Below are 115,343 nucleotides of genomic sequence, written 5' to 3'. Positions count from 1 at the left end.
TCACCGGTGCGCTGGGGACGATCTCGTGCCCGCGCGCTTTGAAAAAATCGAGGAAAGATTGACGGATTTCTTTGGAAGTCATGCGACAGCAGAAAACACCAAAGGGAGAGTATTGTTCAAGCCTGAATAGATTCTGCGACTTGAATAGAATCCAGGATTCCCTTACCAGCTTCCACCAGCTCCGCCGCCGCCGAAGGACCCCCCACCACCGGAGAATCCACCACCACCGCCGAAACCACCGAACCCACCTCCGCCCATGCCTCCGATGCTGCCGCCACCACCCCAGCCACCACGGCCGGAGTTGAAGATGGACGACCAAAAAAGTCCTTGCATCAGGCCACCAAAGCATCCCGATCCGGCGCCACCGGAGCCAACGACCGTTCGCTTCGTTCCTGTGCCTGCCGCGGCACGCAGGAAGAAGAGAATCACGAAGAAACCAATGATCACGAGGAATACGCCGAACATCGAAGGTGCATTTCGGCGCGAACTAACCGGACTCTTTGGCTGCTCATTGTGAAACTCACCGCCAACGACCTGAATCATCGCCGTCGTTGCCTGATCTAGTCCGCCATAGAGATCACCTTTGCGTAACGCAGGCACAAGAATTTCGCGGTAGATCATGCCGGTCGCAGCATCGGTGAGCGTTGGCTCGAGTCCGTAACCGGTTGCGATGAAGCCTTTATGGTCGTTCATCGCGAGCAGGATCAGCGCCCCGTTGTTCTTTTTGGATTGCCCGATCTTGTTTTCCTGCGCGACCTCGACGGCAAAATCCTCAGCGGGATACCCGTTGAGCGTGCTCATGACGAGAATCACAATCTGTGTCGAAGTGGAGTCCTCGTATCGATGCAGCTTCGCATTGAGCGACGCAATCTGCTCGGCGTTCAGCGTACCGCTTTGATCGATAACATACCCTTGCGAAAAACGTGGGATCGGAGGGCGACCGCTCGTCGAAGTTTGCGCAAAGGAGGTGCCTGCAAACCAAAGAAACAATAGGTAATATGGGGCACGCTTCAGCTTGCTCCACATATGGGACAAGCTAACGCATGCCCCAGACCATGGTTGCTTACTCATTTCCCAACCGGCGCTGGGCGCGTTGGGCCGTGAGGCGCGGTAGCGGGATTCGGTACATTCTCACCGGCCGCTCCACTTGGCGCTACACCCGGCGCCGCTTCAGGATTACCTCCAAAGTTGACGTGCGGCGCATTCTCAGCACCGGCGGCTGCTTCAAAATATGGATATTGTGTGAAGCTTCCCATGCCCGCGATCAGGCTCGTCGGAAATGACCGGACGCGCGCGTTGTACTCGCGGACCACATCATTGTAGCGATTCCGCTCGATTCGAATCCGGTTCTCCTGTCCCTCCAACTGGGACATGAGCACCGAGAAATTTTCCTGACTCCGAAGTTGTGGATACTGCTCCATGACGACCATGAGGCGCGAGAGTGCACTCGAAAGATCGCCCTGAACTCTCTGAAAGTTCTGGAATGCTTGCGGGTCCTTAAGCGCCTCTGGTGTCAACTGCACACCAGTTGCGCGGCTGCGAGCGCTGATCACATCCGTGAGTGTCTGCCGCTCCTGAATTGCGGAGCCTTTGACGGTTTCAACAAGATTCGGCACGAGATCGGCACGCTGCTGATAGACATTATTCAACTGTCCCAACTGCGCCTTCACGCCCTCATCCATATTGACGAGACCGTTGTAAGTCGATTTCCACCAGAGATAACCGATGAGCACCAAGAAGATGATGCCACCAATAATGAGCGTTCCTTTTTTCATTGTGAGAAACTTGATTTTATGAGATTCTTTAAAGATAGCTAGAACCTCATCCGCAAAATGAAACAGAAAAGAGTGCCGAACAAATCTGACTCCTGATTTTATGGTCAAAATCCCGTAAAATCATGGTCCAGACCGCTATAACCTCAGACCCACGTTCGCCTGGAGGGTGATAATTCGCCAATCGCCGACATCGCCACCGGAGCACTGGTTAATGTAATTTGTGATTACCGGTGTGAGTGGATACCCTGCTCGTGCTTCGAGTACAAGGTCATGCTTGCCAATCTTTCCGAGTTTCACTCCCACGCCGAGGCGGAGATCAACGCGAAGCCGGTGAGCAAATGGGCTGTTGTTCCAGAGCGTCTGCAGTTCGTAGTGATCGCTCTTGCTATACGTCTCCATCAGGAGCGGCATTCCGATGCTCGCGCCGAGTAAAAAATAGCCACGACGATCGGATTTGCCCTGCAATTTTAGAAACGGCTCGAATAGCAGATAGGTGAAATAATGGTAGGCTGTCGCCGATTCGAGCAGGTCTCCCTGAATCGTATCGGGTAGTACCCCGCTAATTAGTGTCGCGAGCGCTGGGTTGACACAGCTTCCGTTTTGCCCGACGGCGTACATATCCTGGAACGCAAAGTCGAACAAAAATCCAGCGGGCTGTCCCTCTTTCGTCAAATCGAAGCTCATACCAAGCCCAAATCCGGGCCCAGTGGCATTGGCGGGAAATGCTTTGCCACTCATGAGATTGAGACTGCCGGTGACATACGGCATAACGATCATTGTATCCACTAACGTGGACACTTCCGGCAAGGGCTTACGGACACTTCCTTCCGGCTGCGCGGAAAGAATCTGCACCGAGCCAAGGCTCGAACATAGGAGTGCCAGACCAAACAGAAAGTATTTCAATCCGAGCACTCCTTGACGAATGATCCCCTTAATGCTACCAGGCGTAGCCACCGCTGAGTCCGATCACAGCCTGCGTGCCGGTGGTATAGGCCGGCACTGCAGGACCTGAGGACTGGCCACCTTGCGGTCCAAAGCCAATCGCGAGCTCAATCAGCGGCTCGATCGAAAACTCATCAAAGATCCACTTGTAGGCAATGTCGCCGCCAATCCAGACCGAGATGCCTGAACGACCGAGCTCACTGCCGTGGAAAAAGAAAACATTCGCTGCAGGGGCGACTGAAAGACCCGTCAGAGCGCGGCTATCAGCAATGTAAATGCGATAGGCACCTCCGACACCAAATGCACTCCATTCGTCACTGACCGGGCCAGAACTCGCTGCCCGGCTTGGCCAGTAGTAGGCGCGCACGGCCCAACTATAAATCGGTCCGACCTTCCATTCGTACTGGAACATCAGCGGCTGGTTAATCGCCATTCCGAGCGGATCGACGGAGATTACCTGCGTCTTCGGACTCGGGCGCGCTTGCGAGTGCGCAAGCGAACCGAAACCAAACGCGGAAACGGACAGGACAACAAAACAGACAATTCCCTTGAAAATTCTCATGCTTAAAACCGGACGATTGAGATGTATTATGCGATAATAACACGGGACGGTATGACGACTCACACCTTCCTCGAACTTCAAATATACGAACAAACGATGCGATTGCCTCAGAAACTTGGAACATCAGCAAAATTCTGCGATAAGGGTAAATCCAGAAAATTGCTCAACCATCTCTCTCAATCCAGAGCCGGGCTTCTCATTTACCACCACGAGTACCCGAACGGCAATGCTACGATCGGCATAATCCGTTTGCCGACACGATTGGTAATGAGGTAAGCATCCATCAGGAATTTGGGTTCGATAAAATAGTGACCTTTACCACCGCCGAAAATGTACTTATAACCGATCTCAGCCGTCAGCCGGACAGAGATCGTTTTGTTGATCAGTCCTAGCCCCGCGCCGACACCGGCATACTGCCCCAGCATTGCGGCGTTATCGATCAGATAGATGCGCTCGACCGCTCCGATAGAAACTCCAGACTCCGGATACCATCCTTCGACTTTCTTGTCCTCGAGCTTCGTCTGATAGACGAATTCGTATGTGCGGGTGAAATTGGGATCAAGGCGCTGCTCGTAATGCGCGCCGAGGCGCCCGAGAATTACACCAAGCGGATCGATCTCAATCGCACTCCTCTGTAAATACCGGTAAAAATCATACTTGCCGGCGGTCTGGGCATGAACTGAAATGGAGGACAGCAAAAGAGTGACTATAGAAACGAGGACAACATATTTCGAGCGGTCCCAAGGCACCGCTGCGCGGCACCTATGGCTGTATTCCGGTGAATGGCCCAGGGTTAAGCGAAGCGGAACTCTGGGAGAAGCGAATACGGCGAGATCAGCTCTCTTGAAGCGCATATTCCTTCAGCAGTTGCCGCGCAATTACGATATGCTGAATCTCGCTAGTACCCTCATAAATCTCAGTGATTTTTGCATCACGCAGAGAGCGCTCAACAACATACTCACGCACGTAGCCGTAGCCACCGTGGACCTGAATAGCCTGTGACGCAACTTCCATCGCGATGGAAGAAGCGTAGAGCTTCGCCATTGCCGCCTCTTTGATGTAGTTCTCGCCCATATCCTTTATTCGGGCAGCACGTAACGCAAGCAAGCGAGCAGCCTCAACCTTGAGTTGCATATCGGCCAGTTTGAACTGGATGGCCTGCAACTGATTGATTGGCTTACCAAAAGCATGACGCTCGAAGCTATACTTCACGGCGCGCTCGAATGCCCCACTCGCGATTCCGAGCGCCTGCGAAGCAATTCCGATGCGACCGCCGTTCAGCGTTTCCATTGCAATCTTGAAACCTTGTCCCGGCTCGCCGATGATACGATCCGGTGTTACACGAACATCCGTGAAACCGAGCGAACAGGTGTCGCTCGAACGAATACCAAGTTTGTCCTCTTTGTGGCCAACTTCGAATCCTGGCATATCCTGGTCCAGGATAAAACCCGTAATGCCACGATGTCCCTTCGATGGGTCAGTCTGCGCGAAGACGATATAATGGAAGGCCCGCGTGCCATTCGTGATCCAGTTTTTCGCACCGTTGATGAGATAGCTGCCATCGGGTTGGAGTGTGCCCGTCGTGGCCTGCTGTGTCGCGTCTGAGCCAACACCGGGCTCGCTGAGGCAATAGGCGCCAAGCTTTTGACCCGTCGCGAGCGGACGAAGAAATCGCTCTTTCTGCTCGTCGGTCCCAAACGTTTCGATGACCCAGCATACCAGCGAATTGTTCACCGACATAATCACAGCTACTGACGCATCGACTTTCGCGATTTCTTCCATTGCGATAACGTAGCTAACGCAATCGAGTCCGGCTCCGCCCCACTCGGCAGGAGTCATCATGCCCATGAACCCGAGTTCGCCAAGTTTCTGAACGATCTCCTCAGGGAATTCACCGGTCTTGTCCCGCTCGATTGCGGTCGGCGCGATCTCTTGTTCTGCAAAATCGCGAGCGGCTTGCTGGATGGCGAGGTGGTCTTCGGAAAGTTGGAAATTCATGTCAGAACCGGGATTACGCGAAATGAAGGGGATTGCGCGGATGAATTATCAGATTTCTTCTTTGTGCTGTCGAGAACATGGTTCATAACCGCATTGGAGTCTGGCGCCTAACTATCTCAGAACCGTGCAGGTTTCACGCGCTGAGATAAATTTCGGCCCCATGCACCAAATTTATCCGCATCATCCAGCTAATTGAGGTTCAAGCGTTGTCGATTTGTGCGCGCTGAAGCTTCCCGCTGTAGTCGATGTATACCGACTTCCACTCCGTATAAAAATCAAAGACCGCCCAGCCGCCTTCGCGATGACCGTTGCCCGTGGCCTTTACACCGCCGAAGGGCATGTGAGCTTCGGCACCGATCGTGGCAGAATTGATATAGGTGATGCCTGCTTCCAGATCGCGTGCAGCGACCATCGCTTTATTGACATCGCGTGTGTATATGCTCGAGGAGAGACCGTAGATCACCGAGTTGTTGATCTCAATGGCTTCTTCCATCGACGAGCATCTCAGGACAGACAGGACGGGTCCAAAAATTTCTTCGGTTGCGATACGCATCTCCGGCGAAACTCCAGTAAATATCGTCGGCTGAAAAAACCAGCCCTTTGCGAGCGAGCCGGCCGATGCACTTTCGCCGCCAAGCACACACGTGGCGCCTTCATCTTTACCGATTTTCACATATCGCTCGATATTCTTTCGCTGATTCTCATTGATGACGGGACCGACATCAGTTGTGGGTACAAGACCATCGCCAAGTTGAAGCCTGGCAGCCTGAGCGACGAGCTTCTGCACAAACTCATCGTGGATCTTCTCATGAAGAATAAGCCGCGAGGTCGCGGTGCACCGCTGGCCAGTGGTGCCGAATGCGCCCCACAGTGCGCCCTCGAGCGCAAGATCAAGGTCGGCATCATCCATCACAATCTCGGCATTCTTACCTCCCATTTCGAGGCACAAATGCTTCGTCTGCTTACCACACTCCTGAGCGACAATTCTTCCCGTCGATGTCGAACCCGTAAAACTCACGGCGCGGATAAGCGGGTGCGCCACGATCGCCGCACCAACAACTTCGCCAGCACCATGAACGAGATTGATACACCCTTCGGGCACTCCAGCTTCAAGAAGGATCTCGACGAGCACCGTGGCAGTCCATGGTGTATCTTCGGCCGGTTTGAAGACGAATGAATTACCAGCAACCAGGCCCGGAAACAGATTCCAAGTTGGGATCGCCATCGGGAAATTCCAAGGCGTGATGAGTCCACAAACACCGATTGGTACCCGAAACGAGAGATTCAGCTTGTTTCGCAGCTCGCTGGGAGTATTAATGCCGAACAGACGGCGTCCTTCGGTGGCACAGTAATATGCGGTATCGATTCCCTCCTGCACATCGCCGCGTGTTTCGAGAAGCGGTTTACCCATTTCGCGGGTCATGATTGTAGCAATCTCTTCCTTACGAGCGACCATGATATCACCAACGCGACGCATGATATTGCCTCGTTCCGGCGCAGGTACCAAGCGCCAGACACGAAATGCAGCTTCCGCGGCTGTCGCAGCCCGATCGACGTCCTCCTTTGTCGAAAGCGGAAATGAGCCCAATATCTCATCCCACTTAGCGGGATTGCGATTTTCGAATGTACGGCCATCGGAGGAATCGGACCAGCGGCCGGCGATGTGGTTTTGAAATTTCTGTGTCATAGGCAGCATGAACAACTAAGGGAGATAATTCATTGAAGCTGTTGTTAGCTCAACCAACATGAAAGCACTCGCAAGGTCCATCACCCTTTTCATTATCCTGCTCGCTCCAGCGCTAGCTATGGCACAGCACGGCGGTATTGGTGTTAAGCCCCGAACCGATCTTGTCATGCTGCCAGCAGCGGAGCGCGATTCCATTACGGACGAGGTCTTCGCCCGAATCATGGATTTGAAACGCTACGCCGAATCCGGTAAGAGCGATAGCGCCGCGCTCATCATCGGCTACTTCGGTCAGAAGACCGACACCATGCATTGGACACGGACGATCAATTTGCAGAATCTGGAAGAGAAGGCCCGCGTCGATATGATACTCGATAAGGTCAACAAGCTTTTTCACGCTACGCCCGAATCACACCGGAAGTACTTCGCCATCTTTAAAGAAAAGTCGAGTCCGGGCGGAAGAAAATATCTTTATCAGATCGAGCAGTCCGATGGCAAGCACACCCGGATGGTGAGCTGGAATTTCTACGGAATCGGCGACAAATTGGTATTTGGCGATTTTAATTGATTAAAACACGATATGTCCGTTAGCCTCGAATACGTCCGCGAACTTTACAAGCTTCCATTTCTGCAACTCGTCGCCCAGGCGAGCGCCGTGCATCGCGCGCATCATAATTACGATGACATTCAGCTATGCACACTGCTATCGATCAAGACCGGCGGCTGCCCGGAGGACTGCGCATACTGTCCGCAGGCGGCGCGCTACCATACCGGAGTCGAAGTGCAGAAGCTAATGGATGTCGAACGAGTACTTTGCGCGGCTCGTGAAGCGAAGGAGAACGGCTCGACCCGCTTTTGCATGGGTGCGGCCTGGCGCGAAGTTCGCGACAACAGCGATTTCGATCGCGTCCTCGATATGGTCCGTGGCGTGCGCGAGATGGGCATGGAGGTCTGCACCACGCTCGGAATGGTCACGGCATCGCAAGCGGAGAGACTTAAGGAAGCGGGACTCACCGCTTACAATCATAATCTCGACACTTCAGATAGTTTTTATGGTCAGATCATCCATACGCGTGAGTATGCCGACCGTTTGAACACACTTCAGAACGTGCAGCATGCAGGCATCTCCGTTTGCTGCGGTGGAATCCTCGGGATGGGCGAGACCGATGATGACCGCATTGCATTCCTTCACACCCTCGCGAATCTCGATCCCTATCCGGAAAGCGTGCCGATCAATGCGCTCGTACCGGTCGAAGGCACACCGCTGGCAGATCAGCCGCCGGTCACGTCATTCGAATTCGTCCGCACGATTGCATGCGCGCGCATACTGATGCCGAAGGCTCGCGTGCGACTCAGCGCCGGACGACTTTCACTCTCCGAAGAAGCACAGACACTTGCATTCCTCGCGGGAGCGAATTCTATTTTCACTGGTGAGAAGCTTCTCACAACTGGTAATCCCGGCTTCGATCAGGACCACTCGCTGCTCGCAAAACTTGGTGTGAGCGCTCGGAAGCCCTACGCCTCCGAGTTCTCGATCACGGCATAGTGGCAGTGTCGCTCGAAGACCGTCTTGCGCGCGAGTTGGAGCGACTTCGGGAACAGTCGCGACTTCGATCGCTCTCATCTCCTCGTGGAATAGATTTTACTTCGAATGATTATCTTGGACTCGCCCGTAATGGCGAGCTTCGGGCGCTCGTTATTGAGTATCTGAAGGATGGTGCCCCGCTTTCATCCAGCGGTTCGCGACTGTTGCGCGGCAATCATCCGGCACATGAAGCACTCGAAACACAGTGTGCAACGTTCTTCGGCACAGAGGCGGCCCTCTATTTCAACTCCGGATACGACGCGAATCTTGCGTTACTCACGACACTTCCGACACGGCATGATACGATTATGCTCGATAGCCTTGTGCATGCGAGCATCAAGGAAGGCGCGCATGCAAGCCTCGCCGCAAAGCGAGTATTCGACCACAACTCACTCGACTCGCTTCGCAGTATTCGCATTGAAGCGGCTGGTAATGTGTATGTTGTGATCGAAAGTATCTACTCGATGGATGGTGACGAAGCCCCGCTCAGAGAAATTGCGGACTTTTGCAGCGAGCGCGAATACATTCTGATTGTAGATGAAGCACATGCAACCGGAGTCTTTGGTCGCCATGGCCGTGGGCTGATCGACGAACTCGGAATTCGATCGGGTGTTGCCATTAGTATGCACACGATGGGAAAAGCGCTGGCAGCGGCAGGGGCGATCGTGGCTTGCTCTCAAACGGTGAAGGATTATCTGGTGAACAAGGCACGGCCACTTATCTACACCACTGCACTGCCACCCGCAGTTGCCTTCCAAGCCATGACTTCGGTAGACTTGATGGACCATATGGACCATGAGAGGCGTCGGCTATTTCAAAACATCTCCATCGTGCGAGACGGACTAACATCACTTAGGCGGTGGTATGTCGTCGAGGGACGATCACCAATTATCGCTGTGGTGATCGGCGCCGAACACGAAGCGCTCCGCGCTGCGGAGCATATACGATCCGCCGGTCTCGATATTCGTGCAATTCGTCCGCCGACCGTCCCGGAGAATTCCTCGCGGTTACGGATTGCCATTCACGCCGATCATTCACAGACAGAACTTGACCGGCTGGTGAACACACTTTATGAAGCGGAGGCAACATGCGCGGAGTAATCATCGCCGGGACCGATACGAACGTGGGCAAGACGGTACTCTCCGCTTTGCTGATGAGTGCGATGCCTGATGCCGTATATTGGAAGCCCGTTCAGTCTGGATTGGACGAGGAAACCGATAGCGAAGTCATTGCAAGACTCTCGGAGTCTGCCCCTGGCCGGATCCTGCCGGAAGCCTATCGTCTGAAGCAACCACTCTCGCCGCATCTCTCCGCACGCCTCGACGGCATCCAGATCGAATCAATTCGGTTGGCATTACCCGAAACGGAACAATTTATCATTGTTGAAACGGCGGGGGGCGTGCTTGTGCCACTTCGCAAGGATTTACTTCAAATTGACTTGATGCGACACTGGAAGCTTCCGGTGTTGTTGGCTTCGCGCTCGACACTCGGTACGATCAATCATAGTCTTTTAACGCTGGATGCGCTTCGAGCCCGCGACATCCCTGTGGCCGGCGTTGTTATGATTGGGCCACCAAACGTCGAAAACGAGCTGGCTGTCGAGCAAATTGGCAATGCATGCATTCTTGGGCGGATACCCCACCTCGCAGTGATCAATCGCTTGAGTTTGCTCGATGTGTATCAACGCGAATGCGAATCGCTTCGCGATATGTTCATCATTCAACATTCCTAATTCCTCATTGTCCAAAGACTGGCTCGACTGGGACGCAGAGTACATCTGGCATCCATACACGCAGATGCAACTCCTGCCGCGCGCTATCGGCGTTGCACACGCGGAAGGCTCATACATTTACCTTGAGGATGGCCGTAAGGTCTTCGACGGGATTTCCTCCTGGTGGGTGACGCTACATGGTCACGCGCATCCGAAAATCGCGCGGGCAATTGCTGAGCAAGCGGCACGGCTTGAGCAGGTGATCTTTGCAGGGTTCACCCATGAACCGGCGGCAATACTCGCGAAGAAACTTGTCGATCGAGCCCCGAACGGCCTAAAGAGAATATTTTTCAGCGATGATGGCTCAACGGCCGTTGAAGTGGCGCTAAAGATGGCAATCCAATATTGGAAGCACCAAAAGGAAGATCGCCGGACGTTTCTGGCACTCGAGCACGCCTACCACGGAGATACATTCGGAGCGATGTCGATCAGTGCTCGCAGCAGCTTCACCGCCGCGTTCGATCCGCTGCTCTTTCAAGTCCGCAGGCTACCGTTTCCGGGTGCGGGCCAAGAAAATGACTTTCTTGACACGCTCGAATCCGAATGCGCAAAGTCCGACATAGCTGGCTTTATTTACGAGCCGCTCTTACTCGGCGCCGGTGGGATGAAGACGTGGCGCCCAGCGATTATGCAGCAGGCGATCGAGATTGCTCGCAAGCATGGCATCCTCACAATTGCGGATGAAGTTCTGACGGGCTTTGGCCGAACGGGGACGTTCTGGGCATCCGATCAGGCAAGCGAGAAGCCCGACATCATGACGGTATCCAAAGGCATTACTGGAGGTTTCTTGCCACTCGGCGCGACACTCGCGACGCAGCAAATCTATGATGCCTTCCTGAGCGATGACCGCGCGAAGACATTTTTTCATGGCCACAGCTATACCGGTAATCCGATTGCGTGCGCAGTGGCGGTCGCATCGTTGGAAATCTTTGACACGGAGTCTGTCATGGAGCGCGTCGCGACAATCGCACGAGTTCACGCCGAACGACTTCCAGCCCTCGCCGATTCACTCGGCTATGTTCATCGGCAACTCGGTACAATGGCGGCGCTCGAACCAGAGTCCGCTGAAGGTTATTTAAGCGACCGTAGCCGCACGCTTGCCGCTCGCGCACTGGAACGTGGGCTGCTGGTTCGTCCGCTGGGCGATACGGTCTACCTGTTGCCACCGTATTCAACCACGGAAGAGGATCTTCATCGGGCCTATGATATCTTAGCAGAATGCTTTTAGGAATCGGTCTTTCGGTGATCGCCGCGCTCGCGCAAGTGAGCGGTGGTTTGCTCGTGCTCGGGAATTCCCACTGGCCGCGCGCGTGGGAGCGGACTCTACTCGCACTCGGCGCCGGGTTCCTGCTGGCACTCGTCTTCCTCGAGCTTATCCCCCAAAGTATTTTGCTCACGCAGGGCAGCGAGTTCGCGTTACTCTCAATGTTGGTTGGCTTTAGCGCACTGCATTTTTTCGAGCATATTCTGGCTGGACACATGCACTTCGGAGAAGAGACACACCACGAAGAAGTGCTTGCTCGCTCCTCAATTATGGGCGCGGTTGGGGGGCTTGCGGTCCATGCGTTTTTCGATGGCATGGCGATTTGTGCGGCCACGCAGGCGAAGTCTTCGATCGGGATTCTTGTCTTCGTTGCAGTGCTCCTGCACAAGGTACCAGAAGGCTTGACGGTAGCCAGCGTGATGAAGGCCGGCGACCATACCCACCGCGCGATGTGGCGGGCAAATATTGTCTTGCCTTCCGCGACCCTTGCTGGCGCGTTGCTGGTATTATTCTTTGTCACAATCAATGCATCCCTAATTGGATTCTTGTTCGCATTTAGCGCAGGTGCCTCAGTCTATGTCGGCGCATGTGATCTCATTCCGGAAATCAATAAATCGCGGGGACGGAGCGCGCCCCTGGTTGTGTTTCTCGGAATGCTCCTCTTTTGGATCGGAGCGCATTTCCTCAATTCGCTGGCAGGACTATGATCGGTCGAAGCACTACTATTAATTGCGTTGCATGCATCGCACTTTCGCTCGCTGGATGTCAGCGGAATCCCGAGCCGCTGCCGATTTCCTTTGATACGGCCAAGATCGGCCCGGACACAACTGGCCTCCGGCGAACTGACTCGATGAAGGCCGCAAGCGATACGGCCAAGCCGGCATTGCCACCTATGGCGAAAGCGATCGAGCCTGGCCGACTGAGTCAGTATTTACCGAAAATGAACGGCTGGACGTTACAAGGTGAATTGGAGCATGAACTTCAGATTCGAGATAACTTCAATCGCTCCCGAGTCGCGCAGACCTATGCGCTCGGTGCGAAGAAAGTCCGGGTGGAAATCAACGATTTCGCCTATATCCCTTATCTCTACGAGCCATGGCAGAAGTTCAAAGGCAATTACCTTGATGACGATAATGTCGCAAGGACCGAGACGACCACCATCGCCGGATTCCCGGCAGTTCAAACGATGGAGAAGCACGACCCGCGCGCATCAGTTACGCTCTTTCCCGGAAATCGATACGTAGTATCGATCACTGTTGATGGCGCTGAGGATATCAATGACGCGCGTCGGATTGCCGAATCGATGGATTTGAAAGGATTGGAGTCACTCCAGTAATTGTGATTGTCCTTTCGATTCTTGCCTCCATTCTTGTCACGCTGTTCACGGTGGTCTGCTCCACTGTGTCCGTGTTTGCCTCGTTGATCGACCGAAGCGGCAGGACATATTTGGTCATCGCTCGGCTGTGGTCCAAAGGAATCCTCCTGCTATTTGGTGTGCGGTTGCGAGTGCGTGGAGCGGAGAATATTGAGGCGGGACATCATTATGTTTATGTCTCGAATCATACGAGCTTCATGGACATTCCGGCCTTGTTAGCGGCAATTAACAACAACATCCGACTGACCTATCGGAGTACGCTTACACGGACGCCGATCTGGGGTTGGGCACTGAGAATGGGCCCGTTCCTTATGATCGACCGCTCGAACGCCGCGCAGGCGCAGCGAACGCTTACGAAGGCAATGGAGACGATCAAGAGCGGCGCTTCCATCCAACTCTTCCCGGAAGGCACCCGAAGCTATGATGGCAAGATGCATCCGTTCAAGCGGGGTGCATTCTCTCTCGCCTATGCAGCCCATACAGCGATCATCCCCGTTGCGCTGATTGGCACACATGAGTCGTTGCCACGCAATCAAATCATGCCAAACTGGGGGAAGCCGATGGAAGTGCGAATCGGCAAGCCAATCTTCCCGCGCGAAGTCCCACCCACTGAAACGCGAGCCGAGGAAATGCGGCTGATGCGCGAATCGGAAGAGGCCGTTCGAAAATTGTTAGCGAACGAGTTGTAACTTTGGCTTTGCGCGTGGGTTATCTCAATGCCCGCGCTTGGGGATTGGGCGATAGTTGATGATTCCCTGAAACTTCCGTCGCTGCTCCAGTCATATTGAGGTGTACCACATCAATCGAAACCCATGAAAGCATCAATCATCGCACTTCTTCTCGTCGTCGGAATTGGCGGATGCAAAAGCAGCGTCGCAGTCAATACCGACGAGCTTGGCACACTGCGCGGCAAAGTCGTAGCGCTCGGTGTCAACTGTGACTCTATTTCTGATCGATCCGGTGTAACCGTGCTGATCGAGGGTACAAACTTCTCCGCATCCACGGATGTGACCGGTCAATGGGTCATCGAGCATGTCCCGGCCGGCGTTTACAATGTGATCGTCACCAAACCCTCGTTCGATACGGATCTTACGGCAGAATATCAGATCATTGGCGCCGGAACACAATTCCTTGAGCATGCAATGATCCAGGCAATACCATTGGACTCGATCCCAATTGTATCCTTATCCGCTGTGAAAAGGACGTACGATAGTGTTGGAGGCAAATTCTATATCACGGTCACTTTGACAATGATGGGCCGCGATTCGATTGTCAGCGGAATGACACATCTTCAAAATCTCAAAGACTCCCTTATTATCAATGGCATAGTGCAACGGCCCGTCTTTTCAATCCTGAGGAATGGTACGTACACGTATGTTGATTCATCAGAGAGTTTTTGGGAGGGTATGGGACCACACTCCGGAGACACAGTGCGCATCACATCGATTGCACAAGGCGGAATCCCTCCGAACCCATGTGGCCAGTACTCGCCCTATCGAAGCACGCGGACAATCGTTTTGCCATAGCTTCAGTGATGCATGACTGACGACCGCCAGCGCCGATTTCTGGAGCTTTTGGAGCCGGTCTACGACCGGCTCTCGCGCTATGCGCTGGCCGTCACACGAGATGAGATGGACGGCGAGGACCTTGTGAGCGCCACGGTACTGGCAGCATTCGAAAAATTCGATCACGAAACACAGCACGAGAATTTCCTCCACTATCTTATCAGAATCGCTTCACGACTCCACAAGCGCCGCCGATACCGCGAGCGTAGGCGCGTGCCATACGACGAGGCGCTTGCCAGGATGCAACACTCGACTGGAACATCACCCGATACCACCGCCGAAATCCGAATCGTCATGGACGCATTGCAAACATTGCCCGGGAAGATGCGGGAAACGGTCGTACTCTTCGAAGTCAGCGATCTTTCACTCGAAGAGATTCGCCGCATTCAGGGAGGGACACTGAGCGGGGTGAAGACGCGCCTGAAACGGGGCCGCGAGAGACTTGCGACCGTGCTCGGCGTCACACTGCCAGAGGCAAAGGGCCTGTCGATCTCTGAACCGGCACCCGGCCAATCAATCGAGCCGCCGATCAATCATATTTTCCTTGCGCAGGAGAGCTATGTCTAAAAGAACTTATTCCGATTACTTGGATGCGCTTGGTTCACGAGAGGTGAAGCCGCCCTTCTCGCGCATGGCGGGTCTTGTGTCGAACGCCACGCCACGTGCTCGCTGGCGTGTTCCATTCGCATGGATCGGCGTCACCTTCCTCGCCGGGGCGATTGTGGCAGGGCTGTCAATGAGACCATCAGAGCCGCGATTGGTGAAGAACCCGATCAATTCCACATCAATAACTGCCGCTCCATCGTCGAACGCGCAACCGATGCCTAAACCTATCAACAAGCATGTCACACGGCTAACAACACCATTGGAGCAGCCGCTTAGATACACTCAGGATTCCAATGACCCGTTTACAATTCGGGATAGCGCGCAAATTCGGGATAGCGCGCAGTTGGTACCACCGCTTTACACATGCCGCACACATGAACTGACTCCCCAGGGTATCACAGTTCGACTGGATACCCATCCCGCTGCACCAATCACTTTGCCCGATAGTGGACCAGAGCAACTACACAGCTTCTCCGCTATTCTCGGCGCTGCAATGTCACAGCAATTCGGTTCGAATGTGCTTCTCCACCAATTTTCATTTACCGATGCATTTGCGGGTGTCGGGTATAGTATTTCGGATCACGTATCGTTGCAGTTGCTTTGCGGTGAAGAGACATTCGCATTCTCTTCCATTGCCCAGACGATTTCCTATCACGACACGATCTTCGCGCATGAAGGTCTGCAGTATCACAACGTGATCGGCGAAGTGAATACGAGCCCAATCGCCTCCAGCCAACGCGTTTATTGGCTTGGCGGGAGTCTGCAATTTAGTTTTGGCGAAGAAGTGCGGCCCATCGCTGAGATCACGGCGGCGGCATCGACCTATGGGCTGCTCACACGGCAGTCTGCAGGAGTGGCGATTGCGATTACAGGTAAACTCGATCTTGAGACGGTTGCACAAGTGAGCGAACTGTTGCCTCAGAGTCGCGGGTGGCTTACTAAGGCAGGTTTGTCCGCCTCTCTCTCGTACCGTTTTTGAAAGTCACCGGAGTATACTCCCGGTGACTAAACAATCCTTTATAGCGCCGCCATCTTGAGTGTCAGGTCGATCACGCGGCAGGAGTAGCCCCACTCGTTATCGTACCAGCCAAAGACCTTAACGGTCTTGCCCATCGCCATTGTCATGAGCGAATCGAAGATGCACGAGTGCGGATCGTGGACGATGTCCGCGGTGACGATCGGGTCCTCTGTATAGTAGAGAATATTCTTCATCGGTCCGTTGGCAGCAGCTTTGTATGCGGCGTTGACTTCTTCGACGGTGACCTCGCGCTTGAGCTGCGCAACGAAATCGGTGATCGAGCCGGTAGAGGTTGGGACGCGAAGCGAAGTGCCATCGATCTTGCCTTTCAAGTCTGGGATGATCGAGCCAATCGCTCGCGCGGCACCGGTGGATGTCGGAATAATGTTCATTGCCGCAGCACGCGCACGACGTAAGTCTTTGTGCGGATAGTCGAGTAATTGCTGATCGTTCGTGTATGAGTGAACGGTCGTCATGAATCCCTGCTCGATGCCAAAGGCATCATGCAACACTTTGACCATGGGTGCAAGGCAGTTCGTGGTGCAGGAGGCGTTCGAAACCATCTTGTCCTTCGCAGTCAGAACATTATCGTTCACACCGAGCACGACCATCTGATCGAGCTTCTCTCCTTTCGATGGCACCGTGAGAATCACTTTCTTCGCACCGGCATCGATGTGCTTTTGGACAGCGGGACGATCAGCAAATTTTCCGGTCGATTCGATCACGATGTCCGCCCCAAGACGCGCCCATGGCAAATTTGCCGGGTCTTTTTCCGCAAAGATTTCCAAACGATCGCCGTTCACGATGAGCGCGTTGCCATCGACTTTGATCTCACCAGAAAACTTGCCGTGGATGGAATCGTACTTAAGAAGGTGTGCCAACGTTTTCGCGTCGGTAAGATCGTTAACCCCGACGAAGTCAAAGCCACCGACTTCCACTGCGCGCCGAAACACGAGCCGCCCGATTCGTCCGAAACCGTTGATACCTAATTTAATTGCCATGTTGCCGTAAGGAGGATGAAGGATGAAAAAAGTCAGCTGTCATTACGAGCGAACCGAAGCAGTCGCAATGACGACGAATGACACCGCTTCTACGAAGCGGTGTCACACAGGATTCATACAAAAATACGGCAGAAACCTTGGGACACGCCCAGCTCGCCTCTTCTAGATCAGCGGAGCAGTTCTATGTGCTGGCTTGCCTGGCCGCCCGGTGTTTTCAAATGCACGAAGTAGGAGCCATTGGGCAGACTGCTGAGATCGAGCGTGCCGGACGCGCTGAGACGTCCGCGATAGACGCTGCGGCCAAGCGCATCGGTAACATCGACGCTCGCAGTCCCAACCGCATCACTCGTGATCCGGAGGATCCCTTGTGTCGGATTCGGATATATCCGAATGCCAAGCAGCGGCAATGGAGCGGCCACTGAAGTACTTACGATGCCCTCCCCTATAATAGACACTGTCGTGTCATGGCTCTCGCCGACGTAATCCGAAATGGAAAGCATAAACGACGTGGTGTCGAAGCCAGCCTTCGACGGAATGAATTGAACCACAGCTTGAATCGAATCTCCCGGCTGCAATAAGAACGGCGGTGGAACTGGCGGCTGGACCGTTAGGATCGTAAAGTCAGGGTTGGTGCCATTTGTGTTCGAGACATCCACGCTGAGTCTGCCGGTGCCGGTGTTGCCGAAACTGAACAGCATCGTGTCCGGCTGGCCAAGTGCTACCCGGCCAAATCTGAACGGACTCGTGCTGACATGAAACACGCCAGATGATCCAAAACCCATCAGCGGTACTTTGATAGCGGGATTGGTCGCATCGTCACTCTTAATTGTCAGTGTATCGACGATTTGACCCGAAATTGTTGGACTAAATCGGATCATCACAATGGCGCTGGCATTCGGCGCAATCGAAGTGGGCGGAGTCGATGTCATCGCAAATGCAAGGCCCGACTTAACTTTTATCAGATTCATGTTGACCGTCGCCACGCCAGAGTTGTGCAGCACGACCGGAAATGCGTTCGATGTCCCAGCCAGCACCGTGTCATACGCGAAAGCTGGCGCTGTGAGACCAGTGACACTACCTGGTATCGGTATGACCGGCGTCGGGAATTGACCGGAATCAACAGCAATGGGTCCGGTATAAACAACTTCAAAATCGTTGCCGGTAATCGCGCGGAGCTGGCTGATGTCGTTATCGTCCCATCCGGTGTTCGTTTCGCCGGAGATGTACCAGCTCGATCCATTATCAGCGAGGATAATACCGTAGCGTTTGAGCGCGGTAACAATAACTTTGGCATTTCCAGTATCACGAGAGTCATCGTAGGAGGCCTTCAAGCGCAAGCGAAGCCCCATGGGCATGACGCTTGTGGTGTCGGTATTGGAACTCGCGAAGTGCCGGGCTGGAAAAATATATCCACGTGAGGAATGTGGGATTGTAAAACGCAAGGCGTGCTTGATCTCGCCCGCTTTGCATTCATACTGACGAACAAGTCCCGGCCAGATCGGGAGTCCCGCCGCATCACAGGAAGTCCAGCCATCCGGACGGAAATTGTTCGAGTCAAGCGCGAACTTTGCGCTGGTCGTGGCAGTCCAGCCTGTACCAGAGTTGTCTTTGATCCCTTGATACAACTCATACAGATGATGATCGCTGGTATCAACAACGAGCACGTGTGCGTCCCCATTCGGTGGTGGCGGATTCTCGACCGGAGCGTTCGCGGGGATCGGCATCGGCCCGGGATCCTCTTGACCCCAGCCTGAGGTAATCGTAACTTTCACGGGGGGCTGTGAGTTGTTCACAGCAACCCAGGGAATGCCATAGAGAGCATTGCTTCCGAAATCAGGATGCACGTGGATCGTCCCGCCAACGCTTGCAATGAACTGCGCCGAGCGTGGATGAACCGGCAACGTGTCAATCCGCTCGTTCCATGGATTATTCGATGGAAAGATGTGACAGGTGCCAAGCGTCTGGGCGCCAGAAACATTGGCAATGGCAAACAAAATGAGCACAGCGAACATCGGTCTCATAATCAGTATTTGGGATTAGTGTGGATAGATAAGTAACCCCAAACCATCGAGGAAAGTCACAGAATCCGAGCACATCGCGTCCGGGAGGTCAGAACCCGCATGAATGGCGTTCACACGCGGTCTCTCGTTCATTATTAAGGTCCTCTCTTATCGGGTCTCGCACTCCGAAAACCCGGAATCGGAAAGCATAAATGATTTCCTCTAATCGCCAACAATCTTGACGCTTTGTGCTGAGCTGGTGCGCGAAAATTCATGGAATTGAGCTTGGCATACGGTTCGATCTGATTGCGCATTGAGGACATCCACCCGAGCTGACTCTCACGCTCACGCTCTCCAAGCAGAACCGACGGGGACTCTCACCCCCGGCCCTTCCACTTTCAAGACGCCTTCATCGCGAGTTCGGGCTCAGCGGATGGTTCTTCGCCCGCGTAATTCCATGCGGTGCGGACCAATTAAAAACTACGATCATGAAACACCTAGTGAAATGGGGCATGGCTCTGCTCGTCGTGGGTGTTCTCGGGCTGATGGGCTCGAGCGCGCAAGCTCAAAGCAAAGCCGGCCAAATCGCCTTCGGCGTCGATGGCGGAGGCAATAAGTATTATGGCAATTACACCGACAATCAGTTCGCATTCCAGGGCGAAGCCTTTATTCGATGGAATATTATGGATTGGCTCTCCCTGCATGCTGCCTATAATGGCGGGTTGCTGCGCTACAAGGCGACGGCAGCAAGCATCCTCAATAGCGGCGGTGGGGCGATCGGTTCGCTGAACCACACTCGCGTTGGTGGCTGGGAGCTGATGGGCTCATACAATGTATTCCCCGAACAGACGTTCGTTCCGTACGTCATTGCAGGAATCGAGGCGTTGAACTTCGAACCCAAGGACGCAAATGATGCTCCGTTACGGAACAATGCTGCCGGCGTTTATAGCAAGAACGTTATTGGTGGCGCGGGCGGTGTGGGGTTTGAAATGTACCTCGCCCCTAACATTACGTTCAATGGAAAGGGACTCTTGCATCTGACCGGAACCGATTGGCTCGATGATTACTCCGACCCGAACAACAGTCGGCAGGATGTCTTCGTAACAATGGGACTTGGGTTCAGCTACTACATCTTCACTCCGGCAGTAGCACCGACCCCAATGGCTGTCGTCACGCATGACGTCATCGAGAGAACCGTGCTTCACAGCGATACCGTCTATGTCAGGGATCAAATGGATTCGGTGTATTGCATCAACCCAAAGGTCGGCACAATCTTCAACTTTCCGGGTACGTTATTCACCGTGAACACCGATCACTTCAACATGGCGGTGCCGAATAACATCAGCAATCTCCATCAGATCAAGCAACTGGTGAATCAGTGCCCAGAACTCAAAGTTGAGATTCAGGGCTTTGCCAGTCAGGAGGGCCCAGCTGAACATAATCAGACTCTTTCCGAACAGCGTGCTGAACGCCTCCGGATCTGGTTAGTGGAACAGGGAGTCGATCCCAGCAAGATCGTCCGCACTGTCGGCTTCGGCGAAACGAACAGCGCGGTGCCGGAACAACCAAATCTTACGGCGGAACAACTCGAGGCCGCGCGAACGCTCAACCGGCGCATCGCCGTGAAGGTCATCGAACCGTGTTCGGGAGCAGCAGGCGCGCAACCCAGTAGGTAAGGCACTGGGACCAACACGAGGCCTGACTGTCTAACCGAGAGCCATTGGCGGAGATCAAACTCCGCCAATGGTTCATTTACATTTGCCCATAGACCTGGAGGGGCGCTGGCAGTGGTCCCTGTCGATCTCAAAGAACCCGAGGGAGCGCAGCCAATTCATTCTCGATCTCCAACTGGAGACTATCCATGTGTACTTCCGAGGCGCGGAGCAATGCTGCCTCATAATATTCGCGCGCTGCCTTTGCATTGCCAGTACGCGCCATGATCTTTCCAAGGTTCGCCTCGGAAAAGACGATATTCCGAGGCTGATCCAATCTTTGGAATGTGCGATATGCCGCTATCGCCTCGGTGATCGCCCGATCGTGATCGCCCTGCTCAAGATAAATCAACGAGTAGTTAATCCTGAGACCCGCGATGCCCTCCTCGTTCTCTTCCGCTTCATAGAGCGCCTTTGCATGTTGGAGAAAGACGAGTGCCTCATCGATTCTGCCGGAATCGAACGCCAAACCTCCGAGCGATGTGAGCGCCATGGTCCTGCCCCGGCTTTCGCCCGCGCGATCGAGTATTTCCATGGCCTTAAGGAAGTAGCTCTCTGCATGTGCAGAATCTCCGGACTCGCGCGAGATGCGACCGAGAACACACAGTGTTTCTGCTTCGGCGCCGCTGCGTCCCAACTCGCGTTCGATGTTGAGCGCCATCAATGCGTAGTATCGAGCAAGATCGAAATTGCGGACATAGCGTTCACCGATCGCGATGTTGCGCAATGCATCGGCCTCGCATTCGCGCTCTGAAAGCTGACGCGCTTGAGCGAGCGCCTCGTAGTTCATCGCTCGAAATCGCTCGATGTCCTTCTTCAGAAATTCCTGCGATCGACGGATGAGTTCTTCGACCAATGCCCAAACAAATCGTGACGGTGATCTTCCCTCCGTTGCCAACACGGGCTGATAGAGGAAGAATTCTCAATGCACTTGCATCACTCCGTCACAATCACTTTTGAAATCGAATGCTCTCCGGATGAGGCAAGAGAAATGAAATACGTGCCCGCTGGCACGCGCGTGCCATGCTCATCTCTGCCATCCCACAACAGCGAGTGCACACCCGGCGATACTGACGAGCTTAGCAATGTACGTATTGTTTGCCCCATGAGATTGCGGATGATCAGAAATGTTGGCGCATGCAGCGGCACCATGAACTCAATAGTCATCGGACTCGCAGATGGATCGAAGGGATTCGGATAATTGGCCGTGAGTCCAAAAGTTGAAGATGGCGATGTGCCAGACGCAACTCCGCGCGGCGGCGGCACATAGTTACCAAACATGGGCCGGATCATCGGCAAGTACGTGCCCACACTGATGAGCGGCGCAGAGCCAAGATTCAACGTTAACTCCGGTTGGAGAGCACTGCTCGATGTCATTGCAGGCCACGCACCCGTGTCAGGCATCAGAGGCATCCAGAGCCCGCTGCCGGCAGGAGTTTCAATTGCGAACGATCGGCTGACATCGCCGTTGTTGTCCGACGGCCCGCTTCCCCATTGCGTCCCATACGATTGAGAGTCTTGGGATGATGCTGCGTACATCGATCGAATGCGAGGCAGCACGTTGCTCGTACTCACAAACTCGCCGCCACCACGAGAAAAATCGCCGCCAAGATTCATGTTGGTTGCGCCGAGTTGACTCACCGAGAGCCAGTATGTTCCCGGAGGAAGCACCATCGGCTTAGGGAAATAGTAGGGCCAGAATTCATCGAAGTATCCCCCTTTGATCACGTCAGTAAACGTGCTCCGAATTCCTGGAAGCACCACCGTGTCGCCCGGCATACTGGCATTTGGATCATCCGTAAGAACTGAGATTCGAATTCCAATCGCATCATTACTCCAATCGCTAAAATACAGCCGAACGCCGTAGAGCATATCCTCCCGTGTGAGTTGAAACTTCATCGCCAGGCTGCCGCTAATGTTTTTGAAGCCAATTCCACCGTTGGTCCACCCCATGAGTATGGGTATGTCGTTTCCGGCTCCCCGCGCTGGCGTAATGCCGGCATCATCGAATGCAAATTCCTGAATGGCCTGACTGCCAGTGTCGACGTTCAGGAAGAACTTCGAGGAGGTCTGGTTATCTTGCGAATAGTCATCATATCCCACCTCATCGATAGCCGCCGAGACCGTATATATCTTGTTTCCTTGCATTTCAGTGGCATCCCAATCGGGAAACCGCAGCACTGTGTCGACTCCGCCTTCCAATCCCGCAAGAATAACGCGTTGCGAATAGACGGTGTCTCCCAAGGGATCAAGAATAGAAACGCGATACGGAACATCATATGAAGCGCCATAAGAAAGGACATTCATATAGACCGGGAACATTGCCTGCGACGATGGCACCTTCGAGTAAGAATTCACCACACGAACCCACAGCACCTCTACTTCAGGCATACGTGGGACAATCACCGTAGGGTTGTCGATGTACCACGGATCGGCATCATCGGCAGGTGGCGGACTAATCGACCCGTCATTCTTTGCTTTTAGTCGTAATCGGAATCGAAAGTTTGTATCGAGATAATTCGAAGTGTTTGAAATTGTATCCGTTATTCCATTCAGTGTGACAATCCACTGATTCGACGTTCCGCGCGCAATAAAAGGCTTGAACTCGAAATCATGCCCTCCATCAATCGCTGCTATGCGATCCCAGCCGTTCGGAGATGGGTTTGTAGCAGGTTCGGTCGGCTTCTTAAACTCGAGTACCAATGAGTCGCCGGCACGAATGACTCTGCCGGATTGATCCAGCATCGTCGATTCCGGTCCCTGAAGCACATTCCGATCCCAATTGAACGGAAAATGGGTGCGGCTTCCGCGAGCATAATCGAAGCTCAGGTTCAGTCGAGTTTGGCCATACAAGTTTATGGGGAAACTGGTCAGTGTATCGCCCACATTTGCGCCAGCATAAGAATTACCGGCGAGGTCCTTTCGGTCGAGCCGGATAACTGGCGAGTGCATTTTGTCCGGCCCATATCCACCACCGTTCAAATCGCGTGGAGGCGGTGGATCCCAAGTCGAGTCCTCGCCATCGACGACTGTCGCGCCGACCGATACCCACAGCGTTTGGTCCGGAATATCGCCGTTCGAAGTATGACTGTAATTACCCGATGGATCGCGAAACGGCTGCGCGGTCCGGCGGACACCAAAGAGCCGAGCGCAAGTTGTGTCGCCTGCGATGATTGCGCATCCATCGAACGTGCCAAGTTCGCTGAGAATGTTGGGGTTGGTCGGATAGGGTGGGAACTTCAGATCGATGCTGCCACCGGCGGCAAGGCTCGGCATGCTGACCGTGTCGTCGTATACCGGAATGAGTGTCACAACATTGCGAATGCGGTACTCGACTCTGATCGCAGAGTGTGCGACGTTATCCGTGTTAGTGATTCGGACGATTGCTTGGAGCGAATCGCCAAGCCGGATCTCAAAGTTTCTTGGCGGTGAAAGCAGATGCGCCACGAGTGGCTGGGGTTGGGCACACAACTGGCTGCCGGAGGATAGCAACAAAACGACAAGCATGGCACTCGTCGCCCGCTCAATCCATCGAAGATAAATTTGCATACCATGAAGACCAACGAATGTCAAAAAGGTTACAGTGCTCAAGGGGCCTTTCCGCTTCTATTTCAATGTTCCAGCCCACCCTTTGGAAGACAGGAAGGTGGTCAGTTACTATTTTTCATTCTATTTTGTTGCCACAGTGAGGGGCACTGTTCCGCCTATTAATATTTCGAGCAGAAACCATGACGTTCATTAAATTGCAGTTCAATATATCAGAACGATTATCTCCCACCATATGGCCCCTTCACTGATCAGTGGCATGTATGGAATGGATTCGCCATTGTTCATGAAGCACAAACGTACGCGCAACACTAAGGAGTTGTCAATTAGAATTTGAAAAGCATCGCGATCATAGGGAAAAGCAAAGTGGGCCAATCGCTGGCGAAAGCGATTCGCGCATCCAATAAGTATACATTGACGGGAATTCACGCGGCGCGATCGGAGAAATATCCTCGATTGGATGCCGAGGTGATCATCATTGCTTCCCGCGATGACAAAATCGCGGAGGTTGCCCAGAAGGCCGTGCATAGCGGAAAACCCGAAGAGTCAAATCTCCAAATTATCCTTCACGTAGCAGGTTCGCTTCCGGCCACCGTGCTGCCCAAACAAGAAGGTGTATTCCGCCTCGTTCTGCATCCGATGCAGACCTTTCCGAAACCGGACGATTCTCTGCTTGAGGGAATCTACTGGATGGCATCGTCCGATGACGAACAGGCGATTCACTGGGCACGAAAGTTTGTTGCGGCTCTGGGGGGCAAAGGCGTAATCGAGTTGCCGGAAGAGTCACTGCCTCTCTATCATGCGATGACAGTCTTCGCTGCGAATTTTATCACGCTCATTGGCGGTGCGATCGAAGGAATAGCCACTTCGCTTGGACAAGATCCGACTTTGATGAAAGCTGCGCTTCGCCCGCTCATGGAAGAATCGCTCTCGAATGTGCTGACAACGCCCGCCGCCGATGCCCTGACCGGGCCAATGCGACGCGGTGATTTCGAGACGATCCGAAAGCATCAAGCGGCGCTTCGGAGGTGTGATTTGAAGCTGCGGAAGATATACGATGCTTTCCTGGACTTCGCACCGGAACCACGAGTCTGAAGCTGTATCTGAAGCTGTAAAATGAAGCAAAGCTAACCACCCCGGGAACCCCGGAACGTTAACCAAAAGCGGGTCTGTTAACCCCGGCCATCAAAAATCAGGCGTACGGCAACATCCGTCCGCGCCAAAGGAAACGATATGAAAAAAGAAATCCACCCGAACTACCATACTGTCACGGTCCACTGCGCAGGCTGCGGCAACGAATTCGAAACGCGCTCGACTGCCGCAACCGACACGTTGCGTCTTGAAATATGCGCGAATTGCCATCCGTTCTTTACCGGCAAGCAAAAGTTAGTCGATACTGCCGGACGAGTCGAGCGCTTCCAAAAGAAGTTCGCGAAGCAAATCGCAGAACGCAAAGAAAAGCAGGCAGCGACGACTCCTGCCTGATCCGATTTCGCGTAGTGGCGGGGTATCACCGATCGCGATGACCCCGCCCCATTGAGGCGTGCCACTACCATTTCAGAACATTCTCATTTACGAGGACGAGCTGGCCCGCTCCAAGCGGTTCCTGCCGCTGACCTATACCCGTTCGGTCGCCGAACTCCGGTCTGGCGCAATGACCGGCATCGAGCGAATGAGAAGGCTCTATCCCGAGGCCGCCATCTATCTCCACTGCCGGAAAGAACTTGCGGATGTTCTCCGCAAGCGCTATGGCCTGCCCGTCAATGAAGTGCCGAAGGGCGAGTCATTACTTGTCAATGCTCGCGCGGCGGTCTGTGCTGATGCGGTCGGGGAATCCTACCTGCGTGCGAACTTAACGTCCGAACTAACCCAGGCATTACTCGCGGGCGAACCGTTTGACCCATACACGGGTGCGCCCAATGCATTTACGATTGGCTCAATCTGGGAGCTGGTTCTCCAAAATTCCGTCGCACTTGTCCGCGATTCGAAGTTTTTGAAGTCCGGATGGCGACGGCGTGTTGATGCTAACTCCCTTCAAGATGTTGCAACACGGAACTTCGATCAATTATATCTTCATCCGAGGGCAACGATAGGCGCCGACGTCGTGCTCGATTGCACGGATGGGCCGATCATGATTGAAGAAGGCGCCCACATCATGCCACACTCCACGATCATCGGGCCAGTGTATATTGGCAGAAATTCCATCGTCAAGATCGGGTCAAAAATTTATGGCGGGACGACGATCGGGCCAGTTTCGAAAGTTGGCGGCGAGATAGAGAACTCCATCATTCAAGGATACTCCAACAAGCAACACGATGGCTATCTCGGTCACAGCTTCTTAGGCGAATGGGTAAATCTCGGTGCCGGGACCAACACAAGTGATCTGAAGAACGACTATTCCCCTGTTCGCGTCACGATTGAAGGCGAGTCCTTCGACACCGGTTCGCTCTTCGTCGGACTGTTGATGGGAGATCATTCCAAGAGTGCCATTGGCACCCAGTTCAATACTGGCACGGCGATCGGTGTAAGCTGCAATATCTTTGGCTCTGGATTTCCGCCCAAATGGATTCCGAGTTTCTCCTGGGGTGGCGCGAGTGAGGTGACGTCGTATCGCTATGAGAAGGCAATCGAAGTAGCGAAGGCCGTAATGGCACGAAGGGAGATTATAATGACTGCAGAGGATGAAGCGATGCTGCGCCAGATTTTTATTAGTCGGCAGCAGATTGACATTTGAGCTTGACTGCATTGTGGCCTCCAAAAGGAAAGAGACCACCTCCATATTTGGATTTGTATTATATTTGCATTAGTCGACCTTTTGGGTCATCTGTTCTAACTTACCTTTGGAGGACAATATGATTCGAGAAAATCTTGCTTACGCTGCGTTCGCGTTCCTTTTGTGCTTTCAGATTGGCTGCAAGAGCAGCACTGGGCCTGCCGCCACAAACACTGGCGGGGCATCTGGTACATTCGTGTTTGGCGAAGCCATCGATGAGGTCGCAACGACCACACTTGGCAGCAATAGGAGCTCTGTACTGTTCCATGGTGACGATCCTTCGTTCATCGGCAATGGGAAGGTACTCTATTCCGTCCTTGGCTCTTATACCGCCGATCAATTCGAGCAAATCGTTTCATCCAGCATTGACGGAACTGGCGCAACAACCTTGGTTGATCTTGGTGAATGGAATTCCTACGTTTATCTTCACCCGAAAATGTCTCCCGACGGGAAGTACATCACGTTTAATTATTGGAGCGATGTCGCTCAGAAGTTCGGTACAAAGTTTGGGACGATTCTTTTCCCGACGGATGGCAGCCAGCCCTTGATTATGGAGGATTACTGGGATGCAGCCTGGACTCCAGATGGAAGCCTAATCCTCTCCGCTACGCTTACGCCAATCGGCACGCAAAGCACGACCTATCATGGCGGAGGTCTTTTTAAACTGAACTCCTCCTTTACATCCGCCACTCAGATCGGAACAGGATTGACCGCACCCCAATATCCCGCAGTCAGCCCGGATGGCAAGCGGATCGCCTTCGCGATGAACAGTCATATTTGGACGATCAACATGGACGGCACCGGACTGAAACAGATCACAACCGGATCGAATCAGGAGACTTATTCCACCTGGTCACCGGATGGAAGTTCCATCGCGTGCGTGACAGATGGCGACATCGGATTGACAGGAGGTAATTCGCTGGCAATCGTTTCATCCAATCCAACAACGCCTGTGATCGTATCACAGGATAATTCGTCGGTCTACGTTAAGGACAACACGAACAGCACGACCGGGACGCTCAATCCGCAAGGCAATATCTCCTGGAGATAGATCTTAGAGTTCTTGTTCGACGAGCACGGCATCGATCTGTTCGAGGACTTCCTTGATCTTCTTCCGGCTCTCCGGCTTGACAGGCACGAGGGGGAGCCGGAGTTGGTCCTGAATAATACCCATCATTGCCAACGCGGCTTTGACAGGGCCAGGATTCGATTCGATGAAGTTGATCTTCATCAGTTCGAGCAACTCGTAATGGATTGCGCGGGCCTCACTGAACTTGCCATCGAGAGCAAAACGGACCATGCGGGAAAATTCCGCTGGGACCTCGTTCGATGCCACGCTGACGACACCCTTTGCACCAAGTGCAATGAGTGGCACAGTAAGATTATCTTCACCAGAAAGCAGGTTGAACCCAGCCGGAGCATTGCGGATGATCTCCATACACTGCCCGAGATCGGCGCTCGCCTCTTTGATACCTACGACGTTCTCGATCTCAGCACAGCGAAGCGTCGTTTCTGCATTCATGTTCAGCCCAGTACGACCAGGAACATTATACATCAGGACCGGCAACCCGACATCGGCAACAGCATTGAAATGCGAGAACAGACCGTTCGGTGTTGGCTTGTTATAATATGGAGTAACCACGAGAACGGCGTCGGCACCCAACGAAAGAGCTTCTTCGGTATATTCGATCGATGTGCGAGTGTCGTTTGTGCCGGTGCCGGCAATAATCAGGGCGCGATGATTGACATACTCGATCATCCAACGAAAGATCTCAGTCCGTTCCGAACGGGAAATCGTTGGATTTTCCCCTGTCGAACCAAGCGGGACGAGCATTTCCACCCCGCCCTCTAATTGATGGTCGATTAGCCGACGAAATGCGGCAAAATCGACGGAGCCATCCGCCGCGAAAGGTGTGACAACGGCTGTACCTGTCCCGCGTAGTAAGTTGTGCATAGCAATTATTTACCTTCAAGAATATCTGCGACGTGCTCTTCGAATCGATAGAATCCCTTTCTCGAGACGATCCACTCCGCCGCCCTGATCGCCCCGGAGGCAAAACCACGACGGCTTCTGGCTCGGTGCGTTAGTTCGATCGAATCGTCCGTCGACTCGAAGCCAACGGTATGGGTACCCGGAATCGCTCCAGCACGTAGGGAGCTGATTTGCAAAAGGTCTTTCGCAATTGCATTCCCAATGGGCAACTCCGAGACAGCCCGAGATTTCGATTTCATTCCAGCAAGCACTGCTTCGCTGAGCCGAAGCGCTGTCCCACTCGGAAAATCCTTCTTGGCACGATGATGGGCCTCGAAGATATATGCGTCATAGCCAGCTTCATCGAGAAGCGTTGATGCATTCCTTACGATTTCCAAGAACAGATTCACGCCGATTGAGAAATTGGATCCTGTGATACACCCGATCCCCGCATTCTCAATATAGCCCTGAACCACTTCGCGGGAGCCTTCCCAACCCGTGGTTCCGATGACCAGGGATACATGGGCCTCTCCGACGAGCTTGGCATTATGTTCCACGGCATCTGGCTGACTGAAGTCGATCGCGACTTGAGCCCCTGATTTGCGCATTGCGTCCACAGAGATCGGACGATCGATATCGAACCGTGCAACGATTTCGTGGCCGGCCGCAGTGGCGGCGGCTTCCACTTCGTGGCCCATTTTACCAAACCCGAGGAGTGCGATTCTCATAGATGCAAAAATACGGCAAGGAAATCCCTCGCCGTATTAATGCCATGTCAAGGAGTTATGTTACACGACTCACTTCAACTGAATGTAACCAAATGTTCCGTGGCTCTCCTCGTCCGGGCCGCTGGCAAAATAAAGAAAGTTTGGATCGCCCGCATTCAAGTTGAACGAAAGGCCCCAGAGTCCTTTGATGAGAATAGGAGTCCCATTCTTGTCCGTAATCTGCCCCAGAAAACTGCCATTTTGATCGAACGCATTGATAGCACCATCACCGAAATTTCCAATCAGGATTGCATTCTTGAACGAGCCAAATCCAGAGCCTGCCATTGTCACCGCCCAAGGCGAATTAAGGGTACCTTGAGTCGCGAAGCGTTTAACAAGCGTGCCGTTTGGATTGAACACATCTACGTAACCATTGCCTGCACCCGCCAAATCATCTCCATTATCTGGAAACGGTTTGTGATGAGCATATGTGACATAGAGCATTCCGCCAATATTGGCAATGCCAAAGGGTCCATAACCGGAAATACCGGATGGAATCGCTGGATCGGAGAGCGTAATCCCAACCGGCTGGAAATTCTTATCGAAGACAATAACTTTGTCTTCCATAAAATCTGTGGCATAAACGTAATTGACCGTCCCCACACTTGCAATCGCAAGACCCTTGAATGACGTCGAGTCTCCAGGAGTGGTGACCTTCGTTGCGCTGCTGCCGCCACTCCAGGTTGCGAGAATACCATCTTCGGTTGCAAAGATAACCTTCGCGCCATTGAAGTCACTCGTTGTATTGACGATCGCCCCGCTCGGAGAACCACCCGTTGCATGATCTGGCGCTGGAATTGCAATCGCATCGCCCACTGATTGACCTGTTCGATCATACCGTAGCGCGGAGCTATCATGGTTCGCAGCAACCACGAAGGACCCATCGCCCAGAACCGCAATGCCCCAGGCATTCAGGAGATTGGGGTCTGTCCTTGCCGCTCCAAACCCGGCTGTATCCGAGACAAGAACGGTCGCCTGATAAGCGAGTGGATCGGTTGTGCTTGTGGTGTCACTCTTACACGATGAGAAAAAAAACGCTGCCATGAGCAACGCCACGGACGCTGGTAGATATTGTTTGTAGGATTGTGGTAGCATAGTGTGGATTCTCCTGTTCAATGTGAGATTTTAGGGCAAAGCGAAACACTGCGCTCTGCTCGACACAGAGTCAGACACAATAGACGCGCCGAAAAAGACAGGCTCTGCCGTATTATGCTCGACCGTAGGATCAGGATGCGAATCAGAAGGTCAGAGATACATTCGCTGTTGGGACATAACCAAGTGAGCCATTAGGATTGGATTTGAGTAGTAGATCGCCATGGAGCCGAAGCTTCGAGTTGTGATCGCTCGCAAGCAATGCGGCATCCACGGCTGAAAGGACATGATTGATGATAACTCCCCAGACCATGGTCTGGGCCAAGCCATACGTATCGTTCATGCGACCACTCTTGGCAGCAGCTTCATTCCAACTCGATACAGCATCCCAGCCGGGAAGATACTGCCTGTATTTCGAAATCATTTCGTAGTATTGCTGAATGTCGCTGCACGCGAGGCGATGTCCCATATCGTTCAGGCTGGAAACAGGATTCACGGAAAGATTACCAAGACTATCGAGTTGCGCCTCGGCGCGATTGATGCTCGCGCAATCGGTCGAGTCAGCAATTGGTTTGAGTTGGTACAGTACCAACTGTGTGTCCAATGAGCTGGCATACCGTCCTTTGCTCCAATGTGCATCCGAATATGAACGGAAGGCTGTCGTAGAGTCATTGAATTCATTGATGAAGTGAGCATATTCAACCCACAAACCAACTTCAAGGCCGGTAAAGATAAGACCGCGCCAGATCTGTTCGCCACAGTAATACTCTCCGAGACCCGGTATTAGGAAGGACAAACCAGCGGCGAGGAATGGACTCTTATGAGACCCATCATACGCCTTCGCTGCTACAAACATTGGGACCGTAACCGGGCGTGGCACTCGCTGGACACTGTTGAGCGCATAACTCGCCATGACAGTCCGCGAAACTGGCTGAGCGAATGCCAGCCCAGAACAACCCACGAAGAGGAAGACCGAGAGGCAAGCAAGCCGGCGCGCTGAGAACATTGTAGGGTTACGGCCAACCCTCGCCTTAAGTTGGCGAGGGTTATTGAACCGATCTACCACTTAATCCCGAGCGTAAAACGCAGGGTATTCGCTAGCGGATGATCTTGATTGAACGTATCGATATAGCTGAAATCGAACTGATACGCATCATAGCGAAGACCGGCGCCGAATGTCAGATAATTCCGCCCACCGACATGTGATCCTTCATCATAATACCCGGCACGGAGAGCAACCAACTGATCGTACCAGTATTCGATGCCGTTGGACCACATGAACGAGTGCGATGTGCTATCATCCCATGCCGTAATAAAGGATTTCGGTAATGGATCGGAGAACTGGCTGGTCGGATCGCGATGCACCAACAGCTTGGCCACATCGGAAGCAATCGTCAATTCGTTGTATTCGTCCTTATAAAGTTTATATGAGGCGCCGACGCGCAATTCTGTTGGCAGCGGATCAGCCTGCAACGCATCGACGTAACGGATCTTCGGGCCAATGTCCGCCAGATTGAATCCCACTTCAAGCGCATTTCCGATACCATCCACATAGGTCGAATCGGGTTTCCAGAGCGCAGAAAGGTCGAAGGATACCGATCGGCCAACTCCACCGGTCCGTTCGTTTGCCACATGTAAGGTCGAGAGCGTAGACTGGATGTATCGGAGCGAACCGCCGAAGCTCCAGTCCTCGGAGAGTTTTGTGGCATACGCGACCGTGACCGCATATTCGAACGAGTGGAACGTCCCTTGCGGGTCGGGCGAGTTCTCGGTTGTATAGATGAACTCACCGAGATTGAGAAAGACGATGCTTGCGCCGATCGTCCCACCAAATTTCTCCGAGTCATTCCACTTAAAGTTCAGATAATCGTAGAAGAGATCGCTCTGGTTGAACTGTGGCAACCATTGCGAGTGGGTCATGGAAACGGATTTGCCCGTCTGGAATGCCAGACCCGCTGGATTCCAGTAAATGGCTCCGACATCTTCCGGCGTCCCTGTGCCGACATCACCCATTCCGCTGGCGCGGGCATCGGGCGCGATAAGCATAAATGGCACTGCGGTGGAGGTAGTCTGAGCCGCGCTGACAACTGGCAGTGCGAGCGAGGCGGCCAATAGCGCCAATCCCCAATGTAATCGATTCATCCGTGTTTGCTTTCTAAAATACATCCTCTTATTCCTCTAAAACTGTTTACCTCGTTAGCGAGCAACGACACACTTACCGGTGGCCTCCGTGGAGGTCCCATCATCGAGATTGCGCGCAGCAATGGAGAACACATACACGCCATTGGCGACCGTGTTCCCGGCATTGTCGCGGCCATCCCACGGGATGTCAATTGCACTCTCTCGAGTCTGCATTGTGATCGTCCTCATTTGTCGTGCGTCCGGGGTATAGATCGATAATGTAATTTCAACTAAGCTGCCAGCATGGCCCGGCTGCGTAAAACTGAATGTGGTATGATCGAACAATGGATCCGGCCAGACTGAAACCTGGTACAGATGGTACGGATCCTCATTCATTGCCACAAAATCGACGGATGCAAAGCTCGGATTGTCATACGTATCGAAGGCGCGGACATGCAGCGTGTGATGTCCGGCCGGCAATTCGATTGGGTGCACGCTCGTCCCGGACCTATAATCATCCTGCTTCGAAACATAGGTGGACGCCATGTCGATCGCAGAGTCCTGCGCTGCATCCACCCAGGCGACAAAACTGTGCCCGACACTGGCAGTAGAGGTATTCAGACCATGAAGTGTATTAATGTCAACGATTGCGGTGGAATGTTTGGAAACCGCATCTCCACTTCGGAAGGCCCGAGTGCCGATGTACACGGCGAGAGCCGGACCAGCCGTATCTCCGACATCGGCACGGGTCGTAGGCGCAACAAGTTGAAGATTGTGCATATCGCCAAGCGCACTCCGCCCATCGTCCGAAAAGGCATAGCCGGAAAGCTTGGCCGGTAAGGAATCCAGTTTGACATCCTTCGGAACGATGAATGTCGCGGAGAACTGTCCATTACGAACAGTGGCCACACCACGGTAGAGAATTGGTCCTTCAACAGAATAGGCGTCCGGCCAGATTCGGCCAGTTCCAGGACACACAGTCGTGGCATGTTCCTCCGTGGGAGCGTCATACAAGGTGATCGTCACCGTGCCGTTGAATGTGCCATCGGGCCGCAGGGCGGTTCCATCGCCGAGCAAAATCCGGCCACTGATCCGCGCTTGCGAAAGTGCCGGGAGCTGGATTGCATTCGAAGTGAGGGACGTCCCGTTCAGACTATCGAAACTCACGTACCGCCCTGGCAGCAACAGTCGTTGCGCCGGGTCGCCCAGCAAAAAATAGATTGGAAGATTTTCTGACGTGCACATCAACTTACCGTAGATCAGGGCATCGCCAACACTCGAGGTACCGAAGCCACTCTCGGGGCTCGGACCGAACAGTCTCGAATAAAACGCGGTCGGCAAAGGGTCACCGCCAGTTACGGAACGGGAGGTTCCGAGCAGACCGATTGCGCCACCATCCGGCTTTAGAAGAAACTGAACGCCACCAGCAACCGGAGCTGCAAAATTGTCGTACTCGCTAAAATCGCAGGTTGCGGTGGTGAGATACGGAAGCCGATCGAAATTATTGAATTTGTCAATCGTCGATGGAACATTGAGCACACCCTCGTGCGTCCAGACATTCGGATTGCCGTGCCCAATGAAGGAGAAGAGCACGTTCCCCTGGTTCATGGCGGCGATAATCGCTTGCTCGACTTCTGGTTGCTTTCTGCCATTGGAAGTCTGCTGGACTGGATAGCTCACATCATAAATCTTGCGAACGAGCAGCCGGTCCTGCAATTCCTTCTCCTCCGCTTCCGAATCCCCAAGATGATCGATAGGATCGCAATCCTGTTGATCGTATATCCGATCATCCGCGAGGAATGTAGCTATCGAACGCCAGGAACCGGAATCGCTGCTATGTTCATAGTGGATCGCCTTGGAAACAAAAGCATCAGCATCATCCGGGGTCCGCGCGGAAACTCGGCCAACCGCCACATCTATAATGCGCCCATTCGCCGCAGTCGAATCAACCAGCCGGCCATAGTACGAATCATCCGGAAACGGAAAAGGATCGGAAGGCGCCTGCTCACGGTAGGATGCTAGATTTTGCGCGGGGAGTACCTCATATACCGGAATATAGTTTGGGATACTCGCAATCCGTTGCTGATAATCGCAATGTCCTCCGCCCAAGAGAAGCAAATAGTGGACTTTATTTGTAGTCCCATGACGGAGCGTGTAGGACATGAAGTCTCGAATGGCCGTAAGATCGCGGGAGCCGTACCCAAATTCTCGATAGACATCCTCGATATTGACGACTGCCGCACTCATTGCTTCTGTGGCATCACCGCCCTGCTCGCGAAGCGCCCGGAGCTTCTGTGCTTGACTTAATAGATCGTTTGGTGCAAGAATGATCTCTTCGGCGCCTGTTTGGCCGATCGTCTCACGGAGTGTGGGAGTGCTGGTCTTGGTCAGCTTCGCAGTGAGCATCGACTGCGGGGAGCATGCAATCAACCGCCGCATCTTCCCTGAGATACCCTGCATATCCGCGGCAAGAACGTCGCCGGTCGCCGTCGCCAACACACGCGGGATGGTACCGGATGTCACATCCCAAAGTTCGCCACCGGCCGCGTTTTGAAATTGTGTGGTGAACGCCTGCTTGGTGTTCAGGATAAAGAACGGAATCTCGGCGGACCCAACGGTCGTCGATCGGCGATACATGAATTCAATAAAATCGAGCCGGGCCCATGCCGAAATATCACTACTCGCAAAGGTCAATCCAACGTTAAACGGCCCCGAACCGAGCGATGGTGGAACAGTCTGTGCATTGTCCCAATTACGCACGAGGACAGCACCGAGCGGAATTGTACTGGCTGGCACCGTCCCGACCTGCTGGCCATTTATTGTCACTGCAACCGAACCCGCATTCTGGATTGCCGTCGAAATATTCGCGTCGTAGGCAACACGGATTGTGGTAGAATCCGGAAGATAGCCCGGAGGATTGATCGAAATTTGGAGCGGACCGACATCACTGCGTGTGATTTTCTCGCCAAGGAGTTCGCGTCCCCAGTTATAGAGATTCTCAAGCTGTGACTCGACCTCGTGCGAAATGGCGGAAAAAACATAATTGCGCGGCTCGGGTGTCCCGGATAGAGAATCTGGCCCGAGCTGCACTCTCAATGCTGGTCCAAGCCGGTTGCCACCAACTTTGAGAAGAAAATGTCCGGTCGAGGTATAAGGATTTATCGTGTGATACAACCCATCCACATTAAGCTCTTCCCCACTGTACTTCCAAACCGTTACCCCGGGTGCGTAAAAGTAGAGATCGCGAAACTGACCGTTTTGGAGGTGGAGTTCGAACGGGCATGCCAGCCATTCACCCGTTGAACTCGTGACGCGCTCGCTGAGCATATCACCACCGACACCAAATAGCTCGATGCTGCCGGTATCGATCGCCCCGGTGATGCCGGCATTGGCGAGGTCCTGGGCGGAGATGCGATAGATCCCTTCATCGGTGGTTTCAACCTGAAGCCATTGTCCATCGGAAGCCGCGAGCGCCTTATGTCCCGTCTGACCCAGTGGACGGGCTGATGTCCATTCATGTTCGGCGGCCCGATACAATTCCGCCTCGGAGCCATTCACAAAAATGCTTCGGTACAACTCGGCTTCTGAACGAGACACTGGCGTCACGGATTGGCTTGCCGACAGAGCAGAACCAAGGCGAATTCGTAATGTCAACGAACGGAGCCGCGTGAGCGTCCGCGAGTTGGCATCATATTGAATCGGGTTTACGACAACGCGCTCCATGTACGCGGTGCGAAAGAGCCGGATTGGCTGGGCCGAGAACAACTCGAATGCTCGAGGTGCGAAATACCGCTCCGAGATAATCGAATACTGTGCGCGGTAATCGCCATCCGACTTGGTGTAAGACGGGACCGGCGCAAGATCGATATTAGGTATGACGTCCAGCTTTTGATCGAGGACTTCGATCGTTGCGGGATTGCGGTTGGGAGCCAGCAGCGGTAACTCCAAGCGCATAAGCTCCGGAGCACCGACCGAATCGGTGGCGGAACCGCCCCGAACGGTTACTTCCGTGAACGCTTGGCCTGTCGTGCCAACCACCGTATAGGTTTGGTATTGTGGCGCAATGCGTACAACAACTTCACTCGGGGTTACCGAAAGCAGCTCGAAATACTTGCTCGAACCTGTGGCCACCGGCGATTGCGCGAATGCGCTCGGCGAGCTCGCGAAAAGAATCGCAAGCACAGCGAAACGCTTCAGCACATGGCTGAACCGGTAAGCACGATGCAATTGGTGTGACATGACCGACAATTTCTCGTTTCGAATACAGACCAGAATCCGCCCGTTAGCGGGTGAGCCTTCTGTGATCTTTCCCTGAACCAGAACGGATGTCCGTTCAGTACGTTTCTGAATTCGTAGAAATCGTCTATAGGCCTTGATTAGATGCGCTGTGGCGTTACGAGGGTACTGTGGCTAGCCTGCGCTAACCAACGAATGAGGAAACGTTAAGAGAAGTAAAGAGTTTCAAATCGCCCGCCGGAATTCTGACAGCCAATTAATCCGGAATTGATGCATCGAATTCGAGACACTCGATCACACTCCGTGGCAGGACAATAGAGCAGAGCATTTGGGTAAGTGCAGGCAGCGGAAATCAATTGACCAAACATCGAACGAGCATTCAAATATAGCGAAACCGCCATGCAGCCGGAACCCGCACGATACACTGACAGTTTTGCACCCGCTCAATTCGAGGCCTCGGCAAGGAGGGCATTTGTAAAAGGGCGCGGGAGTGGCGAAATTGGCAGACGCACTACTTTGAGGTGGTAGCGCCGCGAGGCGTGGGGGTTCAAGTCCCCCCTCCCGCACACAGATTGAGAACCAGGGATTCCGCGGATTTGGTCGGACTACGCGGACGACATGCTCGATTGAGTTTGGGCGCTGAGTCGCAACTTCTCTGTAATCGAATTCGCTATGTCGGATTGTGTTATTCTAAATCCGAATAATCGTCAGCGTAATCCACCTTAATCAGCGTAATTCAGGTTTTGGAATAGAAAGCGTCTTCCACTCATTCCCTTTGCAGTGTTTCCCGATATAGACCATCTGTCCTACATGGTAGGCATAATGGCTAAGCTGCCGCAGAATGGCCTCCAGTACCGTGAGCAACTCATTGCGGATAAAGACTTCACGAGACAGATCGATTTCGGTCAGCGGATGGATCGCCGTGAAGACGCAGTCCCAGCCTTCCCCCCATAGTTGCTTTAGATCGGCAAGAGAAAGATGCTGCTCGACGAACTCCTCATCACGATGACGGTTCGGCTTTTCGCCATCCGTCGTCAGAAAGTCTGTGAAGCGCGAGAGCATGTTGCCATGCAAGTGCTGCACGATGATCGCAATCGAATTCGATTCCGGGTCCGGCGCCCAGTGAATGTCATCCTCGCCGAGCTGTGCTAGCGTCTTCTCACCAAGCGAACGAAGCTGCTCGAAACGATTCAGCGATAACGTGAGGATATCGTTCGTCTTCATTAGTGATGATTAATATCCAGCCGAAACCAGTCCGCTTCGTAATTCCTGCAAATAGGTCGGGTGGACCTCACCATAATAGAGTGTGCTTGGTTCAAGCACCAGCGTACCAAATGTCGAAGGATTACCGGCTTCATACTTGCTTGTGGCCTGTACGGTCACTTCATTCGGATGCGCCGGATCGTCGACATCGGACACGAGGGCGGTGAACCCAAGCGTCGCGGCATCGCCAATCCCGCCAAGCGTCGCAAGTTCCTCGCCAGTCTCTTCGGTCCCGTGCACCGGAATTGGTTTTTCATAAAAGCGAGCAGGATTTGTTTCGAAATTCAGGAAAGTAAAGGGAATTCGCAGGCTTAGGGTATAACCGCTAACGACTCCGCGATCGGTATCGAAGGTCATCTGTGCCAGCACATTCTTCAGGCCTTCCTGCTGCACAGGAGTAAGTGGTGCGAGTGTACTATACGTGATCTGGTTAACGCGACCGGGGCGTGATGGCAGCGCAAAGGTAATATTCGTAACGAGCGAATCGAGTGCAGTGCGGAATGTCGGAAAGCCTCCTTCCTTCGAAAGCAAGCGGCGGTCGCGGTTCAATCGGTCGCCGGTATATTTCGAATCGAACCATAGCGAAATTCGGTCGTTGCTTTCGAGTTTTGACTGACCGCCAACAACATAATCATCACGGATGCGAAAGGCAAGATAGAGGTAATCATCGTTATAGGCCGCCTGCACGTTGCGGATCGAGAGATCGCTTGCATCGCGCCGAAAGCCCGATCCAGAGAGAATGAACTCACCTGTGGTATCATTGAGAATGTGTCCATAGCCCGGATAAATATCTCGCAACCGCTGATATGAAGGAAGAGTGAAGTAGCCCACCTTCAGTAATGGATCACCGGAGGAACTTGTGAAATAGGATTCGCGTGTCCGAAGCGTCTCGTAATTTCGATAGACTTCATGTCCAATGGCGCGCGCCTTAATCTTCGCGGTACCGGTCACGTCTTCTTGCGCTGTTTCGAACCGGTCCACCAGTGTGACATCACCTGACTCGAGCGAATACCCCTCCTGTGACCAATGTTGCTCGGCGGTCTTTTGAGTGATCGTTACCACTGAGCCTTCAACTGAGAGCCCGACTTCGATCGGGGATTCGATAAAGGTAATCGACTTCGCGAATCGGTCACGAAGCTGCTGATTCTTGAGATTCTCGAAAAAATATACGCGAACTCGATCTCGCGCCGCATAAGGATCGTACAAGGAGAGCGCCAAGTCCGGGAGAGAGTCATTCGAGAAATCGCCAACGGCGAGGCCCCAGACTTTTTGATTCGCGAAGTCGGGCACAAGCGTCCGAAGCTCCTGAGCGAGTGCCGGATTGTGTAACTCACTTCCGATTCGTGGAAGCACGCTATCCAGGAGCATTCCCTGGCCATGAATGATACCAATCGGGATGCAAACAAGAAAGAATGCGAATGTGGTGGCCCGGAGTCGTGTTCTCATTGTAGCAAAAATACGGAACGCACACGCTTAGTTCATACTTCATAGCTCATATTTCATCTTTTCCCCCGCATGGCCTATCCGTTTTCCGAAATCGATCAGAAGTGGCAGGAGTATTGGCGCAGTCATAAGACGTTCCATGTCGAGCCGGACTCGGCCAAGAAGAAATACTTCGTTATGGATATGTTCGCATACCCATCGGGCGCCGGTCTTCACATGGGGCATGTTCATTACGCCGCCGCAGACATCATGATGCGGATGAAGCGGATGCAAGGCTACAATGCATTGCACCCGACGGGCTGGGATGCCTTCGGCCTTCCGGCCGAACAATATGCCGTCCGCAATAAACTGCATCCACGGATCACAACCGAGCAGAACATCGCGACTTTTCGGCGGCAGCTGGAATCGCTCGGACTCGCCTACGACTGGGACCGGGAGATCAACACCACCGATCCGAACTACTTCAAGTGGACGCAGTGGATCTTCCTTAAATTTTATAATTCGTATTTCGATACCAACGAGCAGAAGGCAAGGCCGATTGACGCTCTCATCCGTCACATCGAGTCACATGGGACAGATGGGACTCGTGGGACCGATGCGTTGCCTTGCGCGACTCGCTCGGAAAAACAATTTACACCGGCGGAATGGAAGCAAGCCTCCGCGAAGCAACGCGCGGATTTTCTCGCGCAGTGCCGTTTGGCTTATGTAGCGGAGGCACCCGTGAATTGGTGTCCCGAACTTGGGACCGTACTGGCCAATGAGGAAGTCGCGGAACAAGAGGAAAAAGGCTTCACTGTCGTACGCCGCAACATGCGGCAGTGGATGTTACGCATCACGGCGTATGCCGAGCGTCTGCTTGCCGATTTAGACGGACTGAACTGGCCGGCCAGCACACTCGAAATGCAGCGCAATTGGATCGGCAAAAGCGAAGGCGCCGAGATCGATTTTCCCATCGCCGGGCTTGATGCTTCGCTTCGAGTCTTTACGACACGTCCAGACACACTCTTCGGGGCGACCTACATGGTGGTTGCACCGGAGCATCCGCTCGTGTCACGAATCACCACGAGAGACCACCAAGCGGCCGTCGAGCACTATCTGGATGAAGTCCGCCGCAAAAGTGATCTCGAACGTATGGATCTTTCACGCGAAAAGACTGGAGTCTTCACCGGCGCCTACGCGAAGAATCCCGTCAATGGTGAACGCACCCCGATCTGGATTGCGGATTACGTGCTGATGTCCTACGGCACTGGCGCGATCATGTCCGTGCCTGGGCATGACGAGCGTGATTTCGAATTTGCGCAAGCGTTTGGGTTACCGGTCGTGCGCGTGGTCCAAGCGCCGGGCGTCGATGGTGATGAGCCGCTCCTCAAAGCGTTCAGCGAGTATGGAGTGGCCGTCAATTCCGGATTTCTCTCGGAACTCCCGACATCCGAGGCAAAAGAGAAGATGATCGCGTGGCTGGAAGCGAACAAGGTTGGACGCCGCGCGATAAAGTATAAACTTCGTGATTGGTTGTTCTCGCGGCAGCGATATTGGGGCGAACCGTTTCCCATCATCTGGACTGATGATGGCGATGGCGGGTATGCGAAGGCATTGCCCGAATCCATGCTACCGGTACTATTACCGGAAGTAAGGAGCTACTCTCCATCTGGCACTGGCGAGTCACCACTGGCAACCATTTCCGAGTGGGTCAATACCACCGATCCTGAAACTGGGCGGCCCGCGCGGCGTGAGACAAACACGATGCCGCAATGGGCGGGCTCCTCATGGTATTACTTACGATATCTCGATCCGGCAAATGATTATGCACCGGTTTCCAGGGATAACGAGCAGTATTGGATGCCGGTCGATCTCTATATCGGTGGGACCGAACACGCCGTAACTCATCTACTCTATTCACGTTTTTGGCACAAACTCCTGTTTGACCACGGAGTCGTCTCAAGCTCCGAGCCATTCAAGCGAATGGTCCATCAGGGTATCGTGCTTGGCGAGAATGGCGTCAAGATGTCGAAATCGCTCGGCAATGTGCTTAACCCTGACGACTTCCTTTCGAAATACGGCGCCGATACCTTGCGCACCTATTACATGTTCCTGGGACCATTCGAGGCGATGAAGCCATGGGACTCGAAGGGGATCATGGGTGTCCATCGGTTCCTGAACCGGATTTGGCGCATCGCCGTCGGCGAAGACGGTGTGACCGATCTCGCAAGAATATCCGGCGAGGCTCCCACAGGATCGCTGGAGCGGACCATGCACCGAACGATAAAAAAAGTTGGTGAGGACATCGATGCGCTGCAGTTAAACACCGCTGTCAGTGCACTCATGATCTTGCTTAACAAGATCGAGGAAGAGCCTGCGGTGCCTCGCCCGGCGTTTGAAGCGCTCATTAAACTCGTTTCGCCGTTCGCTCCGCATATTGCAGAAGAGCTGTGGCAACGTCTGGGACATGAAGGCACGATTTTCAATTCCTCATGGCCTGAATATGATGATGCCAAAACAATCGAGGATTCTGTTACACTCATCTTGCAGGTTAATGGCAAGCTGCGCGATAAGTTAGAAGTGCCTCGCGGTCTTACTCGTGAGGCACTTGAAACTTTTGCTCGCGAGAGCGAAAAGTTGAAGCGGCACGTCGATGGCAAGCAGATTCAAAAAATGATCGTAGTGCCGGATAAACTCGTTAATGTAGTGGTCGCATGAAACTATGTTTGCTGTTAGGTGGCCCCAGCGCGGAGCGCGAGGTCTCGCTGATGTCTGGAATTGGAATGGCGCGGGCGTTGGCAAATCGCGGGCATGATATTACGTTGCTGGATCCAGCAACGGGACGAGCGATGCGCATCGAAGACTTCCATGCCGATCCTCCGAAGACGGAACATCCTAATATCGCAGAACTTGGCCAGTATTCGCTGGGTGATATGGTCCTTCGTAGTTTAACTTCCGACGCAATTCTCAAGGCGGATATCGTCGTATTCGGCTTGCATGGAGTGCCCGGCGAAGATGGACTCATGCAATCGGTGCTGGAATTGCAGGGAAAGCAATACACTGGATCAGACTCTCGGACGAGCGCGATCTGCATCGACAAGCACTTCACCAAGATCATCCTGAAAGACGCCGGGATATCGGTCCCGAAAGGATTCATCGTCCAACGAAATGTTCATCCGAGCGATCGCCATGCCGCATGGGAGTTAGCGAAGGCAGAACTTGGGATGCCCCTCGTCATAAAGCCGAACGATCAAGGCTCGACAGTGGGCCTGACAATCTTGCAGGATGCATCGGAAGACAACTTCAATCATGCGATAGACCTTGCCTTGGAATATTCGGCAAAGGCATTGATCGAAGAGTTTATCGATGGCCGCGAGTTAACGGTCGGTATTCTCGATCGCGAAGCGCTACCGATTGTTGAGATCACAACAGAAGGCGGGTTCTATGACTATCACCACAAATATACTCCGGGTATGTCGTTTCATGCGTGTCCTGCCGATCTCCCATCAGAAATTGCATCCGGCATTCAGGCCGATGCATTGCGCGCATTCGAAGTGATTGGCTGCCGAGGGTATGCCAGAATTGATTTCCGGCTTCGGCCCGATGGGACCTACTCCTGTTTGGAAATCAACACGCTGCCCGGCATGACTTCGACAAGCCTGCTTCCTGATGCAGCCCAGGCAGCCGGCATTTCCTTCGAGGACTTATGCGAGAGAATCGTTCGCACCGCAATCCGCGAGTAGATCAGATAATGTCCGATGACCGTGTCGCGACGATAGTTGATTGCCAGGTAATCGCGAAGCTGTGGCCATTCCAATAGAGCGGCGTAAGAATCGAGCTTACTCCCTGTGATGTAATCCTTCGCATCGCCATATTCTACCACAAAGAATTTCGGATCCGCGGACTGAAGTTGGCCGAGCATCGCAGTTTTCCAGCTTAGAGGAGTCGCCGCTCGGAACGGTGTCGCGGTTAGGCATAACGTCGGCGGCAGCGTATTCGCGGACAGATAAATCCCAACGTCGTTTCCCCAAAAGAACATCTGATCGCTCGATCCCATCCGGGATTTCAAGTAACGCCCTGCCCTCTCTTCCTCATCCGCAAAGTAATCGACGATCCGGCGGTGAACTTCAGGTCCGGAATCCACATGCTTCAGCGCCTGCAACGTCCATGGAATGGATTGACTAACGACCTTGGCAAGCGGAGAGCCTAAGATTGCGAGAAGCACGATCCCTGTAACAACCAACGTCCTGACCGGCGTCGGTTTACGTCTCCAAATCTCGTTCGATTTCGTGACTGCAACGTGAAGTCCTATCGCGGCAAACGGGGCAAATGCCCATAATGCGCGAGCGTATTGATACACGAACATTTTGCCTTCGAGCACGATGCCGAACAGCTGAAGGAGTCCTGACAGGAGCAGCAACCTTAGAAATGCATGCTCTTTCTCGGTCGTACCTTTTCGCACGTACCAGATGGTGCCAACCCCAAGGAGAAACAGAGTTGGCGACGCGCTCCAAACCAGCCACAATGGAAAATCGAGCAGCCAATGCCGCCACGGCAGTCCGATCGGTTGACCAAGGCGCGAATAATGCCGCAGCCAAGCGATGACTTCTACACTTCGGTCAAGAGAAGATGTCAGTGCAAGCCCGACCAGAAGCAGCATGAACAAGAATAGGAAACCAATGCCCAGGGCGATCAAGAACTTGCGCTTGTTGCTCCTGGAGACCGTGGTGACTCCTGCAAGCCACACAACCGCAGCTACTGTTCCAAGGATGAGTGTCGGCTTCAATAGAAGTAGAAGGATCGTAGCGAAACCGGCAGCCATCCCGTACGCGATCGAGCGCTTCGCCGTGATTGCCGTGGCTCGCAACGTCATGTCGGCGAGCAGCAATGATGGTATGAGTGCGAAGCTTTCGGCTTGCGCTGTATGCCAAAAACCAAGCCCAGCATACATTATGAGCATCAGCGATGCCGAAAGCAGCGCGATGTTATCGCTGAGATGCCGGCGGGCAATGATGAAGAAATAGCAGCCGCCCTCTATCTGGTAGAGGGCATCGAAGAGTCGGATTGACCATACGCCGCCGCCGAACAGCACATGTGCACCGGCATAAAGGTAGAAGATGAGTGGTGGCTTTGTATCGATGAAATCCCGCCATGGAATCGAACCCCGTAACACCATTCTCCCGCCGACTTCGAAGACCGCTTGATCATAACCGAGCGGGTAGCTCACCATGGCGGCAATCATCAGGAGCGAAACAGCCGCCAAAAGCCAAATCCACCAAGTGGGACGCTTTGCGATAGATTGAAGTGCGATCATCGGGCGCAAAGATACGCCGCAATAACCACCTCTCAAATTGAAATCACTTCAATTTCACTTTGTAATCGCCTCGTCCCGCACTTGCACACTCATCCATATTTTGTACGATCCTAACACAATATGCAGATATATGCCTACTCTTGGGACTAACGACAATATACATAGTATCACTACGATACACCTGTACAAAGTTGAGACTTGGAGTTGGGCCAAATCTGGGGGTATTTTGGGATTTTTGCGAATTTGTTGCGCCAAAAATCCAGGATAAAGCGTCTTACATGTGTGCGCATTAGTGAACCGCCCAAGGACACGAAATGACACAGAGCCTACCTATTTCAGGCAGGTCTTAGCTTCAAGAGAGTCGATAGTTTGGATTGCCACAAAAACAGTAGTTTGCCATGAAAACCATCGTTCGCAAGCCCCTTGCGAGGATCGTGGTTCTGCTAACCGTAGCCGCCGTGCTGGGGTTTGCAAAAATCAGCGGTGCGCAAGAAATACAATCGAATAGTCAGCAGCCGGGCGCAGAAGCGTCCCTGACGTTCCAGGCGTCGAATTCGAATACTGACGTGATCAGCTTCGAGAAGGTCCGGAGCATCACGGAAAGCTCCCTCCGTGAGGCGATTGGGTCGCAGCTGAATAGTGTTACCCCGGAAGAAATTGGCAAAAAGTTGAGTGGTGGCTATGAGGCGCTGAAGCAGGGTCAGACGATCAGCTTCAATGCGCCGGTCGCAGCGTTGGCCGCGCGCACCATTACCGAGCAGCACATCATGCAGGTGAGAGTTGCCTATGAGCCAAGGCCCATCGGCGGGATTCTCACAATCAAGGTTGAACTCGTACCGCTCTTCAGCGGAATCGGCTCGGCCAGCCGCCCGATTGCGTATCGTGAAATTTCCGAAGCAGTTGATAATCTCGATGAAGATGGACTTGGCGATCTGGTCGCTGGTCTGACCCATCAGCTCGGAGCTGAGTACGCAGTCAAGTAACAAGTTCGTTGATTAGGGCGTGAGAACAATGCTCTTGTTATTGCCCTTGTATTAGCATCACTCTTTTTAGCTCACCGTTCTTAGGAAGTAGCGGAACGCACCTCAGGGATGACCGGAGGTGCGTTTTTAGTTTCATGCGCGTATGCCGGCCAATTCCCATTCGCCGCTGCCTCACATAAGGGAGGGGCGACTTGGAAATCGCCCCCACACGGCCCTCAGCGCGACACGATCAGCCGCCGCCGGATAGTCCGGTCAGTCGCGCGAATGTCCACGAAGTAAACCCCTGCCGGAAGCAAGGAACAATCCACTGCAAGCTCCGACTTCGCATTGCGATTCGAATAGACCCTCTTTCCCATCACATTCCAAATCTCGACTGAACTCGCCTCTTCGCCCGAAAGCCAGACGTTTAGTTGGCGGTCGCAGGGACTCGGGAACAGGCGAAGTTGTGGGGTGGGCGTATGATCGGCAACGCCTGCGGCAACGCATTCGCCGATGAGGATGAGCGGGATGGAATCGTTCGTGAGCGGATCGAGGAGATAGGCAGTGTCACTGTAGTGACCGGGTTTGATAGGATGGAAGGAGCAGTTCGGCGTAGTGATAAACTCAGTACATGGATACATCATTTCTATCGTGTCATCCAGGTTAAAGGGAGCTCTTACCGAGAGAAGCTTGATCTGCCGGTACTGCGCGAACGAGTCGTTACGGATGTCTATTCGAATTTCTGCAATGGAATCTGGAGCTACTGACCCGCAATAAACCGTTCCAGGCGCTGAAATCTTTCCAACGATCTTTGGATCGTATACTACGCCTTCAACTACATAGTAGGACGCTCCACCATAGAAGTGAATCGAATCGTAATATGCGAATATCTGAGGAGGACCTGCATAACAACGAGCAATATTCGACGACACGATAATTGCTACGCTGTCCGTGTATGAACCCGCCCAATACGCTTGAGTAGCAATGACATGGAACATTGTCGAGTCATACCGAAAAACCGGTGACGGAGGGTTTGGAAATCTCCTCCAATCATAGGACCCCCACTTAAACCAAGTGCTTAGGACTAACTTTGATCCAATCGGCACTCGAAAAAATTGATTATTGTATGGGCTGAACGCACCCGGGTAGCTTTGCGAATAACAATTGGCTGACAGAAGGAGAGTGATCAGAATAGAATGCAGAAACCTCATCCCGCAAATTTAGGAAATCTAATGATGCTCCGCAAGGTCAAATCTCAGTCCCCTTCAATCTCGCCGTATTTTTGCAGGACACCATTACTCGCCTGTCATGGCCTTGCTCTGTCCCTCAATGTGCCACGATCAACCGCAGCCCGATGATTCGGTCCTTCGTGCGAACTTGCGCGAAGTAAACGCCAGCAGGGAGTGCTGAGCAATCGACACTAAGCTCTGAGTTCGCTCCACGATACGAATAGACCTTCTCCCGCATCACATTCCATATCTCGATCGCACTCGCCTCTTCGCCCGAAAGCCAGACATTAAGTGTTCGATCGCAGGGATTCGGGAACATGTGGAATTGTGGGGCGGGAGGATCACCGGCAACACCGGCTGCAACCGCTTCGCCGATGAGGATGAGCGGGATAGAGTCGTTGGTGAGGGGATCGAGGAGATAGGCCGTGTCGGTGAATCGGCCTACGATGGTCGGATGAAAGGAGGCACCGGACGGAATATTAGGGCCGCCCGTCCCAGGGCCACCGCAGTGATAAGACAAGGGGATGGGATCTGCTACTTGGAATGGGCTCCTAACGTCAATTGCGGAAAATGTTCGGAAGTTGTCGAGAGAACCGGTGCCAACTTCGAATGATTGGCTTGAATCACCTCCCACCTTGACCGCACCAAAATTAATAGTACCAGAGGGCATGATTCGAGCGTGGTTTATCAAATTCGGATCGTAAAACACTCCGTTGCTAACATAGAAAATGTCTACGGGCTGACCCGCTGAATTGAAGGCACCCATACCATCGGTAGGCTGCAAACATGTTGTGGAATCAATAACGGTAATTGTAACTCCGACACCGTATCCATCGTAGTCGGCAATAAAGTCGGATGGTACTGCACTAATTCCAGGCAATCCTCGCAAATAGATGTGTTCTGGTGGAACGCCGCGGTAGAATGGCTTCTCAAATGTTGTTTGAAAGGTTACCTTGGAACCGAACGGGGCTCTGAATGCTGGCGCAAAACGCGGGTTAAAGCCGAACAGCTGCTGTGAGTTGGAATCGCTACTGAATCCTATCGCTGCCAGAATAATGAGGGCCGTCAATGTCTTATTCATGCTTCAAAGATAACACATCTCACCCCTCCTCCGCAAGGTCAATTCTCAGTCTCCTACATTCTCGCCGTATTTTTGCAGCGTATGAACCGACGAAAGCTGCTTCTCAGAATGATCGAGAATCCTCGGAACGTGCGGTTCGAGAACTTGATCCGCGTCGTGGAAGGATTCGGATTCCGTTTGGACCGGATTTTGGGCAGCCATCACATTTACAAGCTGCACGGCGTTCGGCAACTTATCAATCTTCAGAACGTTGGAGGAATACGATTTACGCTTAGAGGACGAATGAAGGACTATCACATCAATATTTTTTATAGCGACGAGGATGAGGGCTACATCGCGGATATTCCCGATCTGAAGCATTGCTCTGCGTTCGGAACAACGGCAGAACTCGCACTGAAAGAGGTAGAAGTGGCAAGGTCGGCGTGGCTTGCTGCTGCCCGGGAGAATCACATGGTCATTCCCGAACCACGGTATCGCCCAGTCATTTACCAGGTCGCAAATCTGTGAGCCCCGAACTTCTCGAAAAATACGAGCCGGTCATCGGCCTCGAAGTCCACGCGCAGATGCTGACCAAGTCGAAAGCATTCTGCTCGTGCTCGACTGAATTCGCCGCCGCGCCGAACCATAATACCTGCCCGATCTGCCTCGGACACCCCGGCACGCTGCCGGTTCTGAACGAGAACCTGCTCCGATTTATCGTCCGCATGGGGTTGGCGACAAACTGCCAAATCCGACCGCGCTCGATCTTCGCCCGCAAGAATTATTTCTATCCCGATCTTCCGAAGGGCTATCAGATTTCCCAGTATGAGACTCCGATTTGCCACGATGGATTCCTCGATGTTGAGCTGAAGGATGGCTCGCTCAAGCGCATCGGCGTCACGCGCATTCACATGGAGGAAGACGCCGGCAAGTCCATCCACGATTTCGGCGCGGAGACGCTCGTCGATCTCAACCGGGCCGGTGTGCCACTTATCGAGATCGTCAGCGAACCGGACATGCGATCGAGCGACGAAGCGTACGCGTATCTCACGACGATCAAGTCCATCGTGACCTATCTCGGTATTTGCGATGGCAATATGGAGGAAGGCTCGCTACGCTGCGATGCCAACGTCTCGGTGCGTCTGCGCGGCGCGCCGAAGTTCGGGCAAAAGGTGGAAGTTAAGAATATGAACAGCTTCCGCAACGTCCAGCGCGCGTTGGAATCCGAAATCGAACGGCAGATCGGGCTTGTAGAAGCGGGAGAACCGGTCATCCATCAGACGATGCTCTTCGATGCCAACAAAGGCGTCACCAGAGCGATGCGAACGAAGGAGGAAGCGCACGATTACCGCTACTTTCCCGAGCCTGATTTGTTGCCAGTGACAGTCAATCAAGCCTATCTCGACGAAGTGCGTGCGGAGATTCCCGAATTGCAGCGAGCCCGCCGCGATCGATTCATAGCCGACTATAAGCTGCCGATATATGATGCGGGTGTGCTGACAGCCGAAAAGTCGGTCGCCGATTTTTTCGAAACTGCGACAGTATCTCTCACTGCCAAATCTGACGAGAGTATCAAGGCGATTTCGAATTTCATCATGGGCGATGTGATGCGCCTGATGTCCGAGCGGAAGGAAAACATTCTTCAACTCAAGCTTCAGCCGCAGCACCTTTCGGAACTGGTCGGGCTCATTCAAGATAAGACGATCTCTAACAAGATCGCGAAAGACATTTTCCCCGACTTGCTCGGCAGCACCGAATCGCCGAAGCAGATCGTCGAGAAGCGAGGGCTGGTGCAAGTCACCGACACCGGCGCGTTGCGAGCAACGGTCCTTGAAATCATTTCGAAGAATCCTGGCCAACTCGGCCAATACAAGGCAGGCAAGACCAACCTCTTCGGCTTCTTTGTCGGACAGGTGATGAAGGCATCGCAAGGCAAGGCAAACCCGGAGATGGTGAATGCGTTGATGAAAGAGGAGTTGGAGAAAGCCTAATGCGCACCAAACTCATCGTCGGTAACTGGAAGATGAACGGCACTGTGAAGGAGACGCGCAAGCTGATTTTTCAGCTTGCAGTCGAGTGGGGCAAGCCATGCGAGGGCGTCGAGGTCGCTGTGTGTCCGCCGTTTACGTCACTTATTGTTGCGAAGCACGAACTCGAACTCTCCCACATCAAGCTCGGCGCGCAGAACTGCTACGTGGAACGCGAGGGTGCATTTACCGGAGAGATTTCCGCTACGATGCTGGCCGATTGCGGATGTACTTACGTCATACTCGGCCACAGCGAGCGCCGAACGCTCTTCGGCGAGACTGACGAACTCGTCTCGCGCAAGGTGGGCGCCACGCTTGAAGCCGGGATGATCCCAATTGTTTGTATTGGCGAAACCGAAAGCGAACGTAATCGCAATGATACCGAGGCAGTGTTAGCGCGTCAACTAAGTGGAAGTCTCCTTGGCGTTGGGAGTGATGCAGCGTTCGTCCTCGCTTATGAACCTGTCTGGGCGATTGGGACCGGCAAGACTGCCAGCACCGATCAGGCACAGGCGGCCCATGCATTTATTCGCGCCGAATTAGGAAAGAAGTTTGGAGCGGCCGCCGCGAACATCCAGATCTTGTATGGCGGTAGCATGAAACCCCAGAATGCGAAGGACCTGCTGGCGTGCCCGGATGTCGATGGCGGACTCATCGGCGGCGCTTCGCTCGATGCCGATCAGTTCATCGCCATCATCGAAGCAGCCGCACGGAAAGGATGAGGGATGAAGGATGAGGAATGAAGGTCTCGATTATGACCTTCATTCCTCATCCTTCATCCCTCATCCTTCATCCCTCTATTGTCCTATCAGCTTCTTATACTCATCCGCGCTGAGCAGTGCGTCGGCCTCTTTCGGGTTCGAGAGTTGAATCTTCGCGAGCCAACCTGCTCCGTAGGGATCTTTGTTCACCGTCTCCGGTGAATCATTGAGCGGCGAATTCACTTCGAGGACCTTACCGCCGACCGGCGTGTACAGATCGCTCACCGTCTTGACCGCTTCGATCGTGCCAAGCGATTCGTGCGCATTCACCGTGTGCCCCGACTTCAGATCGAGATAGATCACATCGCCCAGCTCGCCCTGCGCGTAATCGGTAATGCCAATCGTGCCGGTGGTACCCTCAGTGCGGAGCCACTCGTGGTCTTTCGTGTACTTAAGATCGTTTGGGAAGTTCATGCCGTTTGTTTCGGTGAACCCCTCCTGTTGAAGGAGGGGGAAAGGGGGTGGTTGATTCTGCCGCGCTAAACGGCGCGCGCCGAAGGATTGTTTCGCTCGGCGAGAGAATCCGGTGGCACACGAACCGTTCTGGCCTTTAGACCAGGTGCATAGTACCCCGGAGCGATTCGATTGCAGCCGGCGGGGAGTTTGGCCGGGACTTGCAAGATCCACGCTGTGTGGAGGGAAGCGCCGCTTCCCTCTTTTGATTCGCCAGTCGCTCTCTGGTGAAGCCGTCACGGAAGCAGCGCTTCCGTACACACATCGGGAGTATTGCTGGGTGCACAAGACTCATGCTGTGTGGAGGGAAGCGCTGCTTCCCTCATCCTTTCCATGCTTTCTTCGTCTCACTCGAAGCCGTGGAGATCGGGACTTAGATAGCTGTGTGGATACTCTTGCCACCGTTTGCATAGCCCGGCATTCACGGGATTGTTCAGCACATACCAGATGACATTGCCGAACCGACCAAGCCGGACCACATGATCGTATCCCTCATGCAGCCAGAAGTCGCCGCGCCGCGCGAGCACCTTATTGCACGCGACAGCCGTGAATGATTTCATTTGCTGAAGCACACGATCCAGTGGCACGTCGCCCGTGAGCGTGACGACCATGTGGACATGGTTCGACATGATCGCATAAGCATGGAGATCGTACTCCGATTTGTCTCGATGATGGATCGCCTCCTTCACAAGTGCCGCGATGCGCTCCTCGCGCAACCAGTGTGGGCCGGACTTCACAGTGTCAAGGATTCGGTCATACTCCAGAAATTGTCGCTTCAGCAGAAGCATCGCGAGCCGTTCGTCGTCCTTTGGTTCTGAACCGGCAAGCCTGAACGTCAGGAAGTATGGGCGGTCGTTGGGGAGGTAGTGAGGGAGGTCGCCTCGGTAAAATGGTTTGGTCTCACGCATGATACAAAAATACGAATCACGGAAGTCCGCCGCGGCGGGCTTCCGTGCATACAGGCTGGAGTCATACCACTTAGGTGAGACTCATGCTGTGTGGAGGGAAGCGCCGCTTCCCTCTTTTGATTTGTCAGGCGCTCTCAGGTGAAGCCTTCACGGAAGCAGCGCTTCCGTGCACACATCGGGAGTATGTGTGAGTGGGAGGAATGACGTGCGAGGCACGTGCCTACGATTATTTGCAGAATTCATTGAAAATATGCGATGCCGGATGTATCGAACAACGTTATATTAGGTGGAGGGGGTCCTCTTCGTCAATTACGAATTACGAATGACGAATTGGGCTCAATATCGCTTATTGGCAATATAAAGCGCATAGCTATCTAGAAGACACCGCGACTATTTCATGAACCGCAAACAAAAACGTAATATAAAATTATATAGCGTGTCTGATGGACACTGTGAGAATCGCGAGAATGGAGAGGGCGTTCATTAAATGACAATTCAAAAGAGAGAAAGTGACTGCTCTGTGAAAGGCACGATTGCGAAATTAGCGCGTTTAAGGCACAATTAATGAACCTCAAACGAACGAACGGCTGAAAACTAATGCCGGTACTGCAATCCGATACGGGCGCCGAAGGTGGTCAGGTGCCAGTCCAAATCCTGGACGGCGTTGAAGAACGGGAGGTTCATATATGCTCCCGCCAGGAGCGCGATATTCTGGCTGAGCTTGAACTGAAGCCCCGGCGAGAGTTCGAGCGCAATGTGAAAGGTCGTGGGATGCGGCAACGAGCCGCTGGTAACCGTGCGGTCCTGCGTGCCGGTGCTGCGCCCAGTGGAATCGACCAGCGTGGCCGGGAAAGCGATATGGCTCGTCTCGACGTAGGAACCGGAGATCAGGAATCCGGCAGAGAGACCGGCATAGAGATAGATCTGCTCGGGGACCGCGTAATAGTAGATACCGCCATTGACGGTCAGGTATGTAAGCGAGGCTTCCGTTGCGAACTGCTCGATGAGCTTGGACTTGCGAGAACCTGCGGTATCGCCGTAGAGGATGGAATCGGTAACAAACGTGGAGTGCGTACCAATGGCTGCTCCGGTGAAGTTCGCAAAGCCGATACCTCCGGCAAGTTGCATCTCTTTATCGAGCGGATAAATGTAAAGGCCCTCGAAACCACCACTCAGCCGAGTGCTGAACTGATCGAAGGTGCTCGGGCCCTTCAGGTACGATGGTGTCGGAAAGGAGACATCGGAAAGTGTGAAGGATGGCGTCGTGATGAACTGAGCGGTCCAGGAGCGGCAACTGGGGCAGATGTTCTCGCGGCCTTCCCGGAGCGTATAGGACCACTGGTGGCCCGTCTGAGTTCGGCAAATGATCCAATAGGATACATTGCCTGCCACATCGGCCATGCGAAAGCTGATGAAGCCACAGGATCCGGTATCCTGAACGCGAAACGCAAGTGGCACCTCTGGAGCGCCAGGATCGAACTTCGGGACCGATACCGGCGAGCGGAAATTATCACTATCGATTACAGTGATCTTCGCGAGTCCGCCATCGAAGAGGCGATCATCGCGAGCGATCAGTTGAAGCGAGAGCGACGCGTCATCGGAAATGAGTTCGAGGATCGGCCGCATGGTATCGGCAACAATCGGGACGGTTTCGACTAACTGGCCACCGCAATTACCATAGGAATCGTAGTTCTCGCCAAGCACACCGAAGCCATAGGAGTAGAGTCCGAATGGACGATCACAGGAGACCGTATGAGGGCCATATCCAATCTCTACCTGAGCAATACCATAACGGGAGATTCCGATGGTTTTGAACAGTCGAAGCGGAACCGTACGACCATCCAATCGGAGCGAAGACTCAGCATCGAGCGGTACGACCAGGTTGATGTAATGGTACCACTGACCTTCGATAGGCGTTGCGAACCGATAGTAATTCAGAAATTGCTCCGTCGGCGTGACGAGCAGCATAAACGGATCTCCGACTTTGATCGAATCCGCATTGGAACTCTGTGCGTATTCCGCAACAAGCACCGGCGCGCTGGCCGTGACGAAAGAATTATTGCGAAGATGATTGTTCTCATAAAATTGACCGGCCTGAAGCCGGGCAACGAGTTGATTATCGAGAAACACTTGTGTGTTATCCTCGCTGGCCACCACGCGGATGACGTATTCGGTTTTGCTTTCGAATCGACCGACGTAGAACTGCCGGCCCCAGCTTGGAATTGGCGGCTCCATTTCGAGGAGTTGATCGCAAAACTGTACCTCCGGAGGCACCTGCGCGCAGCTATGACCGACAAAGAAACTGATGGGCTTCGTGGCAGTTACCAGCGTTCCTGTGAGATCCCTCGTTTTCTTTCCAAGCCCAGGATCTCCATGGACCATATAGGTATCGCCTTGATTCAGCTCGAGGGAATAGGTTTCACCAGCGCGGTGTCCCCCGCGAGTATCATCGGTCAGCGAAATGTTGACGATCGTATGGTCTTCTGTTCCGACAATAGTGAACTCGGTTGCAAAGCCCTGGGCACCAACGTTCGCAAGCGGGTAATATCCCACCGCGCGATAGGTCGTGCCGAGCCGGTTCGTCGGGAATGCAACGTATGTATCGGTGCTGGCCTTGCGGTGAGAGAGTCCAAAGACCGCCACATCGTTATCGGACATGACGTGCACGCCAAGTTTGCGGATTTTTTCGCTCTCGAGTATTTGCACTTGACTGTCAATCGCGAATTGCCGGATTTCACCAGCGTTGATGTGCTGGCGGATGGTGTCGTGAAACTCCGGAACCACGACGGTGACATTGGAGGCTTTATCACCGGTAATAAAGAGCGTAAGTTGAATTTCGGTGCCTTGCTCGAAGATTGCATTTTTCGGAAAGGCGAGCCAAAAATCTTTTCCGCGATTATCGCCAACGACCACTCGTTCGGATGACTGCGAATAGGCCGTACCAGCCATCAGGCAGGTCAGCAACATGGAGAGAAATAGCTGGCGACGATGGAGCACTGTCAGTGAACGATCAGGAAGCGTGAGTTATCGACGACATCTTCTGCGCCGGACTCTGTAAAGGTGGTTAGACGAATAAAATAGGTACCGCTCGAGAGTCTGTTCGCAGGAATGGTGAAGGTATGAAGACCATGCTGGGTCAGTTGTTTCGGCTGAAGCTCGACCATGAAGCGATTGGCGATGTCGAATACCCGGCAGGTCAGCGTTTCATTCTGATGATTGTAGAACTGAACGGTAATCTGATCGCCGACTTTTGCCGGCGATGGAAACGTTTGGATGAGATAGGATCCCCAGCGTGGCCGAAGCGTCCCGCTGGTGGCGGAATCCTGGGAGCCCCCGTTGGCCTGTGCGTGCGCGATTCCCGTAATGCAAATGAGCGCAATGAGAAGCAACCCGACTTTGGAAAAATAGCACATGACTTGTGGTAACACGCACATGGAATGGTACGCTCCGTGTGACGGCATCAATCACAGGGCATATTTTTTGCGCTTTCGCCATAGTGTCGCGCTATCGATCTTTAAAACTCGGGCCGCTTCTTCCAGGCTTGCCGTTCTTGCGATAACCCTGGCAATATGATCTCGTTCAACTTCCTCAAGCGATTTCAGGCTGTCCGAGACACCCAACTGTTCCCCAACCAAGTTAGAGAATCCATCGGCCCGATCCTGCCTCGCGATATGAGTTGGTAGGTCCTGGAGTTCGATAGTGCCTCGAGGCCCCGCCAGAATTGCAGCGCGCAGCATGGCATGCTCCAACTCACGAACATTGCCACGCCAATCGTATTCGAGCAGCGCGGTCTGAACTGCTTCCGAAAGGTGAGGCAGCATGGCTTCCGTTGAACTTGAACGAACGGCATCCGATAGGAACCGCTCGGCCAGTGGAAGTATATCCTCTTTGCGAATTCTAAGCGGAGGTATCAGCAACCGGACGCCGCTCAAGCGATAGAAGAGATCTTCCCGAATTACCCCTCGCTCGATCGATTCCTCCAAATTTCTATTTGTGGCTGCGATGATGCGCACATCTGCATGGCGAGTCTCATTTTCGCCAACCCGCTGGTACTCTCGGCTCTGTAGGAAGCGCAACAGCTTGGCCTGCATGGCGATTGGCATCTCGCCAACCTCGTCGAGAAAGAGTGTTCCGCCGTCGGCAGCTTCCACTCTTCCCTGCCGGTCTCTGAGCGCACCGGTAAATGAGCCTTTGACATGCCCGAACAGTTCGCTTTCAATAAGTTCAGATGAGAGGGCTGCGCAGTTGACTTTGACCAGTGGCTTCGAGGCACGATCGCTCCGAGCATGAATGAAGTTCGCAACCAACTCCTTTCCCGTGCCGGTCTCCCCCTCAATGAGCACTGTGAGTTGAGATGGCGCCACGCGCTCGGCCATGCGGAGGACTCCGAGATACACCGGATTTTCAGTGATGATCTCATGCTCGGCTTGTGAGCGAAGTTGAATCCGATGCGACTGCATCACGCGATCGGCAAACTGGGTCAACTCTCGCAATTCAAAGGGCTTTTGGAGGTAATCGAACGCCCCTTGCTTCATTGCGCTTACAGCGGTCTCAACGGTCCCATGCGCCGTGATGATCACCACCGTGAGATCAGGCTGACGCCGCTTCAACTCCTGCATGAGGACAATTCCATTCATCGGAAACATCATCAGGTCAATGAATGCCAGATCGAATGGCTTCTCCCCAAAAATATCACGGTCGGCCTCCTTCAGTGCCAGTTCGGCTTCTTCGAAAGCGGTGACCTCATAGCCTGCCGCACGAAGGCCAATCGTCATCGTCTTCAGAATGTGCGGTTCATCATCAACGATTAGTATTCTCCCATTCATACCTGTTGTTCCGCTGACTCCTTTACTCGGCGAACATGCAGTTGGACAGTGAAGGTGCTGCCCTTTCCGGGGGCACTCTCCACTGCCACCGAACCATTATAGCGGTCAGCAATTTCACGTACAATCGCCAGACCGAGTCCGACCGAGCCCGGAGTGCTCATGTCCCGATGTTTAATCTGGAAAAACTTCTCGAAAATGCGAGCACGATCTTCCGGAGCGATACCGACGCCGGTATCGCGAACTTCAAGCACGATGCAGCCAACGTGCGCCTGCCACTCAACCGAAACAGATACTTCACCTCCAGCGGGAGTATACTTGAGCGCGTTCGAAAGTAAGTTCGCGAGAATGCTCGTCAAGTCCTCCCGCGCTATTTCAAAGCGGCCCTCGGGTGCCCGATGATGCATAAGATGGACGTGACGTTCATTGTACTGTGGCTGCATCGAACGGACCAGTTGCTCCACCGTTTCTGCAAGGTCTATCTCTTCTTTCGCTTCCCCTTCCTTTGCACTCTCCAAACGCGCCAGCATTAGCAGGTCACGGATGAGCTTCGAAAGCCGTTTTGCATCATGCTTCGATGTCTCGATGATGTCACGCTGCTCCGGGTTGATCGAGCCAACCAACTCATCTCCAAGTATATCAAGCGACATCGTCATGGAAGTAAGCGGTGTGCGGAATTCATGCGAGACTTTTGCAATGAAGTCGGACTTCATCTGGTCGAGCCGCTTGAAATGGGTAATATCAGTGAACAATACGAGTACACCGGCGAGCGGCGACTGCGAGCCAGCGGCCACAATTCTGGCGACCCGAATCCTAAAATATCGCCGCCAACTCTCCCGCGCGATCTCCACAATGGGTGGCTGCGAAGTCAGCATTAGTTCAGACTCGTCTTTTCGAGCGCCATGCAGAGAACGTGCAGCATATTCGAGTGCCTGCTCGATATCTTTGAGTACTTTAGGATTGCTGAATAGACTCCGAAGAGATTCTCCGAGCGCCAATTGCTCCGAGCGTCCAGTAATCGTTTCAGCAGCCTTATTCATCAGAATGAGTTTGCCGCCGGCATCGAACAATAGTAGCGGATCATCGATAGACTCGATGATCGCTTCCGACTTCTGTTTCTCCCGAACAATCTCGCTGACATTCATTGCCTCAAACTCGCGAAGGCGTTCGGTCAGCCTGTTGAATTCGAATCCGAGGTCGCTGATCTCGTCCGCGCCACGAATTGGCACGTGAGCTTCTAGGTGCCCGGCACGAAGCTCCTTGACTCGATCGGTCAGGTCCATCAGAGGCCTGACGGTTCGCCGCGATATTTCATAGCTACCGGCAATACCGACGAGTAGCGCGATTGCCGCTACCAGGATCACACCGAGCGTGGCACCGCGCGCGCGCGCCTTTTCCTGACTCTTTGCCGATTCGAACGCATTGAAGTTCAAATCTTGAAGCGAGATATTCTTCCCCTTCAACGTGTCGATCTCATGTTCGAGTGTATCTTCATAGAACCGTCGGGCTTTCGGTGGATCGTGTAAGGCCAATGTGTAAAAATAATCGAGATGACCTTTGTATTCGCTCCAGCGGACTTCGATATCATTGAGCAATGGTGATGCGGAGTCCTGGGCATCGGTGGCGGTCCACGCTTTGGTGAGAGCATAGTAGAAATGCGCGGGCTCTTCGACCATGGCGGGTCCGGCATCGGCGGTATCGGCAGCAAGCATCCGAAGCTCGGCCTGATCGATCCGCACGAGACTCTCATACATGCTGCTGGCAGCGAGGCTCTGCTCGGCATTCTTTTCGAGCGAGGCACTGGTCACGTCCGCCAGTGAGGCGAGGGAATAGATTGCATAGCCCGCCAAGCCCGCGAGTAACATCAGGATAAACAAGAAGCCCGCGAAGACCCTCGCGCGGAGCGTTGTGAACATATTATCTCGAACCGCAGGGGACTGGGAATATATTCCCGCTCTTACGCAACTGCTACCTCTTTGTCCATCAATGAAGGGAGTGCATTCGAGTAGATCTCGAATAAATCCAGAATCGCTTCATCAATTATTTCGCCAATGACGAGCCGGTCCCCTTGAACAGTCCCTATCTGGGAAGCTCTCAATGAATGTTTGGTCGCAATCGCCTGAATCGCCGCAACATTCTCGGGATCAGCAGAAAGGATCACACGCCCTTGGCGCTCTGCAAACAGAATCGCATCTCTGCGAACAGTGCCTTCGTGCGGATTTCCAATCTTCGCGCCAAGCGGCTGCTCGGTGCCCTGCGCGAAGCAGCATTCGGCAAGCGCGACTGCGAATCCACCTTCGCTAATATCATGCGCAGAATGGATCAGCGATGCCTCAGAGAGCTCGATCAAGGACCGAATAAGCTCGGCTTCTTGCGCAACATCACAATCAGGCCCGGCGCCGGTAACCAATCCCGTGCGCTGATAGAGATACTCGCTACCGCCAAGACCATCGCTTATATTCTTTGATCCCGCTACTGAGAGTAAAATGATGGCATCGCCTTCGTGTTTGAAATCACTCGATACGACTTTTGTAATATCCTCGATAAGTCCGATCATGCCAATAGTAGGCGTGGGGAAGATCGCTCCTTCGGGGCTCTCATTATAAAAACTCACATTGCCACCCGTCACCGGAGTGCCGAGTACACGACACGCATCGCCCATTCCGCGAATCGCTTCTTTGAATTGCCAATAAACTTCTGGATCATACGGATTGCCAAAGTTGAGGCAATTCGTAACGCCAATTGGGGTCGCACCGGTGCATGCGATGTTCCGAGCCGCCTCCACAACAGCGGTCACAGTACCGCGATATGGATCGAGCCGGACGTAGCGCGAATTGCAGTCGGTCTTCATCGCCAGCCCTTTTGTAGTCCCCTTCACACGTACGATCGCCGCATCACTCCCAGTCAGGTAGAGTGAGTTTGTGCGGACCATCGAATCATACTGCTCGTAGATCCATCGCTTTGAAGCGATGGATGGCACGCCAAGTAGAGTACGGAGCACCGCACCGGCATCTTCCACATCGGAGAGTTGGATGGGATCGAATTTACGAGTCTCGGTCAGGTATTTCGGTTCGTGAGAATCCCGATAATAAACTGGAGTCATATCGCCGCCGAGCGCGAGCGCCTTCGCAGGAATATCGGCAACGCGCTCGCCCAAATAGTCGATCACCACGTTGCCAGTATCGGTGACTGTGCCAATGATCTCCGCCTGTAGGTCCCACTTATCGAAAATCGCTTTGGTCGCAGCAACATCCTCCGGCTCTACGACAACGAGCATTCGCTCCTGCGACTCTGAAAGCATGATCTCGAATGCCGACATGCCGGTCTCGCGGAGCGGCACGCGGTTAAGATCGATCATCATGCCAGTTCCGGCCTTGGCGCTCATCTCGGATGTGCAGCAACTAATGCCGGCCGCACCCATGTCCTGCATGCCTACGACAACACCAGCTGCAATTGCTTCGAGTGTTGCTTCCAGAAGCAGCTTCTCCGCAAAAGGATCTCCAACTTGCACCGTGGGTCGGAGCGACTCGGCGGCCTCGCTGAAGACTGCACTCGCCAGAAGACTCGCTCCATGGATGCCGTCGCGTCCCGTGCGAGAGCCAACCAGCATGACGAGATTGCCAATGCCTTCGGCCGACGCGCTAACCGTCTTGCCATGCTCCACAATGCCAACGGCCATTGCGTTGACGAGGGGATTTCCTTGATAGCACTTATCAAAGTATACTTCGCCCGCGACAGTCGGCACACCAAACGAATTGCCGTAATCGGATATGCCATGCACCACGCCACGCAGTAGAAACTTCGTGCGGTCCGAAAGTTCGCCGGTAAGTTCTCCGAATCGCAGTGAATTCAAAGCCGCGATGGGCCGTGCGCCCATCGTGAAAATATCCCGAAGAATGCCTCCAACGCCAGTGGCGGCACCTTCATACGGAACAACGGCCGAAGGATGGTTGTGGGATTCGATCTTGAACGCGACGGCAAGTCCATCGCCAATATCGACGAGCCCGGCATTTTCTTCACCAGCTTCAACAAGCAAGCGTCCACCTTTGCGAGGCAGTGTCTTGAGTTGAGCGATCGAGTTCTTGTACGAACAATGCTCGCTCCACATGACGGAAAAGATGCCTAGTTCGGTATAGGTCGGCACCCGGCCACCGAGGATCGAAACGATCTCGGCGAATTCCTCTTTGAGGAGGCCCAATTCAATGGCAATGCGTTCGGCTTGTTCAAGACTTGTTATCGGTGGCTGCATGACTGCACAACAATCAGCAAGTCACATAAGTCCAAAATTTTGCAGCAGTCACGTCGGGTGCAAAATATTTCGGACCAAGATGAACACATTCCAGAATCCGACCAGGAGTACACCATACAGCGTGGCATTGACGGCCAGATTGAGTTTGGCATGCCGCATGAGCGACGTGCGCCCCATCATTCCTCGCCAGTTACAGGCTGAGCAACGATAGGGGTATGCGAATGGCGCGATGACGGCCAAAAACGTCTCGTGCGAGGATCGACGGTGCGATGGGCTCAGTGTGCCCAACGACATACAGACTGGACATTGTCGAGCAGTCATGGAGGTAGGCAATATACGTGGCAAACTAACTATTTTGGGGGCTCCCTGTAAATTGCACTCGAGCGCTTTTCCGTTCCAGGTGTTTTGCCACTGCAGCAAAGGCCGGGAGTACTAACATTTCCTTTCGCGCGGATTCCTCTTTGCGAACCGCTTCGGAGAATTCCGTCTCGACGAAGGCGGTTGAGAAATCACCGCTCCGAAACGTAGCATTTTGCATGGCGAAGAGACCGAAGGGAATTGTTGTGGAGACTCCCACGACACGCATCTCATCAAGCGCGCGCCTCATCCGCTCAATTGCCAGGGCACGGTCCGTATCCCAAACGATAAGCTTTGAGAGTAATGAATCATAGTAGCCAGAAATCTCCAGGCCATCAAACATTCCGCTATCGTTTCGGATAAAAGCGCCTGCCGGATGCCGCACATACGCGATGCGCCCCAAGCTCGGCAGAAAGTCATTCCAGACATCCTCGGCCTGAATGCGAACTTCGATCGCATGGCCGCGCTGCTCGACCTGCGTTTGAGTCCAGGTCAGTTTGGACCCTTCCGCAATCCGGAATTGCTCGCGGACCAAATCGAGTCCGGTCACAAATTCGGTCACAGGATGCTCGACTTGCAGACGAGTATTGACTTCGAGGAAATAATACTTGAGGTCTTGTCCCACCAAGAATTCGACCGTCCCAGCGCCTTCATAGTGTGCTTCCCGAATGAGCGCAATCGCAGCTTCGCCCATCTCACGTCTAAGTTGCTCGGTCATCACCGTCGAAGGTGATTCCTCGATCAGCTTCTGATGCCGGCGCTGAATGGAACATTCGCGCTCGCCCAGATGAATGACATTCCCGTGGGAATCGGCGAGAATCTGGAATTCGATGTGCCGCGGCTTCACGATATACTTCTCGATATATACGCGGTCATCGCCGAACGCCGTGCGTGCTTCACCCCGCGCGCGATCGAGACTTGCGAGCAAATCCTGTTCGCGCTCGACGAGCCGCATGCCCTTTCCGCCGCCACCGGCCGCAGCTTTGAGCAGGATGGGATACCCGATCGTGCGGGCCGCCATGATGCCCTCCTGGCTGTCGATGATTTCGGTAGCAGTGCCATCTGGCGTCGGGATGCCAAGCTTCCTCGCGAGTGCACGCGCTTTGGTCTTATCGCCAAGAAGATCGATCGCCTGCGAGTCGGGACCGATGAACTTCATCCCGAACTCCGTTACGGCATCGCTGAATGCTGCGTTCTCGCTCAAGAATCCGTAACCGGGATGGACAGCATCGGCCTTCGCCTTGCGAGCCGCAGTGAGCACCTCTTCGATATCGAGATAGGATTCGCGCGGCGGATTTCCCCGAAGCGCGAATGCCTGGTCCGCTTCGCGCACGAACAGCGCGGTTGCGTCCTGCGGTGAGTATGCGACGCTGGTACTGTATCCGCACTCATGTGCCGAGCGGATCACGCGGCGAGCGATCTCACTACGGTTGGCGATGAAAACATTCTTGATGTGCATGTCCTACTTCAACTCCACAATCGTCACTCCCGCTCCGCCTTCCTGTGGCTCGCCGTAACGGTACGTGGCGACTGACTTGTGCCCCCTCAGATGTTGATAAATTCTCTTGGCAAGCGCGCCGGTCCCGATACCATGAATAATCTCGACGCGCGCAAGACCATGCGCGACGGCCTCATCGAGAAAATGATCGACCTGAACGACCGCCTCGTCGCCGTATTGTCCTCGCAAGTCAATTCGCGGCTCAGCAGCTTGGGCAAAGTATTTGGTCGTCTGGGAGACTTCGTGCGAGTTTGCCCGCTGCTTCTCGCGAGCCACGCTGCTTGCGATCACTTCGAGCTGATCTTTTTTGGTACGCATCCGAAGCGAGCCGATTTCGATCTCGACATCATTGCCTTTAATCGAAAGCACGCGGCCAATCTGGCCGGGATTCGATCGAAGGCGAACATTCGCGCCTGCTTCGAGCACGACAGCAACATCCCCTTTTGCTGGTTTTAGCACCGGGCGGGCCGCCTCGGTGGCCTTCAGCAATTCTTTGCGTTCTTGCTCCTGCCGCATGCGTAGTGCGTGCAATTCCTCCGCGCCGCTCGGTTTCGGCTGCGCGCTCGCTTCTATGCGCGCGGCCTCCTTCGCTTCGCGGACCGCCTTCTCGATGAAGGTGTTGGCTCGGCGAAGAATTTGCTCGGCCTCGTCGGTTGCCCGGCCTTTCGCGGTCGCCCGAATGTCCTCGATCTCAGCAAGCTTGCGCTCGTAATCGACCCGCGCGATGCGCGCCTTGCCCAACTCGCGTTCGGCTTCACCTTTTCGCTCGCGAGCATCACGCTGCAGCTCATCGAGCGAGTTGACTAATTCTTCCAGGCGCGCACCTTCATCACCACGCAGGTGACGCGCGCGCTCAACAAGACCGTGTCTCAGCCCGAACCGCTCCGCGATCTCGAAGGCATGCGAACTACCCGGTACGCCAGCACGGAACCGGAACGTCGGCATCAGAGTCTCACGGCTGAACTCCATCGAACCGTTTACGGCGCCAGCGGTGCTTTCGGCAAACGCTGCGAGACGACCGTAGTGCGTGGTCGCGATCGTGAAGGCACCGATACGGGTCAGGTGTTCGAGAATACTTTCGGCGATCGCGCCGCCTTCTTCTGGTGCCGTGCCTCCGCCAATCTCATCAAAGAGCACGAGGCTCTCCCGCGTAACATTCGAGAGAATCTCGGCCAACGATTTCACGTGAGAACTAAACGTACTGAGATCGTCGGCGATCGATTGCAAGTCTCCGATCTCGACAAATACGCCCGCCATCATCGGCAGATGGCTATCCGGTTGGACGGGAATTGGGATCCCCGCTTGTGCCATCAGGACGAGCAGACCAACAGTCTTCAGTAGCACCGTCTTACCACCGGCGTTCGGTCCCGTCAGTACGAGCGTATGCCGGTCCTCATCGAGCTCGAGCGTAAGTGGTATGGCTCCCGTTGGTCCAAGCTTCTCTAACAACAGCGGATGCCTCGCATCGCGAAGTACAATCCTCCGAGACCGTCCGGCGACTTGTTCGGTCACGGTTGCCGCGTGAGCATCCATTCGAATTGCGTATGCAACTTTTGCATGGATGGAATCAAGATGGCTGGCCGCTCCAAGCGAAGCGCGTAACTGGGGAATGGCATCGCGCAAAATATCAGCAAGGCCGCGGATGATGCGGTCGATCTCGCGCTGCTCAGCAAATTCGAGCGAACGAAGTTCGTTGTTTAGCTCCAACGTCTCACTCGGTTCGATAAAGACGGTCTGTCCGGTCTGCGAGACCGAGTGGATAAATCCAGGCACGCGCCGTTTGTGCTCAACCTTGAGCGGAATGACATAGCGGCCTTCGCGCTGCGTGATGATTGCATCCTGTACGTACTCGCCTTCGGCAAGTTTGCGAAGGATCGAACTTAGCCGAGATCGAAGATGCTCGCCAGTTTGCAGAATCTCTCGGCGGATACGACCAAGGTCGGGACTGGCGGAATCGCGGACTGTCCCGTCATCCGCAAAGACCCGATCGAAATGCAGCTCGAGAATGCGATCGTCGAAGAGCTTGATCGCCGTCTTCCATATCTCTGGCGTCTCTTTTGCCCGATGCGAAAAGTACTCGCGAATACTTCGCATTGCCTTCATCGCCGCGAGCACGCGGAAGGCTTCTTCCACATACATCGTGCTTCCCTCTATCTCGAGTTTGCGGAGAGTGCCCGAAATATCCGTCAGTCCACCGAAGCCCGGACTCTCTCCGGCAATCACAAACGCGCGAAGCTCGTTGATCTCGGTCAGCGATCGATCGATGGCAATAATATCCATCTTCGGCAACAGTTCGCGGACGAGTGCCTGCTTACCAAGGGCCGTCTGTGTCAGGCGCGCATGCGAAGTCCAAATCTTTGCGAAATCAAGTTCTCGAGCCGCCGCACGAAAGGGTTTTGGCACGGCATGGAGGAATTCCTCGGCCATGCGCTCGAGCATCTGGCGAGATTCCTCTATGAGTAATTCGTCTTCGGTCGGTTCCTGATGAGTCGTCATTCGCGCGGTGGAAACACGAACGGACGCAAACGAATCGCACCGAGTCCGAACTTCTTTCAGACTTTCTCCCTTCTTTGACCGTATATTAAAAGATGCTGCTTCGAACTGCAATCGTTCTCGTCCTTCTCTCAAGCGTCATTGGCCGCGCGCATGGACAGCATTCGATCAAATGCCTGACGCCACACCAGGTACTCAATCCGAAGTCAGCAAAGCTGTTGTCCGTATTTCCAACAGGTTTTCGTGATTCGATTTTCTCACCCTCGGGCCGTTTCCTGATCCATTACAATGCCAACGCAAGCAATGCCGATAGCATAACGGCACCCGATTATGTAGAACGCGCTCGCGTAGAATTAGATAGTGCATACAATTTTGAGATTGACCAACTCGGTTACCCGCAGCCGGCATTCACGCGAGGCGCGCACTACGACATCTTTCTTTCTCCGCTTCATCTGATCCTTAGTCCGCCATATGGTGCGACTTATGTGCTCGCTGAGAATCCACTCCCAGCATCGCCGAGTGGTAACGAGCGCCGAAGGTCGTACATCGTCATTGACAACGCATTTACCGACGTAGCGTATTACACCAAGGGCTTTGACGCATTGCGTATTACGATCTTCCACGAATTCTTCCATCTTGTGCAGTTCGCGGATTATGGCTGGCCAACACAGGAAGATGTTTACTTCCAGGAGTTGTCCAGTGTGTGGATGGAGTGGCTTTCTACACCAGGCGTGAAAGACTATCTTCAATATGCTGGAAGCTACATGCATACCATCGATCTTCCCTTCGATCGATCGCCGGATCTCGGAATTTACGGAGAGTATCTCTGGGACGCATATCTGACGCATCGCTTCGATACATCCATCGTCAAAGAGATTTGGGCGAATTACCGCGATGCCACATCAGACCCAATCACAGCATTCGGTCTCGCACTGGAACATCATGGCTCCTCATGGTGCCCGGAGTATGAACAGTTCGGCGCAGCTCTCGCGCAGTCAGGACGACGCTACACTGGGGCTTCGTTCCTCCCGGACGCGACGGTGCTCCCGCTGGATACACTGCCCATCCACGTGTTGCCTCACGACTCCACCTGGTCCTTCGTGAGCCTTGCACTGTCGCTGCAATTCCCGGAATTCGGATTGGGCGCGGATACCTGCGTCGCTGTTATTTCGCGTGACACCGATCGCAGTTTGCAGGACAATGGCTCGTTTGTGTTTTTCGTCAGCGGGAACGAGAAGCTGACGGTGGATCATCCGGAGGCATATTGCGATACAGAACTGTGCTCGACGCCGCTCGTCGCTGGTCCCGACGTATTTCCAAATCCGCTCGTCGTTCGGTCATCGGAGGACTTCGCCTACATTCTCGCGTCGACAAATGCGCGACAGCCCGTTTCGACGGTACTTGATGTGTACTCACTCGGACAAGTCCTGGTTCGTCATACCGATATGGGCAATCGTGCCATTCCAGTTCGCGAAACCTGGAATGCCACCTGGGATGGCCGCGACGATCTCGGCCACACAGTCCAAAGCGGTGAGTATATCTACAAGCTCAGAGTCGATGGCGCGCTAAAGGTCGGGAAGATTGTCGTGGTCCGGAAATAGAACTGGGATGTGTGGGATGATGAGGGATGCCTGGGATTTGGGATTCTGGGATAGGCAATTCTCGATGCCTCCGGAATGATAGCACTTCACTGCTGTTTCGATTGGTGATGAAGATGATGGCTGGGATCGGATGTCTGGCGGTGTTAATTGTCACGGGGAAGGTTCAGGGACAGGTGGCTTCGGACTCCTCCGCATTCTTTTATTGCGAACCGATTAGTTCGGGATGCTCAATGGAGGTTAGTGTCTCGTTTAAGAATAACGTGGTCAATACATTTACAGAATCGCCATCCCTTACTGTCGGAGTGAATGATAGAACGGGGACTGTGACTCTTGATACCATACATCAGCTTATGAAGGGGCTCGTTCTATACAAACATGTCAGCCTGCAACAGCCACTGGACCCACATGGGGGGATCCTCTCTTACGGTATTCAAGTGTTTTTCGATGACATACCCTACCAGGAATCATTCGGCAACATCGTGGCAATTGGTCGTTTTCGTACAAGGGACAGTTCGCCGGTGAGTACGGAAATTTCGGCGCAGTCTATCAGGAAAGTGGATACTGCAGTTCGGATCTGGCGGGCAATGACAGCGTTTATTTACTGGTGAGAAGCCCATCGCTCGGCGTTCGCAATGTTGGCATTTGTCTTGTGCGGCTAACATTGAGCGATGCATCGACGATCGCTTTCGAGAAGTCACACGCTTGGAGAACACTTGAGATTCTTAACCTAATTGGGCGCAATGTTGGAGGATTTCCGATTCCTCCAGACTGCGAGCAAATTCAAATCCGCATTGCAGACCTTCCTCCCGGCTGCTACTTCGCCCGTATCGGCAATCAGTTTGCGAAGTTCGTGGTCCCGCCGAGATAGGACATGAACAGCGGAATGATTAATAGATGCAAAGCGATTTGAAACTCCATGAACAAAGCTTCCGTATTTCTGCTGCTCATACTTTCCATCCCATTCGTGCCGCCCCGCTCGATGGCGCAAACGGACAGCCTTCACATCCACTTTCGGTTGCAGGGTGCCACAACATACTACTCCTTTCAGACGACGATAGCCGCCCCAGGTGGGCCTTATAGCGGTTCGACTCACAGTGGCAGCATTAACACCGATCTCGACACCAGATTCGTTTTACCGAGAACGAATAGTGTTTGCCTTAATTGCGGCGACGTCAATGGACTGTCCTTTACGATCGACCCTGTTAACAGGCAAATCACCGGACTCCTAGTGAAGTATCAAATGGTCGAGTATATGGGCTATGGTGTTACCGTAACTAACTACCAGATCCAGTTTCCGGCGCTCGCGTATACCGAGCAGGGCTCCAAAATCAACGCTGGCAGCCAATACTGCAAAGCTACTTCCGACACTTTGTGGGCTATGTATGAATCCTCCACTCCGAATGGCATGGAGACGGGGTCATGGGGGCTTCGAAGCACGCCGACGGATAGTCTTGGCCTTGAAATCATCACGACGCCGGGTTCGGCGGATGTTAACGCGGCCATTGCAGCGCCAAATCAGAGCCTTGCAGTTTGGAGTGATGTGGTGGGCAATTCCCTTCAAGTCCTGCTCCCGAGCAGTGCGACTGCTGAAGAACTCGATTTGATCGACATGATGGGCCGAACTGTTTTGCGGCTCCGTGTCCCGCCAGGCAATTCGGAGCTTGACGTCTCGTTAGCGCAGATTCCCTCCGGTTGTTACTTCGCCCGTATGGGCACGCAGGTGGCGAAGTTCGTGGTTCCGCTCCGGTAACCGGGAATGGATTCCATTCCCTTGACCGAGTTCTTCCGTAAATTTGCCTCCCGGGCGGTGGAACGTCCTGAGCTTCGGCCTGTTTTCGTGCGTCTCACTGCAATCTCGCACTGAAAAAGTACCGAAAATAGCAGAATTTTAAGCATTCATGGCGACAACGAATGATTTTAGGGTAGGCGCAGTCCTGAAGATGGACGGCGAACTCTACTCAATTGAAGAATACACGCACCGGACGCCGGGCAACCTGCGGGCTTTCGTGCAGGCGAAAATGCGAAACATGAAGACCCTGAACCTGAAGGAAGTCCGCTTCCGATCGGGCGAGGAAGTCGAGATGATCCGCATGGAAAAGAAGCCGATGCAGTTTCTCTATCGCGACGGCACCGATTTCGTCTTCATGGATAATACCACCTACGAGCAGATGAACGTGCCGGAGAAGCTCGTCGGCGCTGGCTCGAAATTCCTGAAGGAATCGGATTCCTGCGATATTCTCTTCGCGGAAGACGGGACGATCGTCGCAATTGAGCCACCAAACTTCGCGATCCTTGCAATCGCACGGACCGACCCTGGCATGCGCGGCGACACAGCAACGGGCGGCACAAAGGTCGCGGTTCTCGAAACCGGCGCTTCCGTGAACGTGCCGCTGTTCTTGAACGAGGGCGACAAAGTTCGCGTGGACACGCGTACGGGCGAATATCTTGAACGAGTTAAGAATTAAGGATTAAGAATGAAGAGTTAGCCGATTCGAGCAGATCGAATCGCAACGCCTCATCTGGAATTCGTAATTCGTCATTCGTAATTCGTAATTCGTAATTGAAATGGATTTATCATATTTAGAACAGCTCATTAAAATCTTCGAATCGAGTACGCTCACCGAGCTCGAGATCGATGAAGAAGGCTCGCGCGTGACACTGGGTCGCGCGAAGGAACCAGCGAGCACCATGTTCGCGATGCCTCCGATGGGTTCGCCTATGATGGGCTACCAGATGCCGCAGCAACAAGTGAGCTCGGGGGCCACCACCGAGCCCCTCGCACCGGCAGCACCAACGGCCAAGACGCATGAGGTAAAATCACCGATCGTCGGCACGTTCTATCGTGCGCCTGCACCGGACGCCGATTCCTACGTGCAAGTTGGGCAGCATGTCGATACCGGCACAACTCTTTGCATCGTCGAAGCAATGAAGCTGATGAATGAAATCGAAAGCGATGCCGCCGGTAAGGTCATCAAGATTTTGGTTGAGAACGGCTCGCCGGTCGAATACGGACAGCCGCTCTTTGTGCTGGAGGTCGAGTAATTGTTCTCAAAAATTCTCATCGCCAATCGTGGCGAAATTGCGCTCCGCATCATCCGCACCTGCCGCGAGATGGGCGTCAAAACCGTTGCCGTTTATTCCGAAGCGGATAAGCATTCTTTACACGTCAAGTTTGCGGATGAAGCCGTTTGCATCGGTCCGCCACCGGGCCGCGAAAGCTACCTGAATATTCCGCGCATCATCAGCGCCGCACATCTTACTGGCGCAGAAGCGATCCATCCCGGCTATGGCTTCCTCGCAGAGAATGCCGAGTTCTCCGATATCTGCGCTGCCAGTGGATTCACTTTCATTGGCCCCAAGCCCGAAATGATCGAGGCAATGGGTGATAAGGCCCGCGCAAAGGACACGATGAAAGCCGCCGGCGTGCCGGTGGTGCAAGGCTCAGACGGCGTCATCAAGGATGTCGATGAAGCGCGCCAAGTTGCCGAGATGATTGGATTCCCCGTGATTATTAAAGCCGTCGCCGGGGGCGGTGGACGCGGAATGCGTATCGTGCACAACATCGACGAGCTTGCGCAGAATGTCGTCATGGCGCAGACCGAAGCGGCCGCGGCATTCAACAACGGCGATGTCTATATCGAAAAGTACATCGATCGGCCACGGCACATCGAGATTCAAGTCTTCGGCGATACCCACGGCACGGTCGTCCATTACAATGAGCGCGAATGCTCGATCCAGCGCCGGCATCAGAAGCTCCTCGAAGAGTCTCCTTCACCAGTAGTGAGCGAGGCAACGAGAACTGCCATGGGTGCGGCCTCTATTAAGGGTGCATCGAGTGTTGGATATGTCGGCGCCGGTACGATTGAATTCCTGCTCGACAAGGACAACAACTTTTACTTCATGGAGATGAATACTCGCATTCAGGTCGAGCATCCCGTGACCGAGCAGGTGATCGGACTCGACTTGATTCGCCAGCAACTCCATGTCGCTGCCGGTGGAAGGCTCTCGAAGCGCCCGCGCAAGCCCGAAGGTCACGCGATCGAGTGCCGTATTAATGCCGAGGACCCGGAGAAAGATTTTCGTCCATCACCAGGACAGATCACGAGTTTCCATGCACCGGGCGGATATGGCGTCCGGTTGGATTCGCATGTCTATTCCGGCTATCACATCCCTCCCTATTACGACTCGTTGATCGGCAAGCTCATTACCTTCGGCGCTGACCGTGCCGAAGCAATCGAGCGAATGGCTTCCTGCCTGGACGAGATGGTTGTCGAGGGAATAAAGACCACGATCCCCTTTCACCGCGCCCTCATGCGCGACGAGCGCTTCCGCGCCGGCGAGTTCGATACGCACTTCCTCGAGAGCTTCAACTGGAAGCAGCCGACCTAAAATCGGTTGTGGCTCGAAATTCCATTTTCACGAATTTATTCAAAAGGTGCGCGGTGAGTTGGAACACGCCGGCACATGGCCTACTCGCGCCCCGCCCTTACCTTCACTAATTGTTCATGATGCAAACCCAGGAGTGTTGAGTCTTGCGACTCTTTCTCCGCCCACGTCTTTGTGTCATCACCAGTTTTAAGTGAGACGATACGGAGGGCAACGTTCAGCTTCTCGGTCTTACCGGCATTCTCGCGTTCGCGGATTTCGAAGGTGATGCGGAGTTGGTCCTTCGCGTGGTTAGCGAGGAAACAGTCCATCTCCGGCGCGAGCAGGACATTCATCGCGATGCCGCCATGAGACTCATCACGAATGAAAGCGCGATCCACATGGTCTTTGTCGAACGAAACGAATTCGGCGTCGGTCGTAATCGTCTTGACCAATCGGCCAAGTGACGTATCGGCGGGCGTGATTTGCTGTGGAATTGCGAATTGAAGCAGCGCGAATAATACAATTGTCATGGTTTCCTCCGGCGCAAAAATAGGGCGATCCTGTTGGGGCATCACAGAAACCAATTCGGCCCCTCTCCTCTTTCTTTATAGCTGTCCAAATAATCCAAACCTCCAGCGTCATGAAAAAGCCAACCTTGCTCTTCGGAATTTTGCTATCTGTCGTACTTTCTGGTATCACGCATGCCCAGTCGGCCTCGATGGCGCTGACCGATACGCTGCCACTGAATCCGAAGGTTCATGCCGGTGTGCTGGCCAACGGACTTCATTATTATATTCTTCAGAACGGCAAGCCAGAGCACCGTTTGGAAGCCCGGCTGGTCGTTCGCGCCGGCTCAATTCTCGAAGACGACGATCAGCAGGGTCTCGCGCATTTGAACGAGCATATGGCCTTCAATGGAACCAAGAAGTTTCCGCACAATGCACTCCCAAGTTTTTTGGAGGCTCATGGCATCCGGTTTGGCGCGCATCTGAATGCCTACACGTCTTATGATGAGACGGTCTATATGCTCGAACTACCGACGGACAAGCCGACGCTTGTCGACACGGGCATCGATATTCTTGCGGAATGGGCGCACAACCTTCTCTTTGATTCGCTCGAAGTGGAGAAGGAGCGCGGTGTCGTTGGTGAAGAGTGGCGTCTTGGACTCGGTGCAAATCAGCGCATCGGCGATAAAGAATTGCCTGTCGTGATGTATGGCTCACGGTTCGCCGATCGGAAGACCATCGGCAAGAAGGAGATCATTGACACCGCTCATCAAAACCGAATCAGTCAGTTCTATAAGGATTGGTACCGCCCCGACCTCATGTCGGTTGTCGTCGTCGGAGATTTCGACCCGGCCGCGATGGAGGCGCGAATCAAGTCGGAATTCGGCGGCATGACCAATCCCAATCCTGAGCGACCACGAACGGAGTATGAGATTCCGCCGCATAGCGAGACACTTGTTGCCGTCAATACCGACAAAGAGATGACGAACTCGCGCGTTCGTGTTCACTTCATGCATCCGGGTCATGATGAACTGGTGGTGAGCGATTACCGGACACATCTTGTCGGGCAACTCTACGATCAAATGTTCGCTGAGCGCCTCAGCGATATGATACAACAAGGTGGTCTTCCGCTGACCGGAGCCTATGCTTATGATACACGTCAAACACCAGCCATGCGGGATTACGTGATCATCGGCTCGCTCAAACCAGACTCGATCGGTCAGGGCGTTTCAGGACTCCTGCGCGAAGTGTATCGTGCCAAGCAGACAGGTTTCGCTCAAACAGAGCTCGATCGAGTCAAGAAGAATATGATGTCGGGAATCGAGGGCGCCTATAAAGAGCGAGAGAAGACCAATTCGTCGGTTTATGCCGGTGAATTGGTGCGCCACGTTCTCGATCGCGAATCGGCTCCTGGCATTACATACGAATATGAACTGACCAAGCAGTATCTTCCCGGAATAACGCTTGCAGAAGTAAACGCTGCCGGACAAGCTCGATTCGAACACGCCAGCACAGTACTGACATATGCCGGACCTGCAAATACTACCGCTACTCCAACAGAAGCGATGCTGCGGAGCGCACTGCATGACGCCCAGACTGCCCCACTTGCCGCGTACGTCGATAATGCGAGCAACATGCCTCTCATCGCAACGAAGCCGAAGCCGGGCAAGATCGTAAGTGAATCCAGGATTGCCGAGATCGGCGTGACAGAATGGAAGCTTTCGAATGGTGCACGAGTCATCCTCAAGCCCACCGATTTTAAGGATGATGAGATTCTCTTTCGGGCGATTGCACCCGGAGGTACCTCGCTCGCCTCGGATGCGAATGCGCTCGATGCCGCTTTAGGAACGATGGTAGCTACCGCTGGCGGACTTGGTAAGCTCGATGAAATTTCACTGCAAAAGCAACTCGCCGGTAAGGAGCTTCGGCTGAATCCGTTCGCCTCCGATGTGGCGCACGGCCTCACCGGGGAATCGTCTCGGAAAGACATCGAGACGTTATTCCAACTTGCGTATCTTTACGAGTCAGCGCCGCGCTTTGACTCCGCGATGGCAGCCGGTGCGATCTCTCGCACCGCGGCGATGTATCAAAACCGTGGCAAGAACCCGCAGGCAGCGTTCATGGATACGATCCAGGTTACAATGAGTCAGTACAACGCACGCGATCTGCCTTTGACTGCCGAGCGCCTGAAGGACGTGAACATCCGCAAAAGCTTTGACTACTATCGCGAGCGGTTCGAGGATGGCGGCAATTTCACCTACTTCATGGTCGGAAGTTTTAGCGAAAAGGAGATCCGTCCGTTTGTCGAAGAGTATCTTGCCAGTGTTCCTTCTCGTGCAAAACATGAGACATGGCGCGACAATGGGATCGAGCCGCCGGCCGGAGTCATTAAGAAGACCGTGCGCAAAGGCATGGCACAAAAGAGCTCTGTGCAGATTATTTTCACTGGACCGTTCCATTATACGCGTTCGAATCGAACGAAGCTCTCCGTGATGACGCAATCACTTGCGATCAAGCTTCGCGAAGACTTGCGCGAAGATAAGAGCGGCGTGTATGGGATCGGCGTCCGTGGTACCCCGTCAAAATATCCGAAGGAGCGATACCAGCTTACAATCTCTTTCGGCTGCGATCCGAAACGGGCGGATGAACTCATTGCCGAAGTGATGAAGCAGATCGATACGATCACCACAAGGGGAATCGACCCGATCTATCTAAGCAACGTCAAGGAAACCTCAAAAACAGAATATGAGACACAGATCAAGGAAAACGATTATTGGCTGAATCATCTGGTCACATGGGCGAGGTATGGCGATGATCCCAAGGCAATTCTTGGGGTCAAGAGCGAAATCGATGCGATCACGCAGGACGATGTCTTCCAGGCGGCGAAGCAATATCTAAATACCAAGCATTACGTGCAGGTCGTTCTTTATCCGGAGAAATCATAGCATTGCAAACAACACTCTCTCGCCAGCTTGGTATTCGGTATCCGATTGTTCAGGCCGGAATGGTCTGGACCTCCGGCTGGAAACTGGCGGTCGCTTCGGCCCGTGCTGGCGCGCTGGGACTCATCGGCGCGGGCTCGATGAAGCCGGACGTACTTCGCGAGCACATTCGCAAAGCACGCACGACGGAAGTCGCCGGGCAGATCGGAGTCAACATTGCACTCACACGAGGTGACGTTGAAGCGTTAGTCGAGACGACGATCGAAGCGGGCGTTCGCATCGTCTTTACCAGTGCCGGCAATCCGAAGATCTTCACGCAGCGCCTAAAAAATGCCGGATGCTTCGTCGCCCATCTCGTCGCGAGCGTTAAACACGCACGAAAGGCTGAGGAAGCTGGTTGCGATGCCGTCGTTACCGAAGGGTTTGAGGCTGGCGGGCATAATGGGATCGACGAGATTACGACGCTGTGTCTTGTCCCGGAGGTGGTTGATGCGGTCAAGATTCCGGTCATTGCTGCCGGCGGCATTGCCGATGGTCGTCAGATACTCGCCTGTCTCGCACTCGGTGCACAAGCCGTGCAGATCGGAACGCGATTTGCTGCGACGGTGGAATCCAGCTCGCATCCATTGTATAAGCAGGCCGTCATCGAGACGGAAGACAATGGGACCGTGCTGGTATTGAAGAAGCTTGCGCCGGTTCGCCTCAAGAAGAACCGCTTCGCGCTCGCTGCGCTGGAGGCCCAACAACATGGCGCCACGCGTGAAGAAGAACTTGATCTGCTCGGCAAGAAGCGGGAGATGCAAGGCATCTTCGAAGGCAATCTCGAAGAGGGAGAACTGGAGATGGGTCAGTCGTCAGGGTTGATCAAAGACATTCTGACAGCACAACAGGTGGTGGATCGGCTCGTACAAGAATACAACACCGCCCTGACAACGCTTCAGCGCCTCGACTGACAAACGGTTCTGCTCGTTAACCCCACAGCGAATACAACAATAATCCGAGCACGAGAAGCGTGAGGCTGACATACAAATAGTCCTTCTCATATAAGAATGCAAATACCGATACGGCAACACGAAGGATTGGCGTGAGTATGAGTAGCAGCATGCCTGCCTGCACGATTGCCAGGCCATCGCCTGTGAACGCCGCACGCAGAATCCCTGCCACCGATCGAAATGCATCTGGCTCACTCTTGAACACGTGGAATGCCGGTATTTGCAGGAAGGCCGAGGGCAAATAAAGCGCAGCGCCGAATAGTACAATCACGATGGTCGTGATCACACACACCCGCAGCATATTGCCAATGAGCACCTCGATCGTGTGCTCCTCGCGAACGTTCGCAGTGCTAGATATTCCCTGTCGCGCCATTATAGATCATTTCTAATGCAAGTACGAAAATAACAATGCTAAAGACAAGCCGGAGAGTTTTGGGCTTCGATCGTCCCAGGATCTTCGCCCCGGTCAACGAACCCGCAAGCACGCCGAGGACCACCGGCATAGCGAGCGCCGGATCGATATAGCCACGATGAAGATACACTCCGGCACTCGCCGCCGCAGTCACTCCGATCATGAAATTGCTCGTTGTTGTCGAGACTTTGAATGGAAGCTTCATGGCATGGTCCATGGCGATCACCTTCATAGCCCCCGATCCTATGCCGAGCAAACCCGAGAGAATGCCCGCGATTCCCATCAGCCCGAAGCCCCCAGCTACATGCTGCACTCCATACGAAACCATCTCGCCTCCCACCGGATACTTTGAAGGCAATTTCAGGCGGACGGCGATGGGGTCCGAAGTGTGCGCGGGCGCATGTTCCTCGCGCGGCCGAATCGACATATAGGCGGAGTACATCAGCGCGAGCCCGAAGATAATCGCGATCAGACTTGGAGATAGGATTCCGCCTAAGAAGGCTCCGACCAGCGCGCCGATGGTCGTGGCTATTTCGAGGAACATCCCGATCCGGATGTTCGAATAGCCTTCACGCACAAAGGCCGAGGCCGCGCCCGATGATGTGGCAATGACAGTAATCAGCGACGTGCCAATGGCGTATCGAAGGTCCACTCCGAACACAAGCGTGAGTAACGGCACGATAACGATGCCTCCGCCTAATCCGGTAAGCGAACCGAGAAAGCCCGCCAGGATCGCGCCCCCGAAAAGAATGGCGTCAAACTCTATGATGTTCAAGTGCATGCTTACCCGAATAACACCAAAGAGCGCGCTCTTGTCCTATCGGAATTCTCCTCGCTTCGAAATGGGTTAAAGACAAGATGAGGTCCACTACATGTTAGGCTTGGCAAGTAAAACGAGTGCTTCCTGGCTCCAGGCCGCGAGCAGTGATGCTGCCTCGGTGCTCAACGATCACGCACACTGCGAGAAGAAGGCGGCGACCATGGCGATCTCTCTGCTAAACCGGTACCCCGCTAGAACGGAATTAGTCGAGCGCATGGCCGAGTTGGCCGAGGAAGAGATGGGACACTTCCGGATGGTCATCGCAAAAATGAAAGAGCGCGGCGTTATTCTTCAGCAAGACAGCGGCGATCGATACGCGCAGCAACTTCACGAGCGCATTCGCAAGCAGGAGCCTCATCGCTTGCTTGACACGTTGATCGTCTGCTCACTCATCGAGGCACGGTCATGCGAACGGTTCAAATTGCTGTCGGAATCGGCACTCGAAGAGGATTTGCGAATCTTCTACCGCTCTCTCCTCGAAAGCGAAGCCAGGCACCGGAGCGTGTTCCTCTCACTTGCGCGACTCTATTTCGAGCCGGGCGTTGTTTCAACAAGGCTCGATGAATTCGAGAGCATCGAGGCCGCTATCGTCGGGCAACTCCGCAATCAGCCGCTCATGCACGGCTGAAGGGTCATTCGTCATTCGTCAATCGTACTTCAGAATTGTCAGCATTCCAACTCGTTTCCGACTACAAGCCTTCGGGCGATCAGCCCCGCGCCATCGCGGAGCTGATCGAAGGTATTAAGCGCGGCGATCACGCCCAGGTCTTGCTTGGTGTGACTGGCAGCGGCAAGACGTTCACGATGTCCAACGTCATCGCCGAAATGGGCATCCCGACGCTCATTATCAGCCACAACAAGACGCTGGCCGCCCAACTCTATGGCGAGTTTAAGCAGTTCTTTCCGAATAATGCCGTCGAGTTTTTCATTTCGTATTACGATTATTATCAGCCGGAAGCATACATCCCTTCGACCGACACGTTCATCGAAAAGGATTTCGCTGTCAACGACGAGATCGACCGTCTCAGGCTGAAGGCCACGAGCGCGCTGCTCGATGGCCGATCGGATGTTATTATTGTCGCCTCGGTGAGTTGCATCTATGGTATCGGCTCACCGGATGAATATGCGCGGCAAATGCTGCGCGTAAGCATTGGTCAGCAAGTCAAGCGTAACGACCTTTTGCGCGCGCTTTCCGAAATTCACTATTCCCGCAACGATGTCGAGTTTCAGCGCGGGACATATCGGGTACGAGGCGATATCGTCGAGGTTATTCCCGCGTACGAGGACGAAGAAGGCTACCGAATCGAATTTTTCGGTGATACGATCGAGCGGATCGTTCAGATCAATCGCATCGATGGGAAGGTGCTTTCGACTGAGCAGCGTGCGACTATCTATCCGGCCAAGCACTTCGTAACGAGCGCACCGGAGCTTGAACGCGCAATCGCTGCCATCGAGCAGGAGTTGGAGGACCAGCTTGCGCTATTTCGCAAGCAGGGCAAGCTATTGGAGGCGCAACGCATCGAGCAGCGGACTCGGTTCGATCTCGAAATGCTGCGCGAGCTTGGCTACTGCTCGGGCGTGGAGAACTACTCGCGACATCTCTCCGGGCGCAAGGCTGGTGAGCGGCCCAGTACGCTCGTCGATTATTTCCCGGACAAATTCCTCACCATCATCGATGAATCCCACCAAACGATTCCGCAGGTGCGCGGGATGTCCGCCGGCGACCGGGCTCGCAAGGAAGTGCTCGTTGCGCACGGATTCCGATTGCCGAGCGCCATCGATAACCGCCCGCTGAATTTTGGGGAATTTCAATCGGTGCTTGGCCAAGTGGTCTATGTTAGTGCCACCCCCTCGGAGTACGAATTAGCGGAGGCCAAGGGCATTGTCGTCGAACAAATCATTCGGCCAACGGGCTTGCTCGATCCCGAGATTCAGGTCCGGCCCGTGAAAAATCAAATTGACGACTTGCTAGCCGAGATTCGGAAGCGGGCGCGTGCGAACGAGCGTGTGCTGGTCACAACACTGACAAAGCGGATGGCCGAAGACCTCACCGATTATTATTCCAACGTCGGCGTGAAGATTCGTTACTTGCATAGCGATATCGACGCACTAGAACGGGTCGAGATCCTCCGCGATTTGCGAACGGCGGAGTTCGATGTACTGGTAGGTGTAAATCTGTTGCGCGAAGGACTCGATCTGCCGGAAGTCTCGCTAATCGCAATTCTGGACGCAGACAAGGAAGGCTTCCTTCGGAGCGAACGCTCTCTGATGCAGACGGCTGGACGCACCGCGCGGAATTCCGAAGGACTGGTCATTTTCTATGCCGACAAGATGACGAAGTCGATGCAGTTTGTGATCGACGAAACGGAACGGCGTCGCGCGATCCAACATGCCTATAATGTTGAGCATGGCATTATCCCGCAGACGATCCACAAGTCATTGGAGGAGATCATTCAGTCCACTTCGATCGCAGATGTCTCGAAGAAGCAGGAAGCCCGTAAGCATGAAGCTCAGGAGAAGCGTGAGCGTCGTCAACTGACGCCACAGGCGGTGCTCAAGCACCTCGCACCCGCTCAACTTGGAGAATTGATCGAGCAGATGAAGCTGGAAATGAAAGTCGCGGCGCGTGAGATGGAGTTCGAACGCGCGGCCGACATCCGCGACGAAGTTCAGGCTCTCGAAAAAGTGCTGGCGACAACGAACCAACGTGCTTAGCCTCCTTCTTCCCCGCCGTTGCGTCCACTGTGACCGGCCGAGTATCACATCGCGCGTCCGATCGGATTATCCTCTGGCAGACTATCTATGCGAAGTCTGCTCTCGGATTCTGGAATCCGACGAGCCACCGAACGCTCAGTCACTCCAGCAGCAATTCTTGCGGGTATCGGATTTCGATGTCCAGACACTGGTGACTGTTTTTACATTTATCCCTGAGTCGCCGGTCCAATCACTGATTCATTCACTCAAGTATAGCGGCATGGTCCGCCTCGCACGACGGCTCGGAGCGTTTGCTTCGGAGTTGGCGCCTGCAGAAGTTGATTGCATCGTGCCGGTCCCATTACATCGCACACGACATGCCACGCGTGGATATAATCAAGCCGAAGCGATTGCGGACGGTCTGGCAAAGCTTCGGCATGTTGAAGTTATCCGTGCGACGAAACGTACGCGGCCAACTCCGACACAGACGAAGCTTTCGCTCCCGGAACGGGTCGAGAATATGCGGGATGCCTTTGCGCTAACGCGCCATGCGCATCACATCGCAGGCAAGAATATCCTGATCGTCGATGACGTCATGACCACGGGTGCTACGCTGGCAAGCGTGGCAGGAACACTGGTCACAGCCAATCCGAAGTCGATCAGTATTCTTGCGTTGGCCGCAGTAACGGCATAACGCAAGAGCGCCGGTCGTTAGACCGGCGCTCTTGCCAAAATCAAACGATCGTCTCGCTTACTTGTTCACGACCATCATCCGCGTAGCGGTATAATCGCCAGATTGCAGTTTGTAGTAGTAAATACCATTCGTCAAACTTGCCGCGTTGAACTCCAGCGATTGTTCGCCGGCACCCTGGACGTGGTTGACAAGCGTGGCAACTTCTTCACCAATTGCATTATACAGCTTGAGCGAAACGAGTCCAGGTGTTTGCACCGAATAATCGATCTGCGTCGTGGTGGCGACAGGATTCGGAACGCAGGCACCCAAACTGGAAATGGCGTTGCCAGCCGGTTCCACGGCAGCGTTCGCATCGTGAGTGTAAGCCGTCATAAGGAAGTTCGGGTAGTAGACCGATTCCTGCGTTGTGGCATCGGTATAATATCGGCCGCCCCAGAACCCACGTGTGAAATATTTGCCATCAGCAGAATATGCAACCCAGTAGGACCGATCAACCACGGGGTTGAGCGGGGTGCTTGGTGGATTGTTCGTGCTGTCGGCAATCACCAGGAGTCTATTACCGAATGTGAAACTGGAAATGCCGACTGCGAACGAGCCAGCATATTGGCCAAGGGTATCACTGACATCCAACGCGAGCGCTGGCTTCCATTTGACCACTGTATCGACGACCTCATGAAGGTGAATCTTGCCGATCGAGATCGTCTTCGGAGTCGTCCCAATTGGACCATTCGCCCATGGCAGCGGGAGGTAGATCGTTTCACCCGTTGTGCTGTCCACAAATGGCAGGGTGTCCACGACCATCAATGAAACGACAAGATGCGAGCCGGTCATCAAAGTATCGGCAATAAACGCGATGTGAATGCTATCGAGAAACGGCTTCGTACCTGGGGCATCGAAGCGCTCCAAATCCAAGAACCGAACATAAGGCGAGCCTGTCGGTGCCGTCAATGGGTTACCCGTCTGATCGAGAAGGGTGTCGCCGGCGGGCCAGAGAGAAAATCCATTGTCCTGAAAATAAGAAATTGAATCCTCAGCAACAAGCGGAGACAGATGATTGAAGAATGGATTCGATTGTTTCTGAGTAAACGGAGACGGGACTTGAAGTTTGGCCTCGGGGTTAACCGGCTGCATCATTCGCGGCTGCTTGATACTGGCGGAGTGTTGAATCTGCTGACCATAGCTCAGGGTCCCGAAGGTCAGGAGCACGGTTAAAGAAAAGAACGTCGTAACGGCACGTTTCATACGCTTGAAGTAAAATGAATCTCTTGAAGTCAGGAGGTCAAAGAAACCGATTTGGTCCCTCCAAATTACGGTAAAGTCATTTAACCCGAAACGAGGCAAAAAGTTGCCCCGGAAAACGAGTGGGCTGGCAACTTTTTGAAAGAAAACTTGCTTCGAATTGATGAAGCGCATAATATTCTGCGGCTTTGGAAGTAATTATGGATCGTCGTGTCTCCCGGCGCCGTTCGAGCCGTTCGATCTTGGTGCCGATCGCCTGCTGCATTCTCGTTCTTTCAATCTTCCATGCTCTCACGGCATGTGCGCAAGATGCTCCATTGCACGTTGCGAATTTAGCCCGCTCGATGAACATCGTAGCAAGCTCACGCGACGGCGCAGTTCGAATGATGACCGTACAGCCTTCGGCGCCTGTCCTTATAGATGAAGCGGACCGCCAAAATGGCGCGAGCATTCAAGCCACGGCGGTAAATGCAGTGCAGCAGCTTGCAACTCGCCTGGGACTTCCCCTATCGGCTACGATCGAGCCAGCCGCAACGCATCGTGTCGCGCAGGTCTGGCGGACATCCTTCAAGCTTTCGTATCATGGGATTCCCGTCCGCGATAGGCAATTATCCACACTGATTGGCGCTACATCTGGGAAGCTACTGGCAGTCACCAGCGATTTCCCGGCCAGCGAGCCAACCGCGCTTACGCCGATGATCGAGGCAACTTCCGTGACTCGCAATTTGGGCTCATATTTTGGCACAGATACCGCGGCAGCCATCGTGAGCCAAACCTCACCCTCTCTTGTGTATGTGGAATCGGGTGGTTCACTCCGGCTGTGTTATGAGTTCAGCGTTCGCCAATTCGGTCATGCCTGGCGTGTTACGGTTGACGCGATTACCGGGAAGCTCCTCGAGCGGAAGGATATGCTGGAGTATGTAGGCAGCGACGCGCCAACGGAGACGATTCAGGGGACGCTGCAGGCAATGATCCACCAGCATTCTCCGTTCGATTCGCTCATGACGGTGGGGTTGGACAGCGCATATCTTTCGATCGATGGAAGCCGAATACTCTCAGATTCAATCGGTAACTGGAAAACGGACGCCACTTCCCCGCTGAGCATTGTAACCGGATTCTACGGACGATTTGCCCATGTCGTTCGACATGACGCCAAGACGGACACGGTACGGCGGACCCTTGGAGCGCCATATCAAATACTTTGGAATGACGACAATTCTCATGCGGCGGAACGCGATGCATTCTATCACGCAAGTTATGCGCGACGTTACGCGCACCAGATTGACACTGGACTATCCGCAATCGACTCGCAACTCACGCTGAATGTCAATCTCGATCTTTCGTGCAACGCCTTTTACGATGCCGATAGCGTCGCGCTCAACTTTTTCCAGGCTGGCAAGCAGTGTTCGAATTCGGGCGAGGTTGCGGATGTGATCTATCACGAGTTCGGCCATCGGATCGCACAAGTCCGCTATGCGAACGGAGCGAACGGCAATCTAATTAATTTTACGCTTGGCGAGGGCTTCGCCGATCTGACCAGCGCATTTATTCGCGACGATCCGCGCATCGGTATTGGGTTTTATGTCGCTGATAGCAACCAGATTCTTCGCACCTGCAACAACACGAAGATATTTCCTCGCGATATCAGCGCCGATCCGCATCTGTCGGGTGAGATCATCTCCGGGGCGTTTTGGGACTTGCGCAAACTGCTGGGCCATGACACTGCCGAGAAGTTGTTCAATGCCGTGGAGTGGCTCAATCCCGATGCACCGGACGAAACCGCCCCAGATATACTCGAGCAGGCGTTTCTCCAGACTCTACTGGATGTTCTGCTTGTCGATGATACTGATAACGATCTTTCGAATGGCACGCCGCATTCCGCGGCGATCATCTCCGCCTTTGCCCGGCATGGGATTTCGCTTGCATCGTTCATCCAGCTTAATTTGCGGCCAATTGCAGATCAGGATACTTCGCTTCCCGGCTATGGTGTCACGGTTCAGGTCAATTACACTGGCCCATTCGGGGCGATCGACCCGAAGACACTCTTACTACACTGTTCAACGGATGGCGAGACGTTTAAGACCGAGACCTTTACCAAGATCAACGACTCGACATACGGTGCTATAACTCCGAAAGCCAACGCCGGGACCATTGTTCGGTACTATGCCAGTGCTCAACTCGCCGGTGACACCTCGAACACTGCGACCAGCCCGGCGCCATCGCAGCCACTCAGTTTCGCTGTCGGGTTCAGGCGTACCTACTTCGATGATTGCGAAAGCGATCGGGGCTGGACGCTACAGGACCCAAGCGATCTCGCCACAACGGGGCTGTGGGTCCGAGCGGTACCATTCGGGACTTACAATGTCGCTGGAGAATACGTGCAGCAGGATACCGATCACTCGCCGGGCGGGACCATGTGCTATGTGACCGGTAACGCGCGCGACCCGAACATCGATGTGGATGATGTCGATGGCGGCGCAACCACCCTGACGACCGATACAATCGATCTTTCCGGCATGACCTCACCGGCATTGCGCTACTGGTATTACTATACCAACGATCGTGGGAATGCCCCCGGCGTCCCGGTCTGGCAAACGCAAATCTCCGCTGATGACGGCGCAACATGGAAGACTCTGCAACAGACGAATCAGTCCACGAAGGGATGGACAGGGTTTCTTTTTCGCGTAAGCGATTATGTCGTTCCGTCCGCGCACGTTCGGCTCCGGTTCATCGCAAGCGATTATGTTGGCGCGATCGTCGAAGCAGGAATCGATGATGTCGAAGCGCTCTCCGGGCCCGAATCCCACGCGAGCAATGTAGTCGCATTGAATGCTGCAAATGGTTTTGGAATTAGAGCGGTCCGTCCGAATCCCGCGTTCCTCCACGGCCCATTAACCATCGACTATTCTCTGACCTCGAGATCGCATGTTACGCTCACGATCAAAGATATCCTTGGCAATGCGGTCGCGGTGCTCGAAGACCAAATGATGGAAGCCGGAAACTACGCGGCATCGCTTTCGACTGCGGCGATTGCCTCCGGTGTTTACTGGGTAACACTCGCAACGCCAGAGGCCCAATCCATCAGACGGATCGTCATTCCGTAGCGGCGCGCGCCGGACCGCATATTAGTACGCGAGTTTACGGTTCGCCGGCGGGCCGATCCGATAGACGATCTTACGAATCGTGTCGAGCTGCAAGTAGGGATAGGCCTCCTGGATCTTCTCCATCGCTTGCGCCGTCGAGAGCGCCTGGACTTCTCGCAGTTCGTGGTACACTTTGCGGATCACATAATTCCGAATGCCCATTTCGCTGATCAGATCGTGCGTGCGGAGCATTTCGAACAGCTCGTCCGGAATCAGGTCCGCGACCGGATTCGACGCATCGCCGGCGGGATTCGCGGATCGCGCAAACGGACTCGATTGAAGATCGACGAATGATTCGAGGGGATTGCCCAGCCCGGAGACGCGAGTGGCGGAGGTTCGGAGCGTCCCGCGATTGCGGCGGCGGGTGCCACGGCCTGCGCCGAGACCAACGTGAGTGTTGACGCTTGTGGAAGACGAGAATACGGTTGTTGACATAGCCTTCAGAAGATAGATGAATTCCATGTCTCTGTCCGGCAATAAAAGTGACTCGCCACTTTGAGTTGCAAGCTCCCGGTCCCGGCAGTCTGCCAGAGCGCGGAATATTGCTGTCAGTTGCCGGACCCTGGACCGGGCTCCTTCGCGGGAGATCAGGTCTCGGGTCCTTTGGATGCTGACGATTGCCAACATCCACGACTCAAAGCGGCAAGCCATCGGTCGACGATCGCTCGGCCAACAGTGATTGCTCACCACTGGACGATCGTTCATCATGGATGATTGCTCATCCATGGATGATTGCTCCTGTTTTGGAGCGACCATCCACTTGCCTCTTAGGGATAGATCGCGCTGCCCGAAAGCAATGCGCTATCCGAAAACAGAGTACCGTATCAAGTGTCTTTCTGAATGCTACTGTTTGCTTTGTTAGGGTTGCGACGTGAGATCGTTGTGATCTCAAACCGCAGCACTATTATGATGACCAACGAACCGGTAAAAGGTAACACATAAATTTAGGTCATTTTTCCGTGACCATAACATTTCGGTTACCGTGTCAAATCAGTAGCAAATGGCGGGATGGGTCGTGCGGTTCGTGTTAAGGATTTTGCCAGCGCGACATTGGCGTCTGCGCTGGGTTCGTGCAAATATACGAAAAAATCCGGGCGAGTGCAAATGAATACTCGTGTGGCGTTTCTTAAAGCCACTCATCCGTAGGGGCGTGCCGCGCACGTCCTTTTTCGGGATGCCGACGAACTTGCCGGCCGAGCCGTAGCGTCCCAGCTCACCATAGCGTGAGCATCTCGTGCAATTCAAGGGCAAGAAGTGAGGGCGACCGGTGAGTGGCAATTGCGCTTCGAAATTGTAGTTTCGCAACCTATTCCTTCGAGTTCTTAACCAAATCATTTTGTGACTGATATGAACGGTAACAACATTCCGCAATCCTGGTATGACTTCGCTGTTATGCCGCCCATGGACCCGCGCTCGATCGTACAGACGATTAGCTTCGAAGACCAGGCGGGTACCATGCGCGCCGCCTCCTTCGCTCGTAGTACAACGTGGCTGCATGCAGTACCGTGGGCCAATCCGCCTTTGATTGTTACGAATTTCGCAACTGCGGTACCAAACGTCACAGTCCCAAATACGAACGACTTCGATTCGGTCGAGGCCGCGGCAGCCTGGAACTCGCTCCACGCCATGACCGCTACGACTCCACTCTTTCCGATCGCAGTCGAAAAAATCATGTTCCTGAAAGCAGGGACCGCCTTCGTCAACAACATCTATCTTGATTTCTCAGCCGGTATTACCTCGCAGGACATCCTCTTCAGCTTTAGCGAAAATTCCCTGACAAGCGGCGACTTCACGGGCGGAGGAGCTGGCACCATTCCAGTCTTCGCATTTCCCACTGCCCCCACGTATGGCGGCACGGCACGCAACCTTCAGATCACATTGCTTCGCACGGGACGCTTCAAGGTTGCATTCCGGATTTTGGATAGCGCGGCGAACTACAGCACCTACGAGATGGAGTGGATCGTTCTGTAAACTGAGAGATTATGCCAGCCATTCAACAAACGGAAAGCCCTTTGGCCTTCACTCAGGCAGCACCGTCGTTCTTCGAATTGCCGCCGATCTTCAGCGCACCGGCCAACGCACGGGCGAGCGTGCCGACGGGCGCGCCAACGGTGATGCCGCAGGTGAGGAGCGTTACGAAGGCCTTAGCGCCTCCGTTAGTTACTGGCTGATTCGATAGTCTCGATTCCATTGGCATCACGCCGAGGCAAGCGGTTGCGCCTGCTTCGGCGCCAAGCCAATCCGCGCATTCTTGCCAGAACGGCGGCGCTTGCGGCTGCGGCGGAAAGTGCGGAGGAGCGGGGAAGCAAGCCGCGCTGAAGGCGCCCTCGCAATTGGGCGCTGCACAGAGCGCTGGCCCAGGGCCAAAGTACTGCACTAACAAGGTGGCTGATTTGGTGTACCAAATAACCAGCAGTTCAGGACGGCACACAATAGGCTTGAATTTCGAAGGGCTCAAGCAGATCGAGATTTCACTAAGTGTTCCAACGAAATCAGAGCCGGTTACGGCCACACTAAACCTTGACAAGCAGCTTGGATGGGTGTTCGATACAAAGGGCAGGCAAGCGGCATTTAACGCATTAACCTTGCAACCACGAATTCCCCCTGAGGCGACTCCGACAGATATCGCAATGGGGTTCTGGGCCGGAGTCATGGCTGGTCTTCAAATGGAAGCGAAGGTCCAAGGTGCAGGAAAAGAGAGTCAAGGTGAGATTATGGATATCTCACGGATACCTCACGGGGTTCCACGACGTTCTGCAGTGGGCGATCCTTGTGCTGGTTTTGCTAAAGATATCGGTCAGGATCATGATCTCAAGTGTAGCTTCATTGGTGATAACATGGAGGTGTTCTATCCATGCGGCAACACTGTAAGCGTTAATCTAAGGGATTGCTGCGTGCAACACGATATTGACTGTTGGTGTGGGCCACCGCAAATCGCGGGACAGTCTCCCACTCCTGTTACCCCTGCAGTTGCGTTGGCTTGGCTCCTTGTGATAAACAACAAGCTTGCCGAGTGTGTCGCTGGAAAGATCTTCGATTCTCGTGGGTCTGCAGATGTTTCGTGGTGGTGTGGAGGATCGGTTACTGCGTGGATATTTGCGGGCGCTCAAGCCGCCTTTTGGTACACGCAATTTTTCGACGCCACCCAAATGGCCACGAGTGCGATTGTTCTCATTTTTGGAGGTTCACCTGCCGTTCCGCATGATGGACGTAACAGCGACAGTTGCCTGTGTGGGGGAACGAGGCCAACGTATGCCCCTGGGATTGAAGGATATCATTGCCGCGACTTGTGCGCTGAACGAGGTCTTGCAGAAGATTGCACTAATTGTTATTGGACTTGTGACTACACCGCAAAGCCGCCGAAGAAGGTATTTGTTGGCCCGCCTCCTGGGAAGTGCTGCTGTCCAGGCACGGATCAACAGTGTAATACGAATCAGGGACCTCCGTGCGTGGGATGCGCAAAATGTGAGTGGTCCTGCGACTGCATATCCGGGAAGGGCTGGAGCATGCAATTCGATGTGGAACCAGCGGGACTTCCGTGCTGTAATGGAATGGATCCAAACAACCCGCCGCCGGTTTCATCTGGTGACGTTGCGAATTGTGAAGTTATTAGTCAACAATTGCCATGTTAACACCGGGTCTCTTCGGATTTTTACAGATAGCGCGACGTCCATTTTGGATTCTTGTTAATCTCAGCTTGCTTCTCCTATTGGAGTCTACCACAGGTCAAGCGCAAGGCATGAACTCTACGAAGATGGTGGATTCCGTGCCTACAACTGCAAGTATTGCCGTTCATTCCGTGGTCGCAGAAGCGATGTTCGCGGGAGCCTTCTTTGGTCTTCAGGGTAACAAGATCTTGCTTGGGAGGGATTGGGGTGGTGGAATCGAAGAGCTGGCGCCCGCGGCTGCTGTTCTGTCAAGTGCAGCAGCGACGGTAATATGGGGGAATGCACTACATCTCGGCCATAATGATTTTTGGCGTGTTCTGGTAGGTGAGTTCGCAGGCGCAGCTATGGGGTTTGGCATCACCGTAAACTTGACGAATTTCCCGGTTGCTCGCTACATAGCCTCCAGTACATTTTGCTTGGCTGGCGGCCTCTTGGCCTACTATCTTTGGCCGCCATCCCACCATAAAGAATAGGGTTGCCGCGATGAACGTTTCTCTCTAATATCATATCGCCTGGATCGCCTGATAGAGTGACTCTTCACGTTTGAGTTCTAACTTTTTTCTGATGTGGTACCGGGCGTTATCGACGGTTCGGAAGCTGATTCCGAGGACAGCGCCGATTTGCGGGTCGGTTAGCCCGTGCCAGATCAGCACAACGATTTCGAGTTCTCGGTGCGAAAAACATGCGCACCGTGTTTTGAGCCTTGCATGAAAGCCGGAGTCTTGTTGCCGGAGCGTCCGATTGAAGTCAGCGAAAGCCTGTGAAGTACGAGCAGTAGAAGCGTCGAGTGTGACCATCCAAGTTACGAGATGAATTGACCTGTCATTTCGAATGCGCGTTGCGAGGTGAAAGTTCCGTTTGGCACTTGCGCGGTCTCATGCATATTTTTTCAAAATTCATCGAAAAAATGCGATGCCGCGGGTGTCGAACCTTGTTATATAGGGTGAAGGGGTGTCTCTTCACGAATGTCGGCTATCGAAGCAAGCGATCCTTCGTTTCGCTTCGCTGCACTCAGGATGACGTATTTTGAAAAATGGACTTATGGTTTGCCAAATGACACCGCGACCACTTCATGAAAAACAAACAAAAAGAATACTCATATTTCCTTGCGCTGTCTGAGTGGCAACAGGTCAATGCCCGACGGTCACGAGTAATGCGCCGCCAGCAATTTCGATATGAACAGGGGTGCCGGTTGCGACATTGCTGAGTCCCTCCCGCTGGCCAAGCAAGAGGTCCTCGGCCGAAAGTGGATACTGGAGATTGGTGGTAGTGACGCGATGCGCCGTTCCGAACGGCATGAGCGATATGATTGAGCCAATCGGGCACTCGATGGTGCAGGACCGTTGAACCGCCGTCAGGAATCGGTAGGACGCGAAATCATCGTTGGCTGTGAGGCTCTCGAATCGGTCGGTCATTCGGAGCATGACGCTGAGATTGGAGATCAGGTGGTCGGACCGGAGTCCGGTTGCGCCGAGCACCACGACAGGTCCGGTGTGCGTCGCGGCGATGAACTCGAGCGCCTTCTCGAAGTCATCGTGCTGCTGATCGGGTCGCGAGAGGATCTCAGCGCCACGAGCTTCGAAAAATCTCAGGGTATCCGGCGTTATGGAGTCGAAATCGCCAACGATGGCGTGGACGTTCAGTCCGAGTTTTCGAGCGTGCTCGGCACCACTATCCGCGCAGACGATTCGAGCAGCAGATTCCGCGAGCGCAAGTGCGCGGGCCTCGCCTGGGAAAGCTCCACCAAGAATGAGAAGAACGTGCTGAGCGGGATCCAAGGCACGAGTGGAAATTACGCGACGGGCGTTTTTGGCTCGGCGATTACTCGTCCGACGATTTCCAGGACCTCGCGACGCGTCGCAGGCTTTGGCAAGTATTCGTTGCAGCCAGCTTCGAGACATCGCTCTCGGTCGCCAGTCATGGCGAATGCGGTCAGAGCGACAATCGGAACATTGGGGCAGAGTCTTCCGGCGCGAATATCGCGCGTGATCGCGAGCCCATCGCGTCCGGGAAGGTTGACATCCATAAGTATGGCGGTCGGAATTTCCTTTCGAATGGCCAACATCACGCTCTGCGCATTGGAGGCACACACGACGCGATAATGTCCGCGCAAGTAAGCTTCGAGCAGCCGCTGGGTTTCTTCGTTATCCTCGACAACAAGGACGAGCCCTTCATCCGTTGTGTCTTCCTCTTCGGCTTCGGCAGGCGGTTGGATGACCGCTTCGGCCTTGGACTGACTGGCCACAGCCGGCTTGCGGCCAACAGCCACGAGCGGAAAACGCAAGGTAACCACGGTGCCTTTGCCCTGCTCGGATTGCACTTGAATCGTGCCGTTCATCAACGTGACGAGCTTTCTGGAAATCGCAAGGCCAAGACCAGTACCGCCAAATTCCTTCGTGTTGCCAGTGTGCTCCTGCCGGAATTCTTCGAAAAGGAATGGCAAGAAATCCGGACTGATACCAATGCCGGTGTCCTCGATCGCCACGGTTGCCAGGGGCGACCCCATCTCTTCGATGAGCGAAGTACGAATCGTGATCGATCCTGCACGAGTGAACTTGATCGCGTTACTGATCACATTGGTCAGCACTTGTCCAAACCGATGACGGTCGCCCTCGATAACAAGTGTTTCGGGATGGTGCTCGACCCGAACATCAAGGGACTTCTGTCGTGCGATCCATGTGAGCGGAGTAACGGCAGCCTCGATTTCGGCGTCGATATCAAGCTCGACTTCGGCCAAATCGATCCGGCCAGACTCGATCTTCGACATGTCGAGAATATCGTTGAGCAAATTCAGCAGCCGCTTACCCGAAATATTGATAGACCGGAGAAATGTATAATGCTGCTCGGAAACACGGTTGGCCAATTCGGAAGAAAGGACATCCGAAAAGCCCAGAATGGCCGTCATTGGAGTGCGGATTTCGTGCGACATCGTCGCAAGAAATGCGGACTTCAACCGATTGGCTTTGTTGGCGCGATCGCGTTCGAGTTGGAATTGGGCGCTGAGTTCGCGGAGCTCTTGCCGCTGCTTGACAATTGCCGTGACATCCGGAAATGTGATGATGACACCAGAGATTTCCCCACCTTCCCCCATAATTGGTGCCGCGCTCTCGAGAATCCAGATCAGCCGGCCATCGGTTCGAAGAATTCCGATTTCAATGCTGCTGATTGGCTTCCCCTCGCGTAAGGCCCGCACGCCGGGCAGGTCCGTTGTTGGGACTGGAGTCCCATCTTCGAAGACCGCTTGCCAGGCTTCATCGTCGTGCCGGAGACTAGTCAGTTCGCCCTCGGACATGCCGAGAATTCGGGTAGCCGCCCGATTGACGCGGACGATCTTGCCGGTCTTATCGGAAATAAGGACTGCCTCGCCAAGTTCGTCGAACAACGACGAAAACAGGCGGCTATCCTCGATCTGCCGTTGTGGGCTGCTCAATGGTGATGCAGAACTAATTATAGACGTGACAGCCCCTTCCGGTCCGGCCGCAATTCCCAGCGGCGACTCCATCGCAGGCGGAGACGATTGGACTTTAGTCTTGCTCGACATTCGGGGCACACATATTAGAGAACAATCCCGATCCATCCAACTACCAATTGCTGAATTCAGGATGAGCTTCAGGGAAAGGAACAGTCATCCCCAAAGAAAATTCCTTCTGGATCGGCTAGTTTGTCAGGACGCCCAATTCGTCTGCCTCGCGGACCCGGCAGACTGCGGCATAGCTACAGTTTGGGCATTGGCTCTTCATCAAGTCCTGACTAACGAGCCGAAAATTGCCAGCGGCAATTCCCTCGACATACCCTTGGGCCTTTGCAATCGTCTGTTCGATCATCGCTTCCAGATCTTCGGGCGAATCGAGAATCCCGCGATTCCGCTGCCCGAGATTTTCGAACGATCGCTCCATGAACTCGCGAACAGCAAGCCCCGGCGCACGCTTCGACTCCGGATCCATCAGATGATAATAGAGCGCCGCGACGCCTTGAAGTTCAGGAACGTGACTTCGAAGCAAGTCCTCAGCCACGCGCAGATACAATGGCAACTGGAGCGAGAGTCCGCGCTCGATACTTCGAAATGGCGGGATTTCCTTGCCAGACTTATAGTCGATAATCGAAAAGGAATCGTCACTTTGGTCGATACGATCGATGCGCCCCCGCAGCCGTATCCCTCCGACCGTTACCGGTTCATCGCAAGAGAGTGTTGGATCACATGGCCCCGTGGATGTGCGATTCATCGAAGAGCCGAAGCTCACCTCAAAAAATCGTGGGCGCTGTTCGTATGGTGCAAGCTCGCGCTCGCGGCGAACGAACCGCCGCAATACGTTTTCAGTCGGTCCGGTGTCAGAGAGCAACCGCTCTCGATCCAATCGCCAAAAAGGATGTTCGGAGTGGCTTGGATGTCGCGAGGCCAGCGAGGCAAAGTGCCGCTCCGCGGCTTCCTGGAGATCGGTATAGGCACTTTCCATTTCATGCTCGGGCAAATCCTGTATCCACTGGCGCATTTGGTCGCGTCGCGTGGTCAGGAAGTCTCGAAGAATTTCATGCAGGGCGGAGCCACGTTCGCGTGCATCGAGTCCATCCTCGCGCTCTTCATCATGGCCGAGTGTCAGAACGCGCTCCGCGAAATACTTGAAGGGACATCCGGCATAGAGTTCAAGCTGGGTGACCGACCAAATCCGAGATCGGTTGTCGTCCAACGACTTGCGTTCATCGGGTGTCAATTCCGCGAGATCGAGATGCCCGCGATAGATTGTATCTGCAAACTTAGCCCGCTGTTGCTCCATCGCAAGTATGCGTGGCACACGATCGCGGAGTACCGAAACGGACTCCGTGATCGCATTGATCTCGTCGACGCCACGCTCTAATCGTTCAAGCCAATTGGGGTCCACTGCCGCAAGTTTGCCCGCCGACTCATGAAGATCGTGCCACGAGAATGCACCAATGGCCTTTGGCAACTCGTGCCATTTTACCACTTCCGAAAGGACATCGAGAAACATGGAGCGCGATAATTCACCGCCAGCGAGCGTGCGTTGCGGAACACTGAGAATAAGTTGCTTGCGAGCATGGGTCAGAGCCTGATAAAAGAGTACGCGATCTTCACGCAATTGCTTTTGCTCGCCACGCTGATGCGAATCCATCAGAAACACCTGCGGCTGATATGCTCTTGGCAGCGCCCCTTCGGCGAGACCTGCGACGAACAGGTAATCGGCTGGCGTAGCGACTGCTTGTGTCAATGGAGTAATGTGCACTACTCCTGCGCGCGCACGACCACTGAACCGATGGAAGATCGACGCCGCCTTCAATCGCTCGACATAGAACGCTACGGTATGAGGCTGATTCTGAAGTTCGAGCAGACGAAAAAGGGACTCGAGTTCTTCCGTTACCTGAATGATGGCGCGATAGGCGCGAGTGTCGCGTTCGAGATGCCCGATTCCGATTGTCTCTCGGCTCGATGCAAGAAGTCGTTCGCGCACTCCGAGATTCTCGAAAAGATTGCGCAGAGTTTGAACGAAGGCCTTTGGCTTCAACACCGTGGTAAATGGCACGAGTAATGCACGTAGATGACTGAGATCCAAGCGTGCAGCCGCAAGCCGATCCGCTTCAAAAGTCAGCCGCTCGGCTTCATCGGAATCGCTGGATGCTTCGATGGACGCGCGAATGGAATCTTCTCGTGCAGCAAGACTGCGGAGCCATCCTGCCAGATCGCCAGTAGGCCTATCGTGTAGGAGCACCGTCAGCAGGTTCTGACTGTCAATGGACTTGTCGGGCGAGCGACGAAAGTCGAAATATGGACTGCCCAGTGCGCGCCGGACCTGGCGAACGTGAGGAGTCGGACGTACCAGATCGAACAATGAAAGTAACGCGAGAAAAAGCGGCGCGCGATCGAGCCGTTCGCGATCTGCAATCTCGACCGGAATTCCACATCGACGAAAGACCTCGCGCGCGATCAGTGCGTAATCCTCAATCACCGGCATGGCGACTACGATCCGCGAGAGGTCGCTTCGCACTTCCGTATCGTGCTCCCATATCAACTTTATCTGCTTCGCGATTTCGTCCATCTCAGCCAGCGGGTTCGCAGCCTCGAAATACTTAATCTGCGGCGATGCAATAGGTTCGAAGGCTTCATCCAGATTGGTGAAGAGATGGCGTCGAAGCAATGCGCGCACATCTGCATATGTGGCAATTCCAGATTGCCCTTTGCCGATTATTTCATTCGAATTGGATTTCGACGCTTCGCGTGCGCTGAACCCCATTGCCTCTAATCTCGATTGAAGCTCGATGACACCACCAAAGAGCGAGACGTTTTCCTCATCAAAATCCAGTGAGATGATGGTGAGCAAATCGCTCGTCGAATCGAATGCGCTTAGGAGCTGCAGCGCAGGAGCTTCGAGATGATAGAAGCCATCGATGAAAATCTTTAGGACATGTGGAAAACAAGCACGAAAATCCGACTGGGCAATCGACGCGTCATCAAGGAGATACCGCTCATTGAGCAATAACGTCTGACCATACGTATCCATGAAGCGCATTTCAAGCTTCGTGTGATAGGCTCGATAGACTGCCTGAATATCTGCGGCACGACGGGATTCCGTGGTATCTCCTCGAGTGCTGCGTGATATCTTTAGCTCACGGCCAATATCATCGACGGTAATCCCATTCTCCTTGAGTTCGCGAATTGTGTTAACGACCAGTTCGAACGTCCCGCGCGGGATCGGGAAGGCATGCTCGCCCGGCGAATCGTCAGCCGTGGCCCGTTCAAAATACGTCAGTTCTCGTTTTTGAAGAAGCTCGCGGATAGACTGCTCGATCAGTACCGCACTCTCCGCATCGGACAAGAGGTAGAGTGTAGGAAATGCCATGCGACATAGCTCGCCAGCAAAATCGGCCAGCGTGAGCACGTTCGGCTTGGCAATTGCGCGGCCCTCGGCTGCTGCGACCAACTCGCGTTCCATCCGCCGCTGCGCAATGCGGTTTGGGACGATGAGTAGGAATTCCTCGCTCCGTCCTTCGCGGGCAAGGCGCTTCACCTCGTCTTCGATCGAGCGAAAACGTAATGGGCTTGGCGGGCGAACGAGGAGCGGCATGATGGATGCGAACAGAGAGAAGCCAACAAATATCTTCCAATCGGAAGCATCCGAGGTCGAAAGTATTCCCCTACGGCACCATCGCCTTATATCGCTGATAATTCGACTGATTAAGCTGCGCGGCAGTCGGGCCGCCGAGCTTGGCATGCGAAACGTCCGCCGTGACGGCATCGATGCGCTGCTGATCGACAGGGTGTGTCAGAAATAGCTGAGCAAACGGGCCGGGCTGCTGAGCGTGGGCCGCAAGCGATTTGGTAAGAAAGAGGTTCACGCCACCCGGATACCAAGGCCGACCGGGAAGTTGATTCAAATCATCGAACGAGCCCTGATCTGCTTCGCGCTCGTCATCGCGGCTAAACTTTAGGACGGAGAGCTCGGTGCCAAGTCCTGTGACGACTTGAGCAACGAGTCCCGCATTACTACCGAAGGCCATTGAGGAGATCATCTGCAATCCATATTGCTGCGTCATGTTCCGTGTTGCGTGCCGATGATCGGCATGTGTTGTCTCATGTGCCAGCACGCCCGCCAGCGCAGACTCGTCATCGATAAACTTCAGAAGCCCGGTATAGACATAAATACCACCAGCGGGGATCGTAAACGCATTGACCGTCTTCGGATCGTTAATGATGGTGATCGTATAGTGGAAATCCTTATTCGTGACGTTCGGCGATGAGACGATGCGGTTCTCGATCGACTGGAGATAATTGGTCAGGGTCGGATTATTCAGCACGGGATAATGCTGCGGATCCTGTGCTATTTGCTGACGCATTTGCTGCCCGAGCTGCACGTCGTCCGACTTCGGAAAAACATTGAATCCACCGGAGGCACACGCAGCCACGATCCCTGTCAGTGCCAAAATGGGAATGACGAATGACAAATGACCAATGACAAATGCATGGCTGCTTTTAGATTCTAGAGTCAGGTGACTTTCGCGATATTTCATATTTTCTATTCGTTATTTGTCATTTGTGGAAGCGCCCAGAGTCCAAACCGCTCTGGGTACTCAATACCTTCGAGGACGAGTCCATGTGCGGGTGCGATATATTTTGCGCGAGCGAATTCCTGCGGTCGATGTAGCAATCCTTCGAACGCGTCCGGCTCGAGCATCCCCTGCCCAACCTGCACGATTGCCCCAACTAACGCGCGTACCATCCCCCGCACAAAACGGTTCGCCCGGATCGTCAGAGCAAAGCTCGTGCCGTGAAACCGCCACCCAGCATACTCGACAAGACATCGATAATGATTCACGTCGTTGGTCCGCTTGCTAAAACTGGTGAAATCATGCTCCCCAATCAGCATTGCGGTTACGAATTGCATCTTCTCCGCATCGACATCGCGCCGAATCGCCCAGACGACGTTTCGGTCTATTGCGGTACGCTCCCGGCGGATTCGATAATGATATTGACGCGCGAGTGCCGAGTGCCTGGCGTGGAAATCCTCCGGGACCGCACGGACATCATGGATTACGATATCCTCCGGAGTGGTGGCATTCAGTGCGATAATGAGCTTATTCAGAGTCATATCCATGCCAACTGGCAATTCCGCATGCGCGACCATGCCATGTGCATGAACCCCGGCATCGGTGCGGCCTGCACCGAGCACGGCGACATCCACACCGAACAACTGCCGGAACGCATGCTCGATCTCGCCTTGCACCGAACGGCCATTTTCCTGCACCTGCCAGCCGGAGAACTCGGTGCCGTCATATTCAATGCGAATCGCTGTTTTCATGTCGGCCTCGGTAACACGATTACCGAACTTTTAGTGATTTAGTGGACTTTGTTGGACGGATATTTTCTTCGTCCAGCGCATCCCAAATGACTATGTTCAAGGCAATTATTACTACGATCATTTTCGCATCCGGTGTGGCCAGCAATGCTTCCGCGCAGTGGTTACAGGCCGTAGATGATCGGAACGCGAACATAACTGTCCAATCGGCGGATCGGGATGCCGGGCCAATCGCCGCCGCGGACTGGTATATGCAGCAACGACGCCTGGGTCTGGGTTATATCCCAAAAGATGCCTTTCGCGATGCTTTGTCGCAGACTCAGGCGATGCGCGCCTCCCTCGCCGACCATTCGACCGATGGAATTTCGACTCAAAATACTCAGGATCGTATTCTTGCTGGAGCAGGATCGGTCCAATGGACGCTCATTGGCCCGAATAATATCGGTGGACGAATCGAGGCGGTCGCCATTCATCCGACAGATCCTAAGACGGTCTATGCCGGCGCTGCTGATGGTGGCGTATGGAAGACAACCGATGGTGGCGCCGCATGGAAACCTCTTACGGACAACATGCCCGCACTCTCCATGGGCTCGATTGCGATAGACCCGGAGAACCCGAATACAGTTTACGCCGGTACTGGCGAGCTTCCAAACGGGGATACCTACACCGGTTATGGACTCTACCGCTCAAGCGATGCCGGAGCAAGTTGGATGAATATTGGTCCGACAAATGTCGCGGCATATTCCTCTGTAAAAGTCAATCCGAAGCATTCGAACATCCTATATGCCGCCGCAGGGCGCTCGGGTGGCGGGGTGTTACGTTCGACTAATACTGGAGCTACCTGGGAGTGGCTCTCGGGTGGTCTGCCAGCCGGGCAAGTCACCGATCTCGCGCTGGCAATGAATGGTGACGCCGCCGTGCTTTACGCTGGGGTGGCGGGTCATGGCGGAGGGGTATATCGCTCCACAGACGGAGGCAACAATTGGAACAAGCTCGATATCTCATTCTCCGATGGTAATCAATTCCGCCGCATTTCGCTTGATGTCGATCCCAAGAACTGGCAGAATGTAGTGGTGCTCAGCGTGAATGATGCACTGGATCCCGGCACCGATAACCTGGAGGGCATTCAAACCTCCAACGATGGTGGAGCAACATGGACCAACGCCGACCAAATCTTCACCAGTGGCAATGCGACTTTGTTCGTGGTCTCGTCTCAAAATCAGCCCCAGGGGACATACGATGTCTATATTCGCGTCGATCCATCAAATTTCCAGCACATGATTGCCGGTGGTATTTCGATTTGGGAAACGAACGATGGTGGTCAAAATTGGAGTGATGTTGGCCGCGCATATAACGGTGGTATTCATCCCGATCAACACGCTCTGGCTTTTGCACCAAACGATCCAACGATTGTCTTTGCCGGCTGCGATGGTGGCATCTTTACCTCCGAGAATGGCGGTGCGACATTCGACCAGCGATCCGGACATCCACAACCGATGGCTATCACTCAATTCTATGGTATTGCCATCGATCAGACTGTGCCGGACATGACGTTCGGCGGCACCCAGGATAATGGTACACTCGATGGAGGCTCGACCGCAAATTGGTCAGCACCGGGTGGAGGCGATGGCGGCTATACTCTCGTCGATCCGAACGATCCAACTTATGTGTATGCTGAGGTCACGGCCAACAATCCATACGTGATTCATAATCATGTTGCCGGCAATCTTGCGAATATCGCCGATTCCACATCATGGCTGAACCCATTTGCATGCGATGCGACATCGAATGCAGTCTATTGGGGTGCTCAACATCTCTGGTCCTCGAACGACCACGGTTCAAGCTGGACGGAAGTGAGCCCGTTCTCCTTTGGGTCGCCTAGCTCTAATGGGTCCATCTCCGCACTCGATGCATATGGCGATGGGGGATCACTGCTAATCGGGACTGGAAATGGCAAAGTTTATGTCACGAATGACAATGCCACACACCTGACTGATATTTCAGCGGGGTTGCCTGGCCGCTTCGTCACATCGGCCAAGTTCAGTCCAAGCGCGAACTCGACCTTCTACGTCACACTGTCTGGTTTTGGTGCAGGACATGTCTTTAAGAGCAGTGATGACGGCGGGCACTGGATGAATATCAGTTCAACGCTTCCAGACATTCCCGTCAACACGATCGTACTTGATCCGACAAACTCGAATGCGCTCTATGTCGGTACTGATGCTGGTGTCTTTTTCTCGCCGAATGATGGCGCCCAGTGGGTTCCCTATGGTACCGGTCTACCGAATGTCGCTATCGATTTTCTGGATATTCATAAATCCGCGCGCACACTTAGAGCGGGAACCCATGGTCGCTCAGTTTGGAAGGCACCGCTCGCAGCCGATATTCCTGGAATTGCTGCACCCGCGCAACGAACAGTCTGGACCATCGGCGATTCCGCGCGCATTGTATGGCATGGTTTCGGGCCAACCGTAACAGTCGATCTCAGCGTGGATGGAGGCACATCCTGGACTAGTCTGGCGACCAATATGGCTGGTGCGTCTCTCCTGCTCGATACGATCCGTCTTGGTGGGACTGCGAACGCGCTGGTTCGAGTTGCCGATGGCTCGCAGACAGTTGTATCGCCTCGCTTTGAGATTGCGCAGCAAAGAGCCGGCACGGAATTCTTGACCGTCGGCGAGTATCCTTACTATCTATACGACGTTACATACGATCCCGATCTTGGCGTGCTTTGGGCGACGAACTTCAACTCCAAGCATCTCTATAAAATCGATCCGGACCGAGGCACCGTTCTCGATTCGATCGCAGTCCCACTTACTGGATTCAATTCGGGAAATCTGACCGGAATCGCATACGATCCGAAAACCAAACATTTATTCTTGCATCAAGTCATCGGGCTTTCATCCAATTCTTGGAAGTCAAATATCTATGAAGTAACAACGACCGGATCGATTATTCGGCATGTGCCGTCACCGGCGCAGTATGGCACTGGCCTTTGCGTCCATGGTGACACGCTACTAGCAGCCGATCGCCTGATGAGTCCCACCGACGGTGCGTTTGCAGTTGGCCGTGCACTTACTAGCGATCTCAATTTCGGTGCTCTCGGCCCGCTCGATATTTATAGCCGTACGGCGTTGTATGGTCCACGCGGACTTGCTTTTGACACTGTGCTCGGTGCATATCTCATGGCGTACACGGATTTTCAAGGAACGGATGCCTCGAACGCCATTCTCAACGGAAGCTCACTCCTGATACTCGACGCATCCGATGGCACAGAGATCAAGTCTTATCCTACGGTTGAAGGTGGTTCTGAGGTGGTGAATATTCGCGGGTTGGAATATGACCCACGAGGCGCTGGAAAGAGTGCCTGGATTACCTCACTAACCGTCGCAGGAAGCTCCAAACTTGCCAAGGTGGTTCTCAGCGATGGTCCTGCCTCACTCGATCAACAGCGGAGTTCCGTACATGGAGAACTCTCCCTTGCCACCAATGCACTCGATCAGAATTATCCAAATCCTTCGACGGGAAGAACGAAATTTCCTTTTATGCTCGCACATGGCGGGAGTATCGAATTCCGGATTCTCGACGCATTGGGCCGCATCGTTCGGACGAATACATTCGACGAAGCTCCCGGTTTGCGAGAGCGAACGATCGATCTCTCACCACTTCCCAATGGCACCTATCTTGTCGAACTTCGTCTTGATGGCCAACGCATCGGCACCAGGCAAATGACAATCTTGCGATGATAAGCATGGGGATGAGTGACAGAGAACGAGAAAATGGAGACGAAGTGAGAACACTCGTCGCTCGATACTCGTTACGCAGTCACTCGTTACTTTGCAGATGATCATTCGAGGTAAATCGCGCGAGCTTGTACTCATCACGGGCGCCCATGGATTTCTTGGGCAGCACGTCGTGCGGCTATTCCTTGAAGAATCCAAGTGCGATTTGGTGATCACGGCCCGCGAGAAGGAGACTCTTTTTGCGGACATCGGTTCCGAGCCTCGTGTGCTGGGGTATCACGCGCTTGATATTGCGCAGCACGCGATGGTCAAAGATACGATTGCTAAGGTCAGGCCCGACGTCATTGTGAATTGTGCGGCGTTCGTCAAAGTGGACGAGGCGGAGATTATGCGTGAAGCAGCCTGGCGCGCGAATGTCTCTGGGGTCGAATATCTTTCCGAAGCCGCGCGTAAGGTCGATGCCCGCATCGTTCATATTTCGAGCGATCTTGTGTTCGATGGGTTACACGCTCCATATACAGAATCCGATGCGCCGCATCCGATCAATTATTACGGTCGGACGAAACTCGCCAGCGAAAATGTGTTGCGGACTTCGGGTCTGGAGCATACGATTTTTCGGACCTGCCTGCTTTATGGAGCAGCCGAGCAAGCAAAAGCGAACTATGCGCTTTCCGTGGTACTTTCGCTCGAAGCGGGCAAACCTGTCTTCGCAGCAACCGATATGTTTTCCACGCCAACGCTCGTAGACGATCTGGCGCTGGCGATCGTACGTGCCACTGAACGAAGGCGCCTCGGACTCTATCACGTGGCGGGGCCGGAGATGCTTCCGCGATATGAATTTGCGCAACGGATTGCGGAGGTGTTTCGACTGGATTCCTCCTTGGTCTATCCGACCACAATTGCGGAGCTGAAAAAACGCGGTCCTTCTGGTGAGAACAGCCCCACGGCACCTCCGCCACCTCGCGCAGAACGCCCGGCACGCAACGGACTCGTTTCACTCAAGGCACAGACTGACCTCGCGCTTAAGATTTCAAAAATCGAAGACGGCCTGCAAGTTATGGAGCGCGGGCTGCATGAACTCCTTGGCACGGGTGCCGCATACATTTACGAATAATACTGAAAGCCTGGCGAATGCTCGATATAAAACTTATCCGTGAAAATCCCGAGGTAGTTCGCGCCGCGATTCGCGCGAAGCATTCGGAAGACATTATCGATCAGGTCCTCGGACTCGATCGCGATCGCCGTTCGATCATTCAAGATGTCGAGACGCTGAAAAGCCGCCGCAACTCAGTCTCGGAAGAGATTTCTAAGCTCAAACGTGCGAAGGAGAACGCAGACGAAAAGATTGCGGAAATGAAAGGTGTCGGCGATGAGATCGCCGAACTCGATGGCAAGTTGCGTGAGAAAGAGCTCAGGCTCAACTTGATGCTCGATTCCATTCCGAACATTCCTCATCCATCGGTTCCGATTGGTAACGATGCTGCCGATAATGTGGAGACGAAACGCTGGTCACCGAATGGCGATGAGAGCGCATTTATGAAACGAGATGGTCTCGATCATCTTGCGCTGGCCGAGCGGCATAAGTTGTTCGACTTCAAACGAGGTGCAAAGATTACGGCTGCGGGCTTTCCTGTCTATATGGGTCGCGGAGCGCAACTCGAGCGAGCTTTCATCAATTTCATGCTCGATCTGCACACACGCGCGCACGGGTACACCGAAGTGCTTCCGCCCTTCTTTGTCAATGCTGCGGCGCTTCGTGGCACTGGCCAGTTTCCTAAGTTCGCGGATCAGGTCTATTACATGCCGGAGGATCAACTCTATGCGATTCCCACGGCGGAAGTGCCGGTGACGAATCTGTACGCGGATGAAGTCCTGCAAGTGGAACAACTACCACTGTTACATTGCGCGTTCAGTGCCTGTTTTCGACGCGAGGCCGGCTCGTACGGCAAGGACACTCGCGGCTTTTTGCGCGTGCACGAGTTTAACAAGGTCGAACTTGTAAAATTCGTGTTGCCAGAAACCTCCTACGAGGAGCACGAAAAGTTGACAGCCGATGCGGAGCGGGTTCTCGAATTACTCGGGATCGCCTATCGTCGAGTCCTATGCTGTACGGGCGATCAAAGTTTCTCGAATACTAAACAATACGATCTCGAAGTCTGGGCGCCGGTCGAAGGCAAGTGGCTCGAAGCATCGAGCTGCTCCAATTTCGAGGATTACCAGGCACGCCGGGCAAACATCCGATTTCGACGCGATCAGAAAGCGAAACCAGAATTTGTCCATACACTCAATGGCTCCGGACTCGCCACTTCACGCCTGATGGTGGCTTTCTTAGAAACCTTTCAGCAAAACGATGGAACAATCGCTATCCCAGAAGTTTTGCACCCCTACTTGCCGTTTACAACTATCGACTAATTCGAATGGATAGTCCGGACTGAATGAATTGGATGAATGGCATCCAATTTACCAGCTCCGGGTCGCCTATTCTCCGACAGCTTATGACCGACGTATTAGACCAGGAAGTATTTCGTTACACCAATGACAGTACGCCCCAGTTGATGGTAGAGGGCGTGCCACTTTCGAAACTAGCCAACGAATTTGGCACTCCGCTGTATGTCTATTCAAAGCGGCAGATCATCGAGAATTTCCAAGCGTTTAATGCGACGCTCAAGTCCTCAGGCAAAGAGCATTACGTTAGTTATGCTCTCAAAGCCAATTCGAACATCGAGCTCCTGCGCATTTTGGCTGCCGAGGGCGCGGGCGCTGATGTCGTTAGTGCCGGAGAATTGTTGGTCGCAGTGGCTGCTGGCTTTAGTCCGGATAAGATTACGTTTGATGGCACCGGCAAGACCGATGCCGAAATCGAGCTTGCTCTTAAAGCTAGTATTCATGCCTTTAACGTCGAGAGCCTGGAAGAGCTAACCGTTATCAACGAGATTGCGACGCGCATCGGAGTACGCGCGAAAGTCTCGATTCGAGTCAACCCGAATGTCGATGCCAAAAGCCATCCGTACATTTCGACAGGCCTCAAAGAGAATAAATTTGGGATCGACATGGGCGAAGCCCGCGAGGCGTTTCTCTATGCATCGTCACATGCAGCCATCGAAGTCGTAGGCATTCACGTTCATATTGGCTCACAAATCACATCGCTCGATCCCTTTATCAAGGCCGCTCGCTCGACCGTGAAGTTTGTCAACTCGCTTCGTGTCAAGTCTGGCATTCTGCTGGAGCATTTAAACTTCGGCGGTGGACAAGGTATTCACTACCGCAATGTAGTTCGACATCCGCAACTTCCACCCGATGAAATGGGAGAAGAGGGCGAGTACGTGCCGTCACTCAGCGAGTTTGTCGGAGCTGTACTTCCGATTCTGGATCAAACTGGACTCAAGATCATATTCGAACCTGGCCGTGCTATTGTCGCAAATTCATGCGCGTTGCTGGCCACCGTACTCTATACAAAGGCGAATTCCGTCAAGCATTTTGTCATTACCGATACGGGCATGACTGAGTTAATCCGCCCGTGTTTATATGATGCTTACCATCAAGTTGTACCACTTGCGTTGGAGGCGAAAGCACCCTCACAGAGGGTCGATATCGTTGGACCAATTTGTGAAACAAGTGACTTTCTCGCTCAGGCGCGAGAGATGCCTCCCATGAAGAGAGGCGATCGCATCGCAGTGCTTTGTGCGGGCGCCTATGGTTATACGTTGGCATCAAACTACAATTTACGGCCACGTGCCGCAGAAATTTTGGTTGATGGGGATACCTACCGAGTGATCCGTGAACGGGAATCGATCGAAACGGTCGCTGGCGTGAGTGAATCCGTGGTCGCAGCCGCAAACGGACGATGAAGTTAGCCATTGTAGGTGCGACAGGTGCCGTCGGACAGGAATTGCTACGCGTTCTTGAGGCTCGCGAGTTTCCGGTGACGGAATTGCGACTGTTCGCGAGCGCGAAATCCGCTGGTAAGCATTGCGCATTTCGCGGAGAGCAAGTCGCAATCGAAACGATCAGTCCGACCGCATTCGATGGTCTTGACATCGCATTCTTTAGCGCCGGCAGCGAGACGAGCAAGGCGCTACGGAAACAAGTCGTGGATGCCGGCTGCATCATGATCGATAACTCCAGTGCGTTCCGGATGGATGCAGATGTCCCGCTTGTCATCCCAGAAATCAATGCAGTCGATCTCCAAAGCCATCAGGGTGTGATCGCAGTGCCGAATTGCTCGACGATTATTATGCTGATGGCAGTTGCACCGCTCCGCAAGTTTGGGAAGATCAAGCGGATTGTGGTCTCGACCTACCAAGCTGTGAGCGGCGCAGGTGCAAAGGCTATGAAAGAACTCGAAAGACAATCGCGCGCATACTTAGCCGGTGAAGATCTTCGCGCGGAGGTCCTTCCACACCCGATTGCATTCAACCTTTTCTGCCATAATGCTGCCGTTAATGAGCATGGCTATAATGGCGAAGAATGGAAGATGATACACGAGACGAAGAAGATTCTGCATGACGAATCGATCGCGGTCACGGCGACCTGTGTCCGCGTGCCTGTTTTTCGTGCACATTCGGAGGCCATCAATATTGAATTCGAAGGGTTGCGACCTTCTGTAACCGAGGTGTGGGAATCGCTTGCAACGTATCCGGGCGTTCAAGTCGTTGATGATGCCGCGAAGAATTACTTTCCAATGCCAAAGGACGCCGCAGGCCGGTACGACGTGCTGGTTGGCCATGTGCGACATGATGCGAGCAACGAACGTGCAATCGATCTGTTTGCCAGTGGCGATCAACTCCTCAAAGGCGCCGCGCTCGATGCCGTGCAAATTGCCGAAAGCTTGCTCAAGCTTGGGCTCGTGAAGGCACAATAGGCGTGTCGATTCAGACAGCACGCTTCGAGCAACTCTCCGCTCGTAACGATAAGCGAAATTTCCGTTTGGGCGTGACGAATGGCGTTGTCTATAGTCTCGGCACATATTTTATTTCTCGCACAACGGTCATTCCGAGTTTCTTCTCACACCTGACCCACTCGGGTGCACTCATCGGACTCGTTTCGCAATTCGAATCGATCGGCTGGTATTTGCCACAGTTCATCGCGGCTTCATTCGTATTACATTTGCCCCGTAAATTGCATTTGTATCGGATTGGCTGGTGGGTCCGAGGTCTGGCGCTGTTTGGGCTCGCGGCAGTAACGCTTGCCTCCCCGAACCCTGGATTATTGCTCGTACTTGGGATAATCCTATATGGTATGTTTGCGCTCGGATCGGGACTGAGTGGCGTCGTCTTTCTCGAACTTGTTGCCAAGACCATTCCATCTACTCGTCGTGGCCGCTTCTTCGGTCTGCGACTTTCGCTTGGCTCGTTGCTTTCAATTACCGTCGGTGCCGGGGCAATATCGTTGATACTTGGCTTAGGTCATTTCCCAACCAATTTCGGATTTGTGTTTTTGATCGGTGCTGCGATTGTGACGATCGGCCTCGGCTTCATGGCATTCATGCGGGAGCCTCGTTCGCGGAACATGCCGGACGAACGGACACTCGCCGAGCATTTCCGCGAAGGCTGGCGAGTCTACCGACAGGACACGCAATTCTCTGCGTATCTCAATGCCCGCCTCATCATGGGCACATGGACGATCGGTGTGCCATTCCTTGTGCTCTTTGCCCATGACCGATTGGGTTTCCAAACACGCGATCTTGGCCTATTCATTGCCGCCGATTGCATTGGCACTGTCGCCGGAAATTTCTTGTGGGAGCGGCTGACCGACAAAGTTAGCTCGAAGGCATGCCTCGAAGGCGCAGCAATTGTAGGAGCATTACTACCACTGATTGTGCTCGTCTATCTCTGGGTTCCACTTCCGCCGTTCCTGTTCGCGAGCGTCTTTGCACTGGCCGCAGCTTTTGATGCCGGTACCAGCATCGGTGGCATGAGTTATCTTATTGAAATCAGTCCAGAGCATGATCGGGCTACTCATATCGGGCTATTTAATTCGATGATGGCGTTGCCGTGCTTTCTCTCGGCAGGTGCCGGGGCATTACTTGATCTTACTGGATTCGGTCTTCTCTACGGGCTGGTCTTTGCCATCTCAATTGTGTCATTCTTTGCCATCCGCAGTCTGCAACCGAAATAGAGTCTCACTGGGAGGATGTGGGTCCGAAAGTCTCATTAGCATGTGGATCGTTTTGAAAAATGAAGGACTTCCTCCCACTTTTTGCTCAGTCGTTCAATTTTCTTCGTAAATTGCAGGTTGTGAGCATCCTGGCGATGCCCGTTCACAGATTCACACAGAGTTAATATGAAATACTTGCGTTCAATTGCTTTACTTGCGATTCTATTCGCCACATCGACGGCCGTGCTTGCCCAGCCGGTCACCATACAAAAAAATATGCGCGCCGTGGCGTTCACGAAGGCCGATCGTTCACAACTTTGGATCAAACGATTCGATACGGCGGCGTATGTCGCTCTCAAGGCAAATCCGACGAGTAACACCGCATTCAAACATATCGCCGACCTCGCAGTGCTTGACCAATCATCCGATGGCCTGACTCTATTACTTGGAGGATCCTTCACGTTCCGATCGCTTTGGGGATCGAACACGGACATCGTTTGGACCGGGATCATCAGCGTGCCGAGGGATTCACTGAACGATCCGAATTTATTGAGCCACATCCACTTCTTGAAAACAGCCGTCCGTGGCACCGGTCATTTCCGACCGATCGGCGTGATCGCACCAAACCGGAAATGGTTTGGCGCAATGGTTACGGCAAGCCCCGGCACAGATCCCGGCGTTCGATTTTACCATGGCAGCCTTGATTCGAATTGGAATGACGCGGACGTCAGAATTGACTCTGCAACCCCGTCCTCTCAGACCAACTCGCCGAATGATTGGCACATGTCGAACCTCGCGATGACGCCGGACGGCAACAACATGTTTGCGGTCGTATGCGAGCAGCCCTCGAACCCCAACACATTCACAATGTGGATTTATCGTTGGTTTATGCTCGGCAATTTCGGCCCTTCTTTTTACGAAAGCAAGATTACCAACTGGGTCCCGTTAATGCCGGACGGTGGCTTTAGCCCGGACACGCTATTTGCATTGAGCGTTCGAGCGAAGGATAATGGACAAATTGGCGAACTTGGACTAACGACCAGGGGAAATCCCGATATTCTGTACTTCGATTTCAACTACCAGAATTACGCGACCCTGAACGCGAACGGACGGACAATCTCGAGGAGTTCAATCCCCTCTGACCAGTATTTCTTCGCTGGCCAGAACGTTGGCCCGTATCAGGAAGATCTTGTGGATGCTGCACAACACGGCATGGCGGGTGACATTTCATTTACTGCAGCCGGAGACACTGCTCTTTTCATTACGCATCCTGCCGTTGACGGAACAACGGTTGGCCGACGAGATTCACTGTCGGGTATCTATCTTTACGACAATAGCGGAGCCACGCTCGTCTATAATGACAGTTCCGCTCAGGAATTGCAGCCTGTCCTCGTTACCGTTGCCGGCTATGAGACTTGGTATCCTGGCCTCTCGATTGGAAACACGACGTCTTTCACATTCCCACAGACCGACACGAATCACTCGAGCGCTCCCAAGAATCTGACAATTACTGATACATCACGGCAGGCGCCAGCGACAATCGACTCCATTCGGCTCTCGCATGGCAAGGAATTCAGCCTGAGTGGTGTCCCGATCACCTCACCGATCCAGCCACTACAATCGGCCACGATCGGAGTGGTCTTCACGCCACTCGATACCATTGGAGGCGTCATCCGGCGCGACACAATCACGATCTATTCTTCGGAGTCGATGAATCCGGTGATTCGCATTCCCGTGAGTGGTACAGCGCACGTCCAGGCACCGCCACCACCTCCTCCGCCGGGCAGCGTTCAAGAGGTCGATCCTTCCGTTTTTGGCATGACAGTTCAACCGAATCCATTTACTATGACAACGCAGGTTCATCTCACAGCACCTGAGAGCGGTCCTCTTGGTATCATCGTACACGATGCACTCGGCCGTACGGTCTATGCATCCGACCTGCGCAAGACAGCCATCGGAACCGACGCCGAATTCACATTTGACGCACACTCGCTCGGCTTGCCAGTCGGCGTCTATTATGTGACTGCCATTGCCGGAGGACATGAAGCATCCAGACAAGTGGTTTTTGTTCGGTAGCATGTAACTCCGAAGCCCCTCTGAGTGTCTTTGATATAGGTGGCACAGGCTAACCCCTGTGCCACATGTTTTTGCTGTCATCCTTTTCTTGTCAAATTTGAATCGTCTTATGTCTGTCATCGGCAGGGTATTATCTATTTCTTCGTTGCGTCAGGCCCGGATGGGGTCATTTCTGGTCCTTATTGCTCTTGCGAGCATAGGTAGCTATGCCGTCCTTGATACAAATGCCCGCCAGGGCGGAATCACTGGCCAGACCCAAAAGACCACAAATGCGGGATGCTCTTGTCATTGCTCATCCGCCAATTCTGCGACTTCGGTTGGTCTGACGACAGCAACGACAATCTTTTATCCCGGCACATCGGCGACGTTTACGGTCACCGTGTCGAACTCCTCAGAAGCCGGTGGCGGAATTGATATCGCCGCTTATAGTGGCTCGCTGACCGCCGGAAGCGGGCTGTATCTCTCCTCTGGTGAACTGACTCATTCCTCTCCACAGACCTTTGATGCCAGCCACACCGCGACCTGGCAATTCACCTACACGGCACCGAGCACGGCAGGTTGGGACACGATTTATGCAACAGGGAATGCGGTAAACCTGAATGGACAGAATGGCAACGGCGACTGCAGCGACAAATGGAATTGGGCTAGTAAGTACATCATCCAGGTGCTTCCGCAGCCACGCCGACTTGCACTCGGACGTCCCTCTATCGCATTCGGCCAACTTCGGGTTGGTCGCCGAAAAGCCGATAGTCTTCTTGTGACATCAACCGGGACATTCTCGATCACCATCAACTCCGAGGCAATGAAGACGGGTTCGCAGTTAGGCTATGTCGCACCCGGCTCGAACGGCCGCACGCTAAATGCCGGAGCCTCCGAAGTCGATAGTGTTATCTTCGCACCCACCAGCCGTGGGACGTTCTCAGACTCGCTTATCTTCACGACGAATTCAGATACCATCCCTGACCAGCGTAAAGGGATCGCTGTAAGCGGCCAGGGCATCCAAGCTGTATTTTCCAGTTCGTCATCAACGCTGGCATTTGGCAACTTGCGAATGAATCAGACAGGCTTGCTCCCTCTTCCCTTCTCCAACACGGGAGATGATACTCTGTTTTTGCAGACTCCGACAATCTCTGGAAGCGGTTTTACAATTTCGCAGCAACCCCATGTGCTGACGCTTCCCCCTGGCATTTGGGACACCGTGATCGTTCAGTTTGCACCGACGAGCCGAGTAGGGTATACCGGAACACTAAGCTTTGCTGCCTTGAATGGGGTGACTACGCCCAGCATCGCATTAAGTGGTAATGGCGTGGCTCCGCAAGTACAATCGACGACTCCTGCGCTGCTTGGATCAGTCCGAGTTGGACAGCCACTCCAGGGCACCATAACAATCAAGAACACTGGCAACGATGTCCTGCACATCACGAGTCCCGCATTAACGCAGAGTGGTACGAAGTTCACACTGGGGACCTACGATGCAACAATTGCCGCCGGCGCAACCGGATCCTTTCATCTGACGTACACCCCAACTGCTGAAAAGACGGATACCGCAGCGCTGCAGTTTACCAGCGATGACCCAAGTTCTGCCTCTGTTTCGATCACTGTGCTGGCATCCGGTACCCTTCCACATATGCTGCTCGGTGAGATTGACACCGTGGTTATTGGTCAGGTCAAAGTCGGAGGTCTTGTGACTCGTGATATCGCGATTTATAATACAGGCGGAGCCGACCTAACGCTGAATGCGGTGACCGTATCGCCAACGCCGCCCTTCACCGTGAGCTCACAGAACTATGTCACGGCTGGTGGAACAGTCTATGCAACCATCAGCTTTTCGCCGGCATCTGTTGGGATCTTCGATGGAGTCTTTACCGTATCAGGCGACGATCCGAAATATCCAACAGAGTCGCTGTTCATTCGAGGTTCGGGGATCAACAGTGCGCTATCCATTACTCCAGCCACCGTCAGTTTCGGCTCGGTAGCGGTATCCAAGACTGCGTTCGACACAATTCTCCTATCAAACAGTGGCACTGCGAGTGTGAATATTCTTGGCTACAAACTCTCTTCCTATGCTGCGTTTGGCATCATCGATTCGAGCGTTCATCAAATTGCTCCTGGTGCAACGGCGAAGCTCGTTCTTAGCTTCACTCCAGCGGGTCCCATTGCTTACAATGGTACGCTTACGCTTACTACGGATGAAGCTACACCCACCCGGGTGGTCAATGTCAGCGGGATCGGCGTGAAGGGTGCCCTGAGCGTCCTGCCTTCCAGCATTGACTTTGGCCCTATCGATACTGGAATGAGTTCGACGATGACTGTCAGCGTTCACAATACTGGCACTGCCGCAATCCAAATCTCCGGAATCAGTATCAACCCCACAGGGTCCGCATTCAGCTATACAACGAAGACAACGCTGCCAACGTCGTTGGCTGCCGGCGATTCACTAGATGCTGATGTCACGTTCGCACCCCGTTCCGGGGGCGAGCAAATCGGCGCCTTGAGTATCACCCTTGCTGATAATACCACGTCATCTGTTGCTTTGCACGGTTCCGGCGTTGTCAAGGCCTCCAGCAATAGTGTCAGAGCGGAAGACGCAATCCTGACGGGCCTCGCCATTGCCCCCAACCCATCGCATGGGTCATCCACATGTACACTGACGCTTGCGCGACCTGATCAGGTACACCTGGCGGTCATCGATCCCCTAGGCCGCGAAGTGATGGTACAAGACCTCGGCATGCTTTCAGAGGGATCTCATCAGATCGAACTCACAACGCCAGGACTTGCGGCTGGTGTCTATTTCGTTCGCGTCGAGTGCGCTGGCGCACCAAGTATGCAATCGCAGTTCATTCTGGAACGATAGATTACCAGATTGACCCCAAGAAAAAAGAGCGGAGAAATCTCCGCTCTTTTTTTATGATCAGAGGTAATTACTTCGCAGATTTGCGAGGTACGCCATGGGCCTCTGTTTTGATCTCGGTCTTTGCGGCTTCTTTCTTTGGAGCTGCTTTCTTGATTTCTTCCTTGGCCTTCACTGTGTCCTTCATCGGTGCGCCGGCAGCGGCAACAGTGGCAGCATTAATATCCTGGCCAAGCTTCGAGTGAGCATCCTGGAAGCTCTTCCACTTGTCGCTCAAATCGTTGAAGTTCGTCCCGAGCCGATCATCGGCATTTTTGAACTCATCGGCTTTGTCCGGAGTAGCACTCATATATGACTTCACGCTATCCTCCAGCGCCATGATCGTGTTCGCATCCGCCATGTGCTTTTGCATGTCGTTGCGAAGCGCATTGAGCTTCGTCGTGTCGGCGCCGTGTTTCTTCGAAGCATCATCGAGCGCTGCCATCCACTTGGCATGATCGTCTTTCATCGTCGTCATGCTGCTGGTGATCTGTCCCATCAGCGTTTCGGCCGAGGCCTTCTTCGTCGCATAGTCTGTCTCGAGTTCTGCGTTGCGCTTGCTGCAGGAGCTAAGTCCGGTGCCGAGGAACCCGGCCAACGCGACAATCGCGAGAAATACCGAAAGTTTCTTGAGTCTGGTCATCGTCATCTTGAGTAGTGAGGAATATCGCCGGGACGAACCCATACGAATCGGACCCGACGGATGGTCTATGAAAATACTTGGACGCACAGAAACAAATTCCAAGCCGGAAAAAGTGCTCCCGCGCAGAGATCAGTCGCTGCATGCTGAGTCCTATGCGCGAACATGGAATTCATCCATATTCAAAAACCAACCTGCAAACGCACTAAGCACTTAGCATTGTCTGTGAGCCCGGGCGGTATCGAACCGACGACCCTCTGATTAAAAGTCAGATGCTCTACCACTGAGCTACGGGCTCTGAATCTCCAAGCGCCGTCAAACGCCAGACCGGACCGCTACGTTCTACTCGCGATTCGCACTTCCCACGATTTGCCTCTCTTTGATGAATTAATTTCTCTCTTATGTTTGATCTTAATGAAGTATCCCTCTCCTGATTCAAATTGACCGTTTTTCAAACTTCATCGTTTCTCTCTTTTGAGTTGTCATTTAATGAATGCCTGATCTTTCTATTCTCAATTACCTGTTCCATCAGACACGCTAAATAATTTTATATTACGTTTTCGGAAGTTTTTCATGAAACAGTCGCAGTGTCTCATGGCCAGGCGCAGCTTTCATTTTGCAAATATGACGAAAACGCACCACATTCGTCATTCGTCATCCGTAATTCGTAATTGAAAGAAGATCCCCCCTCCATCTAATATAACGTTGTTCGATACCTCCGGCATCGCATATTGCGGATGAATTCTGCAAAATAAATTGTGGTGGCCGGGTTTCCCGGCCCGGATCGTTCGCGCGGTAGCGGCTGGGGGAGCTTGCACGAGTCAGAAGACCAATGTGTTCGATAAATCGTGCTCTTCATCCGGCTCTGACCCGGAAACGGCTATTTGAAAATAGTTTTGTAACCCTGGCGATCTCGAGCGTTTTAAATACAGAGAGTATCATCTTACGGAGTATCTTCTGAAATGAATCGCTTCAGCTTGCGTGGCTCTATCCTTATCGTTGCCATTGTTTCAATGGCAGTTGCACCCTCGGTCCGCTCGCAAGCGGGCTTCTCCTCCACGGTCCAATCGTTCAGGCATGCCCCTTTTGGAAATGGCGAACAGATGTTTGGCCGGGATTTCTGGTTCGCACCGATCCATCAGAGCGCCGATCCGAGCAGCTATTTCGCTCTATACGTCGCTTCGCCGGACTCCGGAACTGTCCACGTACAGCTTGGAAATACTGGTCCATCGCTAAGCACCAGGGTCATTGCCCATCGTGATACGACACTACTGCTACCGGCCGCTTGGATTCTCGGTTCGAGCGGGGTCGTCGAGGCGAAGGGCATTCATGTGTGGTCTCTCGATGCGGACCTTACTTGTCACTTCCTTTCCAATGTGGGATATAGCGCGGATGGCACATACCTGATCCCAACTCTTGGCCTTGGTACCGAATACGTCGTGGCGGCATACGCGGCGCTTTTTATGGGATCGGGAAATGGGGCGGTGGATTACCCTTCAGAGTTTAGTGTCGTGGCAACTCAGGATAATACAACAGTAACGATAACGCCGACCTCGGATATCCGCATGGAAAAGTCCAGCGGTGCTTGTTGCAGTTGCGTCTACGCCCCTCAGGGACAGCCCATTCAAGTCGTCATGAATCGAGGCGATGCCATCCAATGCAAGACAACCTGCGCTTCCGATTGCGATAATTATGATTTAACAGGGACTGTGATACGGTCAACCCAGCCGGTCGGCGTGATCGGCGGCTCGGATTGCCCGAACATCCCATGCGATTTCGCATACTGCGATCACGTCTGTCACATGCTGCCCACCGTAGACTCTTGGGGCAAGAC

General features: G+C 53.7%; 90 protein-coding genes, 2 tRNA genes and 1 pseudogene (2 of these 93 only partly in view). 46 read left to right on the top strand and 47 right to left on the bottom strand.

The annotated features are described in order from the left end of the window. The 8 genes from alaS to Q8902_04270 form a co-directional block, all read right to left on the bottom strand. Positions 1–82: the start of an alanine--tRNA ligase gene (gene alaS, locus Q8902_04305; GenBank protein MDP4198775.1), read on the bottom strand. 2,486 nt of this gene lie to the left of the window's left edge; only the first 82 of its 2,568 coding nucleotides appear in the window; its start codon is at positions 80–82; its stop codon lies off the left edge, out of view. An 80-nt stretch (positions 83–162) separates the two neighbouring features. After that, a complete protein-coding gene (locus Q8902_04300) occupies positions 163–1,026 on the bottom strand; it encodes a TPM domain-containing protein (GenBank protein MDP4198774.1) in 864 nt (287 codons plus the stop codon). Positions 1,027–1,067: 41 nt separating this feature from the next. Further along, the gene (locus Q8902_04295) at positions 1,068–1,775 is read right to left on the bottom strand and encodes a LemA family protein (protein ID MDP4198773.1); all 708 of its coding nucleotides are present in this window, start codon (positions 1,773–1,775) and stop codon (positions 1,068–1,070) included. Positions 1,776–1,910: 135 nt separating this feature from the next. Beyond that, on the bottom strand, positions 1,911–2,729 hold the full coding sequence (locus tag Q8902_04290) for a hypothetical protein (GenBank protein MDP4198772.1): 819 nt from the start codon (positions 2,727–2,729) through the stop codon (positions 1,911–1,913). Continuing rightward, on the bottom strand, positions 2,713–3,279 hold the full coding sequence (locus tag Q8902_04285; GenBank protein ID MDP4198771.1) for a hypothetical protein: 567 nt from the start codon (positions 3,277–3,279) through the stop codon (positions 2,713–2,715). Before Q8902_04285 ends, Q8902_04290 begins: the two co-directional genes overlap by 17 nt. A 200-nt stretch (positions 3,280–3,479) precedes the next feature. Further along, complete coding sequence (locus tag Q8902_04280) at positions 3,480–3,977, bottom strand: hypothetical protein (protein ID MDP4198770.1); 498 nt, start codon at positions 3,975–3,977, stop codon at positions 3,480–3,482. Positions 3,978–4,113: 136 nt separating this feature from the next. Further along, positions 4,114–5,277: an acyl-CoA dehydrogenase family protein gene (locus Q8902_04275; GenBank protein MDP4198769.1), complete on the bottom strand. Its 1,164-nt coding sequence runs from the start codon at positions 5,275–5,277 to the stop codon at positions 4,114–4,116. A gap of 199 nt (positions 5,278–5,476) precedes the next feature. Beyond that, complete coding sequence (locus Q8902_04270) at positions 5,477–6,964, bottom strand: aldehyde dehydrogenase family protein (protein ID MDP4198768.1); 1,488 nt, start codon at positions 6,962–6,964, stop codon at positions 5,477–5,479. A 58-nt stretch (positions 6,965–7,022) separates the two neighbouring features. On the opposite strand from Q8902_04270, the gene Q8902_04265 reads away from it, so the two are divergent. The 11 genes from Q8902_04265 to Q8902_04215 all read left to right on the top strand — a co-directional run bounded on the left by Q8902_04265 (position 7,023) and on the right by Q8902_04215 (position 16,106). Next, a complete protein-coding gene (locus Q8902_04265) occupies positions 7,023–7,529 on the top strand; it encodes a hypothetical protein (protein MDP4198767.1) in 507 nt (168 codons plus the stop codon). 12 nt (positions 7,530–7,541) lie between these two features. Beyond that, positions 7,542–8,507 (top strand): biotin synthase BioB, encoded by a 966-nt coding sequence (gene bioB, locus Q8902_04260; GenBank protein MDP4198766.1) that lies wholly within the window; start codon positions 7,542–7,544, stop codon positions 8,505–8,507. Beyond that, complete coding sequence (locus Q8902_04255; protein ID MDP4198765.1) at positions 8,507–9,646, top strand: 8-amino-7-oxononanoate synthase; 1,140 nt, start codon at positions 8,507–8,509, stop codon at positions 9,644–9,646. Before bioB ends, Q8902_04255 begins: the two co-directional genes overlap by 1 nt. Next, complete coding sequence (bioD, locus tag Q8902_04250; protein ID MDP4198764.1) at positions 9,634–10,278, top strand: dethiobiotin synthase; 645 nt, start codon at positions 9,634–9,636, stop codon at positions 10,276–10,278. The genes Q8902_04255 and bioD overlap by 13 nt, the downstream gene beginning before the upstream one ends. Before the next feature lie 7 nt (positions 10,279–10,285). After that, positions 10,286–11,545 (top strand): adenosylmethionine--8-amino-7-oxononanoate transaminase, encoded by a 1,260-nt coding sequence (locus tag Q8902_04245; GenBank protein ID MDP4198763.1) that lies wholly within the window; start codon positions 10,286–10,288, stop codon positions 11,543–11,545. Continuing rightward, positions 11,536–12,288 (top strand): ZIP family metal transporter, encoded by a 753-nt coding sequence (locus Q8902_04240; protein ID MDP4198762.1) that lies wholly within the window; start codon positions 11,536–11,538, stop codon positions 12,286–12,288. Before Q8902_04245 ends, Q8902_04240 begins: the two co-directional genes overlap by 10 nt. Next, positions 12,285–12,917, top strand: a complete 633-nt coding sequence (locus tag Q8902_04235; GenBank protein ID MDP4198761.1) for a hypothetical protein — start codon at positions 12,285–12,287, stop codon at positions 12,915–12,917. The genes Q8902_04240 and Q8902_04235 overlap by 4 nt, the downstream gene beginning before the upstream one ends. Before the next feature lie 2 nt (positions 12,918–12,919). After that, on the top strand, positions 12,920–13,645 hold the full coding sequence (locus Q8902_04230) for a lysophospholipid acyltransferase family protein (GenBank protein ID MDP4198760.1): 726 nt from the start codon (positions 12,920–12,922) through the stop codon (positions 13,643–13,645). Positions 13,646–13,768: 123 nt separating this feature from the next. Then, positions 13,769–14,482, top strand: coding sequence for a hypothetical protein (locus tag Q8902_04225; protein ID MDP4198759.1), 714 nt, complete (start codon positions 13,769–13,771; stop codon positions 14,480–14,482). A gap of 12 nt (positions 14,483–14,494) precedes the next feature. Further along, complete coding sequence (locus Q8902_04220; GenBank protein MDP4198758.1) at positions 14,495–15,088, top strand: RNA polymerase sigma factor; 594 nt, start codon at positions 14,495–14,497, stop codon at positions 15,086–15,088. Next, positions 15,081–16,106: a hypothetical protein gene (locus tag Q8902_04215; GenBank protein ID MDP4198757.1), complete on the top strand. Its 1,026-nt coding sequence runs from the start codon at positions 15,081–15,083 to the stop codon at positions 16,104–16,106. Before Q8902_04220 ends, Q8902_04215 begins: the two co-directional genes overlap by 8 nt. Before the next feature lie 38 nt (positions 16,107–16,144). Here the strand turns inward: Q8902_04215 and gap are convergent, their stop codons facing one another. Further along, entirely contained in the window at positions 16,145–17,146 is a 1,002-nt protein-coding gene (gene gap / locus Q8902_04210) for a type I glyceraldehyde-3-phosphate dehydrogenase (protein ID MDP4198756.1), read from the bottom strand. Positions 17,147–17,313: 167 nt separating this feature from the next. After that, complete coding sequence (locus Q8902_04205) at positions 17,314–19,167, bottom strand: choice-of-anchor D domain-containing protein (GenBank protein MDP4198755.1); 1,854 nt, start codon at positions 19,165–19,167, stop codon at positions 17,314–17,316. Between the two features lie 467 nt (positions 19,168–19,634). Between Q8902_04205 and Q8902_04200 the strand changes: the two genes are divergently transcribed. Then, positions 19,635–20,822: an OmpA family protein gene (locus Q8902_04200; protein ID MDP4198754.1), complete on the top strand. Its 1,188-nt coding sequence runs from the start codon at positions 19,635–19,637 to the stop codon at positions 20,820–20,822. 127 nt (positions 20,823–20,949) lie between these two features. Here the strand turns inward: Q8902_04200 and Q8902_04195 are convergent, their stop codons facing one another. Beyond that, complete coding sequence (locus Q8902_04195) at positions 20,950–21,714, bottom strand: tetratricopeptide repeat protein (GenBank protein ID MDP4198753.1); 765 nt, start codon at positions 21,712–21,714, stop codon at positions 20,950–20,952. 80 nt (positions 21,715–21,794) lie between these two features. Continuing rightward, on the bottom strand, positions 21,795–24,407 hold the full coding sequence (locus Q8902_04190) for a FlgD immunoglobulin-like domain containing protein (protein ID MDP4198752.1): 2,613 nt from the start codon (positions 24,405–24,407) through the stop codon (positions 21,795–21,797). A 330-nt stretch (positions 24,408–24,737) separates the two neighbouring features. On the opposite strand from Q8902_04190, the gene Q8902_04185 reads away from it, so the two are divergent. The 4 genes from Q8902_04185 to Q8902_04170 all read left to right on the top strand — a co-directional run bounded on the left by Q8902_04185 (position 24,738) and on the right by Q8902_04170 (position 28,228). Next, entirely contained in the window at positions 24,738–25,499 is a 762-nt protein-coding gene (locus Q8902_04185; protein MDP4198751.1) for a DUF2520 domain-containing protein, read from the top strand. 138 nt (positions 25,500–25,637) lie between these two features. Next, positions 25,638–25,889 (top strand): 50S ribosomal protein L31, encoded by a 252-nt coding sequence (gene rpmE / locus Q8902_04180; protein ID MDP4198750.1) that lies wholly within the window; start codon positions 25,638–25,640, stop codon positions 25,887–25,889. Between the two features lie 58 nt (positions 25,890–25,947). Beyond that, a complete protein-coding gene (locus Q8902_04175; GenBank protein MDP4198749.1) occupies positions 25,948–27,138 on the top strand; it encodes a GlmU family protein in 1,191 nt (396 codons plus the stop codon). A gap of 118 nt (positions 27,139–27,256) precedes the next feature. Further along, a complete protein-coding gene (locus Q8902_04170; GenBank protein ID MDP4198748.1) occupies positions 27,257–28,228 on the top strand; it encodes a hypothetical protein in 972 nt (323 codons plus the stop codon). Positions 28,229–28,231: 3 nt separating this feature from the next. Here the strand turns inward: Q8902_04170 and dapA are convergent, their stop codons facing one another. The 6 genes from dapA to porU form a co-directional block, all read right to left on the bottom strand. Continuing rightward, a complete protein-coding gene (gene dapA / locus Q8902_04165) occupies positions 28,232–29,131 on the bottom strand; it encodes a 4-hydroxy-tetrahydrodipicolinate synthase (protein MDP4198747.1) in 900 nt (299 codons plus the stop codon). A gap of 5 nt (positions 29,132–29,136) precedes the next feature. After that, complete coding sequence (gene dapB / locus Q8902_04160) at positions 29,137–29,877, bottom strand: 4-hydroxy-tetrahydrodipicolinate reductase (protein MDP4198746.1); 741 nt, start codon at positions 29,875–29,877, stop codon at positions 29,137–29,139. Between the two features lie 69 nt (positions 29,878–29,946). Then, entirely contained in the window at positions 29,947–31,011 is a 1,065-nt protein-coding gene (locus Q8902_04155; GenBank protein MDP4198745.1) for a TIGR03118 family protein, read from the bottom strand. A gap of 142 nt (positions 31,012–31,153) precedes the next feature. Then, complete coding sequence (locus Q8902_04150; GenBank protein MDP4198744.1) at positions 31,154–32,014, bottom strand: hypothetical protein; 861 nt, start codon at positions 32,012–32,014, stop codon at positions 31,154–31,156. A 53-nt stretch (positions 32,015–32,067) separates the two neighbouring features. Further along, a complete protein-coding gene (gene porV, locus Q8902_04145; GenBank protein MDP4198743.1) occupies positions 32,068–33,150 on the bottom strand; it encodes a type IX secretion system outer membrane channel protein PorV in 1,083 nt (360 codons plus the stop codon). Positions 33,151–33,204: 54 nt separating this feature from the next. Beyond that, a complete protein-coding gene (porU, locus tag Q8902_04140) occupies positions 33,205–37,368 on the bottom strand; it encodes a type IX secretion system sortase PorU (protein MDP4198742.1) in 4,164 nt (1,387 codons plus the stop codon). Positions 37,369–37,849: 481 nt separating this feature from the next. Between porU and Q8902_04135 the strand changes: the two genes are divergently transcribed. After that, positions 37,850–37,931: transfer RNA gene (locus Q8902_04135), tRNA-Leu, on the top strand. Between the two features lie 160 nt (positions 37,932–38,091). Here Q8902_04135 and Q8902_04130 read toward each other — a convergent pair. Beyond that, on the bottom strand, positions 38,092–38,589 hold the full coding sequence (locus Q8902_04130; GenBank protein ID MDP4198741.1) for a DUF1572 family protein: 498 nt from the start codon (positions 38,587–38,589) through the stop codon (positions 38,092–38,094). Between the two features lie 9 nt (positions 38,590–38,598). After that, entirely contained in the window at positions 38,599–40,074 is a 1,476-nt protein-coding gene (locus Q8902_04125; protein ID MDP4198740.1) for a hypothetical protein, read from the bottom strand. A gap of 69 nt (positions 40,075–40,143) precedes the next feature. On the opposite strand from Q8902_04125, the gene leuS reads away from it, so the two are divergent. Next, positions 40,144–42,768: a leucine--tRNA ligase gene (gene leuS / locus Q8902_04120; GenBank protein ID MDP4198739.1), complete on the top strand. Its 2,625-nt coding sequence runs from the start codon at positions 40,144–40,146 to the stop codon at positions 42,766–42,768. Continuing rightward, a complete protein-coding gene (locus tag Q8902_04115) occupies positions 42,765–43,793 on the top strand; it encodes a D-alanine--D-alanine ligase (protein MDP4198738.1) in 1,029 nt (342 codons plus the stop codon). The genes leuS and Q8902_04115 overlap by 4 nt, the downstream gene beginning before the upstream one ends. A gap of 929 nt (positions 43,794–44,722) precedes the next feature. Here the strand turns inward: Q8902_04115 and Q8902_04110 are convergent. Then, positions 44,723–45,226, bottom strand: a pseudogene (locus Q8902_04110) (glycosyltransferase family 39 protein). A gap of 536 nt (positions 45,227–45,762) precedes the next feature. Between Q8902_04110 and Q8902_04105 the strand changes: the two are divergent. After that, positions 45,763–46,347, top strand: coding sequence for a hypothetical protein (locus Q8902_04105; protein MDP4198737.1), 585 nt, complete (start codon positions 45,763–45,765; stop codon positions 46,345–46,347). Positions 46,348–46,562: 215 nt separating this feature from the next. On the opposite strand, the gene Q8902_04100 is transcribed toward Q8902_04105, so the two are convergent. Further along, entirely contained in the window at positions 46,563–47,258 is a 696-nt protein-coding gene (locus Q8902_04100; GenBank protein ID MDP4198736.1) for a T9SS type A sorting domain-containing protein, read from the bottom strand. A gap of 394 nt (positions 47,259–47,652) precedes the next feature. Then, positions 47,653–48,636, bottom strand: a complete 984-nt coding sequence (locus Q8902_04095) for a T9SS type A sorting domain-containing protein (protein ID MDP4198735.1) — start codon at positions 48,634–48,636, stop codon at positions 47,653–47,655. Between the two features lie 282 nt (positions 48,637–48,918). On the opposite strand from Q8902_04095, the gene Q8902_04090 reads away from it, so the two are divergent. Genes Q8902_04090 through tpiA form a run of 3 tightly spaced genes read left to right on the top strand, consistent with a single transcriptional unit; the run spans position 48,919 to position 51,364 of the window. Further along, positions 48,919–49,143, top strand: coding sequence for a type II toxin-antitoxin system HicB family antitoxin (locus Q8902_04090; protein MDP4198734.1), 225 nt, complete (start codon positions 48,919–48,921; stop codon positions 49,141–49,143). Further along, positions 49,140–50,606 (top strand): Asp-tRNA(Asn)/Glu-tRNA(Gln) amidotransferase subunit GatB, encoded by a 1,467-nt coding sequence (gatB, locus tag Q8902_04085; protein MDP4198733.1) that lies wholly within the window; start codon positions 49,140–49,142, stop codon positions 50,604–50,606. Before Q8902_04090 ends, gatB begins: the two co-directional genes overlap by 4 nt. Continuing rightward, positions 50,606–51,364: a triose-phosphate isomerase gene (gene tpiA, locus Q8902_04080; protein MDP4198732.1), complete on the top strand. Its 759-nt coding sequence runs from the start codon at positions 50,606–50,608 to the stop codon at positions 51,362–51,364. Before gatB ends, tpiA begins: the two co-directional genes overlap by 1 nt. 75 nt (positions 51,365–51,439) lie before the next feature. Here tpiA and gcvH read toward each other — a convergent pair whose 3' ends face one another. The 10 genes from gcvH to Q8902_04030 all read right to left on the bottom strand — a co-directional run bounded on the left by gcvH (position 51,440) and on the right by Q8902_04030 (position 66,187). After that, entirely contained in the window at positions 51,440–51,817 is a 378-nt protein-coding gene (gcvH, locus tag Q8902_04075; GenBank protein MDP4198731.1) for a glycine cleavage system protein GcvH, read from the bottom strand. Positions 51,818–52,203: 386 nt separating this feature from the next. Then, positions 52,204–52,764 carry a transposase gene (locus Q8902_04070; protein ID MDP4198730.1) on the bottom strand — a complete coding sequence of 187 codons (561 nt, stop codon included), beginning with the start codon at positions 52,762–52,764 and terminating at the stop codon, positions 52,204–52,206. A gap of 594 nt (positions 52,765–53,358) precedes the next feature. Next, positions 53,359–55,761, bottom strand: a complete 2,403-nt coding sequence (locus tag Q8902_04065) for an IgGFc-binding protein (protein ID MDP4198729.1) — start codon at positions 55,759–55,761, stop codon at positions 53,359–53,361. A gap of 2 nt (positions 55,762–55,763) precedes the next feature. Then, positions 55,764–56,192 carry a T9SS type A sorting domain-containing protein gene (locus tag Q8902_04060; protein MDP4198728.1) on the bottom strand — a complete coding sequence of 143 codons (429 nt, stop codon included), beginning with the start codon at positions 56,190–56,192 and terminating at the stop codon, positions 55,764–55,766. Positions 56,193–56,228: 36 nt separating this feature from the next. Beyond that, entirely contained in the window at positions 56,229–57,590 is a 1,362-nt protein-coding gene (locus tag Q8902_04055; protein MDP4198727.1) for a sigma-54 dependent transcriptional regulator, read from the bottom strand. Further along, complete coding sequence (locus Q8902_04050; protein MDP4198726.1) at positions 57,587–59,503, bottom strand: ATP-binding protein; 1,917 nt, start codon at positions 59,501–59,503, stop codon at positions 57,587–57,589. Before Q8902_04050 ends, Q8902_04055 begins: the two co-directional genes overlap by 4 nt. Before the next feature lie 41 nt (positions 59,504–59,544). Further along, a complete protein-coding gene (purL, locus tag Q8902_04045) occupies positions 59,545–61,836 on the bottom strand; it encodes a phosphoribosylformylglycinamidine synthase subunit PurL (protein MDP4198725.1) in 2,292 nt (763 codons plus the stop codon). Positions 61,837–61,884: 48 nt separating this feature from the next. Continuing rightward, entirely contained in the window at positions 61,885–62,157 is a 273-nt protein-coding gene (locus tag Q8902_04040; GenBank protein MDP4198724.1) for a hypothetical protein, read from the bottom strand. Positions 62,158–62,182: 25 nt separating this feature from the next. Then, positions 62,183–63,652, bottom strand: a complete 1,470-nt coding sequence (locus tag Q8902_04035; protein MDP4198723.1) for a biotin carboxylase N-terminal domain-containing protein — start codon at positions 63,650–63,652, stop codon at positions 62,183–62,185. A 3-nt stretch (positions 63,653–63,655) separates the two neighbouring features. Beyond that, positions 63,656–66,187: an endonuclease MutS2 gene (locus tag Q8902_04030; GenBank protein ID MDP4198722.1), complete on the bottom strand. Its 2,532-nt coding sequence runs from the start codon at positions 66,185–66,187 to the stop codon at positions 63,656–63,658. 92 nt (positions 66,188–66,279) lie between these two features. Between Q8902_04030 and Q8902_04025 the strand changes: the two genes are divergently transcribed. From Q8902_04025 to accC, 6 genes are all read left to right on the top strand, one after another. Continuing rightward, positions 66,280–67,785, top strand: coding sequence for a hypothetical protein (locus Q8902_04025; GenBank protein ID MDP4198721.1), 1,506 nt, complete (start codon positions 66,280–66,282; stop codon positions 67,783–67,785). Positions 67,786–68,389: 604 nt separating this feature from the next. Further along, positions 68,390–68,653, top strand: a complete 264-nt coding sequence (locus tag Q8902_04020; protein ID MDP4198720.1) for a hypothetical protein — start codon at positions 68,390–68,392, stop codon at positions 68,651–68,653. 48 nt (positions 68,654–68,701) lie between these two features. Further along, positions 68,702–69,535: a hypothetical protein gene (locus Q8902_04015; GenBank protein ID MDP4198719.1), complete on the top strand. Its 834-nt coding sequence runs from the start codon at positions 68,702–68,704 to the stop codon at positions 69,533–69,535. A gap of 148 nt (positions 69,536–69,683) precedes the next feature. After that, a complete protein-coding gene (gene efp / locus Q8902_04010; GenBank protein ID MDP4198718.1) occupies positions 69,684–70,250 on the top strand; it encodes an elongation factor P in 567 nt (188 codons plus the stop codon). A 100-nt stretch (positions 70,251–70,350) separates the two neighbouring features. Next, positions 70,351–70,827 carry an acetyl-CoA carboxylase biotin carboxyl carrier protein gene (gene accB / locus Q8902_04005; GenBank protein ID MDP4198717.1) on the top strand — a complete coding sequence of 159 codons (477 nt, stop codon included), beginning with the start codon at positions 70,351–70,353 and terminating at the stop codon, positions 70,825–70,827. Next, positions 70,828–72,174, top strand: a complete 1,347-nt coding sequence (gene accC / locus Q8902_04000) for an acetyl-CoA carboxylase biotin carboxylase subunit (protein MDP4198716.1) — start codon at positions 70,828–70,830, stop codon at positions 72,172–72,174. It begins immediately after the preceding gene. Positions 72,175–72,254: 80 nt separating this feature from the next. On the opposite strand, the gene Q8902_03995 is transcribed toward accC, so the two are convergent. Continuing rightward, on the bottom strand, positions 72,255–72,683 hold the full coding sequence (locus Q8902_03995) for a hypothetical protein (GenBank protein ID MDP4198715.1): 429 nt from the start codon (positions 72,681–72,683) through the stop codon (positions 72,255–72,257). Positions 72,684–72,793: 110 nt separating this feature from the next. On the opposite strand from Q8902_03995, the gene Q8902_03990 reads away from it, so the two are divergent. Both Q8902_03990 and Q8902_03985 read left to right on the top strand, forming a co-directional pair. Further along, positions 72,794–75,604 (top strand): insulinase family protein, encoded by a 2,811-nt coding sequence (locus Q8902_03990; protein ID MDP4198714.1) that lies wholly within the window; start codon positions 72,794–72,796, stop codon positions 75,602–75,604. 2 nt (positions 75,605–75,606) lie between these two features. Further along, entirely contained in the window at positions 75,607–76,554 is a 948-nt protein-coding gene (locus Q8902_03985; protein ID MDP4198713.1) for a nitronate monooxygenase, read from the top strand. 16 nt (positions 76,555–76,570) lie between these two features. Here Q8902_03985 and Q8902_03980 read toward each other — a convergent pair whose 3' ends face one another. Continuing rightward, positions 76,571–76,966, bottom strand: coding sequence for a DUF1634 domain-containing protein (locus Q8902_03980; protein MDP4198712.1), 396 nt, complete (start codon positions 76,964–76,966; stop codon positions 76,571–76,573). After that, positions 76,944–77,780 carry a sulfite exporter TauE/SafE family protein gene (locus Q8902_03975; GenBank protein ID MDP4198711.1) on the bottom strand — a complete coding sequence of 279 codons (837 nt, stop codon included), beginning with the start codon at positions 77,778–77,780 and terminating at the stop codon, positions 76,944–76,946. Before Q8902_03975 ends, Q8902_03980 begins: the two co-directional genes overlap by 23 nt. A gap of 97 nt (positions 77,781–77,877) precedes the next feature. On the opposite strand from Q8902_03975, the gene Q8902_03970 reads away from it, so the two are divergent. The 3 genes from Q8902_03970 to Q8902_03960 are packed head-to-tail and all read left to right on the top strand — an operon-like array spanning position 77,878 to position 81,213. Continuing rightward, positions 77,878–78,453 (top strand): tRNA-(ms[2]io[6]A)-hydroxylase, encoded by a 576-nt coding sequence (locus Q8902_03970; protein ID MDP4198710.1) that lies wholly within the window; start codon positions 77,878–77,880, stop codon positions 78,451–78,453. Positions 78,454–78,488: 35 nt separating this feature from the next. Beyond that, complete coding sequence (gene uvrB / locus Q8902_03965) at positions 78,489–80,540, top strand: excinuclease ABC subunit UvrB (protein MDP4198709.1); 2,052 nt, start codon at positions 78,489–78,491, stop codon at positions 80,538–80,540. After that, entirely contained in the window at positions 80,533–81,213 is a 681-nt protein-coding gene (locus Q8902_03960; protein MDP4198708.1) for a ComF family protein, read from the top strand. The genes uvrB and Q8902_03960 overlap by 8 nt, the downstream gene beginning before the upstream one ends. Positions 81,214–81,270: 57 nt before the next feature. Here Q8902_03960 and Q8902_03955 read toward each other — a convergent pair whose 3' ends face one another. Beyond that, on the bottom strand, positions 81,271–82,455 hold the full coding sequence (locus Q8902_03955; protein ID MDP4198707.1) for a T9SS type A sorting domain-containing protein: 1,185 nt from the start codon (positions 82,453–82,455) through the stop codon (positions 81,271–81,273). A 197-nt stretch (positions 82,456–82,652) separates the two neighbouring features. Here Q8902_03955 and Q8902_03950 point away from each other — a divergent pair, with 197 nt between their 5' ends. Continuing rightward, a complete protein-coding gene (locus Q8902_03950) occupies positions 82,653–85,556 on the top strand; it encodes a hypothetical protein (GenBank protein MDP4198706.1) in 2,904 nt (967 codons plus the stop codon). Between the two features lie 21 nt (positions 85,557–85,577). On the opposite strand, the gene Q8902_03945 is transcribed toward Q8902_03950, so the two are convergent. Continuing rightward, the gene (locus Q8902_03945; protein ID MDP4198705.1) at positions 85,578–86,057 is read right to left on the bottom strand and encodes a hypothetical protein; all 480 of its coding nucleotides are present in this window, start codon (positions 86,055–86,057) and stop codon (positions 85,578–85,580) included. Between the two features lie 885 nt (positions 86,058–86,942). Between Q8902_03945 and Q8902_03940 the strand changes: the two genes are divergently transcribed. Then, the gene (locus tag Q8902_03940) at positions 86,943–87,566 is read left to right on the top strand and encodes a hypothetical protein (protein MDP4198704.1); all 624 of its coding nucleotides are present in this window, start codon (positions 86,943–86,945) and stop codon (positions 87,564–87,566) included. 52 nt (positions 87,567–87,618) lie between these two features. Here Q8902_03940 and Q8902_03935 read toward each other — a convergent pair whose 3' ends face one another. Beyond that, positions 87,619–87,972: a hypothetical protein gene (locus tag Q8902_03935; GenBank protein ID MDP4198703.1), complete on the bottom strand. Its 354-nt coding sequence runs from the start codon at positions 87,970–87,972 to the stop codon at positions 87,619–87,621. Positions 87,973–89,292: 1,320 nt separating this feature from the next. On the opposite strand from Q8902_03935, the gene Q8902_03930 reads away from it, so the two are divergent. Further along, positions 89,293–89,736, top strand: a complete 444-nt coding sequence (locus Q8902_03930) for a hypothetical protein (protein MDP4198702.1) — start codon at positions 89,293–89,295, stop codon at positions 89,734–89,736. 30 nt (positions 89,737–89,766) lie between these two features. Here the strand turns inward: Q8902_03930 and Q8902_03925 are convergent, their stop codons facing one another. The 6 genes from Q8902_03925 to truA form a co-directional block, all read right to left on the bottom strand. After that, positions 89,767–90,060: a helix-turn-helix transcriptional regulator gene (locus Q8902_03925; protein MDP4198701.1), complete on the bottom strand. Its 294-nt coding sequence runs from the start codon at positions 90,058–90,060 to the stop codon at positions 89,767–89,769. A gap of 333 nt (positions 90,061–90,393) precedes the next feature. Continuing rightward, the gene (locus Q8902_03920; protein ID MDP4198700.1) at positions 90,394–91,041 is read right to left on the bottom strand and encodes a thiamine diphosphokinase; all 648 of its coding nucleotides are present in this window, start codon (positions 91,039–91,041) and stop codon (positions 90,394–90,396) included. 14 nt (positions 91,042–91,055) lie between these two features. Next, on the bottom strand, positions 91,056–92,804 hold the full coding sequence (locus Q8902_03915) for an ATP-binding protein (GenBank protein ID MDP4198699.1): 1,749 nt from the start codon (positions 92,802–92,804) through the stop codon (positions 91,056–91,058). Positions 92,805–92,919: 115 nt separating this feature from the next. Then, positions 92,920–96,336, bottom strand: coding sequence for an exodeoxyribonuclease V subunit gamma (locus Q8902_03910; GenBank protein MDP4198698.1), 3,417 nt, complete (start codon positions 96,334–96,336; stop codon positions 92,920–92,922). A 70-nt stretch (positions 96,337–96,406) separates the two neighbouring features. Further along, the gene (locus Q8902_03905; protein MDP4198697.1) at positions 96,407–97,279 is read right to left on the bottom strand and encodes a M48 family metalloprotease; all 873 of its coding nucleotides are present in this window, start codon (positions 97,277–97,279) and stop codon (positions 96,407–96,409) included. Between the two features lie 5 nt (positions 97,280–97,284). Beyond that, positions 97,285–98,067 carry a tRNA pseudouridine(38-40) synthase TruA gene (gene truA / locus Q8902_03900; GenBank protein MDP4198696.1) on the bottom strand — a complete coding sequence of 261 codons (783 nt, stop codon included), beginning with the start codon at positions 98,065–98,067 and terminating at the stop codon, positions 97,285–97,287. Positions 98,068–98,159: 92 nt separating this feature from the next. Here truA and Q8902_03895 point away from each other — a divergent pair, with 92 nt between their 5' ends. The 8 genes from Q8902_03895 to Q8902_03860 all read left to right on the top strand — a co-directional run bounded on the left by Q8902_03895 (position 98,160) and on the right by Q8902_03860 (position 112,833). Further along, positions 98,160–101,810: a T9SS type A sorting domain-containing protein gene (locus tag Q8902_03895; GenBank protein MDP4198695.1), complete on the top strand. Its 3,651-nt coding sequence runs from the start codon at positions 98,160–98,162 to the stop codon at positions 101,808–101,810. Between the two features lie 97 nt (positions 101,811–101,907). Beyond that, on the top strand, positions 101,908–102,921 hold the full coding sequence (locus tag Q8902_03890; GenBank protein MDP4198694.1) for an NAD(P)-dependent oxidoreductase: 1,014 nt from the start codon (positions 101,908–101,910) through the stop codon (positions 102,919–102,921). A 17-nt stretch (positions 102,922–102,938) separates the two neighbouring features. After that, on the top strand, positions 102,939–104,219 hold the full coding sequence (gene serS / locus Q8902_03885; GenBank protein ID MDP4198693.1) for a serine--tRNA ligase: 1,281 nt from the start codon (positions 102,939–102,941) through the stop codon (positions 104,217–104,219). Positions 104,220–104,302: 83 nt separating this feature from the next. After that, positions 104,303–105,655, top strand: coding sequence for a diaminopimelate decarboxylase (gene lysA / locus Q8902_03880; protein ID MDP4198692.1), 1,353 nt, complete (start codon positions 104,303–104,305; stop codon positions 105,653–105,655). After that, positions 105,652–106,668 carry an aspartate-semialdehyde dehydrogenase gene (locus Q8902_03875; protein ID MDP4198691.1) on the top strand — a complete coding sequence of 339 codons (1,017 nt, stop codon included), beginning with the start codon at positions 105,652–105,654 and terminating at the stop codon, positions 106,666–106,668. Before lysA ends, Q8902_03875 begins: the two co-directional genes overlap by 4 nt. Before the next feature lie 2 nt (positions 106,669–106,670). Next, positions 106,671–107,924 (top strand): MFS transporter, encoded by a 1,254-nt coding sequence (locus Q8902_03870; GenBank protein ID MDP4198690.1) that lies wholly within the window; start codon positions 106,671–106,673, stop codon positions 107,922–107,924. Between the two features lie 165 nt (positions 107,925–108,089). After that, positions 108,090–109,979, top strand: coding sequence for a hypothetical protein (locus tag Q8902_03865; GenBank protein ID MDP4198689.1), 1,890 nt, complete (start codon positions 108,090–108,092; stop codon positions 109,977–109,979). Between the two features lie 109 nt (positions 109,980–110,088). After that, a complete protein-coding gene (locus Q8902_03860) occupies positions 110,089–112,833 on the top strand; it encodes a choice-of-anchor D domain-containing protein (protein ID MDP4198688.1) in 2,745 nt (914 codons plus the stop codon). A gap of 67 nt (positions 112,834–112,900) precedes the next feature. Here the strand turns inward: Q8902_03860 and Q8902_03855 are convergent, their stop codons facing one another. Beyond that, complete coding sequence (locus Q8902_03855) at positions 112,901–113,512, bottom strand: hypothetical protein (protein MDP4198687.1); 612 nt, start codon at positions 113,510–113,512, stop codon at positions 112,901–112,903. A 223-nt stretch (positions 113,513–113,735) separates the two neighbouring features. Next, positions 113,736–113,807, bottom strand: a tRNA-Lys gene (locus Q8902_03850). A 715-nt stretch (positions 113,808–114,522) separates the two neighbouring features. Between Q8902_03850 and Q8902_03845 the strand changes: the two genes are divergently transcribed. After that, positions 114,523–115,343: the 5' portion of a T9SS type A sorting domain-containing protein gene (locus tag Q8902_03845; GenBank protein MDP4198686.1), read on the top strand. The gene runs 1,822 nt beyond the window's last position; the window shows 821 of its 2,643 coding nt (coding positions 1–821); the start codon lies at positions 114,523–114,525; its stop codon lies off the right edge, out of view.

The sequence above is a fragment of the Bacteroidota bacterium genome (assembly GCA_030706745.1).
Classification (GTDB): domain Bacteria; phylum Bacteroidota; class Ignavibacteria; order Palsa-1295; family Palsa-1295; genus PALSA-1295.
The sequence above is the reverse complement of the archived record's forward strand: the minus strand, read 5'-3'. Positions and strand labels throughout refer to the sequence as shown.

Excerpts from the sequence above, each read along its gene's own strand:
- Q8902_04190 (MDP4198752.1), bottom strand. The coding sequence starts at position 24,407 with ATGCAAATTTATCTTCGATGGATTGAGCGGGCGACGAGTGCCATGCTT.
- Q8902_04125 (MDP4198740.1), bottom strand. The coding sequence starts at position 40,074 with ATGAGAACACGACTCCGGGCCACCACATTCGCATTCTTTCTTGTTTGC.
- tpiA (MDP4198732.1), top strand. The coding sequence starts at position 50,606 with ATGCGCACCAAACTCATCGTCGGTAACTGGAAGATGAACGGCACTGTG.
- Q8902_03980 (MDP4198712.1), bottom strand. The coding sequence starts at position 76,966 with ATGGCGCGACAGGGAATATCTAGCACTGCGAACGTTCGCGAGGAGCAC.
- Q8902_03950 (MDP4198706.1), top strand. The coding sequence starts at position 82,653 with ATGGATCGTCGTGTCTCCCGGCGCCGTTCGAGCCGTTCGATCTTGGTG.
- Q8902_03855 (MDP4198687.1), bottom strand. The coding sequence starts at position 113,512 with ATGACCAGACTCAAGAAACTTTCGGTATTTCTCGCGATTGTCGCGTTG.
- Q8902_04275 (MDP4198769.1), bottom strand. The coding sequence starts at position 5,277 with ATGAATTTCCAACTTTCCGAAGACCACCTCGCCATCCAGCAAGCCGCT.
- Q8902_04155 (MDP4198745.1), bottom strand. The coding sequence starts at position 31,011 with ATGCTACCACAATCCTACAAACAATATCTACCAGCGTCCGTGGCGTTG.
- Q8902_04270 (MDP4198768.1), bottom strand. The coding sequence starts at position 6,964 with ATGACACAGAAATTTCAAAACCACATCGCCGGCCGCTGGTCCGATTCC.
- Q8902_03990 (MDP4198714.1), top strand. The coding sequence starts at position 72,794 with ATGAAAAAGCCAACCTTGCTCTTCGGAATTTTGCTATCTGTCGTACTT.
- Q8902_03995 (MDP4198715.1), bottom strand. The coding sequence starts at position 72,683 with ATGACAATTGTATTATTCGCGCTGCTTCAATTCGCAATTCCACAGCAA.
- Q8902_04205 (MDP4198755.1), bottom strand. The coding sequence starts at position 19,167 with ATGAGACCGATGTTCGCTGTGCTCATTTTGTTTGCCATTGCCAATGTT.
- Q8902_04095 (MDP4198735.1), bottom strand. The coding sequence starts at position 48,636 with ATGAATAAGACATTGACGGCCCTCATTATTCTGGCAGCGATAGGATTC.
- Q8902_04070 (MDP4198730.1), bottom strand. The coding sequence starts at position 52,764 with ATGCGTGAGACCAAACCATTTTACCGAGGCGACCTCCCTCACTACCTC.
- lysA (MDP4198692.1), top strand. The coding sequence starts at position 104,303 with ATGACCGACGTATTAGACCAGGAAGTATTTCGTTACACCAATGACAGT.
- Q8902_04055 (MDP4198727.1), bottom strand. The coding sequence starts at position 57,590 with ATGAATGGGAGAATACTAATCGTTGATGATGAACCGCACATTCTGAAG.
- Q8902_03895 (MDP4198695.1), top strand. The coding sequence starts at position 98,160 with ATGTTCAAGGCAATTATTACTACGATCATTTTCGCATCCGGTGTGGCC.
- Q8902_04240 (MDP4198762.1), top strand. The coding sequence starts at position 11,536 with ATGCTTTTAGGAATCGGTCTTTCGGTGATCGCCGCGCTCGCGCAAGTG.
- Q8902_04050 (MDP4198726.1), bottom strand. The coding sequence starts at position 59,503 with ATGTTCACAACGCTCCGCGCGAGGGTCTTCGCGGGCTTCTTGTTTATC.
- Q8902_04090 (MDP4198734.1), top strand. The coding sequence starts at position 48,919 with ATGAAGGACTATCACATCAATATTTTTTATAGCGACGAGGATGAGGGC.
- dapB (MDP4198746.1), bottom strand. The coding sequence starts at position 29,877 with ATGAGAATCGCACTCCTCGGGTTTGGTAAAATGGGCCACGAAGTGGAA.
- Q8902_04115 (MDP4198738.1), top strand. The coding sequence starts at position 42,765 with ATGAAACTATGTTTGCTGTTAGGTGGCCCCAGCGCGGAGCGCGAGGTC.
- rpmE (MDP4198750.1), top strand. The coding sequence starts at position 25,638 with ATGAAAAAAGAAATCCACCCGAACTACCATACTGTCACGGTCCACTGC.
- Q8902_03865 (MDP4198689.1), top strand. The coding sequence starts at position 108,090 with ATGAAATACTTGCGTTCAATTGCTTTACTTGCGATTCTATTCGCCACA.
- bioD (MDP4198764.1), top strand. The coding sequence starts at position 9,634 with ATGCGCGGAGTAATCATCGCCGGGACCGATACGAACGTGGGCAAGACG.
- serS (MDP4198693.1), top strand. The coding sequence starts at position 102,939 with ATGCTCGATATAAAACTTATCCGTGAAAATCCCGAGGTAGTTCGCGCC.
- gcvH (MDP4198731.1), bottom strand. The coding sequence starts at position 51,817 with ATGAACTTCCCAAACGATCTTAAGTACACGAAAGACCACGAGTGGCTC.
- gap (MDP4198756.1), bottom strand. The coding sequence starts at position 17,146 with ATGGCAATTAAATTAGGTATCAACGGTTTCGGACGAATCGGGCGGCTC.
- Q8902_04030 (MDP4198722.1), bottom strand. The coding sequence starts at position 66,187 with ATGACGACTCATCAGGAACCGACCGAAGACGAATTACTCATAGAGGAA.
- Q8902_03875 (MDP4198691.1), top strand. The coding sequence starts at position 105,652 with ATGAAGTTAGCCATTGTAGGTGCGACAGGTGCCGTCGGACAGGAATTG.
- Q8902_04150 (MDP4198744.1), bottom strand. The coding sequence starts at position 32,014 with ATGTTCTCAGCGCGCCGGCTTGCTTGCCTCTCGGTCTTCCTCTTCGTG.
- porU (MDP4198742.1), bottom strand. The coding sequence starts at position 37,368 with ATGTCACACCAATTGCATCGTGCTTACCGGTTCAGCCATGTGCTGAAG.
- Q8902_03940 (MDP4198704.1), top strand. The coding sequence starts at position 86,943 with ATGAACGGTAACAACATTCCGCAATCCTGGTATGACTTCGCTGTTATG.
- Q8902_04035 (MDP4198723.1), bottom strand. The coding sequence starts at position 63,652 with ATGCACATCAAGAATGTTTTCATCGCCAACCGTAGTGAGATCGCTCGC.
- Q8902_04225 (MDP4198759.1), top strand. The coding sequence starts at position 13,769 with ATGAAAGCATCAATCATCGCACTTCTTCTCGTCGTCGGAATTGGCGGA.
- Q8902_03915 (MDP4198699.1), bottom strand. The coding sequence starts at position 92,804 with ATGTCGAGCAAGACTAAAGTCCAATCGTCTCCGCCTGCGATGGAGTCG.
- purL (MDP4198725.1), bottom strand. The coding sequence starts at position 61,836 with ATGCAGCCACCGATAACAAGTCTTGAACAAGCCGAACGCATTGCCATT.
- truA (MDP4198696.1), bottom strand. The coding sequence starts at position 98,067 with ATGAAAACAGCGATTCGCATTGAATATGACGGCACCGAGTTCTCCGGC.
- efp (MDP4198718.1), top strand. The coding sequence starts at position 69,684 with ATGGCGACAACGAATGATTTTAGGGTAGGCGCAGTCCTGAAGATGGAC.
- Q8902_04285 (MDP4198771.1), bottom strand. The coding sequence starts at position 3,279 with ATGAGAATTTTCAAGGGAATTGTCTGTTTTGTTGTCCTGTCCGTTTCC.
- Q8902_03890 (MDP4198694.1), top strand. The coding sequence starts at position 101,908 with ATGATCATTCGAGGTAAATCGCGCGAGCTTGTACTCATCACGGGCGCC.
- Q8902_03905 (MDP4198697.1), bottom strand. The coding sequence starts at position 97,279 with ATGAAATATCGCGAAAGTCACCTGACTCTAGAATCTAAAAGCAGCCAT.
- Q8902_04105 (MDP4198737.1), top strand. The coding sequence starts at position 45,763 with ATGAAAACCATCGTTCGCAAGCCCCTTGCGAGGATCGTGGTTCTGCTA.
- Q8902_03970 (MDP4198710.1), top strand. The coding sequence starts at position 77,878 with ATGTTAGGCTTGGCAAGTAAAACGAGTGCTTCCTGGCTCCAGGCCGCG.
- Q8902_03955 (MDP4198707.1), bottom strand. The coding sequence starts at position 82,455 with ATGAAACGTGCCGTTACGACGTTCTTTTCTTTAACCGTGCTCCTGACC.
- Q8902_03925 (MDP4198701.1), bottom strand. The coding sequence starts at position 90,060 with ATGGTCACACTCGACGCTTCTACTGCTCGTACTTCACAGGCTTTCGCT.
- Q8902_04015 (MDP4198719.1), top strand. The coding sequence starts at position 68,702 with ATGAACAAAGCTTCCGTATTTCTGCTGCTCATACTTTCCATCCCATTC.
- Q8902_04300 (MDP4198774.1), bottom strand. The coding sequence starts at position 1,026 with ATGTGGAGCAAGCTGAAGCGTGCCCCATATTACCTATTGTTTCTTTGG.
- Q8902_04215 (MDP4198757.1), top strand. The coding sequence starts at position 15,081 with ATGTCTAAAAGAACTTATTCCGATTACTTGGATGCGCTTGGTTCACGA.
- Q8902_04040 (MDP4198724.1), bottom strand. The coding sequence starts at position 62,157 with ATGACTGCTCGACAATGTCCAGTCTGTATGTCGTTGGGCACACTGAGC.
- Q8902_04025 (MDP4198721.1), top strand. The coding sequence starts at position 66,280 with ATGCTGCTTCGAACTGCAATCGTTCTCGTCCTTCTCTCAAGCGTCATT.
- Q8902_03860 (MDP4198688.1), top strand. The coding sequence starts at position 110,089 with ATGTCTGTCATCGGCAGGGTATTATCTATTTCTTCGTTGCGTCAGGCC.
- dapA (MDP4198747.1), bottom strand. The coding sequence starts at position 29,131 with ATGCACAACTTACTACGCGGGACAGGTACAGCCGTTGTCACACCTTTC.
- Q8902_04220 (MDP4198758.1), top strand. The coding sequence starts at position 14,495 with ATGACTGACGACCGCCAGCGCCGATTTCTGGAGCTTTTGGAGCCGGTC.
- Q8902_03910 (MDP4198698.1), bottom strand. The coding sequence starts at position 96,336 with ATGCCGCTCCTCGTTCGCCCGCCAAGCCCATTACGTTTTCGCTCGATC.
- Q8902_04200 (MDP4198754.1), top strand. The coding sequence starts at position 19,635 with ATGAAACACCTAGTGAAATGGGGCATGGCTCTGCTCGTCGTGGGTGTT.
- leuS (MDP4198739.1), top strand. The coding sequence starts at position 40,144 with ATGGCCTATCCGTTTTCCGAAATCGATCAGAAGTGGCAGGAGTATTGG.
- Q8902_04265 (MDP4198767.1), top strand. The coding sequence starts at position 7,023 with ATGAAAGCACTCGCAAGGTCCATCACCCTTTTCATTATCCTGCTCGCT.
- Q8902_04130 (MDP4198741.1), bottom strand. The coding sequence starts at position 38,589 with ATGAAGACGAACGATATCCTCACGTTATCGCTGAATCGTTTCGAGCAG.
- Q8902_04235 (MDP4198761.1), top strand. The coding sequence starts at position 12,285 with ATGATCGGTCGAAGCACTACTATTAATTGCGTTGCATGCATCGCACTT.
- accB (MDP4198717.1), top strand. The coding sequence starts at position 70,351 with ATGGATTTATCATATTTAGAACAGCTCATTAAAATCTTCGAATCGAGT.
- bioB (MDP4198766.1), top strand. The coding sequence starts at position 7,542 with ATGTCCGTTAGCCTCGAATACGTCCGCGAACTTTACAAGCTTCCATTT.
- porV (MDP4198743.1), bottom strand. The coding sequence starts at position 33,150 with ATGAATCGATTACATTGGGGATTGGCGCTATTGGCCGCCTCGCTCGCA.
- Q8902_04295 (MDP4198773.1), bottom strand. The coding sequence starts at position 1,775 with ATGAAAAAAGGAACGCTCATTATTGGTGGCATCATCTTCTTGGTGCTC.
- Q8902_04170 (MDP4198748.1), top strand. The coding sequence starts at position 27,257 with ATGATTCGAGAAAATCTTGCTTACGCTGCGTTCGCGTTCCTTTTGTGC.
- Q8902_03945 (MDP4198705.1), bottom strand. The coding sequence starts at position 86,057 with ATGGAATTCATCTATCTTCTGAAGGCTATGTCAACAACCGTATTCTCG.